The 114,135-nt window shown below is 58.7% G+C and carries 99 protein-coding genes, 1 tRNA gene and 2 pseudogenes (1 of these 102 running past the window's edge); 47 read left to right on the plus strand and 55 right to left on the minus strand.

What is annotated here, in order from left to right; all coding sequences use genetic code 11:
- A protein-coding gene (locus QLG07_RS03140) for an MFS transporter (RefSeq protein WP_282468501.1) crosses the window boundary here: on the minus strand, positions 1–1,267 show its 5' portion. It extends 125 nt beyond the left edge of the window; the window shows 1,267 of its 1,392 coding nt (coding positions 1–1,267); it begins with the start codon at positions 1,265–1,267; its stop codon lies off the left edge, out of view.
- 422 nt (positions 1,268–1,689) lie between these two features.
- Here QLG07_RS03140 and QLG07_RS03145 point away from each other — a divergent pair, with 422 nt between their 5' ends.
- Genes QLG07_RS03145 through QLG07_RS03155 form a run of 3 tightly spaced genes read left to right on the plus strand, consistent with a single transcriptional unit; the run spans position 1,690 to position 5,541 of the window.
- Positions 1,690–2,427, plus strand: a complete 738-nt coding sequence (locus tag QLG07_RS03145) for a gluconate 2-dehydrogenase subunit 3 family protein (protein ID WP_048917522.1) — start codon at positions 1,690–1,692, stop codon at positions 2,425–2,427.
- Between the two features lie 2 nt (positions 2,428–2,429).
- Positions 2,430–4,214: a GMC family oxidoreductase gene (locus QLG07_RS03150; RefSeq protein ID WP_282468451.1), complete on the plus strand. Its 1,785-nt coding sequence runs from the start codon at positions 2,430–2,432 to the stop codon at positions 4,212–4,214.
- A 10-nt stretch (positions 4,215–4,224) separates the two neighbouring features.
- Positions 4,225–5,541, plus strand: coding sequence for a cytochrome c (locus tag QLG07_RS03155; RefSeq protein WP_282468452.1), 1,317 nt, complete (start codon positions 4,225–4,227; stop codon positions 5,539–5,541).
- Between the two features lie 130 nt (positions 5,542–5,671).
- Here the strand turns inward: QLG07_RS03155 and araD are convergent, their stop codons facing one another.
- The 11 genes from araD to QLG07_RS03210 form a co-directional block, all read right to left on the minus strand.
- Positions 5,672–6,370 carry an L-ribulose-5-phosphate 4-epimerase gene (gene araD, locus QLG07_RS03160; RefSeq protein ID WP_282468453.1) on the minus strand — a complete coding sequence of 233 codons (699 nt, stop codon included), beginning with the start codon at positions 6,368–6,370 and terminating at the stop codon, positions 5,672–5,674.
- A complete protein-coding gene (locus QLG07_RS03165) occupies positions 6,367–7,224 on the minus strand; it encodes an L-ribulose-5-phosphate 3-epimerase (RefSeq protein WP_187498318.1) in 858 nt (285 codons plus the stop codon). The genes araD and QLG07_RS03165 overlap by 4 nt, the downstream gene beginning before the upstream one ends.
- A gap of 2 nt (positions 7,225–7,226) precedes the next feature.
- The gene (ulaD, locus tag QLG07_RS03170; protein ID WP_187498319.1) at positions 7,227–7,889 is read right to left on the minus strand and encodes a 3-keto-L-gulonate-6-phosphate decarboxylase UlaD; all 663 of its coding nucleotides are present in this window, start codon (positions 7,887–7,889) and stop codon (positions 7,227–7,229) included.
- Complete coding sequence (locus QLG07_RS03175) at positions 7,886–9,367, minus strand: FGGY-family carbohydrate kinase (protein WP_282468454.1); 1,482 nt, start codon at positions 9,365–9,367, stop codon at positions 7,886–7,888. The genes ulaD and QLG07_RS03175 overlap by 4 nt, the downstream gene beginning before the upstream one ends.
- Positions 9,364–10,659, minus strand: a complete 1,296-nt coding sequence (locus QLG07_RS03180; RefSeq protein ID WP_099753696.1) for an MFS transporter — start codon at positions 10,657–10,659, stop codon at positions 9,364–9,366. The genes QLG07_RS03175 and QLG07_RS03180 overlap by 4 nt, the downstream gene beginning before the upstream one ends.
- A gap of 12 nt (positions 10,660–10,671) precedes the next feature.
- Entirely contained in the window at positions 10,672–11,142 is a 471-nt protein-coding gene (locus tag QLG07_RS03185; protein WP_187498537.1) for a YhcH/YjgK/YiaL family protein, read from the minus strand.
- Between the two features lie 14 nt (positions 11,143–11,156).
- Positions 11,157–12,152: a 3-dehydro-L-gulonate 2-dehydrogenase gene (yiaK, locus tag QLG07_RS03190; RefSeq protein WP_282468455.1), complete on the minus strand. Its 996-nt coding sequence runs from the start codon at positions 12,150–12,152 to the stop codon at positions 11,157–11,159.
- A gap of 272 nt (positions 12,153–12,424) precedes the next feature.
- Positions 12,425–13,270, minus strand: a complete 846-nt coding sequence (locus tag QLG07_RS03195; RefSeq protein ID WP_282468456.1) for an SMP-30/gluconolactonase/LRE family protein — start codon at positions 13,268–13,270, stop codon at positions 12,425–12,427.
- A 10-nt stretch (positions 13,271–13,280) separates the two neighbouring features.
- Positions 13,281–14,381 carry a substrate-binding domain-containing protein gene (locus QLG07_RS03200; protein WP_282468457.1) on the minus strand — a complete coding sequence of 367 codons (1,101 nt, stop codon included), beginning with the start codon at positions 14,379–14,381 and terminating at the stop codon, positions 13,281–13,283.
- Positions 14,378–15,478 carry an ABC transporter permease gene (locus QLG07_RS03205; RefSeq protein WP_133624943.1) on the minus strand — a complete coding sequence of 367 codons (1,101 nt, stop codon included), beginning with the start codon at positions 15,476–15,478 and terminating at the stop codon, positions 14,378–14,380. The genes QLG07_RS03200 and QLG07_RS03205 overlap by 4 nt, the downstream gene beginning before the upstream one ends.
- A gap of 41 nt (positions 15,479–15,519) precedes the next feature.
- On the minus strand, positions 15,520–17,046 hold the full coding sequence (locus QLG07_RS03210; RefSeq protein WP_282468458.1) for a sugar ABC transporter ATP-binding protein: 1,527 nt from the start codon (positions 17,044–17,046) through the stop codon (positions 15,520–15,522).
- Between the two features lie 334 nt (positions 17,047–17,380).
- Between QLG07_RS03210 and QLG07_RS03215 the strand changes: the two genes are divergently transcribed.
- On the plus strand, positions 17,381–18,178 hold the full coding sequence (locus QLG07_RS03215; RefSeq protein WP_048917509.1) for an IclR family transcriptional regulator: 798 nt from the start codon (positions 17,381–17,383) through the stop codon (positions 18,176–18,178).
- 40 nt (positions 18,179–18,218) lie between these two features.
- On the opposite strand, the gene QLG07_RS03220 is transcribed toward QLG07_RS03215, so the two are convergent.
- Positions 18,219–19,127, minus strand: coding sequence for a LysR family transcriptional regulator (locus QLG07_RS03220; protein WP_187498762.1), 909 nt, complete (start codon positions 19,125–19,127; stop codon positions 18,219–18,221).
- A 96-nt stretch (positions 19,128–19,223) separates the two neighbouring features.
- Between QLG07_RS03220 and QLG07_RS03225 the strand changes: the two genes are divergently transcribed.
- Positions 19,224–20,291, plus strand: a complete 1,068-nt coding sequence (locus QLG07_RS03225) for an SDR family oxidoreductase (protein ID WP_048917504.1) — start codon at positions 19,224–19,226, stop codon at positions 20,289–20,291.
- 138 nt (positions 20,292–20,429) lie between these two features.
- On the plus strand, positions 20,430–21,209 hold the full coding sequence (locus QLG07_RS03230) for a Sua5/YciO/YrdC/YwlC family protein (protein WP_048917503.1): 780 nt from the start codon (positions 20,430–20,432) through the stop codon (positions 21,207–21,209).
- 85 nt (positions 21,210–21,294) lie between these two features.
- Here QLG07_RS03230 and QLG07_RS03235 read toward each other — a convergent pair whose 3' ends face one another.
- Entirely contained in the window at positions 21,295–22,188 is an 894-nt protein-coding gene (locus tag QLG07_RS03235) for a LysR family transcriptional regulator (RefSeq protein ID WP_133624939.1), read from the minus strand.
- Positions 22,189–22,324: 136 nt separating this feature from the next.
- On the opposite strand from QLG07_RS03235, the gene QLG07_RS03240 reads away from it, so the two are divergent.
- Positions 22,325–23,635 carry an aconitase/3-isopropylmalate dehydratase large subunit family protein gene (locus QLG07_RS03240; RefSeq protein ID WP_282468459.1) on the plus strand — a complete coding sequence of 437 codons (1,311 nt, stop codon included), beginning with the start codon at positions 22,325–22,327 and terminating at the stop codon, positions 23,633–23,635.
- On the plus strand, positions 23,632–24,180 hold the full coding sequence (locus QLG07_RS03245; RefSeq protein WP_282468460.1) for a 3-isopropylmalate dehydratase: 549 nt from the start codon (positions 23,632–23,634) through the stop codon (positions 24,178–24,180). Before QLG07_RS03240 ends, QLG07_RS03245 begins: the two co-directional genes overlap by 4 nt.
- Position 24,181: 1 nt before the next feature.
- Here QLG07_RS03245 and QLG07_RS03250 read toward each other — a convergent pair whose 3' ends face one another.
- Positions 24,182–24,808, minus strand: coding sequence for a LysE family transporter (locus QLG07_RS03250; protein WP_048917501.1), 627 nt, complete (start codon positions 24,806–24,808; stop codon positions 24,182–24,184).
- Positions 24,809–25,420: 612 nt separating this feature from the next.
- Here QLG07_RS03250 and treF point away from each other — a divergent pair.
- The 3 genes from treF (at position 25,421) to QLG07_RS03265 (ending at position 29,093) form a co-directional block, all read left to right on the plus strand.
- Positions 25,421–27,055 (plus strand): alpha,alpha-trehalase TreF, encoded by a 1,635-nt coding sequence (gene treF, locus QLG07_RS03255; RefSeq protein WP_282468502.1) that lies wholly within the window; start codon positions 25,421–25,423, stop codon positions 27,053–27,055.
- Positions 27,056–27,215: 160 nt separating this feature from the next.
- The gene (locus tag QLG07_RS03260; protein WP_133624935.1) at positions 27,216–27,995 is read left to right on the plus strand and encodes an ABC transporter substrate-binding protein; all 780 of its coding nucleotides are present in this window, start codon (positions 27,216–27,218) and stop codon (positions 27,993–27,995) included.
- Between the two features lie 12 nt (positions 27,996–28,007).
- Positions 28,008–29,093 (plus strand): DUF2817 domain-containing protein, encoded by a 1,086-nt coding sequence (locus QLG07_RS03265; RefSeq protein ID WP_282468503.1) that lies wholly within the window; start codon positions 28,008–28,010, stop codon positions 29,091–29,093.
- A gap of 2 nt (positions 29,094–29,095) precedes the next feature.
- On the opposite strand, the gene QLG07_RS03270 is transcribed toward QLG07_RS03265, so the two are convergent.
- Complete coding sequence (locus QLG07_RS03270; protein WP_282468461.1) at positions 29,096–29,875, minus strand: phytanoyl-CoA dioxygenase family protein; 780 nt, start codon at positions 29,873–29,875, stop codon at positions 29,096–29,098.
- 104 nt (positions 29,876–29,979) lie between these two features.
- A complete protein-coding gene (locus tag QLG07_RS03275; RefSeq protein ID WP_282468462.1) occupies positions 29,980–30,414 on the minus strand; it encodes an NUDIX hydrolase in 435 nt (144 codons plus the stop codon).
- 171 nt (positions 30,415–30,585) lie between these two features.
- On the opposite strand from QLG07_RS03275, the gene QLG07_RS03280 reads away from it, so the two are divergent.
- Genes QLG07_RS03280 through QLG07_RS03290 form a run of 3 tightly spaced genes read left to right on the plus strand, consistent with a single transcriptional unit; the run spans position 30,586 to position 34,098 of the window.
- Positions 30,586–31,104 (plus strand): sugar dehydrogenase complex small subunit, encoded by a 519-nt coding sequence (locus tag QLG07_RS03280; protein WP_282468463.1) that lies wholly within the window; start codon positions 30,586–30,588, stop codon positions 31,102–31,104.
- 28 nt (positions 31,105–31,132) lie between these two features.
- Entirely contained in the window at positions 31,133–32,722 is a 1,590-nt protein-coding gene (locus QLG07_RS03285; RefSeq protein ID WP_282468464.1) for a GMC family oxidoreductase, read from the plus strand.
- A complete protein-coding gene (locus QLG07_RS03290) occupies positions 32,722–34,098 on the plus strand; it encodes a c-type cytochrome (protein WP_282468465.1) in 1,377 nt (458 codons plus the stop codon). Before QLG07_RS03285 ends, QLG07_RS03290 begins: the two co-directional genes overlap by 1 nt.
- 43 nt (positions 34,099–34,141) lie before the next feature.
- Here the strand turns inward: QLG07_RS03290 and QLG07_RS03295 are convergent, their stop codons facing one another.
- Complete coding sequence (locus QLG07_RS03295) at positions 34,142–34,780, minus strand: RpiB/LacA/LacB family sugar-phosphate isomerase (RefSeq protein WP_282468466.1); 639 nt, start codon at positions 34,778–34,780, stop codon at positions 34,142–34,144.
- Between the two features lie 203 nt (positions 34,781–34,983).
- Here QLG07_RS03295 and QLG07_RS03300 point away from each other — a divergent pair, with 203 nt between their 5' ends.
- Complete coding sequence (locus QLG07_RS03300) at positions 34,984–36,318, plus strand: VOC family protein (protein ID WP_282468467.1); 1,335 nt, start codon at positions 34,984–34,986, stop codon at positions 36,316–36,318.
- A 95-nt stretch (positions 36,319–36,413) separates the two neighbouring features.
- On the opposite strand, the gene QLG07_RS03305 is transcribed toward QLG07_RS03300, so the two are convergent.
- A complete protein-coding gene (locus QLG07_RS03305) occupies positions 36,414–37,226 on the minus strand; it encodes a Cof-type HAD-IIB family hydrolase (RefSeq protein WP_282468504.1) in 813 nt (270 codons plus the stop codon).
- Between the two features lie 314 nt (positions 37,227–37,540).
- On the opposite strand from QLG07_RS03305, the gene QLG07_RS03310 reads away from it, so the two are divergent.
- Positions 37,541–38,278 carry a DeoR/GlpR family DNA-binding transcription regulator gene (locus QLG07_RS03310; protein ID WP_048917487.1) on the plus strand — a complete coding sequence of 246 codons (738 nt, stop codon included), beginning with the start codon at positions 37,541–37,543 and terminating at the stop codon, positions 38,276–38,278.
- Between the two features lie 253 nt (positions 38,279–38,531).
- Complete coding sequence (fsa, locus tag QLG07_RS03315; protein ID WP_282468468.1) at positions 38,532–39,197, plus strand: fructose-6-phosphate aldolase; 666 nt, start codon at positions 38,532–38,534, stop codon at positions 39,195–39,197.
- A 5-nt stretch (positions 39,198–39,202) separates the two neighbouring features.
- Here the strand turns inward: fsa and QLG07_RS03320 are convergent, their stop codons facing one another.
- On the minus strand, positions 39,203–39,577 hold the full coding sequence (locus QLG07_RS03320; RefSeq protein WP_282468469.1) for a MarR family transcriptional regulator: 375 nt from the start codon (positions 39,575–39,577) through the stop codon (positions 39,203–39,205).
- Between QLG07_RS03320 and QLG07_RS03325 the strand changes: the two genes are divergently transcribed.
- Entirely contained in the window at positions 39,552–39,830 is a 279-nt protein-coding gene (locus QLG07_RS03325) for an EamA family transporter (RefSeq protein WP_282468470.1), read from the plus strand. The genes QLG07_RS03320 and QLG07_RS03325 overlap by 26 nt on opposite strands.
- Here QLG07_RS03325 and QLG07_RS03330 read toward each other — a convergent pair.
- Positions 39,775–41,004 (minus strand): MFS transporter, encoded by a 1,230-nt coding sequence (locus QLG07_RS03330; protein ID WP_282468471.1) that lies wholly within the window; start codon positions 41,002–41,004, stop codon positions 39,775–39,777. The genes QLG07_RS03325 and QLG07_RS03330 overlap by 56 nt on opposite strands.
- Before the next feature lie 100 nt (positions 41,005–41,104).
- Here QLG07_RS03330 and QLG07_RS03335 point away from each other — a divergent pair, with 100 nt between their 5' ends.
- On the plus strand, positions 41,105–42,043 hold the full coding sequence (locus tag QLG07_RS03335) for a LysR family transcriptional regulator (protein ID WP_048917483.1): 939 nt from the start codon (positions 41,105–41,107) through the stop codon (positions 42,041–42,043).
- A 35-nt stretch (positions 42,044–42,078) separates the two neighbouring features.
- Here the strand turns inward: QLG07_RS03335 and QLG07_RS03340 are convergent, their stop codons facing one another.
- A complete protein-coding gene (locus tag QLG07_RS03340; protein ID WP_282468472.1) occupies positions 42,079–44,196 on the minus strand; it encodes a TonB-dependent siderophore receptor in 2,118 nt (705 codons plus the stop codon).
- Between the two features lie 481 nt (positions 44,197–44,677).
- On the opposite strand from QLG07_RS03340, the gene QLG07_RS03345 reads away from it, so the two are divergent.
- Positions 44,678–45,037 (plus strand): SymE family type I addiction module toxin, encoded by a 360-nt coding sequence (locus tag QLG07_RS03345; protein WP_348994604.1) that lies wholly within the window; start codon positions 44,678–44,680, stop codon positions 45,035–45,037.
- Between the two features lie 38 nt (positions 45,038–45,075).
- Here the strand turns inward: QLG07_RS03345 and QLG07_RS03350 are convergent, their stop codons facing one another.
- The 11 genes and pseudogenes from QLG07_RS03350 to QLG07_RS03400 all read right to left on the minus strand — a co-directional run bounded on the left by QLG07_RS03350 (position 45,076) and on the right by QLG07_RS03400 (position 59,929).
- The gene (locus QLG07_RS03350) at positions 45,076–45,348 is read right to left on the minus strand and encodes a hypothetical protein (protein WP_282468473.1); all 273 of its coding nucleotides are present in this window, start codon (positions 45,346–45,348) and stop codon (positions 45,076–45,078) included.
- Positions 45,345–45,596 carry a DUF4258 domain-containing protein gene (locus QLG07_RS03355; protein WP_282468505.1) on the minus strand — a complete coding sequence of 84 codons (252 nt, stop codon included), beginning with the start codon at positions 45,594–45,596 and terminating at the stop codon, positions 45,345–45,347. Before QLG07_RS03355 ends, QLG07_RS03350 begins: the two co-directional genes overlap by 4 nt.
- A pseudogene (locus QLG07_RS03360) lies at positions 45,585–46,198 on the minus strand (hypothetical protein); the annotation flags it as partial. The gene QLG07_RS03355 and the pseudogene QLG07_RS03360, both read right to left, overlap by 12 nt.
- Positions 46,199–46,313: 115 nt before the next feature.
- Entirely contained in the window at positions 46,314–46,685 is a 372-nt protein-coding gene (locus QLG07_RS03365) for a hypothetical protein (RefSeq protein ID WP_282468474.1), read from the minus strand.
- A 5-nt stretch (positions 46,686–46,690) separates the two neighbouring features.
- A complete protein-coding gene (locus QLG07_RS03370; protein WP_282468475.1) occupies positions 46,691–47,551 on the minus strand; it encodes a DUF6862 domain-containing protein in 861 nt (286 codons plus the stop codon).
- Between the two features lie 137 nt (positions 47,552–47,688).
- Entirely contained in the window at positions 47,689–48,234 is a 546-nt protein-coding gene (locus QLG07_RS03375) for an immunity 42 family protein (RefSeq protein ID WP_282468476.1), read from the minus strand.
- Between the two features lie 767 nt (positions 48,235–49,001).
- Positions 49,002–49,715, minus strand: a pseudogene (locus QLG07_RS03380) (VENN motif pre-toxin domain-containing protein); the annotation flags it as partial.
- A gap of 1 nt (position 49,716) precedes the next feature.
- Positions 49,717–49,932, minus strand: coding sequence for a hypothetical protein (locus tag QLG07_RS03385; RefSeq protein ID WP_282468477.1), 216 nt, complete (start codon positions 49,930–49,932; stop codon positions 49,717–49,719).
- Entirely contained in the window at positions 49,929–57,728 is a 7,800-nt protein-coding gene (locus QLG07_RS03390; protein ID WP_282468478.1) for a hemagglutinin repeat-containing protein, read from the minus strand. Before QLG07_RS03390 ends, QLG07_RS03385 begins: the two co-directional genes overlap by 4 nt.
- Positions 57,729–57,774: 46 nt before the next feature.
- Positions 57,775–58,299, minus strand: coding sequence for a toxin-activating lysine-acyltransferase (locus QLG07_RS03395; protein WP_187497853.1), 525 nt, complete (start codon positions 58,297–58,299; stop codon positions 57,775–57,777).
- A gap of 10 nt (positions 58,300–58,309) precedes the next feature.
- On the minus strand, positions 58,310–59,929 hold the full coding sequence (locus tag QLG07_RS03400; protein WP_282468506.1) for a ShlB/FhaC/HecB family hemolysin secretion/activation protein: 1,620 nt from the start codon (positions 59,927–59,929) through the stop codon (positions 58,310–58,312).
- A gap of 411 nt (positions 59,930–60,340) precedes the next feature.
- On the opposite strand from QLG07_RS03400, the gene QLG07_RS03405 reads away from it, so the two are divergent.
- From QLG07_RS03405 to arnF, 10 genes are all read left to right on the plus strand, one after another.
- Positions 60,341–61,228, plus strand: coding sequence for a formyltransferase family protein (locus QLG07_RS03405; protein WP_282468479.1), 888 nt, complete (start codon positions 60,341–60,343; stop codon positions 61,226–61,228).
- 137 nt (positions 61,229–61,365) lie between these two features.
- Positions 61,366–63,003 (plus strand): phosphoethanolamine transferase EptA, encoded by a 1,638-nt coding sequence (gene eptA / locus QLG07_RS03410; protein ID WP_282468480.1) that lies wholly within the window; start codon positions 61,366–61,368, stop codon positions 63,001–63,003.
- A gap of 3 nt (positions 63,004–63,006) precedes the next feature.
- Positions 63,007–63,681 (plus strand): response regulator, encoded by a 675-nt coding sequence (locus tag QLG07_RS03415; protein WP_282468481.1) that lies wholly within the window; start codon positions 63,007–63,009, stop codon positions 63,679–63,681.
- A gap of 674 nt (positions 63,682–64,355) precedes the next feature.
- Entirely contained in the window at positions 64,356–65,492 is a 1,137-nt protein-coding gene (gene arnB, locus QLG07_RS03420) for a UDP-4-amino-4-deoxy-L-arabinose aminotransferase (RefSeq protein ID WP_282468482.1), read from the plus strand.
- Positions 65,493–66,473 (plus strand): undecaprenyl-phosphate 4-deoxy-4-formamido-L-arabinose transferase, encoded by a 981-nt coding sequence (gene arnC / locus QLG07_RS03425; RefSeq protein WP_133624912.1) that lies wholly within the window; start codon positions 65,493–65,495, stop codon positions 66,471–66,473.
- Complete coding sequence (gene arnA / locus QLG07_RS03430) at positions 66,473–68,455, plus strand: bifunctional UDP-4-amino-4-deoxy-L-arabinose formyltransferase/UDP-glucuronic acid oxidase ArnA (protein ID WP_282468483.1); 1,983 nt, start codon at positions 66,473–66,475, stop codon at positions 68,453–68,455. Before arnC ends, arnA begins: the two co-directional genes overlap by 1 nt.
- Complete coding sequence (gene arnD / locus QLG07_RS03435; protein ID WP_282468484.1) at positions 68,452–69,354, plus strand: 4-deoxy-4-formamido-L-arabinose-phosphoundecaprenol deformylase; 903 nt, start codon at positions 68,452–68,454, stop codon at positions 69,352–69,354. Before arnA ends, arnD begins: the two co-directional genes overlap by 4 nt.
- On the plus strand, positions 69,351–71,009 hold the full coding sequence (arnT, locus tag QLG07_RS03440; protein WP_282468485.1) for a lipid IV(A) 4-amino-4-deoxy-L-arabinosyltransferase: 1,659 nt from the start codon (positions 69,351–69,353) through the stop codon (positions 71,007–71,009). Before arnD ends, arnT begins: the two co-directional genes overlap by 4 nt.
- 2 nt (positions 71,010–71,011) lie before the next feature.
- Positions 71,012–71,335, plus strand: coding sequence for a 4-amino-4-deoxy-L-arabinose-phosphoundecaprenol flippase subunit ArnE (gene arnE, locus QLG07_RS03445; RefSeq protein ID WP_282468507.1), 324 nt, complete (start codon positions 71,012–71,014; stop codon positions 71,333–71,335).
- Positions 71,332–71,715 carry a 4-amino-4-deoxy-L-arabinose-phosphoundecaprenol flippase subunit ArnF gene (gene arnF / locus QLG07_RS03450; RefSeq protein WP_282468508.1) on the plus strand — a complete coding sequence of 128 codons (384 nt, stop codon included), beginning with the start codon at positions 71,332–71,334 and terminating at the stop codon, positions 71,713–71,715. The genes arnE and arnF overlap by 4 nt, the downstream gene beginning before the upstream one ends.
- Before the next feature lie 44 nt (positions 71,716–71,759).
- On the opposite strand, the gene QLG07_RS03455 is transcribed toward arnF, so the two are convergent.
- The 5 genes from QLG07_RS03455 to aspA all read right to left on the minus strand — a co-directional run bounded on the left by QLG07_RS03455 (position 71,760) and on the right by aspA (position 77,289).
- Positions 71,760–71,835, minus strand: a tRNA-Phe gene (locus tag QLG07_RS03455).
- Positions 71,836–71,945: 110 nt separating this feature from the next.
- Positions 71,946–72,524 (minus strand): transcriptional regulator, encoded by a 579-nt coding sequence (locus tag QLG07_RS03460; RefSeq protein WP_048917446.1) that lies wholly within the window; start codon positions 72,522–72,524, stop codon positions 71,946–71,948.
- A 44-nt stretch (positions 72,525–72,568) separates the two neighbouring features.
- Positions 72,569–74,293, minus strand: coding sequence for a protein-disulfide reductase DsbD (locus QLG07_RS03465; RefSeq protein ID WP_282468486.1), 1,725 nt, complete (start codon positions 74,291–74,293; stop codon positions 72,569–72,571).
- Between the two features lie 141 nt (positions 74,294–74,434).
- Positions 74,435–75,736, minus strand: a complete 1,302-nt coding sequence (locus QLG07_RS03470; protein ID WP_282468487.1) for an anaerobic C4-dicarboxylate transporter — start codon at positions 75,734–75,736, stop codon at positions 74,435–74,437.
- A gap of 116 nt (positions 75,737–75,852) precedes the next feature.
- Positions 75,853–77,289, minus strand: a complete 1,437-nt coding sequence (aspA, locus tag QLG07_RS03475) for an aspartate ammonia-lyase (RefSeq protein WP_048917443.1) — start codon at positions 77,287–77,289, stop codon at positions 75,853–75,855.
- 366 nt (positions 77,290–77,655) lie between these two features.
- Here aspA and QLG07_RS03480 point away from each other — a divergent pair, with 366 nt between their 5' ends.
- The 4 genes from QLG07_RS03480 (at position 77,656) to QLG07_RS03495 (ending at position 80,866) form a co-directional block, all read left to right on the plus strand.
- Positions 77,656–78,117, plus strand: a complete 462-nt coding sequence (locus QLG07_RS03480; RefSeq protein WP_048917441.1) for an FxsA family protein — start codon at positions 77,656–77,658, stop codon at positions 78,115–78,117.
- Between the two features lie 228 nt (positions 78,118–78,345).
- Positions 78,346–78,639, plus strand: a complete 294-nt coding sequence (locus QLG07_RS03485; RefSeq protein ID WP_048917440.1) for a co-chaperone GroES — start codon at positions 78,346–78,348, stop codon at positions 78,637–78,639.
- A gap of 60 nt (positions 78,640–78,699) precedes the next feature.
- Complete coding sequence (groL, locus tag QLG07_RS03490) at positions 78,700–80,346, plus strand: chaperonin GroEL (protein WP_048917439.1); 1,647 nt, start codon at positions 78,700–78,702, stop codon at positions 80,344–80,346.
- Positions 80,347–80,521: 175 nt separating this feature from the next.
- Complete coding sequence (locus QLG07_RS03495; protein WP_048917447.1) at positions 80,522–80,866, plus strand: DUF4156 domain-containing protein; 345 nt, start codon at positions 80,522–80,524, stop codon at positions 80,864–80,866.
- A 68-nt stretch (positions 80,867–80,934) separates the two neighbouring features.
- On the opposite strand, the gene QLG07_RS03500 is transcribed toward QLG07_RS03495, so the two are convergent.
- Positions 80,935–81,900, minus strand: coding sequence for a TerC family protein (locus QLG07_RS03500; RefSeq protein ID WP_282468488.1), 966 nt, complete (start codon positions 81,898–81,900; stop codon positions 80,935–80,937).
- Between the two features lie 250 nt (positions 81,901–82,150).
- Complete coding sequence (locus tag QLG07_RS03505) at positions 82,151–83,146, minus strand: Gfo/Idh/MocA family oxidoreductase (RefSeq protein ID WP_282468489.1); 996 nt, start codon at positions 83,144–83,146, stop codon at positions 82,151–82,153.
- 133 nt (positions 83,147–83,279) lie between these two features.
- Between QLG07_RS03505 and QLG07_RS03510 the strand changes: the two genes are divergently transcribed.
- Entirely contained in the window at positions 83,280–84,971 is a 1,692-nt protein-coding gene (locus tag QLG07_RS03510; RefSeq protein ID WP_133624903.1) for a chloride channel protein, read from the plus strand.
- 74 nt (positions 84,972–85,045) lie between these two features.
- Here the strand turns inward: QLG07_RS03510 and QLG07_RS03515 are convergent, their stop codons facing one another.
- Together QLG07_RS03515 and QLG07_RS03520 are read right to left on the minus strand one after the other, a co-directional pair.
- Entirely contained in the window at positions 85,046–85,495 is a 450-nt protein-coding gene (locus QLG07_RS03515; RefSeq protein ID WP_062820891.1) for a LuxR C-terminal-related transcriptional regulator, read from the minus strand.
- A gap of 272 nt (positions 85,496–85,767) precedes the next feature.
- Entirely contained in the window at positions 85,768–86,271 is a 504-nt protein-coding gene (locus QLG07_RS03520) for a M48 family metallopeptidase (protein ID WP_187497810.1), read from the minus strand.
- A gap of 82 nt (positions 86,272–86,353) precedes the next feature.
- Here QLG07_RS03520 and rlmG point away from each other — a divergent pair, with 82 nt between their 5' ends.
- Entirely contained in the window at positions 86,354–87,481 is a 1,128-nt protein-coding gene (rlmG, locus tag QLG07_RS03525) for a 23S rRNA (guanine(1835)-N(2))-methyltransferase RlmG (protein ID WP_099753561.1), read from the plus strand.
- A 169-nt stretch (positions 87,482–87,650) separates the two neighbouring features.
- Here the strand turns inward: rlmG and QLG07_RS03530 are convergent, their stop codons facing one another.
- Positions 87,651–88,364, minus strand: a complete 714-nt coding sequence (locus tag QLG07_RS03530; RefSeq protein WP_062818471.1) for a polyphenol oxidase family protein — start codon at positions 88,362–88,364, stop codon at positions 87,651–87,653.
- A gap of 392 nt (positions 88,365–88,756) precedes the next feature.
- Between QLG07_RS03530 and QLG07_RS03535 the strand changes: the two genes are divergently transcribed.
- The 5 genes from QLG07_RS03535 (at position 88,757) to QLG07_RS03555 (ending at position 92,391) form a co-directional block, all read left to right on the plus strand.
- Positions 88,757–89,296: a hypothetical protein gene (locus QLG07_RS03535; RefSeq protein WP_282468490.1), complete on the plus strand. Its 540-nt coding sequence runs from the start codon at positions 88,757–88,759 to the stop codon at positions 89,294–89,296.
- Positions 89,271–89,480, plus strand: a complete 210-nt coding sequence (locus QLG07_RS03540) for a hypothetical protein (protein ID WP_282468491.1) — start codon at positions 89,271–89,273, stop codon at positions 89,478–89,480. Before QLG07_RS03535 ends, QLG07_RS03540 begins: the two co-directional genes overlap by 26 nt.
- A gap of 267 nt (positions 89,481–89,747) precedes the next feature.
- On the plus strand, positions 89,748–90,866 hold the full coding sequence (locus tag QLG07_RS03545) for an alkene reductase (RefSeq protein ID WP_282468492.1): 1,119 nt from the start codon (positions 89,748–89,750) through the stop codon (positions 90,864–90,866).
- A gap of 16 nt (positions 90,867–90,882) precedes the next feature.
- The gene (locus QLG07_RS03550; RefSeq protein WP_048917426.1) at positions 90,883–91,197 is read left to right on the plus strand and encodes a helix-turn-helix transcriptional regulator; all 315 of its coding nucleotides are present in this window, start codon (positions 90,883–90,885) and stop codon (positions 91,195–91,197) included.
- 147 nt (positions 91,198–91,344) lie between these two features.
- Positions 91,345–92,391, plus strand: a complete 1,047-nt coding sequence (locus QLG07_RS03555; RefSeq protein ID WP_282468493.1) for a diguanylate cyclase — start codon at positions 91,345–91,347, stop codon at positions 92,389–92,391.
- A 41-nt stretch (positions 92,392–92,432) separates the two neighbouring features.
- On the opposite strand, the gene QLG07_RS03560 is transcribed toward QLG07_RS03555, so the two are convergent.
- The gene (locus tag QLG07_RS03560; protein WP_282468494.1) at positions 92,433–94,442 is read right to left on the minus strand and encodes an NADPH-dependent 2,4-dienoyl-CoA reductase; all 2,010 of its coding nucleotides are present in this window, start codon (positions 94,440–94,442) and stop codon (positions 92,433–92,435) included.
- Positions 94,443–94,685: 243 nt separating this feature from the next.
- Here QLG07_RS03560 and idnD point away from each other — a divergent pair, with 243 nt between their 5' ends.
- The 4 genes from idnD (at position 94,686) to QLG07_RS03580 (ending at position 98,928) form a co-directional block, all read left to right on the plus strand.
- Complete coding sequence (gene idnD / locus QLG07_RS03565) at positions 94,686–95,717, plus strand: L-idonate 5-dehydrogenase (RefSeq protein ID WP_282468495.1); 1,032 nt, start codon at positions 94,686–94,688, stop codon at positions 95,715–95,717.
- A 9-nt stretch (positions 95,718–95,726) separates the two neighbouring features.
- Positions 95,727–96,491, plus strand: coding sequence for a gluconate 5-dehydrogenase (idnO, locus tag QLG07_RS03570; protein WP_048917422.1), 765 nt, complete (start codon positions 95,727–95,729; stop codon positions 96,489–96,491).
- Between the two features lie 51 nt (positions 96,492–96,542).
- Positions 96,543–97,862 (plus strand): gluconate:H+ symporter, encoded by a 1,320-nt coding sequence (locus QLG07_RS03575; protein WP_048917421.1) that lies wholly within the window; start codon positions 96,543–96,545, stop codon positions 97,860–97,862.
- Between the two features lie 70 nt (positions 97,863–97,932).
- Positions 97,933–98,928, plus strand: coding sequence for a LacI family DNA-binding transcriptional regulator (locus QLG07_RS03580; protein WP_048917420.1), 996 nt, complete (start codon positions 97,933–97,935; stop codon positions 98,926–98,928).
- On the opposite strand, the gene QLG07_RS03585 is transcribed toward QLG07_RS03580, so the two are convergent.
- The 8 genes from QLG07_RS03585 to galB all read right to left on the minus strand — a co-directional run bounded on the left by QLG07_RS03585 (position 98,925) and on the right by galB (position 106,423).
- Complete coding sequence (locus tag QLG07_RS03585) at positions 98,925–100,196, minus strand: cytochrome c (RefSeq protein WP_282468509.1); 1,272 nt, start codon at positions 100,194–100,196, stop codon at positions 98,925–98,927. The two genes, QLG07_RS03580 and QLG07_RS03585, sit on opposite strands and share 4 nt — an antisense overlap.
- A gap of 52 nt (positions 100,197–100,248) precedes the next feature.
- Positions 100,249–101,850, minus strand: a complete 1,602-nt coding sequence (locus QLG07_RS03590; protein WP_282468496.1) for a GMC family oxidoreductase — start codon at positions 101,848–101,850, stop codon at positions 100,249–100,251.
- The gene (locus QLG07_RS03595) at positions 101,843–102,370 is read right to left on the minus strand and encodes a sugar dehydrogenase complex small subunit (RefSeq protein WP_187498835.1); all 528 of its coding nucleotides are present in this window, start codon (positions 102,368–102,370) and stop codon (positions 101,843–101,845) included. Before QLG07_RS03595 ends, QLG07_RS03590 begins: the two co-directional genes overlap by 8 nt.
- 16 nt (positions 102,371–102,386) lie before the next feature.
- Positions 102,387–102,842: a heme-binding protein gene (locus QLG07_RS03600; RefSeq protein WP_282468497.1), complete on the minus strand. Its 456-nt coding sequence runs from the start codon at positions 102,840–102,842 to the stop codon at positions 102,387–102,389.
- A 149-nt stretch (positions 102,843–102,991) separates the two neighbouring features.
- Positions 102,992–103,876: a DUF1932 domain-containing protein gene (locus QLG07_RS03605; protein WP_230048773.1), complete on the minus strand. Its 885-nt coding sequence runs from the start codon at positions 103,874–103,876 to the stop codon at positions 102,992–102,994.
- Between the two features lie 4 nt (positions 103,877–103,880).
- The gene (locus QLG07_RS03610; RefSeq protein ID WP_282468498.1) at positions 103,881–104,969 is read right to left on the minus strand and encodes a 4-oxalomesaconate tautomerase; all 1,089 of its coding nucleotides are present in this window, start codon (positions 104,967–104,969) and stop codon (positions 103,881–103,883) included.
- A gap of 3 nt (positions 104,970–104,972) precedes the next feature.
- Positions 104,973–105,686, minus strand: a complete 714-nt coding sequence (locus QLG07_RS03615; protein WP_048917414.1) for a 4-carboxy-4-hydroxy-2-oxoadipate aldolase/oxaloacetate decarboxylase — start codon at positions 105,684–105,686, stop codon at positions 104,973–104,975.
- Positions 105,683–106,423 (minus strand): 4-oxalmesaconate hydratase, encoded by a 741-nt coding sequence (gene galB, locus QLG07_RS03620; protein WP_048917434.1) that lies wholly within the window; start codon positions 106,421–106,423, stop codon positions 105,683–105,685. Before galB ends, QLG07_RS03615 begins: the two co-directional genes overlap by 4 nt.
- Positions 106,424–106,588: 165 nt before the next feature.
- On the opposite strand from galB, the gene QLG07_RS03625 reads away from it, so the two are divergent.
- Positions 106,589–107,773 (plus strand): LysR family transcriptional regulator, encoded by a 1,185-nt coding sequence (locus QLG07_RS03625; protein ID WP_282468499.1) that lies wholly within the window; start codon positions 106,589–106,591, stop codon positions 107,771–107,773.
- A gap of 82 nt (positions 107,774–107,855) precedes the next feature.
- Here the strand turns inward: QLG07_RS03625 and mscM are convergent, their stop codons facing one another.
- The 3 genes from mscM to rsgA form a co-directional block, all read right to left on the minus strand.
- Complete coding sequence (gene mscM / locus QLG07_RS03630; protein WP_282468500.1) at positions 107,856–111,191, minus strand: miniconductance mechanosensitive channel MscM; 3,336 nt, start codon at positions 111,189–111,191, stop codon at positions 107,856–107,858.
- Between the two features lie 9 nt (positions 111,192–111,200).
- Positions 111,201–112,100, minus strand: coding sequence for an archaetidylserine decarboxylase (gene asd / locus QLG07_RS03635; protein ID WP_099753549.1), 900 nt, complete (start codon positions 112,098–112,100; stop codon positions 111,201–111,203).
- A 97-nt stretch (positions 112,101–112,197) separates the two neighbouring features.
- Positions 112,198–113,259 (minus strand): small ribosomal subunit biogenesis GTPase RsgA, encoded by a 1,062-nt coding sequence (gene rsgA, locus QLG07_RS03640; protein ID WP_048917411.1) that lies wholly within the window; start codon positions 113,257–113,259, stop codon positions 112,198–112,200.
- 101 nt (positions 113,260–113,360) lie between these two features.
- Here rsgA and orn point away from each other — a divergent pair, with 101 nt between their 5' ends.
- Positions 113,361–113,906 carry an oligoribonuclease gene (gene orn, locus QLG07_RS03645; protein ID WP_048917432.1) on the plus strand — a complete coding sequence of 182 codons (546 nt, stop codon included), beginning with the start codon at positions 113,361–113,363 and terminating at the stop codon, positions 113,904–113,906.
- Positions 113,907–114,135 lie beyond the last annotated feature (229 nt).

The following is a 114,135-nucleotide window of genomic DNA, read 5'->3' on the forward strand; positions in this document are numbered from 1 at the left end:
TGCCGATAATCAGACTGCTAAACACCGTCGACAGGCGGCTGAAGGAGTAGCAGAAGCCGACCGCACGGGCGCGAATATAGGTCGGGAACACCTCGGTCTGATAAGCGTGATAGCTGTAGGTCAGCCAGGCATTGGAGTAAGTAATGCAGAAGCCGCAGAGGATCAGCATCAGCGGATTATTCTGCAGCGCGAACAGCGTGCCGAACACCACCGTCATCAGCGACGACAGAACGATCTGCCACTTGTTCTCAATCTTATCGGCGTAGCGGCTGCAAATCAGCGAGCCGAGCGGGTAGGCAAGGGTAATAAAGAATGCGTACAGCAGGCTGTGGGTGATGCTCGCGCCTTTGCCGGACAGCAGCGCGGGCAGCCAGTTGCCGAAGCCGAAGAAACCAATCGCCTGGAAGATATTCATCACCACCAGCATCAGCGTGCGCTGGCGGTATTGCGGCGCCCAGATATCGCGAAAACGGCCTTTACGCTGGCTGATTTCTGCCGTTTCAATCTCTTGTGGATGTGGGGCGCTGTCCGCCGCGCCGCAGCGAATTTCCATCGCGCTGACCACCTGATGCGCTTCCTGATGGCGCCCCTGCTGCGCCAGCCAGCGCGGAGACTCCGGCAGGTTCTTGCGTACCAGCCAGATAATCATTGAGCAGACCGCACCGGCTATCACCACCCAGCGCCAGCCTGTCAGGCCAAGAATGGTCTGCGGCACCAGCCACCAGGACATCAGCGCCACCGCCGGAACCGATAAAAACTGTACAAAGAAGGCGAAGGCAAAGGCTTTGCTGCGCAGGCGCGTCGGGACACATTCAGTGAGATAAGTATCGATGGTCACCAGCTCAATTCCCAGCCCGACGCCGACCAGAAAGCGGCAGAAGATGATCCACTCCGCCTGATTCTGAAACGCCATCAGCAGTGAAAAACAGCCGTACCACGCCAGGGCAAACATAAACGTCAGGCGGCGGCCAAAGCGATCGGCGTAAGGGGCCAGCAGACTGGCCCCGAAAAACAGCCCGAGGAAGGTCACGGAAGCAAATGCGGCCTGGTCAGATATGCCAAATACGCCGAGATCGCCAACATGAAATATGCCTCCTGCGATTAAACCTGAACTGATATAGCCCGTCTGGAACAGATCGTAGAGTTCGAAAAAACCGCCAAGTGAGAGTAAGGCAATAAAGCGCCACAGCCCGGCAGAAGCGGGAAGGGCATCGATGCGTTCAGATAATTTATTGTTATTAAAGGGTTTTTGTTGCGGTTCGGGCATCCCTGGGGCGCAGGCTTCACTCATGTTACGTTCCTGATAATCATTGCACGGTAAAATAATTTTCCATGCTAATAGTTAGCAGTAAAATTTAAATTTTGAATTACGCCTCGTAAGCAGAAAAATAAGCATAAAAAATGGCAATGGCCGTTTTGCTGCTATTTCTTCCTGTTTCCTCCGCCAGGCGTTCAGACTGAAGCTTGCGCAGTTGTTAATGATTTTGTGCCATTTTGTTTCCATACCCTCACGCTTTTCCCCGGTTACTGTTACAATCTGCATGATTGTTACCGGTAACAAACTGCCGGTAGATACCGACCTGGTAAAAAAGCAGGCGGCGACTCACTATTGTCCCTACACTTTGTATCATTAAAAAATCGACCCCCCATTTTAATCAGCCCCCTGTGCTGGTTCGAGAAGGCAATGTCATGTCAGAGCAAAAAACCGGAAGCACGCGCAGAGACTTTCTGCTGAAAACTATCACCCTCGCCCCGGCGATGGCGATTGGCTCCGCAGGGCTGGGTTCACTGGCCGCCGCTGCGCCCGCCGTGGCGAAAGAGGCCGCTAAAACCGGGCCACAGCAGGCGCGCGAGTACCAGCCAACGTGGTTCACCCCCGAAGAGTATGCCTTTCTGCAGGCCGCCGTTGCGCGCCTGATCCCGGCCGATGAACGCGGCCCTGGCGCGCTGGAAGCGGGCGTGCCCGAGTATATCGACCGCCAGATGAACACCCCGTATGCCACCGGCGCCAACTGGTACATGCAGGGGCCGTTCCACCCGGATGCCGATAAAGCGCTGGGCTACCAGCTGCCATTGACCCCGCGTGATATCTATCGCCTGGGCCTGGCCGATGCCGATGCGCTGGCAAAACAGCAGCATGGCAAGGTGTTTGCTGCGCTAAGCGGCGAGCAGCAGGATGCGCTGTTACAGGCGCTGGAAGCGGGCAGCGTGGAGCTGAAACAGCTGCCTGCCAAAACCTTTTTCTCCTTCCTGCTGCAGAACACCCGCGAAGGGTTCTTCAGCGACCCGATCCACGGCGGCAACCAGGGGCTGGTCGGCTGGCAGCTGATTAACTTCCCCGGCGCGCGCGCTGATTTTATGGACTGGGTGGAGCGCGGCGAGCAGTATCCGCTGCCGCCGGTGTCAATTCGTGGGGAAAGAGCATAACCATGGCAAACGTACAGAAGAAAGTAGATGCGGTAATCGTCGGTTTCGGCTGGGCCGGGGCGATTATGGCCAAAGAGCTGACCGAAGCCGGTCTTAACGTAGTGGCGCTGGAGCGCGGCCCGCATCGCGATACCTATCCTGACGGTGCGTATCCGCAGGTGATTGACGAACTGACCTATAACATTCGTAAAAAGCTGTTCCAGGATCTGTCAAAAAGCACCGTGACCATCCGTCATAACTCCGCGCAGACCGCGCAGCCGTATCGTCAGCTGGCGGCATTCCTGCCCGGTACCGGCACCGGCGGCGCGGGCCTGCACTGGTCCGGCGTGCATTTCCGCGTCGACCCGATGGAACTGCGCATGCGCAGCCATTATGAAGAGCGCTACGGCAAAAACTTTATCCCGGAAGGGATGACCATCCAGGACTTCAGCGTCACTTACGACGAGCTGGAACCCTATTTCGACCAGGCCGAGAAGGTGTTCGGCACTTCCGGTTCAGCCTGGAGCGTAAAGGGTAAAGTGGTCGGTCAGGGCGGCAAAGGCAACCCATTTGCCCCGGACCGCTCCAGCCCGTTCCCGCTGCCCGCGCAGAAGCGCACTTACTCGGCGCAGCTGTTTGCCCAGGCGGCGGAAAGCATTGGCTACCATCCGTACGACCTGCCTTCTGCCAATACCTCCGGCCCGTATACCAACACCTACGGTGCGCAGATGGGGCCGTGCAACTTCTGCGGCTACTGCAGCGGCTATGCCTGCTACATGTATTCCAAAGCCTCGCCGAACGTCAACATCCTGCCTGCACTGCGCCAGGAGTCGAAGTTCGAGCTGCGCAATAACGCTTACGTCCTGCGCGTTAACCTGACGGACGACAAGAAGCACGCGACCGGCGTCACCTATGTTGATGCACTGGGGCGTGAAAACGAACAGCCTGCTGACCTGGTGATCCTCTCCGCGTTCCAGTTCCACAACGTGCATCTGATGCTGCTGTCCGGCATCGGCAAGCCGTACGATCCGGTGACGAACGAAGGCACCGTCGGGCGCAACTTCGCCTATCAGAACATCTCCACCATCAAAGCGTTCTTCGATAAAGACGTGTTTACCAATAACTTTATCGGTGCAGGCGGCGCGGGCGTTGGGGTGGATGACTTCAACGGCGACAACTTCGACCACGCGCAGTATGGCTTCGTTGGCGGTTCGCCGATGTGGGTGAACCAGGCGGGGGTCAAGCCGATCTCCGGCCTGCCGACCCCTCCGGGCACGCCGAACTGGGGCAGCAAGTGGAAAGCGGCGGTGGCCGATCACTACACTCACCACGTGTCGATGGATGCCCACGGCGCGCATCAGTCGTACCGCAATAACTACCTCGACCTCGATCCCAACTACAAGGATATCCACGGCCAGCCGCTGCTGCGTATGACCTTCGACTGGCAGGAAAACGACATCAAAATGTCGCAGTTTATGCACGGTCGCATGCACAAGATTGCCGAAGCGATGAACCCGAAATTGATCAGCGGTGCGCCAAAAATGCCGGGCGCGCACTTCGACACCACCGTATATCAGACCACGCATATGAACGGCGGCGCGATCATGGGTGAAGATCCAAAAACCAGCGCGATTAACCGTTATCTGCAGAGCTGGGACGTGCCGAACGTCTTTGTGCCGGGCGCCTCCGCTTTCCCGCAGGGGCTGGGCTACAACCCGACCGGTATGGTGGCGGCGCTGACCTACTGGTCGGCGAAGGCGATTCGTGAACAGTACCTGAAAAACCCGGGTCCACTGGTGCAGGCATAAGGATAAGCAGATGAAAAAGTTACTTCTTATTGCCCTGCTGCCGGGCATGCTGGCGTTTAACGCGCTGGCCGATGATAGCGCGGCGGCTGAAATTCAGCGCGGTGAGTATCTGGCGCGCGCCGGGGACTGCGTGGCCTGCCACACCAAAGCGGGCGGCGAAGCTTTTGCCGGTGGCCTGGCGATGGCAATGCCTATCGGCACCATCTACTCCACCAATATCACCCCGGACAAGCAGAGCGGGATTGGCGGCTACAGCTATGACGACTTCCAGAAAGCGGTGCGTCACGGCGTGGCGAAAAACGGCGACACGCTCTACCCGGCGATGCCTTACCCGTCCTACACGGTGGTCAGCGACGAGGATATGCAGGCGCTTTACGCCTACTTTATGCACGGCGTTAAGCCGGTGAACCAGGCGAACAAAGAGAGCGACATTCCGTGGCCGCTGTCGATGCGCTGGCCGCTGGCGATCTGGCGCGGAGTGTTTGCGCCGGACGTGAAGGCCTTCCAGCCGATCAAAGGGCAGGACCCGGTGCTGGCGCGTGGCCAGTATCTGGTTGAGGGCCTGGGCCACTGCGGCGCCTGCCATACGCCGCGCAGCATCACCATGCAGGAAAAAGCGCTGAACAACGAGGAAGGCAGTGATTACCTCTCCGGCAGCAGCGCGCCCATCGACGGCTGGACCGCGAGCAATCTGCGCGGTGATGGCCGCGACGGGCTGGGCCGCTGGAGTGAAGATGACCTGGTGCAGTTCCTGCGCATGGGCCGTAACGATCGCACCGCGGTATTTGGCGGTATGACCGATGTGGTACAGCACAGCCTGCAGCATCTGACGCCGGAAGATGCGACCGCGATTGCACGCTACCTGAAATCGCTGGGGGCTAAAGATCCCAACCAGGTGGGCTTCACGCCGGATGATGCAGTGGCGAAAGCGCTGTGGAAGGGCGACGACAGCAAAACTGGCGCATCAGTCTATGTTGACAGCTGCGCGGCCTGCCATAAAACCGACGGCAGCGGCTACCAGCGCTTCTTCCCGGCGCTGCGCGGTAATCCGGTGGTGCTGGCGGAAGACCCGACTTCGCTGATCCATATTGTGCTGAGCGGCGCACAGCTGCCGGGCGTCAAGGATGCGCCTACCACTATCACCATGCCAGCCTTCGGCTGGCGTCTGAACGACCAGCAGGTCGCAGACGTGGTGAACTTTATCCGCACCAGCTGGGGCAATACCGCGAAGTCTGCGGTGTCAGCCAGCGACGTGGCGAAAGTGCGCAAGGATGAAGCGGTGGTCAATCAGCAGGGCAATGTTGATGTGGAGAAGTTGACGCCATAACGTTGAGCTGGCCTTGCGGGTCGATCGGAAAAGATGATCGACCCCTACGGTTCGTGGGCATTTCCGGTTCGGAAAACCCGGCCGTTGTAGGGGCGGACCTTCTGTTTCGGTCCGCCCGTCAAAGGGCACGCTATTGCCCGTAATACGCCCCTGTCCCATGTTTACGCAGATAATGCTTATCCAGCAGCACCTGCTGCATATCGCGCATCCCCGGCGTCAGCTGGCGCGAGAAAATCCCCATATAGGCAATCTCCTCCAGTACCACCGCGTTATGCACCGCATTCTCCGCGCTGCTGCCCCAGGCAAACGGGCCGTGGGCGTTGACCAGCACCGCCGGGATCGCCGTCGGACTGATGCCGCGTGACTGGAAGGTATCAATTATCACCTCACCGGTGTTGTGCTCATAATTCTCTGCGATCTCCTGCGCTGTCATCAGACGCGTGCAGGGAATGGTGCCGTAGAAATAGTCGGCGTGGGTGGTGCCCCAGGCGGGGAGATCCAGCCCGGCCTGCGCCCAGATAGTGGCGTGGCGCGAATGGGTATGAACAATGCCGCCGATATCGCTAAACGCACGGTACAGCGCCAGGTGGGTCGCGGTATCAGAAGAGGGCTTCTTGCTGCCCTCCACGGTGCGGCCGCTTTCCAGCTCTACCACCACGATATCGTCAACCGTCATGCCGTCATACTCCACCCCGGAAGGCTTGATCGCTACCAGCCCGCGATGACGGTCAATGGCGCTGACGTTGCCCCAGGTGAAGGTCACCAGACGGTGGCGTGGCAGTGCCAGATTGGCCGCGAAAACCTGCTGTTTCAGTGTTGATAAGCTCATTGTAAGCCTCCTTCCTGCATTTTCTGTTCAATCCAGCGCCGTGCCTGCACAATCTCAGCCACCGGCTCCTCGGCTTTTTCTGTCCACATCTCAATCAGAAACGCGCCACGATAGTTCAGCTGTTTCAGCGTGCGGAACACCCCAACAAAATCGACGCACCCTTCACCAAACGGTACGTCGCGAAACTGCCCCGGCGAACTGGCGGTGACGGGCTGCGTGTCTTTCAGATGGATAGCGGCAATACGGTCAATGCCCAGCGCCAGCTCGGCGGCGACGTCATTGCCCCAGGCGGTCAGATTGCCGACGTCGGGATAGACGGTGAACCACGGCGAGGCCTGCTGCTTATCCCAGTGTTTCCACTTGCTGATGGCGTTCATAAATTCGGTATCCATAATCTCGACAGCCAGCATCACCTGCGCGGCTGCGGCGCGATCGACCGCCCAGGCGAGCCCTTGCGCGAAGCGTGCCACCGTGCCCTCGTCATGCGCTTCGTAGTAAACGTCGTAGCCCGCCAGCTGGATGGTGCGGATGCCAACGTCCTTTGCCAGCTGGATCGCCTGCTCCATCAGGCTATAGGCCTGCTGGCGGATCGCCGGGTCGTGGCTGCCAAACGGGAAGCGGCGGTGGCCCGAGAGACACATCGACGGGATAGTCACTCCGGTTTCCATCATTGCGTTCACCAGCGACAGGCGCTGCTCTTTGCTCCATTGCAGGCGCGACAGCCGCAGATCGGTTTCGTCCACCGACATCTCGACAAAGTCGAAACCGCAGGCTTTTGCCAGGGCCAGACGTTCCGGCCAGCTCAGATGAGGCGGCAGGGCTTTTTCATAAATTCCTAGCGGATGTTGGCGCATAGTTATTGTCCCCAGATGCTGGCAATGGCCTGATGGAAGTCGGCGGCGGCCGCGCGCCCGTCGGCACTTTCGCTGAGTGCCCGCCCGACGATAAATGCCTTCACGTCGATGTTTTTAAACTGCGGCAGCTCGTCCGGGGTTATGCCGCCGGTGACCGACAGGGCAAAGCCCAGATCGGACAGGGCTTTCATCGCGTCCAGATCCTGCTGGCTCCACTGCTGGCCGCTGGCCTGGGCATCGCGTCCGCGGTGGTAAATGGCCTGCGTCAGCCCCAGCTCGCGCCAGCGCTTAGCCTCAGCCAGCGTCCAGTGGCCGAACAGCTCAATCTGGATATCGCCCTGATGCTGATGGGCCACCTCCAGCGCGCTGGCAAAGGTCGCCAGCGGGGCTGCGCAGATCACCGTCATCCAGTTGGCCCCGGCTTCAAACGCCAGCGTCGCCAGCGTCGCCCCGGCATCCGCCACTTTAAAATCGGCCACCAGGGTTTTAGCGGGCAACTGCTGGCGCAGCTGGCGCACCGCGTCTATCCCGGCGCTGAAGCACAGAATGGTGCCGGCTTCGACAATATCGACCTGCTGATGCAGGCGCTGTGCCGTCTCCAGCGCGGCATCCAGCCGGGTGTGGTCGAGGGCCAGCTGAAGCTGGGGAACCCGGGAACGGCTCATGATGTCACTCCTTGTGTGGCGATCAGCGCCGCCAGTAGTTGCTGATAACGTTGATATTTTTTCTGATACAGCGCATGACGCTCGCTATCGGGCTGGTAGCTCAGGATTTCGGGTACCAGCGCCTGCTGTGCCTGTTGCAGCGAGGCATATGCCCCGGTGCCGGTCATTGCCGCCAGCGCTGCGCCCAGGCAGCCACTCTCTTCGATCTGAGGGATCTCCACCGGCAGGCCGCTGGCGTCGGCAAACATTTGCATCCACACTGCCGAGCGCGTCGCCCCCCCGCTCAGACGCAAGGCCTTGACCTGCGGGAAGCGTGTCAGAATGCGATTGAGATGGGTGAGGTGGGAGAACACCACGCCTTCGTAGATGGCCTGCACCAGGTGGCCGCGCTGGTGGCCCGCCTGCATGCCGAAGAAGCCGGCGTGCAGGTCAGCCCCGGCGTTGCAGCCGTAGAGGAACGGCAGGAACAGCAGGGAACTCGCGGCTGGCGGCAGTTCGGCCACCCACTGATTCAGCTGGTGGTAGTCATCGATGCCCCACTGCTGGCAGAACCACTCCAGATTGGCGGCCGAGGTTGGGCTGGCTTCGTGAATAATGTACTGTCCGTCAATGGCATAGCGGCCGTAGACAAAGCGATAATCGGCTTCGTCGCTGATGCGGTCGGTAATCCCGCTGGTCACCGACCAGGTGCCCATGACGGCGTTTAGCCGGGTATCGTCATGCAGCCCGGCGCACAGCGCGGTAGACACCACGTCGAACAGCCCGCCGACCACCGGCGTCCCGGCACGCAGTCCGCACAGGGCGGCCGCTTCAGCGGTGACATAGCCCGCAATGTCCGTCGGCCCGACAATCGGCGGCAGGGCAGGCAGAATGTCGCCGATGCCGAGAGTTTCTGCCAGCGCGGCAGTCCAGCCGCCCTGCTGCATGTGGTACAGGTTGGATTCGGAAATATTGGTCTCTTCACAGGCCAGCTCTCCGGTCAGGCAGTAGCGCAGATAGTCATGGGCCATCAGCACACTGCCGATCGCCGCGTAGCGCTGCGGTTGATGCTCCTTCAGCCAGCGCAGCAGTGACACGGGATGCCCGGTCCATAACGTCTGTCGGGTGAGCGGATAAAGCGTCTGCGGCATGCCGTCACGCTGCCACTGCTGCACCAGCGCCAGCGCCCGGCGATCGGAGGAGAGCATGCCGTTACCCAGCGGCTGCTGCTGTTTATCCAGCAGAAACAGCCCTTTGCCCTGCGCCGAAATGCCCACTCCGGCAATCTGTGCCGCATCCAGCCCGCTGCGTTTCAGCGCCTCTGCGATGACCCGTGCGGCCTGCTGCCAGAGCAGCGGCATATCGCGCTCGGCCCAGCCCGGTTGCGGTACCCGTACTGGCAGCGTCTGTCGTGCCACCGCGCGCTCGCCGCCCTTTGCGTCATACAGCCCGGCCTTAATAAAGGTGCCGCCGCAGTCCAGCCCTAACCAGTAGTTCATGCGGCCTCCCGTTGCTGCGCATCGCAGCGGGCTGGCAGCGTCAGCGCCAGCAGTGAGGCAATCGCCAGCGCGATCGCCAGGCTGTAGACTCCGGCATCTTTGCTGTACGCCACGATTAACACCCCGACCATATAGGGGCCGCAGAAGCCACCGAGGTTGCCCAGGGCGTTAATCACCCCGCGCGCACCGCCGGCCACTTCGGCATTAAACAGGCGTGGAGGAATGCTCCAGAACACCCCAGCCGCTGACTGGATAAAGAAACCGCAGCCGACCAGCGCTGCGTAAGACCACCAGATATGCGCTTTCAGCAGTACCGACAGCGCCATACACAGGGCAAAACCGGCCAGCGGAAGGGCGACGAACAGTTTGCGGCGTCCGGTGGCATCCGACAGCGCGGAGAACAGGAACATGCCGAAAATCGCGCAGACATAGGGCAGGATCGCCAGCCAGCCGACCTGCTCCAGATTGCCGTGGGTCAGCCCTTTGAGAATGGTGGGCAGCCACAGGGTGTAGCCGTAGATCCCGGTCTGGTAGAAGAAGTTCACCAGGATCAGCCGCCACATCACCGGCTCACGCATCACCTGACGCAGTGAGGCTTTGCGGGTGTTTTGGCCTTTGATCAGCAGCTGCTCGTCGTGCAAGGTTTTGATCAGATACTGTTTTTCCGCTGCGGAGATCCACTTCGCCTCCTGCGGGCGGTTGCTGATGGTGAAATGCCACAGTCCCATGACAAACAGCGACAGCACACCCTCAACGAAGAACAGCATGCGCCAGTCCCAGGCGGTAATAATCCAGCCGGAGAGCGGGGCGGTGAGGATCCCGGCGATCGGCACAAACATGATCACGATGGCGTTGGCGCGGCCGCGCTCGGCATCGGGGAACCAGTTGCCGATCATCGTCAGCACCACCGGTAACATCCCGCCTTCGGAAACCCCCAGCGCAAAACGCAGTGCCAGCAGCTGATACTGATTGGTGGCGAGGCCGGTCAGCAGGGAGATTACCGCCCAGGCCAGCAGTGACCAGCCGATAAAGCGTTTACCGTTGCCGTAGACCGCCAGCTTGCCCCCCGGCACCTGTAAGAACAGATAACCGATAAAGAAGATGCCCCCGGCCAGTCCGGCCATTGAGGCGCTGATGCCGAGATCGGCATCCATCCCGCCCGGCATGGCAAAGGCGATATTGACCCGATCCATATAGGAAATAATGCAGGTGATCAGGATTGGCGGAATGATCCGCAGCCAGCGCAGAGACGGGATCCCTTCGCGGGCGAGGGTGGTAGACGTCAGGCTCATAGCGATCCTCTTTTAGTCAGCGAGATCGGCCACAGGGACCTTTACCACCACCTTGCGGATGGCCTCAGGGGCATGCAGCGCGCAGTTTGGGCGGTGAATATCCTGCGGGAAGAACACCGCGAAGTTTCCCGGCTGCATCAGCACCAGGGTTTCATTCGGGGCATCCTGGTAGAAGATGATGTCGCGCACGTCATCATACGGCTGGTGGATCGCCGGTTCCGCTCCCCCGGTGGAGACGCCCATCAGCTCATTGCCGCAGACCAGGTACTGCACATCGATAAAGTGCCGGTGCGCCTCCGGGTAGTTGTCGCCGTGCGGGGCGGTTTGCAGGTCAAGCACCTGCACCTGCCAGCCGGTTTGGCTGTCCTGGTAACGCCCGGCGGCCATAGTGGCCAGATCGTGGCGGGCTAAATAGTCGATGGCGCGCGCAATCGCAGGCGGATAGTGGCGGGCATCGGTGTTGTTGATGTGGCCAAAAATCATGGTGTGTACTCCCGTTACAGTGCCTGGATGCGTGCCCAGACGCGTTCATCCACCGGAATGCCGAGGCGCTGGTTTTCAGCGCGAATACCGGGGAACTTGTGGCCCGGCAGGCGGATCGCCTGCTGGTCGGCGCGATCGGCAGCGGTAATCGATGCGCGGATGCGCGCCAGCTTGCTGTCGCGGGTGGCGCCGTCGATCAGGCGATCGACATCGATGGCGATAAAGACCTGGGAGATGCCAAATTCGTCGCCGTTGTCCTCGGTCACTGCGGTCACGGAGGCCCCGTTAGAGAGCAGGGTGGCGACCATATCCAGCACGATTGAGAGCGCAGAACCTTTCCAGTAGCCCATGGGTAAAATGCGGCGATTTTCTTCTATCGTGGCGGGATCGCGAGTGTATTGGCCATCATTGTCAAAACCGCCGTCGACCGGCAGGGTTTTGCCCGCCAGGCGGTTCACTTCCAGCATGCCGTAGGAGAACATCGACATCGACATATCGACCATGGTGATCGGTTCGCCCGGCACGGCAACGATCAGCGGGTTGGTGCCGATGGCGCAGCTTTTGGCCCCCCACGGCGGCATAACCGCAATGGAGTTGGTCCAGCAGACGCCGATATAGCCTTTTTCTGCTGCCTGCCAGCCGTAGCTGCCGCCGCGCATCCAGTGGTTGGCATTACGCAGCGCCACCAGACCGATCCCGTGGCCGTCGGCCAGTTCAATGGCGCGATCCATCATGCTGCGGGCGGTGAGATTGCCTATCGCACGGTGCGCATCCCACTGTTCGATCGCCCCCAGCGAGAGGATCTTTTCGGCTTCTGCCTGCGGCACGATATGCCCGGCGTCCAGCTGCTGGATAAAGCGGGGAAAACGATTCACCCCGTGGGAGTAAACGCCGCTCTCGCTGGTGTCAGCGAACAGGGTGGCACAGCTTTCGGCTTTCTCTGCTGGCACACCGCGCGCCAGTAACACCCGCAGAAACTCCTGTTTCAACTGCTGATAGCTGATTCTCATACTGCTGTTTCTCCCCGGAGATGGCTTTATTTCAATATATGGAATGTCGTTCCAAATAAATCCTATGCGCCTGACGAGGACAAGTCAAAGAAATGAGCTGTGATTTTGTCTTTATAAAACAGTGGGATAAAAATAGTGTTGGGTTCTGTGATCGGTAACACATCGAGTGAAATCGTGGCGTGGGGAAGCCGGGTCAGGCATGCCTGACCCCGACAAAAAAACGCATCGCGGCCATCCCTTACCGTAAGGGCGTGGCACGCCTTGCCCGGCCGTTAACCGATGATCGCCCGGTACAGCGAGGTGGTGGCGGTGATATACAGCTCATTACCCTGCGGGCCGCCGAGGGTGCAGTTTGACACCCGTTCCGGCACCGCGATCTTGCCGCGCGTCACGCCTTTGCTGTCGAAAATAATCACCCCGTCGGCGCAGCTACAGTAAACATTGCCGCGCGGATCCACGCAGAAGCCATCCGGAAAACCGGGGGCCACCTCGGCAAACAGCCGCCCGCTGCCCAGCTCCCGGCCATCTACCGGATAGACCCTGAGCTGGCGGCGACCCAGCGTCGGGAAGTCAACCACCGACATATCCGCGACATACAGCAGGCTTTCATCGGGCGAAAAGGCCAGCCCGTTGGGGCGTTGCAGATCGCTGGCGGCGATGGTCAGCCGCTGTTCGATCGGATCGAAGCAGTAGAGATAACAGCCGATCACCTGGCTGTGCGCGTGATAGCCCTCCTCGTCGCTGACGATGCCGTAGGGCGGATCGGTGAACCAGATCGTGCCATCGGATCGCACCACGACGTCGTTCGGCGAGTTGAAACGCTTGCCGTCCACCTTCTCCACCAGCAGCCTGACGCTGCCGTCATGCTCGGTGCGGCTGATGGCGCGGCGGCCATGCTCGCAGCTCACCACCCGGCCCTCATTATCCAGGGCATTGCCGTTGGCGTAGTGCGACGATGCCCGCCACAGGCTGACTTCGCCATTGCGCTGCCAGCAGAACATGCGGTTACCCTTCACGTCGCTGAACACCACCGCATCCTGCCCGGGCAGCCATACCGGCCCCTCAGCCCAGATGGCCGGGGAGCAGAGTTTTTCCAGCGTCAGATTATCGGTCTGCATAGCGCCTCCGTTACTTCACGCCCCAGATAGTTTTGTAATGCCCCTGATAATCATTCTGCGGGTCGTAATGGTTCTGCGGCCCGCCGTCGCTGCCGATATTATCGCGGGTGATCAGATGCGCGGGGGTGACGTAACCTGATGGCGGCTGCCCGGCAAAGGCGCGGTTAAACTCATCCAGCAGCTGCCAGCCGTGCAGTTTCAGCGGCTCGGCCACCGTGCCAATCTGGCTGTCGCCGTTGCGAATACGCTGGAAGGCAGAGATTGACCCATCCCCGGCGGAGATATTAAACGGCGCGTTTTTGCCGCCTTTGCCGGCGGTCTTCAGCGCCGGGGCCATAAAGTCAAAGTAGAGGTCGTTGATCGCCAGCGCGTACTGGAAGTTGTCGCCGTATTTTTGCAGCAGGCTGAAGGTCATCGATGGCATACGGTTAGCGGTATCGGCCAGCGGGGTATCGATAAACTCCACCACTTTACAGCCGCTGCATTTCTCAATTTCCTGCTTCATCGCGTTGGCCTTGTCCAGGGCAATTTGATACAGCGAATCGGTGAAAATCAGCACCTGCGCCTTGCCACCGGACTGCACCACCGCATACTGCGCGGCAAGGCGGGCGACCTCGTTAGAGTCTGAGGTGATGTTGGCGACCACGTTATATTTGGCAATCGGCCCCGGCTGCGGTTCGGCGTGCCAGGCCATCAGCACGATTTTCTGCTGCACCGCTTTTTTCAGCGGAATTTTCGCCACGTTCGGATTCCAGCCGCCAATAACAATGCCGTCAGGGCGCTGGGCGATCGCCTGATTGAGCGCCGCCAGCTGATCTTTCACCGAGCCGCCACCGTCGAGGGTTTCCAGCTTCCAGCCCGCCGCCGCCGCGGCTTCACTCAGCCCCTGCTGCACGCCCTGTACGCCGCCGTTTTTCATATCAGAGGCGATAAAAATCACCTTCTTATTCTTTTGCAGGGTCGGGCCGGTCGTCGGGCCGTCCCACTCGGTGACGCTGGCAGTGGCTTTGGTGACCGCCGCCGTGGCCCGATCGAGATAGCTGTCGGCCCAGGCGGGCAGCGAACCTGCCAGCAGGGCGCCAAGGGTCAGAGCAAGAAGATGACGTTTCATAAGGTACTCCCTGGAGTGAGGGTTTTCTGGTTATTGTCAGGAGTGGTAGCCGGAGCGGTTTGACTGCGCACCACGGCCTTTTGGTTCAACATCCGGCGACGCTGGGCGTAACCGGCGAGGGTGATGGAGAGCAGCAGGGTGGCGCCGTTAAACAGCGGTTCAACCCAGAAGTCGCCGCCGAACTGCTGGATGCCGGCAATGCCGATGGCCAGGATGGCGATGCCGACCACGGTGCCCCAGACATTCACGCGTCCCGGGCGAATGGTGGTACTGCCGAGGAATGCACCCACCAGCGCAGGCAGCAGGTAATCCATGCCGACGCTGGCCTGACCAACGCCCTGTTCGGCGGCGATCAGCACCCCGCTGAAGCCGGTCAGCACGCTGGAGGCGATAAAGGCACCGATGGTAAATTTATTCACCGCAATACCGTTCAGCCGCGCCGCCGCAGGGTTACCGCCTACGGCATACATGCAGCGGCCAAGCGGGGTGTGTTCGGTAATTAGCCACAGGATAATGGCCACGGCCAGCACGTAGAATGCGCCGATTGGGATACCGAAGATTTCGGTATGATGCAGGGCGGTAAAAGCATCAGGCAGATCGCCGACGATCTGGCGGCCGCCGGAGTGCCACAGCGCCACGGCGTACAGCACGGTGCCGGAGCCCAGGGTAGCAACGAAGCTATCGATATCGGCCAGCGCCACCAGAATGCCGTTCAGCAAGCCGTAAACGGCGGAGATGGCCAGCACGGTCAGCACCGCCATCTGCCAGGAGAAGCCATATTCCACTTGTAAGGTGATGGCGAGGATATGCCAAAGCACAATACCAAAGCCGACGTTCAGGTCGATTTTGCCAACAATCATCGGAATGGTGGCGGCCAGCGCCAGCAGGGCAATTTTGGCCTTACTGGCGAGGATCGCCTGTAAGGTCAGCATGCTGGCAAATGAGGGCGAAAGTAAGGAAAACAGAAGGGTGAGCAAAATACACAGCAGCAGCAGGCCGTAGCGGGTGACGATCTGCATCAGCCACGCGGCAGGGCCGTGCTCGCTGAGGCTGACCCGCTGTTCAAGCGCGGTAGACTTCACGGATGTTTTGGACATAGCAGCTTCTCCTGCCACCGTTGCGAGGTGGCGTTAATCATTCAGGCGGTGGCGACAGGGGTTTCGTGGCTGGCAGAGGCCAGTTCGAGTAAGTTGGCAAAGGTGACGCGTTCATTTTTCAGTTCACCCACCACCTGACCACGGTTAAACACCAGCGCGCGGTTGCAGATATGGGCGATCTCTTCGAAGTCGTTGGAGATCACCAGCACCGCCACGCCGTCGGCCAGCGCTTTATTCAGCAGGTGGTAGATCTCTTCCCGTGCGCCGACATCGACGCCAGCGGTGGGATCTTCGAGGATCAGCAGCGGGGCATTGAGGTGCATCCAGCGCGCCATCACCACTTTTTGCTGATTGCCGCCGGAGAGGGCGCTGATGTCGAGGTTGACGTCTTTCGGACGGACATCGAACAGCTGCACTTTCCACCAGCTGGCCCCGATTTCGGCGCGGCGGCCGTAGCGTGACAGCAGGGCATGGCCGCTGGCGCAGGGATTAATAAACAGGTTTTCGCGCACGCTCATCGACATCACCAGGCTTTCGCCAGTACGGTCGCCTGCCACCAGAGAGATACCTGCGGCCATCGCCTGCTGCGGCGACTGCGCGTCATACCGTTTGTCCCGGAACTGAATGTTGCCGCCGCTGCGCTGGCGCAGGCCAAACAGCAGGCGACCAATCTCTTCCTGCCCGGCACCGCGCAGACCGGCCAGCGCCAGCATCTCGCCGGGTTGCAGGCTGAAGGAGACCGGGCCGACCTCATCAATACACACCTGGTCAAGAGCCAGTACCGGATCTTTGCCTGCCGGCAGGGCTTCACGCCGATCGCCGTCGATCGCTTCTCCGACGATCATTTCCACCAGATTGCGCAGGGTATACTGCGCCGTCATCCCGCCCGCCACCCGTTTGCCGTCGCGCATTACGCAGACGCGATCGGCAATCTCTATCACCTCATCCAGACGATGAGTGACGTAAATCATCCCGACCTTCTTACTTTTCAGATGGTTGATCACGCTGAACAGGTGGCGCACGTCGTTGGCGGGTAGCGAGGCGGTGGGTTCATCCAGCACCAGTACTTCGGCGTTGACCGCCACGGCACGGGCAATCGCCAGTAGGGATTTTTCGGTACGCGACAGCTCAAATACGCGGGCGTCCGGATCGAGTGCGATGCCGACTTCCTCCAGCGCCGCACGCGAACGTTCACGCACCGCGCGCCAGTCAATCAGCCCCAGACGGCGGGTAAATCCCATCACCAGCGCCATATTCTCCGCCACGGTCATCCACTCAATCAGCCCGAGATCCTGATGGATAAAAGCGATGGGCTGCTGGCGTGCGGTTTTTAAACTGGCAGCAGAAGCGATGCTGGTATGTTGAAAACGGATATCCCCGCTGTCGCGGCCATAGACTCCGGCCAGCACTTTGATCAGCGTGGACTTTCCGGCACCGTTTTCCCCCAACAGGGCGACCACTTCACCAGGGAAAACCTCCAGACTGACATCGTTAACAGCGATATTGCCGCCAAAGCGTTTGGTGATATGGCTCAGAGTAAGAACCGGCGTACCGGGTGTATGCTGCATGACAGCCTCCTGCAACTCCTGGTGGGCATTCAACGCGGCGTGATTGGGAAATAATCACCGCAATATTTCAATATGCGAAATCGAGTTTCAAAAATACTATTCTCAGTTGAAACGGAAAGCAAAGGAGTGGCTGTTTTATTTGTGTAATTAAAACAACAGGTTATTTTTGATGTTGTGGAATTGTGATGGACAGCGCACTTCTGCAGCGGGCGCCTGCGGGTGAAATTCTGCCTAAAACGGCGCTGAAACAGGGTTCCATGTTCACAGTGCAGGGTGCATGGGGTAACATCGGGCCACTCCCCGTTGCGGGGCAGGAACTTAAGGGGAAGTGTGGATGAGCGTGAAGGACGATAAGAAAGACAAGCCGCTGGGCACCCAGAGCCTGTTTCGTGGCCTTCAGTTGATTGAACTGTTAAGCAACTATCCGAACGGCTGCCCGCTGGCCACTCTGTCTGAGCTGTCCGGGATGAATAAAAGTACGGTACACCGCCTGTTGCAGGGGCTGCACAGCAGCGGCTATGTGACTCAGGCACCGTCGCCGGGCAGTTATCGTCTGACCACTAAATTTATCTCCGTCGGGCAGAAGGCGCTCTCGTCGCTGAACGTGATCCACGTTGCGGCGCCGCATCTGGAAAAACTCAATCTTGAGGTCGGTGAAACCGTCAACTTCTCCAGCCGCGAAGATGACCATGTGATCCTGATTTACAAGCTGGAACCGACCACCGGCATGATGCGGACCCGCGCCTATATTGGCCAGCATATGCCGCTTTACTGCTCGGCAATGGGCAAGATTTTTATGGCCTGGGGCAGCGAAGATTATCCCGCGCAGTACTGGCAGAGCCATCAGGACACTATCCAGCCGCTAACGAAAAATACCATCACCACGCTGCCAGAGATGCTGGACGAGCTGAAAAATATTCGTCAGCAGCAGACGGCGATGGACCGCGAAGAGAACGAGTTGGGCGTTTCCTGTATTGCCGCGCCGGTGTTTGATATTCAGCAGCGGGTGCCGTTCGCGGTATCGGTATCGTTACCGACGGCGAAACTGCAGCAGATTGGGGTGAAAAAACTGATGGCGCCGGTGGTGGCGACCGCCAAAGCCATCTCCGCCGAATTGGGCTTCCACGGTTAACGCATCATCCCGGGGCGGCCCGTGTTGCGGTCGCCTCGCTTTATTCAATTCTTAATTTCTCCAGCGTGTTCAGCAGGGCATCCACCTTTGGCGTCAGCTGCTTTTTACGTGGCCACACCACGTACAGCGGCAAACCCGGCACGCTCAGCTCCGGCAGGAATGGCACCAGCTCGCCATTGGCTAACTGCTCTTCCATCAGCCACGTTGCCATCTGCGCCACCCCCAAACCCGCCATTACCGCTGCGCGCTGCGCTTCGCCATCCCCTAAAGCCATGCGGTGCGCCACGGTGCGCGTGGTGACCCGACCGTCCGGTGAGGTGACGTGCCACGGGCTGGTACTGCCGTCGCCGCGGTAATAGACAATCGCCCGGTGCTGCTCCAGCTCGGCCAGCGACTGCGGCGTGCCGTGCTGAGCCAGGTAAGCGGGCGAAGCGCAGAAGATCAGCCGCTCGCAGCCCTGGTAACGTACGCTGAGGGAGGGGGGATAGTTGCCCGGCCCGCCGATGCGGATCGCCACATCCACCCCTTCCTCAAACAGATCGACAAAGCGGTCGGAGAACGACAGGCTGAGCTGCATCTCAGGGTATTGCAGGCAGAACTGGTTGAGCAGCGGCAGCACGTGCAGGCGGCCGTAAGTGTGCGGCACCGTCAGCATCAGGCGCCCGACCGGGATGGTGCGCTGGGCGGCCAGCACCGCTTCGGCTTCCGCCAGTTCGTTCAGCACGCGGGTACAGGTATCATAAAATGCCTGTCCGGCGTCGGTCAGCGCCAGGCTGCGGGTGGTGCGCTCGAACAGCCGCGAGCCGAGCCGCTCCTCCAGCCGCGCGACACTCTTACTCACCGCCGAACTGGTCAGATGCAGGCTCTCCGCCGCCGCGGTAAAGCTGCCGTGTTCCACGGTGGCAACAAACGGGGTTATCCCGCGCAGACGATCGTCAGATAGCGCCATTCATTCCTCCAGTTCATTAATCCTGTGAATTTATACCTGAGATGAGAATTATATTCTCTATTAAGCTTAACCCATCAACCGAACAGGAGAGAACCTATGCAACAACGAGCTTTGATTGTCGGCGTCAGTGGCGTCACCGGAAGTGCGCTGGCGGAACGTCTGCTGGCTGAGGGCTGGGCGGTTTACGGGCTGTCGCGCGGGCGGACTCCGGTCGCTGCAGGCGTGCAATCGCTGACTGCTGACCTGACCGATGCCGCTTCCGTACAGTCCGCATTACAGGGCGTGGTAGTGGATAAGGTGTTCTTCAGCGCCTGGGCGCGCCAGGAAACTGAAAAAGAGAATATCCGCGTCAACGGCGGCATGGTGCGTAACGTGCTGAGCGCGCTGGGTGACTCGCTGAAGGGCGGCCATGTGGCGCTGATCACCGGTCTGAAACACTACCTTGGCCCGTTTGACGCCTACGGTAAAGGGGCAGTGCCGCAGACGCCGTTCCGTGAGGAGCAGGGCCGTCAGCCGGTCGAAAACTTCTACTACGCGCAGGAAGATGAGGTGTTTGCCGCCGCAGAGAAATACGGTTTCAGCTGGAGCGTACATCGCCCGCATACGGTAATTGGTTTCGCCGTCGGCAATGCGATGAACATGGGCCAGACGCTGGCGGTGTATGCCAGCCTGTGTAAACAGAGCGGGCAGCCGTTTATCTTCCCTGGCTCGAAAGCGCAGTGGGAAGGGGTTAGCGACATGACCGACGCACGGCTGCTGGCCGACCAGCTGTTGTGGGCCGCGACCACGCCGTCGGCGCAGAATCAGGACTACAATGTGGTCAACGGCGACGTGTTCCGCTGGCAGTGGATGTGGGGCGAAATTGCCGACTACTTCGGTATCGAAGCCGCGCCGTTCAGTGGCGAAATGCAGCCGCTGGAAGGCCGGATGAACGACGCCCCCGCTCAGTGGCAGGCGCTGGCGCAGCAGCACGGGCTCAAGCAGGACGATGTGACTAAGCTGGCCTCCTGGTGGCACACCGATGCCGACCTCGGTCGCCCGATGGAAGTGTTCACCGACGTCAGCAAAAGCCGTCAGGCCGGGTTCACTGGCTATCAGCCAACGCGTGAGGCGTTCTTCGAACTGTTCGATCGCCTGAAAGCCGAGCAGCTGATCCCGCGCTGAGAGGCAACGGTTGTTTCCTGATGGAAACAATCGTGCGCTTTGATAGTTTATTGTTGCGCTGAAAACTGGCTGTGGCAGGATGGTTTCAACGGGTGATTACCCACTTATATTGAAACGAATCTGAATTAAGGGTCTGCTATGAACGATAAAGTTGTTAACTGGAATGGTGGCTTACAGCCGGAAGCCGTGAAGATCCTGTCTGCTGAAGGCGGCATGATCGTCTGCCCAACCAAAGTGGGCTACATCATCATGACTTCCGATGCCAAAGGTCTGGAGCGCAAATTTGACGCCAAGCAGCGTAACCGTAACAAGCCGGGCGTCGTGCTGTGTGGTTCTCTGGCGCAGCTGAAAGAGCTGGCGCAGCTGAACCCGGAAATCGAAGCGCTGTATCAGCAGCACTGGGACAAAGACGTGCTGCTGGGCTGCATCCTGCCGTGGAAAGAAGAAGCGGTTGCGCGTATCCCGGATGACGGTTCTAAAGATCTGATGATGGACCGCCGCCAGACCAGCTGCTTCGTGATTAAGTTCGGTACCCCGGGCGAAAATCTGGCGAAAGAGCTGTGGGAAAACCACGGTAAATTCTCCTTCGCCAGCTCGGCCAACCCGTCAGGCAAAGGCAACCGTGGCCTGGTAGAGGGCATCGGTGAGCGCATTGAGCAGCACGCTGACCTGATTATCGCGGCCAACGACTATGTGAAATCTATCCAGCCAAACGAGTCTGAAAAGACCCGCTATGAGCAGGGTGTGATGGTGGCGATGGTTGATGATAATGGCAAACTGGTGCCAGAGCAGAAGGGCGAGCGCAATATTACCCCTTGCCCGGTACTGATCCGTAAAGGTCTGGACGTGGATAAGATTATGTCGATGATGTCGGATATCTTTACCACCTGGGATTACCGTCACGGCAACTATTATTAATCTTCTGTCGAAGATGAATAAAGGGCTGACCGAAACAGAAGGTCAGCCCCTACTGTAGAGGGCGATCTTCTTGTGATCGCCCCTTTTATTCCTGCAACGCCTTCTGCAAATCTTCAATAAATAATCTCACCCGTGGCGAAATGAAATTATCGCTCTTCACCAGAATATACGATTTATAAATATCCATTTCCCAGTCGGGTAATATCTGCACCAGCCTGCCGCTTTCTACCGCTTCCTGCGCAATATAACTCGGTAAATAAGCAATGCCGGTCTGCGCGACCGCCGAATTTAACAGGGCGATACTGTTGTTGGCGCGAAAACGGCTGCGCACCTCAATATCTTTCTTCTGCTTTTCCTTACGAAACGGCAATGAAATGGTGTGGGCGGGGCCGCGGAACAGAATAAAATCCTGGCGCGGCAGGTCGTCCGGGCTGGCGATGGCATTCAGCTTACTGAGATAGCCCGGCGCGGCATAAAGTCCCCAGGCAATATCAATGAGCGGTCGGTAGTGGCGGTGATCCGGCAGGTCGCGGGTGATGGCAATGGCGATATCAAAATGGTCATCTTCCAGATTCACCGGGCGGTCGGTGAGATCGAGGTCAATGCTGACGTGGATATTGCCCGCCACAAAGCTATTAAGCACCGGTACAATGCACTGGCAGCCAAAGGTGACCGGGGCCACCACGCGCAGGCTGCCGGTTGGCTCCTCATGGAACTGGCGGATAAACAGGTCTGCGCTTTTCACCTCGTGCAGAATGCGGTAGCAGTAGTGGTAATAGGTCATACCGACTTCCGTCACCTGAATGCGCCGCGTGGTGCGCTGCAGCAGCTTCGCCCCGAGACGCACTTCCAGCGCCGAGATCTCTTTACTCACCGAGGATTTTGCCAGCCCGAGCGTCTTTGCCGCTTCGGTATAGCTCAGCGTTTCCACCACCCTGGCAAAAATAATCATCCCGTGCAGGTTTTCAAAATCGCTCATTATTATCCCGGATTGTTTTCAGGCGGAAACAGTGCGCGATATTAGCATATTCCACGTTTGCTGCGCAGGGAAAAGCGCTATGGTGATTAAAATTCATTTACTCCCCGGTAATCTCACAACGTAGAGAGTTAATTTAATGGGTCAGACAATTAGCCAGAAAATACTCGCCCGAGCCAGCGGGCGCGAAAGCGTCACGCCTGGAGAAATAGTTTGGGCAAAGGTCGATATATTAATGTCGCACGATCCCTGCACGCCCGGTGTCGCCAGCGTATTTAAAAAAGAGTTTGGCGCCCAGGCTAAAGTCTGGGATGCGCAACGTTTTATTATGATCCCGGACCACTTTGTCTATTCTGCTGATGCGCAGGCGAATCAAAATATCCGCGTGATGCGCGAATTCGCCGCGGAGCAGGGAATTAAATACTTCTACGATGTGGGTACGCCACAGTACAAAGGCGTCTGCCACATCGGGCTGGCGGAAGGGGGGCATACTCGTCCTGGTGAAGTGCTGCTCGGCACCGATTCGCACACCGTAACCGCCGGGGCGTTTGGCTGTTTTGCTATTGGTTTGGGGATTACCGATGCTGCCTACGCGCTGGGCACAGGCGAGATCCCGCTGAAAGTGCCCTCCACTATTCGTGTTAACTACCACGGCGAACAGCCCGCCCACGTGCAGGCGAAAGATCTGATCCTCGCGCTGATGGCGGAGCTCACGGTAGACGGTGCAACCTATGAAGCGATTGAGTTCGGCGGCAGCGTGGTGGAGGCGATGTCGGTCGATGAGCGTATGACGATGTGCAATATGGTGGTGGAGTGCGGCGCGAAAAACGGCATTATGGTGCCGAACCAGGCGACGCTGGATTATCTGGCCGGGCGCACTGATATCCCTTATCACGTGGTCGAGGCCGATGCCGATGCCTGCTACAGCCGGGTGGTGGAGTTTGATGTCTCGACCATGCAGCCGCTGGTGGCAAAACCGCACTCGCCGGATAACGTCGTTACGGCTGACAGTCTGAAAAATGTTGCTGTCTCACAGGCTTATATTGGCTCCTGCACCGGCGGCAAGCTGGCGGATTTTCACGCGGCTGCGCAGGTACTTAAAGGACACCAAGTGTGCATTCCCACCTTTGCCGTTCCGGCGACCAAAGAGGTATTCCATCAGCTGATCGCGACTCAGATCGACGGCCAGTCGCTGTATCAGATCCTCTGCGACGCGGGTGTGCAGCTCTCTGCTGAAGCCGGATGCGCCGCCTGCTGCGGCGGCCCTGCCGATACCTTTGGCCGGGTGAATGACCCGATATCGGTGATCTCCACCACCAACCGCAATTTTGTCGGACGCATGGGCCACAAGCGGGCCTGCATTTATCTTGCCTCACCTTATTCCGTCGCGGCGGCGGCAGTGACGGGCACCATTACCAACCCGCTGGGCATGACAGGAGCAGCACAATGAACGCCATTATTCAGGGTGCGGTGTACGTACTGGGTGACAATATCGATACCGATCAGATTCTGAGTGCCGAATTTCTTAAGGTCAATCCCTCCACGCCGGAAGGCTACGCGCAGCTGGGAGCACTGGCGATGTGCGGCCTGCCGGAAGGTGCCCAGCCGTTTATTGATGCCGTCAGCGGGCGCAGCGCCTATCCGATCATCGTGGCTGGAAAAAATTTTGGCTGTGGGTCGTCGCGGGAACATGCGGTGGTGGCGCTGGGTGCGGCGGGGGTAAAGGCGGTGCTGGCACAATCCTATGCGCGTATCTTCTTCCGTAACTGTGTGGCCACCGGGGAGCTACTGCCGGTGGCCTGTGGCCAGGCGTTATACCGGCAGTTATGCACCGGCGACCGGATAACCATTGATACCGTCACGCAGAGCGTGACGCTGGAGGCAACGGGGGAGCAACTGGCGATCGACCCGGTAGGGGAGCTGGCGAGTATCGTTGATGCGGGCGGGCTGTTTGCCTTTGCCCGCGCCAGCGGACGCATCAAAACCGCCGGGTAAATTACTTCGCCGAGATGGCCAGTGCGCCACCGGCAAAGACGAACAGGCTGCCCGTTGAGCGGTTGAGAATGCGCAGACGGCGGCGGCTGGCGAAGACGCCCGACAGGCGGCGACCGGCGCAGGCATAGCTGAACATAATGCTGCAATCCAGCACCGCCCAGGTGATGGCCAGCGTGGCGAACTGCAGGGCGTGCGGCTGGCTGGCATCGATGAAGTTCGGGAACAGCGCGGCGAAGAACAGCAGATCCTTCGGGTTGCTGATGCCGACGGTGAAGCCTTTGCGGAACAGACGAAATGCCCCTGGCGCCTCTTCCATTTCGCTGGTGCTGACCGCCGTCGGCTCGCTGTTATCGCGCCAGGCAGCAATGCCCAGCCAGATCAGATAGGCAGCGCCCACCACTTTCAGCACGGTAAAGGCGGTGGTTGAGGCGGCGAGGATCGCGCCCAGACCCAGCGCGGAGGCCGTCATCAGCATCATTGCGGCCAGTACGCCACCGCTGACGGTCGCCAGCGCCTGCCTGCGGCCATAGCGCAGGCCGTGGGTCATGCTGATCAGCGCCGAAGGGCCGGGAATGGCAATCAGTGCGGCAATCACACCGGTGTACGCCAGCCAGAGTTGAAGCGTCATGAAAAAAATCCTTTAATTTACAACCCTCTGCCTGAGAGTCTCAGCGTTAGGGGAATGGGGTTCAGAGTAAAGCCTTTCGAAGGCGCAATAGTTTATTTTCCCGGCGATAAGAAGTAAATCTCCGCCGTAAGAAATATCCCGATTCAGATGTAGGATTGTGCTGAGTATTGTCTGAAACCTCAGTTCGGCGCCCGATTTGCAACTTTTACACCGGTGTAACACGCGGGCGGGTAACGGCTCGGCAAGGGTCATCTCGACCTGTTCAGCGGAATGTGAACTAATTGTCTGTTCATATTGAAGATTATGGCGCGCTGCGCGAATTTACGCTGTTTTATCAGTTGGGCTTCTCAGCGGGATAACTCGCTGTAATAAATCAATTAATTCATTGAAATTAACACTACGATTAACATTGTCAGTTTATGTTTATTTTCCCGTAATACTTCCCCTGGCTGTCAATAAATTAAGGGAAATTCGCCTTCTGTTTATTTTTTGAAATATCTCTTCATTAAGAGTAATAGAAACATCGGGTTGCGTCGCGAGACTGCGGTACTATAATAGGTTGCTTATTCACCAAGCGACTTTGTCGGACTTTTTCGGCATCAGGAGGTTCTTATCACTTTCAACCAAAACGAAACGCTGATTGACAATAACCATACTGAATATGAAGCCTGGTATGATGATTATGAGTCGGGTCCAGAGGCGGGGGTTGAACCGCAGCCGGAGCCGATTCGTGGGCTGCCCGCCCCGGACATCCTCACCCCGTCAGACCGTTATCAGGATCTGTTCGAGGCGGTGCAGATGTCGCGTATTTTCCCCGACAGCAAAACCTTTGCCGACTGTGCGCCGAAGATTGAACCGGAGCGCATCCTGTATCGCTATTATCTGGAACGCGAGCAGCAGCAGTTCGACCTGCGGAAGTTTGTGCTGGAGAATTTCGATCTGCCGGGGACTTATGACAGCCGCTATGTGTCTGACCCCACCAACACCATGGCGCAGCACATTGATGCGCTGTGGCCGGTACTCACCCGTCAGCCGCAGAAGCACAGTGAGTTCTCCTCCCTGCTGCCGCTGCCAAAACCCTATGTGGTGCCGGGTGGTCGCTTTAGTGAGACCTACTATTGGGACTCATACTTCAGCATGCTGGGCTTTGCGGCGGCAGGGCGCTGCGATCTGATGCGCAATATGGCTGATAACTTTGCGTGGATGATCGACAAGTACGGCCATATTCCTAACGGCAACCGGACCTATTATCTCAGCCGCTCGCAGCCGCCGGTGTTCGCCATGATGGTCGAGCTGTTTGAGAAGAACGACGTGCATGAAGCGGCGCACTATCTGCCGCAGCTGAAAAGCGAATATGCGTTCTGGATGGACGGGCAGGAAAACCTGCAGCCGAATCAGGCCTATCGCCACGTGGTGATGCTGCCGGACGGCTCGGTGCTGAACCGCTACTGGGATGACCGCGACACGCCGCGCGACGAATCCTGGTATGAGGATGTAGAGACGGCCCGCCAGTCGTCACGCCCGGCGAGCGAAGTCTACCGCGACCTGCGTGCCGGGGCGGCTTCCGGCTGGGACTATACCTCGCGCTGGCTGAGCGAGCCTGGCCGTCTGGAGAGTATCCAGACCACCAGCATTGTGCCGATCGATCTGAATGCGTTCCTCTACAAGCTGGAAACCACCATTGCGCGCCTGTCGGCCAGCAAAGGCGACCAGGCGACTGCGGATCGCTATCAGCAGCTGGCGCTGACGCGCCGTGAAATCGTTGATAAGTATCTGTGGGAAGAGGATACCGGCCTGTATCGTGACTATAACTGGCGCGATGGCGAAAAGGCGTCGTTCTCTGCCGCTGCGGTAACCCCGGTGTATGTCGGCATGTCGAGCCTGGATCAGGCGACGCGCACCTCGAAAGCGGTGCGGAATTATCTGCTGGCTCCGGGCGGCATGCTGTGCAGCATGGAAGTGACCGGCGAGCAGTGGGACAGCCCGAACGGCTGGGCGCCGCTGCAGTGGCTGGCGGTGAAAGGCTTCAACAGCTACGGCGAAGAGCTGCTGGCGCAGGAGATTGCCAGCCGCTGGCTGAAAACCGTCGGTGCGACCTATGACCAGCACCATAAGATGGTGGAGAAGTACAACATCAGCGGTGATGCCGCGCTGCTGGGCGGCGGCGGTGAGTATCCGCTGCAGGATGGCTTCGGCTGGACCAATGGCGTGACGCGCCGCCTGCTTGAGATGTATCCACAGCTGTAATGACCCCGGGGCGGCACGCTGTCGCCCCGTTTAATTTCCCCGCGCATCATAAAAGTGGCTTATAAACGGCCGCGCTTTCATAAGACAAATGCTTTATTTCTTGATGTGAAATCATGCTATTACTGGTGCTTAACCCTATAAAGCTCCCGGAGATCGTGGCATGAAAAAACTGACTTTAACCGCGCTGGCACTGTTGGCGGGGTTTAGCGCTTCGGCATTTGCCGCTGAAGAGCTGCGCTTCGGCGTCGATCCGACTTTCCCACCGTTTGAATCTAAAGCGCCTGATGGCTCGCTGCAGGGTTTTGATATCGATATGGGTAACGCTATCTGCCAGCAGATGCAGGTGAAATGCGTCTGGGTGCAGACCGGCTATGACGGCATCATCCCGGCGCTGCAGGCGCGTAAATTTGACGCAATTCTCTCGGCCATGGCGATGACCGAAAAGCGCCGCCAGCAGGTGGCCTTCACCGATATGCTCTACAACACGCCGAGCGCACTGCTGACGCGTAAAGAGAGTAAGCTGCTGCCGGAGCTGGCATCGCTGAAGGGCAAAACCGTCGGCGTGGCGCAGGGCACTACCCAGGAAGGCTACGCGAAAGCGATGTGGGGCAGCCAGGGCGTGGAAGTGATTAGCTACCCCAACCAGTCCGAGATTTATCCGGATCTCGCTTCGGGGCGTCTCGACTCCACCTTTACCAGCGCGGCATCCGCCGAATCGGGCTTTCTGAAAACCCCTCAGGGTGCCGATTATCACATTGCCGGTAAACCGCTGTATGACCCGAAATACTTCGGTGAAGGCGTGGGGATTGGGCTGCGTAAAGATGACACTGCGCGCATTGCCAAAATTAACGCGGCGATGGCCGAGCTGCATAAAAACGGCACCTACGACCAGCTGTCGAAAAAGTACTTCAGCTTTGATGTTTACCACCGCCCGGAGTAGACCATGACGCAGATAACACTGCCCGATTATCGCCAGCAGCGGGCGCGCTTCCTGGCGGCCGTTGGGCGGCTGGGCGGGGCAATCACTGGCTATCCGCACCCGCTGGCAGGACCGCAGGGCGAGGCACTCTCAACCGAGGTGGCGGTGATTGGCCGGGCCGATGCGCCGCAGGTAATGCTGGTGGTTTCCGGCACGCACGGCGTTGAAGGGTATTATGGCTCTGACAGCCAGATCGCCTGGCTCGATGCGCTCGACGGCAGTTCGCTGCCGCCGCACGTGGCGCTGGTGATGGTGCATCTGATCAATCCCTGGGGCACCGCGCACCTGCGCCGCGTCAATGAAGATAATGCTGACCTGAACCGCAACTTTATCGATTTCAGCGCGGCTATTCCGCAAAACCTGGCGTACCCGCCGCTGCACAGCATTTATCGCTGTCAGGATATTGATGGCCCCGAGCGCGCTGCCGCCGATATGCAGATGGCGCAGAAGTGTGCCGAGATGGGCTGGAGCGGCGTAAAGCGGATTGTCGAAGCCGGCCAGTATCAGTTTGCCGACGGCATTTTCTACGGTGGCTGCGAGCCCAGCTGGTCGCAGCGCACGCTGCGTCAGATTATTGCGAATCATCTGCAAATGGCGCGGCGGATTATCAGCTTCGATCTGCATACCGGCGCGGGGGCTTACGGCCATCCGATGCTGTTAGCCATTGCCGAGCGCCCTTATGCGGCGCTGGAGCAGGCTAAGCAGCTGTTCGGCGAGTGGCTGACGGTGATCCTGACCGGTGACAACCGCGACAGCGAAACCGGGGTCACCGCGACGGCAACCGGCTATCTGTCACAGTTTATGCTCGACCAGTTACCGGACACCGAACTGCTGCAGCTGGTAGTAGAGTGCGGCACCTACGAAGGGCGGGAGATGCATCGCCGGGTGCGCGACGATCACTGGCTGTATCTTTACGGCGAGCCGCTTAGCGAGCAGGGCATCGCGCTGAAAAAGCAGCTGTTTGAGGGGTTCTATCCGGCGGATGAAGACTGGCGAGCGCTAACGGCACTGCGCACCCGCCAGATCTTCCAGCGCGGTTGGGATGCCCTGATCGGCTAAGGTTACAGGCGCCCGTAGAAGGTCATGCGGGCGCTTTCCGACAGCGCAATATCCGGCTGGGCATTGTAAGCCAGCACCACCAGCATGCGCGTGGTATCGCCTTCCGTTGGTGAGACGCGATGCAGCGCATTACGCCCGCGGAACAGCACTAAATCCCCCGGTTCAATCGCCAGCTGCTGTACCGCACGTTCCCCGTCCAGCACTTCGGCCACCCCGGCAAAATTCATTTCACCCGCTTCCGCATCACGCAAATGGCTGACGTACTCAAACACGCCGCCCGCCTCGGGTTTCTGGATCAGCAAAGTAATAGCAAATGAGGAGTTATCAAAGTGCCAGCCCAGTTCCTGCCCGGTATGCGCGTAGTGCAGGTTGATAGAGGAGAGCGTGTCGGCATAAGGATAGAGCTGCTGTTCCTGCAATACCCCGCAGAGAAAGGCCTTAAACACCGCCGAGTCGTACAGGGTACGCAGCGGGGAATCAGCCGGGATCTCTTCATCGGTGATGCAGCCTTTCGACGAGACCACCTGACGGTTGCGCGGGTGGTTGTCAGCATAGTGCGCATCGGGCTTTTGCAGATAGACGTTGTGCTGGCTGGCAGCGTAGAACGCCAGCTGCTGATTTTCATCGCCTTCCTGCTTAATCGCGGCCAGCGCATCCGCAGTCAGAAAACCGCGCAGCACCAGCGCGCCGTCCCTGGCCAATTGCTGCTGGCAGTGGGCGATATAGTCAGCATCGTCAATCGGGTGGGTAGTGAGGTTAAGCAGCGGGGCAAGAGGGTTCATCGCGTTCTCATCGGCAGAATGGGGATAAACCAATGTAAAGCTTTGCCCGACGAGTTGCTACGGGGTGTGGCTGATTTTTCATCAGATTATCACCGGCGCTATTTTCATTTCCTCGCTTTCGTAGGGTCGCCCTCGCTCAGCGCGTTGAGATCGGTTTCTGCCAGCAGTGATTGCAGCGGGGCGAACAGCGGCTGCGGCAGAGCGCCTACGTCAAACCACTGCCAGCCTTCACATTTTTCCGGTTCCAGGCGCTGCGGCGTGCCTTCGGCGTCGTAATTAAGCATAAAAATCGTGACGTAATGTTTCTGCTCACGGCTGAAAAAGTCATTTGTAAAGGGACCATTAATGCATTTCCCTAAGGTTAATCCGGTTTCTTCGGCTACCTCCCGCGCGGCGCACTGCTGCGGCGTCTCGCCATACTCCAGATGCCCGCCGGGGGCTGACCAGTCGCCGGCACCGTGGCTGCCGCTGCGTTTCCCCAGTAACAGCAGGCCATTGCGGAATATCAGGACGCCAACGCCCACTCGTGGATAGGTCATATTTACTCCTCGCGATGATGTTTTAAGCTGCCTCAGCCTGCAATCAGCCGCGGGCTGAAATTAGACTGGAGTATCAGCCACGCTTAACTATTGCCCTAATTTACAATCCATTTACAAATCCGCCTGCGTAGTGTGAAACTGGTCACAATTTTTCAAACCAGGCATCCATTTATGTTAACACGCAGGACACTCATCACTTCCGGTGCGGCGCTGCTGGGCATGGCGGTACTCAACCCGTCCCTCTCCTGGGGCGCCGCGCCTGCCGCTTCGAGCGACAGCCATATTTTTTACCGTATCTCGCTGTTATTAACCGGGCGCACGCAGCTTAGCCCGCTGGTTTCAGAGCGCGCACTGCACTGCCTGGCGGCGGAAGATGCGCAATTTCCAGCCCATCTTCAGCAGCTGAGCAGCGCGTTGCAGAGCGCGGGCATCACTCAAGCGGACCAGCTTAACGGTCATGCGCTGATGCAGGGGGCCAGCGGTGACACGATCAAAACCATTATCTCAGCCTGGTATCTCGGCTACACCGGTACGCCAGTTGCGCTGCGTGCCGTTGATAATACCCGTTTTGTCACCTACACCGATGCGCTGATGTATGCCCCGACGCTGGATGCCACCGTCATCCCGACGTATTCCCGTGGTCATACCAATTACTGGACCCAGCCGCCAGCAACAATAAAAAACGATTAACTCTTTCTCTTTTAATGCGAGCACCACTATGAGCCAACAATACGATGCCGATGTGATTGTCGTCGGTTCCGGCGCGCTGGGCAGTAATGCCGCCACTACGCTGGCCCGCATGGGCAAATCGGTGATTATTCTGGAAGCCGGAGAGAAGATCCCGCGCTGGAAAATCGTCGAAAACTTCCGTAATTCGCCAAAAAAAGGCAACTATAACTCGCCGTACCCGAACGAGCCCTGGGCGCATCAATCTTACGACGAACAGTATATTGAAAATACCGGTTCGTTCGACTTTCGCCCCGGCATGCTGAAGCTGGTGGGCGGCACGACCTGGCACTGGGCGGCAGCCTGCTGGCGCTATCTGCCGAATGATATGAAGCTGAAAACTCTTTACGGCGTCGGTCGCGACTGGCCGATGGAGTACAGCGAACTGGAGCCGTATTACCAGAAGGCGGAAGAGGCGCTCGGCGTGTGCGGCAGCGATACGGACGACCAGAGCGGCCAGGGCGGCAGCGCCTTCCCGCCGCGCTCAAAACCGTACCCAATGGAGCCGGAAGGCGAAACCTATATTTTCCAGCGCCTGAAAAGCCGCCTCAACCCGGCCGGGTACAACTTTATCCATGAGCCTAATGGCCGCGCCACCCGTCCTTATGACGGTCGCCCGGCGTGCAGCGGCAACAACAACTGCATGCCGGTGTGCCCGATTGGCTCGATGTACAGCGGCGACAAGCACGCGCAGCACGCGGAAGATGCCGGGGCGCGCCTGCTGACCGACTCCACCGCGTGGAAGCTGGAAAAAGGCGCCGACGGTAAGATTGTGGCGGTGCACGTACGCAGTTCAAAAGGTGTCGATACGCGCCTGACGGCGAAATATTTTATCGTTGCCGCACACGGGCTGGAAACGCCCAAGCTGCTGCTGATCTCGGATGTCGCCAACAGTTCCGATCAGGTTGGGCGTAACCTGATGGACCACACCGGCATGGGGCTGCAGTTCCTTGCCGATGAGCCGCTGTGGCCCGGCCGGGGAGCGGTGCAGCAGGGCGGCATCTTCAACTATCGCGACGGCGACTTCCGCAAAAAACACGCCGCCATCAAACACGCCATGTCGAACAACGTGCCGAATATGGCGGTGGCGCAGCGGCTGATCGCCAAAGGGGTCATCGGTAAGGCGCTCGACGAGCAGATCCGTCACCAGGCCGCACGCTGGGTGGATATCTCCACGGTATTTGAGATCCTGCCGCACGCCACCAACACCGTGCGCCCGAGCAGCACGCGCAAAGATGCCCTCGGCATCCCGATGCTGACGGTGCATTACGAGGTGGATGATTACGTCAAGGCGGCGAAAAACGTGGTAGATGCCGACTATCGCCGCTTCGTCAGCCTGATGGGCGGAGAAGTGGTGGAGGACAACACCGGCTGGCAGAACCGCGACCACCTGATGGGCACGGTGATCATGGGCGCTGACCCGAAAGATTCGGTGGTCAATCACGAATGCCGCAGCTGGGATCACAGCAATCTGTTCCTTGCGACGACGGGCGTTATTCCGGCTTCCGGAGTCATCAACCCCACGCTGACCGGCGTGGCGCTGAGTATCCGCATGGCGGAAATCATTGAGAGGGAGATCTGATGATGAAAACGCTTCTGACTACTCTGCTGCTGACCTGCGCTTTCAGCGCGGCGGCGGCTGATGCACAGCCTGACCCGGCGCTGATTGCCCGCGGTAAGTACGTGGCCGTCGCCGCCGACTGCGGCGCCTGCCACCGTCAGACCGCTGAGAACGGCGCGCCGTTTGCCGGGGGCTACGCCATCGACTCGCCGATGGGGCGCATTATTGCCAGCAATATCACCCCGTCGAAGCAGTTCGGCATCGGCAACTACACGGAACAGCAGTTCGCCGACGCGCTGCGCAAAGGGGTGGCCGCCGACGGCAGTAATCTCTACCCGGCGATGCCGTACACCGCCTATCAGGGGATGACCGATGAGGATATCCGCGCGCTGTACGCCTACCTGATGCACGACGTAAAGCCGGTCGAGCAGGCTCCGGCGGAGAAAACTCAACTGGCGTTCCCGTTCAATATTCGCCAGATCATGTGGGGCTGGAACCTGCTGTACCGCGACGATAAGCCTTTTAAACCGCGGGCCGATCTCAGCGCGCAGCTCAATCGCGGTAAATATCTGGTCGACGTGCTGGCCCACTGCAGCACCTGCCATACCCCGCGCAACCTAATGATGGCGGAAGAGAGCAGCCGCTATCTGGCGGGCAGCCCGCTGGGTGGCTGGTACGCCCCCAATATTACGCCGGATAAATCAGGGATTGGCGACTGGAGCCAGCAGGATATTGTCACCTATCTGAAAACCGGCCACCTTGAGGGCAAAGCGCAGGCGGCGGGTGCGATGGGCGAAGCGGTGGAGCACAGCTTCCAGTACCTGCCGGATAACGATTTGCAGGCAATTGCCGCGTGGATCAAACAGGTCCCCGCGCAGCAAAGCCCGCTGGCGGTCACCGCTGATAAACCGGCTGCAACCGATATCAACGCGGTGATTAGCGGGCAGGGCGACCAGGCTTCGCTGGCGGACAGCGCCACCACCGACGGTGCGGTGCTATACAGCGGCGCCTGTTCCAGCTGCCATGGCCGGACGGGCGAGGGCACGAAGGATAACTTCTACCCGTCGCTGACCCACAACAGCGCGGTCTCCGCCGCCACGCCGAACAACCTGGTGATGACCATCGTTGACGGCATTCATCGTAAAAGCCGCGATGCGGACGTGGGCATGCCAGCGTTTGCTACCGAGCTGAACAACGCGCAGATTGCCTCGGTCACCCGCTATGTGCGCAGCCACTTTGCCGGAATTAATGATGAGTTAACGGCCGATGAGGTGGCCCAGCTGCGTCAGGGCGGGCAAGCGCCGCTGATTGTGCGTTACATGAACTGGCTGATTGCCGGAGGCGTGGTGCTGGTCCTGCTGCTCCTCTTCGCGCTGCTGCGCCTGCGCAGGCGCTAACCTCGCCAAACCATGAGCGGACCGTTCTGGTCCGCTTCTCTCTCTAACGCAGACGTTCCTGCACAAAATCACGGATGCTGCTCTCCTGACAGTGTTCAAAGAAGCAGTGCTGGAAGCGTTCCCCGGAAATCGCCGTTTTCACCAGCTCCGGGTCAATGGCGCGCAGCGTATCGAGATAGTTATCTTTGATCACCGCGGCCTTCACCTGGTTGAGGATCCCGGCGTTGCGCACCTGTGGCTCTTTGCGCTCCGGTGGGTAACCCTGACCTTTGGCACCGGCGAAGGCCTTCTCAAAGATAAAGCGCAGGTTCAGCTCCGCGCCCCAGCCAAAACCTTTAGCGAACGGCAGCGACAGCGCATTGCCATTGTTGATCTGGGCAAATAAATAGGCATCCGCCGGGTCGATGCAGTAGCCGCACACCACGCCGGGGTGAATATTGAGAGAGACCAGCGCGCCCTGACCGGTGCCGCACCCGGCGATGACAAAATCCACGGCTTTTGAATTCAGTAGCAGGCTGGCCATAATCCCCAGGTGGATGTAGGTCAGGTGGTGATCCTGCTCATCGCTCATGCCGACGTTATACACCGGGAAGTCCTGCTGGGCGGCAACCTGCTGCAGTTCATTCAGCACGATGGCGTTCTTCGCGGCCTGGCTGTTTTCCATCATCAATGCAATTTTCATCCGGTCTCTCCTGATTAAGCGGGTCGTGATGTCAGGTGAGTGTAGTGCGGCCCGCCGAAGAGCTCAAGTAAAAGTAAAACAGTGTTTCATTTTTGTGATTTAGCTATCTCATCCCCCGATGAGATCAAATTCTGTGATGAAACTATCACTTAGCTCGCAGCGGCATGACTATCCTGCGGGTGGGACTTTTCAGGAGAACAGTAATGAGCGACCGGTTTATCAGCGCGGACCATATTCGTGACCGCTTTTCCAAAGCGATGTCGGCGATGTACCAGACGGAAGTTCCTCAATATGGCACGCTGTTGCAGCTGGTGCGTGAGGTGAATCAACAGGTTTTACAGCAGCACCCTGAGCAGCTGGCAGCGGTGCAGTGGCAGCAGGAAGTGGAGCGGCTAAGCGTGGAGCGTCACGGCGCTATCCGCGTCGGCAGCGCGCAGGAGTTAGCGACGCTGCGCCAGGTGTTTGCGGTGATGGGCATGTCGGCGGTCGGCTATTACGACCTGTCGGCGGCGGGCGTGCCGGTGCACTCCACCGCGTTCCGCCCGGTGGAAGAGCGCGCGCTGCAGATCAATCCGTTTCGCGTGTTTACCTCGCTGCTGCGCCTGGAGCTGATTAGCGATGACGCGCTGCGCCAGCGGGTCAGTGAGATCCTGCAACAGCGCGATATTTTTACGCCGCGCCTGCGCGAGCTGCTGGCGCAGTGGCAGCAGGAGGGCGGGCTGGGGGATGATGATGCCGATGAGTTTGTGCGCCAGGCGCTGGAAACGTTCCGCTGGCACCAGCAGGCCTCGGTCGATCTCAGCACCTATAACACCCTGCTGGCGCAGCACCGGCTGATCGCCGACGTGGTCTGCTTCCGCGGGCCGCATATCAACCATCTGACGCCGCGCACGCTGGATATTGACCGCGTGCAGCAGCTGATGCCGGAGTATGGCATCACGCCGAAGGAGACCATAGAAGGACCGCCAGCGCGCAGCTGCCCGATCCTGCTGCGTCAGACCAGTTTTAAAGCCCTGAACGAGGCGATTGATTTCAGCGACCGCACGGCCGGCACGCATACGGCGCGCTTTGGCGAGATTGAGCAGCGCGGCGTGGCGTTAACCCGTAAAGGACGCGAGCTGTACGACCGCCTGCTGCGCGAGGCCGCAGCGGAAAAACACAGCGATAACGCCAGCCATCAGCAGCATCTCAGCGCGGTGTTCGCTGCCTTCCCGGATGATGCCGCAACCTTACGGCGCGAGCAGCTGGCGTGGTATCGCTACCGGCGTAATCAGCAGGTCAGCGCGCAGCCGGGCGAAGATCTGGAAAGCCTGATTGCCCGTGGCGCGGTGACGGCCGAGCCGATTATCTACGAGGATTTTTTGCCGGTGAGTGCGGCAGGGATTTTCCAGTCGAATCTGGGCGGCGATGCCAGTTCAGTGGGCAGCGGCAACCCCAGCCAGGCGGAATTTGAACGGGCGCTGGGCGTGGCCGTGATTGATGAGTTCAGCCTTTACCAGCAGCTGCAGCAGGACTCAATCGATAATTTGTTCCGTTAAGGGGCACGCCCACCACGGGGCGAGCGGAAAAATGGTCGGCCCCTACAACACACTGCATTCGTAGGGGCGGACCTTCTTTTTCGGTCAGCCCGTTTTTAGAGGTTAAACGGATGGCTTCCGGCCAGCACGCGCTCAATCACATTGAGCGCACCTTGCTGATTGTTACTCTCGGTGTGATACCCCGCGACCTTTTTCACCCCGGGCTGGGCATTATCCATGGCAAAGCCAAAGCCGGCGTGGGCCACCATTTCGATATCATTGCCGCTGTCGCCGACCGCCACCACTTCCTCATCGGCAATCTGCCACTGACGCTGCAGCAGCTTCAGCCCGTGGGCTTTATGTACGCCGGGTATGATCAGGTCGACAAAGCCAAAGCCGCTGGAAACCGGGGTGACGATACCCTCCAGCGCATCCCCGATATGCGCCATCAGCTCGGGGATCTTCTCGTCATTCAGATTCAGGGAGAACTTAAAGATGGTGTCATCCAGCGCGGCAAAATTCTCTCGCAGTTCAAGGCGATGATAATGCTTAGCCATCAGCGCCAGCAGCGGTTGCGGGGTGGTATCAAGCATGTACGCGCTGCGCGGTCCGCACACCACGGCATGGATATAGGGAATGCCCGCCAGCACTTCCAGCACGCGCCGCAGATGCGCATCGCTGAGCGCACCACAAAACAGCGTTTTACCCTTATCCACGATATTCGCCCCATTTTCGGCGATAAAAGCGATCTCATCGCGGATTTCTGGGAAGAAGCTAATCAGCTGGTAGTACTGGTTGCCGCTGGCCACCACAAACTTGATTCCCCGCTGCTTTAGCTGCTGATACTGCTGCAAAAATCGCGCCTTGTTATAGCGCTTATTATCGTCGAGAAAGGTGCCGTCCATATCCACAGCAATCATTTTAATCATCACGCCAGCCCCAGGTTGAAATAAACAGAAGATAAACCCTGCCTATCATCGGGGAAAAACATACAGTGAAAAAGAGGTCGTTTTTGCCGATGGCTTCCCCTTTTCAACCGCAACACAGGCTGTTATCTGACGCCGGTAGCGATTTTAATCCCCCTGACAGGGCATCAGCAGCAAAAGAGGATAGGTTAGAAATATCTGAGTAAAAAAAGAGGCATCGAACAACGCCGTGGAAAGAGATTGTGAATCCGCAACGGCTTTCATAATATGAAAATCACGCTTTATTTTGAAACATCCTGTCACGTCATGGAGCAGAAATGAAAGAGAGACAGCGGCGCATTCTCGATCGGGTAGAAGAGAAAGGTAAAGTCAGCATCAGCGAGCTGGCGCGTCTGTCCGGGGTTTCCGGGGTGACGATCCGTAAAGATCTCGCGGAGCTGGAGAGCCTGCACTATCTGAGCCGCGCCCACGGTTATGCGGTGTCGCTGAACGACCTCAGCGAACGCGTCAGCAGCAACTTTACTACCAAAGAGGCGATGGCAAAACGGGCGCTGACGCTGCTGGAGGAGGGCGATACGCTGTTTATTGAAGCGGGCAGCAGCAATGCGCATTTCGCCCGTGAGATTGGCCGCTCCGGGCTGGATGTCACGGTGGTCACGCCCTGCGTTTATGTGGCTAATGAACTGAAAAACTGCCATCAGGATGTGGTGCTGATCGGTGGCGTGCTGCAAAAACGCAGCGAGTGCCTCGTCGGGCCGCTGACGCATCTGTGCATCAATAACATCAATTTTAACAAGGTATTCATCGGCATTGATGGCTACCACCCGAACTATGGCTTCACCGGCCGCGATATTATGCGCGCAGAGAATATCCGCCTGGCAATTGAGAAAGGCGTGCAGAACTTTGTCATCGCCGAGTCGGCGAAATTCGGCAAGCTGTTCCCTTATAACGTGGCGAAGCACAGCGATATCGACACGGTGATTACCGATGCGGGCCTGCTGCTGAACGTCGAAACGGCGCTGACGCAGCAGGGCGTGACGGTGATGAAAGCCTGAAGCTTTCATAAAACGTAGCCTGAGTGACTCAATCCTGCCGCAGATGAAAGCGCGCTTTCACTTATTGCAGGTGGCAGTGGATGTAACACCATTAATCAGTTAATTTTCATAGAGATACATCGCCATTCGCGCATTTAATTTGCGCATGTGGAAGCGTGATGGCGATCAAATTTAGCCCCCAGGATTTCATTTATCTTGCTGTGAAACAAAATAGCTTTCATTTGAAAGGTAAACTGGCTTCCCGGAGGGTGTGATGGAATTTTATTTAGATACCGCTGACGTCGGCGTGGTGAAACGCCTGGCGGCGATCCTGCCGATCAAAGGGGTCACCACCAATCCCAGCATTGTGGCACGCAGCAGGCGTCCGCTCAGCAGCGTGCTGCAGGAGCTGGTCTCAATCCTGCCTGCTGACAGTACGCTGTTTGCTCAGGTGATCGCCCACGATGCCGCGGCGATGGTGGATGAGGCGCTGCAGCTGCGCGAAGCGGTGCCGGAACTGGTGGTGAAAGTGCCGGTGACGCATCAGGGGCTGACGGCGATTAAAGCGCTGACGCAGCAGAATATCCCGACCCTGGGCACGGCAGTATACGGTGCCGGACAGGGGTTTTACGCGGCGCTGGCCGGGGCGAGCTATATCGCACCCTATGTGAACCGCATCGATGCGCAGGGCGGAGACGGCGTTGCGCTGGTGAAGGAGCTGCAAACCCTGCTCGGGCTGCACTGCCCGCACAGTAAAGTGCTGGCGGCCAGCTTCCGCACGTCGCGCCAGGTGCTCGACTGTATGCTGGCGGGCTGCCAGGCGATCACCGTCGATCCCGACGTGGCCGAGCTGTTCCTGCTCGATCCGGCGGTCGACAGCGCGCTGCAGCGCTTCGATCAGGACTGGTCTGCGGCCTACGGTAGCCTGCAGCTGTCGTAGATCTCTTACTCGCTGGCGAGGTGCTGTTCCAGCTTTGCCAGCAGCGCCACCAGCTGCTGCTGCTCATCATCACTCAGGGCGGTCAGCATCGCTCTCTCATTTGCCACATGCTTGCCCACCAGCTCATCAATCAGCTGAAACCCGCTGTCGGTTAACTGCACGTGCACCGAACGGCGGTCGCCAACAATCGGCACGCGGATAAGGTGGCCGTGCTTCTCCAGGCGATCGAGGCGGCTGGTTAGCGTGCTGTTGTTGATCATCAGGGCGCTGACAATCTGCGACGGGTTCAGTGCGTAGGGCGCGCCGCTGCGGCGCAGGGTAGCGAGAATATCGAATTCGCTGCTGACGGAGTCCTTGCCGGCAGCGCTGACCCTGACCAATCTGCTTGGCTATGCCTGGGTGGCGATCCCCGGTTCGCTGTGCGCCTACTGGCTGTGGTTTGCCGGCGCCGAGTCAAACCCCCCGGTGGTGATGTCGCTGCTGGGGTTGCTCAGCCCGCTGGTGGCGCTGATCATCGGCTATGCGCTGCTCGACCAGACGCTGAACGCCAGCCAGCGGGTGGGTGCGCTGCTGATTTTCAGCGTGGTGCTGATGGTGCAGTGGGGCAACGCGCGGCGCGTCCCTGCATCCTGACAATAAAGCTGCCCGCGCCTGCCAGCGTCAGCAGCGCCACCACGCCAGGCCAGCCCGCTTTTTCCAGCATCAGGCTGCCGAGCGCTGAGCCTATTGCCATGCCGATAAACACCCCGGTGAACATCAGCGCATTGAGACGGCTGCGGGCGGCCGGTTCCAGGCCGAAAATCAGCGTCTGGTGCGATACCAGCGTAGCCTGCACGCCGAAATCAAAGCCGATGGCGGAGATGACAATCAGCGCCAGCTGCGCAGGTACCGGCAGCAGCGGCAGTAAGAACAGCGCCGCGAAGGAGACGGTCGCCAGCGCGGTGCTGAACTGCGTCACCAGCGCCGGGCCGCGGCGGTCGGCCATGGCGCCGGCCAGCGGAGCCGCCAGCGCACCGGCAGCGCCGGCGAGGCCAAATGCTCCCGCCGTGGCGCTGCCAAGCCCGTAGTGGTTATGCAGCATAACCGCCAGCGTCGACCAGAAAGCGCTGAATCCAACCGACAGCAGCCCCTGCGCCAGCGCGGCGCGGCGCAGTTCGCCATGCTGGCGCCAGAGATGGCGCATTGAGGCCAGCAGCGCCGGGTAGCCCAGACTGGTGCTCGGGGCGATATGCGGCAGGCGGCGCCATAAAATCAGCGTCATCATCAGCACCAGCGCGGCCGCGAGGATAAACATCACGCGCCAGCCAAAAACCTGCGCGACCAGCCCGCTCACCACGCGCGACAGCAGAATGCCAAGCAGCAGCCCGGTCATCACCGTGCCGACGGTTTTACCGCGCTGCGCTTCCGGTGACAGGCTGGCCGAGGCCGGAACAATATCCTGCGCCATGGTCGCGGTAATACCAATGGCCAGGCTGGCAGCCAGCAGCACCATGATGTTGCCCGCGGCGGCGCTCAGCAGCAGCGCCAGCGTAAGTAGCACGCCCTTGATGGTGATGATGGTGCGGCGATCGTGACGGTCGCCCAGCGGAGCCAGCAGTAAGATACCCAGCGCGTAGCCCATCTGCGTCAGCGTCGGCACCAGGCCGCTGGCGGTGACGCTGGCGTGCAGATCGCCGGATAAAATCGCCAGCATCGGCTGGCTGTAATAGATGGATGCCACGCTAAAGCCCGCGCCGCTGGCTAACATCAGCACGGTGCGGCCGCTGAGCGGTGGAGGAGTGAGTGATGCGCCGGAGAGGGTCGACATGGTGTGTAGCCTGTTAGTCAGTGGTGGATGCCGCTATTGTCCGCTGCGCAGGTGACGCTGGGTAGTCGCCTGGCGAGTAAAACTGTTATACGATGAGCGTATGAACAAATCTTCTCTTGCTGGCACGGACCGTATAGAACTGATGCAGACCTTCGTGCGCATCGTTGAAGCAGGCAGCCTGTCTGCGGCGGCCGCACGTCTGGAAACCAGCCAGCCGACCATCAGCCGCCGCCTGCAGGCGCTGGAAAAGCTGCTCGGCCTGAAGCTGGTGCAGCGCACCACGCACGTCATGAAGCTGACCGAGGACGGCGAACGCTGCTATGCGCATGCGAAAACGCTGCTGGAGAGCTGGCAGGGGATCGAGGACGATCTGCGCGGCGTCACCGAGGAGCCGCAGGGCGTGCTGCGCGTGCTGGCTCCGCACGCCTTTGGTCAGGACCAGATGATCGCTCCGCTGCAATCCTATCTGCAGCGTTACCCCAAAATGACCGTCGACTGGATGCTGAGCGACCGCCGCCCGGACTTTATTGCCGAGGGTATCGACTGCGCGGTGCACGTCGGCCCGGTAACCGATCCGTCGGTGGTGGCCCTGCTGGTGGCGGAAGTGCCGCGTATTGTGATCGGCACCCCGGCGCTGCTGGCACAGCGGCCGCTGCCGCGCCATCCCCAGCAGCTGCAGGACCTGCCGTGGCTGTCGCTGAGTATTTTCTATCGCCACAGCGTGACGCTCAGCCATGAGCAGAGCGGGGAAACGCAACGTTTTGATATTCAGCCACGCCTGATGACCGACAGCCTGTACGCGCTGCGCAATGCGGCGCTGGCGGGGATGGGGGTGGGCATTGCCTCGTCGTGGGTGGTGGCAGAGGATATTGCGCGCGGTGAGCTGCTGCATCTGGCCCCCGAGTGGCAGGCTTCCGCGCTGCCGGTTTATCTGGTTTATCCGCACGCGCGCTACTACCCGGCGCGTTTACGCATGTTTCTGGCGCTGATGAAAGAGGTCATGCCGGCGCTGAGCGGGACTCAGCACCCGGGAAGATAGAAGGGCGCCCGTCAGGAGCGCCCGTTAAGCGGTGATTAGAAGGTGTAGCTGACGCCCGCCTGCCAGGTGCGGTCGCGGCCGATCCAGCAGTTATTGGTGTCGTAGCAGGTGAAGGTCTCTTTGTTGGTCAGGTTCTGCGCGCTGACTTTCAGCGTGACGCCCGACAGCGTTGCGTCCACTGCCGCCATATTGTAGGACAGCGCCATATCAAACAGCGTGGTGCCGCCCAGTTTGCCCTGATCGTTGGCCAGCGAAATCTCCATCGGACCGGTATAACGCGCACCGCCACCGACGGTCAGACCGCGCAGCACGCTGCTGTCGAAGGTGTAATCCCCCCAAACGTTAAATGCATTCTCGGCCACCTGGGTAGGGCGCTTGCCCTGGTATTTATCATCTTTGGTATTCAGCGCGTGGGTATAGGCGTAGTTGGCGATGATAGTGATATTGTCGGTTGGGCGGGCGTTCAGCGACACTTCGGCGCCCTTCGACTCCACTTCCCCGGTCTGGCGATAGTTCAGATAGCTGAGATCGGAAGTCAGCACGTTTTTCTGGCGGATAGTAAACACCGAGGCTGTCAGGGTGGTGGCATAGTCAGCCAGCAGGTATTTCACACCGCCTTCCAGCTGGCGGCTGGTAGTGGGTTTGGCGCTGGTCAGATTGCCGGTTGGCGACACGGGCAGGAAACCTTCGGAGTAGCTGATAAACGGCGCGATACCGTTATCGAAGGTGTAAAGCGCGCCGAGGCGTTTGGTCAGACGATGCTGTTCAACCCAGCTCTTATCGTTGTTGCTCAGAGAGTTGGTATTGGTTGAACGGTAGTCGTCATAGCGCAGTCCGGCGATCAGGCTAAGCTGGTCAAACTCGATTTGGTCCTGGAAGTAGTAGCCGGTCTGATTGTAGCTCAGGCGATTTTTCTGCGCGGTATACAACCCCAGAGCGGACTCTGACACCAGGTTGTAATCCGGGTGCAGCATATCGATATCCGGTGTGTTCGAGGCGTACTGATAGTTAAAGTGCGAGTCCAGACGCTGGTGATCGATACCGACCATCAGATGGTTTTTAACGTCGCCGATATCTACCTGTTTGGTGAGCTGATTATCGATATTAAAGCTGCGCAGGTCTTCGTCCGTGGTGTAGGCAAAGCGCGGCAGGATAATGCTGTCCGCCGTCTGCGTCATGCTACCGGTGGCGTAGATGCTGCGCTGATGGGTATCGACATCGAAGTAGCGTGCTTTCTGCGCGAAGCCCCAGCCGCTGTCAAACTCATGTTCAAAACTGTAGCCAACGGACCACTGGCGCTGCTTAAAGCCGCTCCAGTTATCACCGGAGTAATCACGGCGGGAAGCGTGCCCCGAACGCAGATAAGCAATTGGCAGCGGATTAGACGGCGTCAGGCTTGGGATATCCTGGTACTGGGCATCAAGGGTCAGACGCGTTTTATCCGATGGCTGCCAGGTCACGGAAGGGGCCAGCAGATAATTTTCTGATTGAGTGGAATGTGGCTGATCGTCGCCCGCGCTGGCCTTGCCGATAAAGCGGTAACTCCAGTCGCTGTCGGCAATCGCACCGGTACTGTCGATATAGCCTTCACGCAGGTTGCGGCTACCCGAATTAAAGCCCACTTCGGTTTGCTGCTCGCGCTGCGGTTTTTTACTCTGAATGTTGACCAGGCCGCCCGGCGACCCGTTGCCGTACAGCACAGAGGCCGGGCCTTTCAGGATATCCACGTGATCGATCAGAATCGGGTCAATATTGGCTTTGGTATTACCGGTGACGTTATACGGCAGCTGCAAGCCGTCGTAGAAGGTGTTATCGACGGTGAAACCACGAATTTTGTACTCGCTCATATAGCTGGTCGAGCCGCGGGTTTCTGTCGACACGCCAGGCGCATAGCGCAGGATCTCATTCAGCGAGTTGGCATGGCGCTGGCTAATTTCCCTGCTGCTGACGCTGTTAATCACCTGCGGTGTTTTACTCTCCGGCACTGCCGACTTAGTGGCGCTGTTGGTGTAAGCCGGCAGGGTGGCTGCGGAGCCGTCACCGGAGGCACTGACCACGAGGGTGTCATCGGCGCTGGCGGCAAAAGCGGAAGAACTGAAGATGCTGGTGATAAGCACGGCAAGAAGGCACGGCTTAAAAGTAAACGTTTTCATGATTGCCATTATGATAATGTGAAAGATAACGACAATTATTATCATTAGCGATTCAAAAACAATAAGGCGGTGAAAATAAAAACGGCAGGGAGGTTGATTGCGGGTGGCAGTTGGCGACTCAGTGAAAGCCGCATCTCACCCTCAGGCGGTTAAGCTCCTTCTCCTTGTCGAAGATGGGGAAGCGCGTCTGGCTGGCGCGCGCCACGTCCGATACCGGCACATCCTTAGTATGAAAGTGGTGGTTTTTTCAAAAAATTAATCACGCGAAAAAATAGTAAACTTTCATCAAAATATGGAAGACGCGCCGCAGTTAATTTCAGCGTTTTCAGCGATTTTGCAGAAATTCAGGCGTATATTTGTACAGTAGTTAACAGCGAAAGATGGGTACAAAGATAGAGTAATAAAGAGTTATTAAGCGCGGACTGAAGGTGCGCCAACACCAGCAGCCCGCTGACCACAGCAACTATACGAGGTAGTTATCATGGCTAAGCGAGATTGTAAGTCAGAACCACGCACAACTGAAGTTCCGCAACCGACCCACCGCTGTGAGTTTCACAGCAGCGCTATGCATCATGGGCTGTTTTTACGCGGCGAGTGGCTGGAACAGGCGGGATTTTTACAGGGGATGCCGATTAAGATCCGGGTGATGCCCGACTGCATTGTGATTACCACCCAGGACACCCGCGAGCTGTGGGGCTGCATTCAGGGCTTAAGCGTTGTGCCGATTAACCGCAGGAAGGTGGCGCAGTGGCTGAAGGAATTCCCGGGGGCGATACACAACACCTGTGACGTGCCGAAGTTTACGCGCAACAGCGGGTATCATGCACGGGAGCTGAAATAGCGACGATCCCGCCTGATGAGGGCGGGATTTAACGCCATTTAGTGAACTATAGATAATGTGGCCAATTTTTTAGCAACGATTAGATTAATATCGTCATTGTCATCAAGGCACATATAATCATGAACAACCCAGTTTAAATACTCATATATTTCAATAAATTCCTTTTTATCTTTTATCAAGTTACATACCGGTTGCACATAAGAGTCATACTCATCCTGAGCTTCAGCTAAATCGCCCACACCAATTGGATCCCACTCATGGAGCAATATATGGCGGACTTTTTGGTAGATAAGTTCATTTTCATTGTTCATTTTGATGTCGGCGCCCCCGGTAAAACTGTTACGACGTTACCAGATTTTGTATTAGTGATAACTCGCACGTTATTTTCTGGATCATAATAACCTGTAGTACCTGGTTTTGTTGGGTATATGGTTCCTGTCTTTATCGCATTCTCTACCGCAGACGGTGGAATTCCTCTACCTTGCATTCGATCAATAGCATGAGCAGAATAGCTTCTCTCATTGATAATCGTCGGTGAATTAGAGCCTATCGCGTTCATAGCCTGTGCCGCAGCCAGCGCCGCATTGACCGCCGCGTGGGCCAGCACTTTGCCCGCGTCGTCCATTCCGCTGCTGCCGATGATGTTGGCGATATACGGCGCGGAGCCGCCCGCAATGGCCTTCGTCAGGTCACCGCCCGCAAGGCCCTGCACCGCAGCGGTCGCGGCCTGGATAGCCTGCTGGACCTTGCCGCCCGTCCCGAATCCGCTGTCCGCAAAGGCCTGGTTATACAGCGTGGTGTACGCCTGGCCGCTGATATCGTCAGCCGTTGGCGTTTTGCCCGGGTTGGCCGCCATCCACTCTTTTTTCGCCGCCTCAAGCTGCTGCGGCGTGACGTTTTTCATCTTTTCATTGGCCGCTTTGGTGGCAACTATCTGCCCCTGCGTCCTCGCGATGTCCGCCGCCTGGCTGCCTATCTCGCCAATCAGCTGCGCCTCCTTCAGGCGGTTCTGCTCCTTCTCCTTGTCGAAGATGGGGGAGAGCGTCTGATTGGCGTGCTCAACGTCGCGGCTGAGGTCGGCAGTGTCCTGCTTCTGGTTTGCCTGGTCGCACCGACCAGCAGGCCGTTGGCCATATTGCTCGCGAACTGGCCGCCGATGCTAATGCTCTGGTCCCACACTGCATATGCGTTGTTTACTGGAGGTTGTGGGATTTTTCCAATATACGATGCAACTGAAGAGTGGTTTGATAAAACCCCAGTCACATGACTGGGGTTTTTATTTAATGCCTAATCGAAATTCTTCGCTGGGAAATAGCGGTTGCAATATCATCTCGTTGTTAAAGATGAATATTTTTGGTGATAATGCAACGACATCATAAACATTTTCAGCAAAGAGATTAATGTTCGTTCTGAAAATTGGGATATCTGCATTATCAGCTACTACGAAAATATTTTTATTTTTTAATTCATTCTCCCTTAATAATTTATCCATACTTTCGTAATCTGTATGCTCGATTTTATCCCATAAGACATTGCCCATTGCAATTGGGAATTGATTTAAAAGAGCAATGACACTCTGTTCAATTTTGCGATCGATTATACTGAAATCTGCACTAAGCACCTGTTTGCACTCATCAAATAATGTCATTTTCGCTACCTGTTAAGCTGTTTCAATATGGACTCGAAAGCTTTTTCATTGCCTTCAAATGGTATGACCTGTTTAATGGCTTTTCCAGGCCCTTTACCCTGAGAGTAATCCCATATGTTAATGTATGTGCCCTTTTCTGGATCATAGTCAACGCGCCAGCCAATTTTTCCGTCGTTAGATTGACGCCCTATAACTTTACCATTCCCAGCACTTACTCCTAATCGTCCGATAACAGGTTTTGAATCGGCCCCCAAATTACCCACAACATCTAATGCTTTGTTTCGAGCACTCTCCCAATTTTTTTCGGGTTTAAGTATTTGCTCAATGCGGTTATTTGGAAGCTTACCAGCCATTCCAACCCGGTCGGGAGTCTTACTTTTTCCACCTACCAATTCCCGGACGATTTCAACCGATACGGTCATAGCATCGTATCGAGTCTCAGCGTCTTCCCAGCTTAATTTTCCTCCGTTAGCATCTACTATCCCCTTAATAACGGCATCGCGAGTGATGCTGTCTGGATCAAGTCCTTTAAGGATGGTTTCAATATTGGCAGCATCTTGGGGATACAGATCTTTATAAATTAATCTGTAGCTGGCAGCACTTTCATCATAGCTGTCCAAGGCATCTTTGGCTGCCGCCACTAGTGTGGAGCAAGCTCCTCCAGACTTGTTGCCTTGAGTGCAGATATCCGTGATAGCCTGATCGCGGTCCTTATCTGTACGCTTGATGCCCGACAGTTCCTGCTTTTCATCCGGCGTGATGGTTCCGGCTTTCTCCTTGCGCTCCAGAACGGTTTTCCTTTCCGCTTCTTTGGAACTCAGCCAGTTATTCTCCACAACAACTTTATCCGTTGCGAAGTCTGCCACCGAAACATAACATCCATTTATATCAGTGGCTTACAACATGTTTTTCTTGGTGCGTTTCGCTGAACCGGACGCAACACCTCGATACGCGGTTTGCTCCCCGTTTTCCACTTTACCCGAGGCGGTTAAAGAGCCCGTAATCAGCTATAAAGAGAGTCGGCGTACTCCCTTACATTATTCATGATTTCATTTAAATCATGCTTTAATATGGTGATATCTTGCAGCAAAGGTTTCTTTATATATTCCCAAACATTTTTTTCTTCACTTTCATCTTTCACAAGCTGTTGTATTACCCCACCAATAACTCTCAATGATATATCATTTGAAACGGCAAAAAAACATCCACCACAACTACTGATATTTGAAGACGTGATGCAATGGTCAAATATTTGTTCAGGATACTCATCTTGCTCAGATGGATCAGGGTAAGTCAGATCAAACAAACGTTTAAAAGCAATTTCTGTAGGTAAATAAAAAATCTCATCGTTTTGAGGTTGTGATATCAAAGCACAATCACTATCAGTAATCTCATAAAGATCACTGGATAATGTTGATGTCCTGATATCATCCGGATACAGTTTTCCATTAATAATCAAATGAAAAAGGCCATTCTTATATAACTCACTCCACCCAGGAACAAAGTCAGTCCAAATAGCAAAATGATACGGATTACCAAATATCATCATTATCTCCACTTTCCAGGCAAGCCAAACTCTTTTTTAACACTATTGGGAATATCGCTTTTTTTCAATGGAACTGTTTTATCTCCTGTACTTCCAGACCAGTGCCATGTTCCATCATTTGTATTCGTAAATTGATGAACATTTCCTTCGTTATCAATCGAATACCTTTTTTTGCCACTAGCAACTGACGAGCCAAAAAGCTCGATAGAGTTTTTAGGTTCTGTCCCAGCATTGAAGCTATAACCTTGCTGCCCAGGGGTATGTTTCGGGTTGGACTGGTAGTTCAGACCATTCGCTGCCAAGGTGGTTGTTGGTGTAGGTAGCGAGCTACCTTTTCCTCCTTTCCCAATCCCAACAGCTATCCCCGCTGCGCTGGTTCCGGCCACCTGCGCTAATGAGTTTATCGCAAGTTGTTTCGCTTCAGACGAATCACCGGACATCAGCGCATTATGGATCGCCGCGTTTCTGTCTGCCTCAAGCTGGATAGCCGTCACCTGAAGGACAGATAATTCGTTCTGTTCTGCCGGGCTTAAACCACCATCAGAACGAGCCTTTTCAAGCAACTCATTGGTGCGACGGACATAATCAGCCTGTAACTGGCCCACCTCATTGGCTTTGTTAACACAGTCCTGAGCGCCTTTGCATCCCACCACGCTTTCATGCTGTTCTGCATTGATTTTCTTGTACTTATCAATAACAGCATTTTCACAGGCAGCACTACCCTGGCACTGAGTCATTTCCTGAGCACGCGCTTTGTTGTCCGGCACGCTCAGCGCATTATTCTCCACCGTCGTCTTCCCGGCCTGCGCTCCCGCAACCGTATCAGCACTGCTGTCGCCAATCAAGCCGGCAGCCAGCCCCGCCGCCAGCGTGGCCAGCGCGCTCACGGTCTGCTTCTGCTCCTCGCTCAGCTCGCTGACGGGTTTGCCGTAGGCACCGGTGGCGATCATGCCGATCATCTCGGCAGTGGCCGCGCCGCCCGCGCCGACCAGCGCGTTATTGCCCTGTGCCGCAGCCAGCGCCGCATTGACCGCCGCGTGGGCCAGCACTTTGCCCGCGTCGTCCATCCCGCTGCTGCCGATGATGTTGGCGATATACGGCGCGGAGCCGCCCGCAATGGCCTTCGTCAGGTCGCCGCCCGCAAGGCCCTGCACCGCAGCGGTCGCGGCCTGGATAGCCTGCTGGACCTTGCCGCCCGTCCCGAATCCGCTGTCCGCAAAGGCCTGGTTATACAGCGTGGTGTACGCCTGGCCGCTGATATCGTCAGCCGTTGGCGTTTTGCCCGGGTTGGCCGGCATCCACTCTTTTTCCGCCGCCTCAAGCTGCTGCGGCGTGACGTTTTTCATCTTTTCGTTAGCCGCTTTGGTGGCAACTATCTGCCCCTGCGTCCTCGCGATATCCGCCGCCTGGCTGCCGATATCGCCAATCAGCTGCGCCTCCTTCAGGCTGTTCTGCTCCTTCTCCTTGTCAAATATAGGGATTAATTTAACAAATATTAGTTTCAGCTTTAACCATCAGGGAGGAAAACTCATTAAAATCAAAGTTCCAGCTCCCTCCATTAGGGCAGGTAAAAATCTCTATACGAAGTCCATCCTCTGGCTCATTTGATATCTCTGCAACTTGGTCATTACCATAGTAGATCTCATAAACGACATTTTCTCTGTCGGGTAGACTTGCGATTTGTGCAGTTAGTTTATTCATGATTTTGGTGGTTCCAAAAAGCCTATCAATTTGCCTTGGGCGTCATAACGTAATCCACGCCCGCTTGATGAGATAACATCAGTTACTTGACCATAACGTCCAGTATTACTCTGTATGACCGACTTATTGGGATCGTTTAGAATGCCATCTACTATTTTTTGACCTTGCTCGTTTATAGATGATGGATTCCCCTTCGCTGAAGGGAATGCGCTGCCGTCACGACTTCCATGCTTTTGCAGAGCACGTCCGGCTAAAGTTAAATCACCTTTTTTCGATGCTGGATCTAAATGTTTTGCACCATCAGATAATTCATCTACTGACCATTTCCCGATTTTCTCACCTGCTGTCAGCTTTTGGCTAGCCTCAATATTTCTAGCATTCTCTTCATCCTCCGGTCCCCAACCGCCAGGCGTTCCCGATCCCGTTCCACCCAGTTCGGTTTTTTCAGCATCAGACAATTTCTTCGCCACATTCGGATCTCGAGATTTAGCAGCCTCATCACGCCCATCTACGATTGATTGGCCGTCAGTAATTGGCGGCGTATCTTCCTCGCTTCCTGTTCCTTTCAGAGCTTTATCCAGTTCCGATGCCATCTTATTGTTGGCGTCCTGAACCACTTTATCGCCTGGGCTCAATGGCAGCCCGGGAACGGGCAGCGGTACTGGCCTTGGTAACAAAAGGCTGTTGTTTTCAGACGCATTCTTGCCCGTCTGCGCGCCCGCCACTGCATCTGCCGTGCTGTTGCCGACGACGCCACCCGCCAGGCCCGCCGCCAGCGTACCCAGCGCGCTGACGGTCTGCCGCTGCTCTTCGGTTAAGTCTTCACGTTTGGTACCAGGATAAAGCTGTTGCGCGATAGCTTCACCCATTACCGCGCCCGATGCACCTGCCAGCGCGGCGTTGCCGTTCACCGCCGAGGTGACCGCGCCCAGCACCGCGTGCGCCATCAGGTTGGCTTCGGTGTTCACCTTCCCGGTTGCCGGATCGGTGGTCATATTGTGGATAACCTCCGCCAGGTACGGCGCGGAGCCGCCCGCAATCGCCTTCGCGATATCGCCGCCCGCCAGGCCCTGCACCGCAGCCGTGGCGGCCTGGATACCCTGCTGCAGGGCGCTGCCCGTACCGTACTTCTGCATCTCCGCTTTATAAACGTCCGAGTTGCGCAGCGCGTACAGATATTCGGCTTTTTCTTTGTCGGTCGCATTCTCCTTCAGCGGGCCAAGCGCTTTTTTCGCCGCCGCCAGCCCGTTGAGGTCGCCCTGCGTCCTCGCGATGTCCGCCGCCTGGCTGCCTATATCGCCAATCAGCTGCGCCTCCTTCAGGCGGTTCTGCTCCTTCTCCTTGTCGAAGATAGGGGAGAGCGTCTGGTTGGCGTGCTCAACGTCGCGGCTCAGGTCGGCAGCGTCCTGCTTCTGGGCATCCTTGTCGCGGATGATGATGCTGCCGTCGCTGACCGCCGATTTCGTCGTTGAGCCGTCGCTGCCTTTGCCGTTCGCGCCGACCAGCAGGCCGTTGGCCATATTGCCGACAAACTGGCCGCCGATGCTGCCGCCGCTGCTGACGCCCGCGCTCTGGTGCTCCACCCGGTAGTCGGCCCGGTTGCGGATGTCGCTGAAGCCGAGGGTGCCGGTATCCAGTTTGTTTTGCGAAGCGTCCGCCGTGGAGCCTATCACCGCGCCGTTCAGCTGGGTGTGGCCGCCCACCGCGACGTCAAAGCCGCCCTTGCCGGCAAATATCCCGGTCTGCTCCTTCACCGACCGCCAGCTGCTGTGCATCTTATCGCGGCTGAGGTTCACCGAGCCGCTGCCGCCGCCGGAGCTGACGCTGCCGCCCACGCTGGCGCTCTGCTGCTTCGCGTCATAATCGTCCTCGTCCTGCTGGCTGGTCAGGGTCAGGTCGCGGCCGACGCTTATCTTCACCGCCTCGCCGCTGGCCTGCGCCCCGGTGAGGGTGGCGTCGCGCCCGCTGGTGATGCTGAGGGTGTTGCCCGCGTTCAGCATGGTCTCGCTGTGGGTGGTGCCGCTGCCGGTCTCGCTGCCGCGCCCCTTGTTGACGCTGGCGTTGAGCGACGGGCCGTTCGCTCCCTGGCCGACGCTGATGCCGACGCCGACCGAGCCGCCGTGGCTCTCGTTTTTACCGTCCAGGCGCTGGGTGTTCTGCGCGGAGACGAGGTTGACGTCGCGCGCCGCGCCGAGGCTGATGTCCTTTCCGGCCTGCAGGCGGCTGCCCTGCACGTTGATATCGGTGCCGGTAGCGTTAACGGTCAGGTTGTTGCCCGCGGTCAGGCTGCTGCCCTGGCTCTGCGTCTGCGTCGAGGTCTGCTCTGAGCGCGAGGACTGGCTGCCGTAAGAGAGGTTAACGCCCGCCATGCTGCCCGTTGCGCCGCCGGCGTCGGCGAGGCTGGCGGCCTGTGCCGCCTGCACCCCGGTCAGCGCGGCCTTCATGCCCTGCAGGGCGGCGAGGCGGCCGCTGCTCTCTTTACTGGCATCATTAGCCGCAGATACCGCCGAATTCACGGCGCTGCCCACGGTGCCGGAGAGCGCCAGCGTCAGGCCGCTCTGCTTCTGCTCCACCACGTGCCGCTGGCTGCTCTGGTTTTCGGCGGCGAGGATATTCACCTCTTTCCCCGTCAGGGCGATGTCCTTCGCCGCCAGCACGTCGGCCCCCTTCACCGTCAGGCTGTTGCCCGCGTTCAGGGTCACGCTGCCGCCGGTGCTGCCCACGGTGCTGCCGACGCTGCTCAGGGCGTGCGCCACGTCGGTGGTTCTGGTGCTGCTGGAGCCTGCCGTCACGCCGACGCCGCCGGTGCCGGACAGGCCGCTCTTCTTCTCATGCAGCATGTGGGACTCGTCGCGCCGCTCCGTGGCGGCATCCAGAGTCAGGCTGTTGCCCGCGCTGAGGGCCACGTCCTGCGCGCCCGCCACGCTGCTGCCGGTGACGGTCAGGTCGTGCCCGGCCTGCATCCGCACGCCGTCGCCGCCGAGCTGGCTGCCGTTGACGGTCTGCTGGCTGACGGTGTCGCGCGACTCGGTGCGGGTTTTTGACAGCATGCCGCTGCTGCCGGTGGCCTGATAGTGCTGGTCGAGCGTGGTGCCGTCGGTGCCGTGCTGCACGCGGAGGTCGTTGCCCGCCGCCACGCTGAGCTGCTGCCCGGCGTTGACGGTGCCGGCGGTGATGCCCACGTCGCGCCCGGCGGCGAGCGCCACGCTGCCCGCGCCGGTCACCGTGCTGCCGACCTGCTGGCTGCTGCCGTGGTGCTGCCAGTTGTCGCCCCAGCTGAGGTTATCGGTGCTGCCGGTGTCGACGGTGGTAAGGTTCAGGTCGCGCCCGGCGCTGACGGTGGTGCTGCCGCCTGCGCCGCTGTTCACCACCTGCGCCGCCGTCAGGCTGACGTCGCGCCCGGCCTGCAGCGCCAGCTTACCGTCCGGCTGCTGCACGTACAGCCCGGCCACGCGGTCCAGCGTGGTGCGGGCAAAGTCGCCCCCGCCGCTCTGCGCGCTGCGGGTGGTGGTGGTGGCGTTGATGTCGCGCCCGGCGAGGGCCTGCAGGCTGTGGTCGCCCGCGAGGGTGCCGCCACGGTTGTTGATGTCGGTGCGCGCCTGCAGCGCCACGTCGCCGCCCTGGATCAGGCCGCCGTTATTGTTGATGTTCTGCGCCAGCAGCTGCGTGCGCTGCTGCGCGCTGATGCGCCCGCCGTTGTTGAGGTCGCCGCTCAGGTTCAGGCTGAGGTTATTGCCGGCCAGCAGCGCGCCGCTGCCGTCGAGGTCGCCCGGCTTCAGCGTGGCGTAGACCTGCGGCACCAGCACCCGCTGGCTGCTGCCGTCGGGCAGGGTGACCGTCTGCGCCACCATCCAGACGATATCGCCGGTCAGCAGCGCCATCTGCTGCGCCGTCAGCGCCACGCCCGGGGTGAGCTGGTACTGTTTGCCGAAGGCTACCCCCGCGTCCATCAGCCCCTTGTACTGCTCCTCGTCACTCTGCCAGTTGCCGAGGTAGCGGCTGCCGGCGAGGGCGATGACCTGCTCGCGGATCAGGCGCTGCTCGTAGTAGCCGTCGCCCAGGCGCTTCAGCACGTTGTTCGGGTCGGTGGTGAAGGCGTTCATCATGTAGTCGGAGCTGAGCCACTGCTTTTTGTTGGTGAAGCGCGGGTCGGTCTCGATCAGGTACGGGCTGGTGCTGGCCGGCTGCACCCGGTACAGGCTGTTGTCGGGCACGCGGATGTCCGGGCCGACCAGGCGCACCACGTCGCCGGAGCCGATAGTTACCTCGAAGGTTTTGCCCGCCGGGACGGTGGCCGGGGTGATGGCGGCGGCGTCGCGCCCGCCAATTGTCAGGCCGCTGCCTTCGCCCCGAGCATGGTCCTGCACGGTGCTGGCGTTGAGGGCGATGCCCTGGATCACGGTCGGCGGGGTGTAGCCGGTGACGTCAACGTTGGAGGAGTCGCCGTGCTTCTGCTGATGGCGCGAGTAGAAGGTGGCGGTGCCCGCGTCGCTGATCTGGCGGTTGGCCGCCACCTCAACGTTATCCAGCGTGCTGCCCTGCAGGTTGAGGTCGCCACCCGCCACAATCTGGCTCTTGTCGTTGAGCACGCGGTCGGCGCTGACGCTGAGGCTGCCCCCGGCGATAATCTTGCCGGGGTCGCTCTCTTTAACCCGGTCCTCGGTGATGGTGCGCACGTAGTCGTAGTGGGTAAAGCGGTCGCCGTCGGTGGTGTGGCAGATCACCCCCTCGATGCACAGGATGTTCACCTCATCCTGATAGATGTAGATGGTGTAATCCTTGTCGTTGTAGCGTACGCCGTTGTTCAGGCGCGCCACCTCGTACTCGGAAATGTGCTCCTGCGACACCAGCACGTTCTCCAGCGCAAAGTGGTCGTTGACGTTGTTGAGCTGCGCCACGTTGAGCGCCATATTGCCGCCGGACTCAAGGGTGGCGCTGTGGTTGTTCAGCACGCTGGCCTGGCCGCTGGCGTGCCAGTCAGCGTCGAGCGTGCGGCCAAGGGCCATATCGCCGTCGCTGTAGATCAGCGCGTGGTCGCGGTTGTTCAGCGTTTCCACGGCGAGATCCAGCCGCTGGCGTGCGGCAACGGTCGCCGCTCTGCCATTCTCCGCCAGGTTGTTCAGCGTGGCGGCAGCGATCGCCAGCGCATCGCCGTACAGTCGTCCGCTGCCGATATTGTTGAGCACCGCAGCCAGAATGCGGGTGTTAAATCCGTCGATCAGGCCACGGTTGTTCAGCGTCTGCGCCGCCGTCAGCTGGGTGGTGCTGGCGCTCATCTCTGCATCCGCGCCGTTCTGCATATTGCTGGCGGTCACCGCCAGCAGGTTGCCCGCCTGAATCAGCGCCTGGTTGTTCAGGTCACCCCGGGTGGTCAGGTTCAGGTCGCGGCTGGCCTGCACCCTGCCGCTATTGTTGAAATCCTGCGTCAGGTCGAGGGTCATATCCCCCAGCGACAGCAGGGTGCCGTCCCCGCTCAGGCCGTCGGCGCGCAGGCTGAGGGTGTTACCCGCTTCGAGATTGCCGCTGCGGTTGGCGATCTGCTGCGCCTGCGCCTGCAGGTTGCCCTGCGCGCTGGCCAGACCGCTACCGTTGTCCAGCGTGCCGCTCAGGAACAGCGACAGGTCGTTATCGGCCAGCAGGGCGCCGTCGCGGTTATCGAGATTCTGCGCGCGCAGGGACAGGCTGCTCCCCTGGATGCCCGCGCCGTCGCGCCGGGTCTGGCTGTTTACGATGTCCGCCGCGCTCAGCGTCACCGCCTGCGCACCCTGGATCAGCCCGCCAGTGTTGTCGATACTGGCGCTGGCCGCCGTCAGGGTGATATCGCCCAGCGCCTGGATCTGCCCCGCGCGGTTATTGAGGTCGGCGGAGGTGACGGCGAGCGCGCCCTTGCTGCTGATATTCCCGGCGTTGCTGTTGTCCAGCCCGGCGCTGAATACCGACAGTGACTCCCCGGCGGCCAGCAGCCCCTGCTGGTTGTTGATATCGCCTGCGTTCAGCGTCAGTGAACCGAGCGCGCTGAAGGTGCCGTGCTGGTTATCAAAGGCGTTGCCCTGAGTGTTCCACAGCAGGCTCTGGCCGGACTGGACGGTGCCGCCAGCGTTGTTCAGCGCGCCGCTGGTGGCGGTGAGTTTGCCGCGCGCCAGCAGCTGGCCCTGCTGGTTATCGAAGGTGGCGGTATTCAGCGTCAGCGTGTTGCTGTTGCTGGCAAGGGTGCCGCCGCGGTTGTCGATGCCGCCCGCAAGCGACAGCAGCAGATCCTGCTGGCCCCGCTGTTGCAGGTTGCCCTTCTGATTCGACAGGCGGTTGGCGGTCAGGTCGAGCTTATCCGCGCTGATTTTGCCGCCGTCGTTGTTCAGGCGGCCTGCGGTGCGGGCGCTGAGCTGATGGCTGGCGGACACATTGGCACCGGCGGTGCTGATGTCGCCTGTGCCGGCACTCAGGGTGATGCCGTCGGCGGAGGTCTGGCTGGCGCTGAGATCGACCGCGCTGGCCGTCACGGTGAGCTGGCCCGCAGCCGCGTTCTGGCCGTTGGCGCTCAGGATCCCCTGGCTGTTCAGCGTCAGGTTGCCGCCCTGCGTGGCGAAGGTGCCGTCGCGGTTCATCCCCGCCGCCAGCGTACCTTTGGCGCTGCTGTGGATGCTGGCGGCGCTGACGGTGGTGTGCTGCTGCGCGGCAATAATGCCGCTGTTGCTGACGGCGGCGCCAGCGCGCAGCGTGGTGTCGCGCCCGGCATAGATCGTGCCGCTGTTGTTCAGGTCGGCTCTGGTCGTCAGCTGGACCGCCTGGGTGGCGCTGATGGCGCCGCTGTTGCTCAGCGTGCCGTCGGCATTGACCACCACGTCCCCGGCGCTGGCACCGATAGCCCCGGCGTTATGCACGCCGACCCCGGCCTCGGTGCCCAGCAGGCGGATCTTATTGGCATACATGCCGCCCAGCGCTGCCACGTCGATCGCCACCTGCGGGTGCGCGCTGCCGTTGTCCGCTTTGCGCGTCGCATTCTGATTGGCGGCATCGACGCTGTTGCGCCCGGTGGTCACCGCCAGATCTTTGGCCCACAGCCCGGCGTTGATTTTTACCGAGCGGGCGATCAGGTCGGTATGGTCCTGCAGGCTGCTGTCCATGCCGTTGCCCTGAATGATGATTTCGCCGCGATCGACGTCATAACCGCTCACCTGGCCGTTATTCATTTTCACCTGGCCGGTGGTCAGGGTAGCGCGGTTGGCATTGATAAAGCCGCAGCCGCTGCAGGTAATGCCCGCCGGGTTAGCGATCACCACCTGGGCTTTCTGCCCGGCGACTTCGATAAAGCCGTTAAGCTGGCTGGGGTTGCGTGAGTTCACTTCGTTGAGGATGACTTTGGCTTCACCCTTCGCCAGCCACGGGTTGCCGCTGACCATCCCGGCCAGCTGCGTCTGGCTGCTGGCACGGCTGTTGTTCAGCACCACGCCTTTGTTGTTGACGTCAAACTGGCTGTAGACGTTGCGCGACACGCCGCCCGCGCTCGGGGTCTGAATGTTGACCTGCGGCGTGCCGTTGGCGCTGCCGACCACGGTTGGCTGCTGGTTACCGGGCGCGCCGCCGTCGGCGACGATCGCCGCCTGCACCGGCTGCACCGCCCCAAGGGCCAGCAGCAGGGTGAAAGAGAGACCATTGACTTTGCCGATCAGCTGGCTGAGGGTGTGGCCGGTGCCGGAAGAGGGCGACGAGCCTGCCCGGCCCGAGCGGGCGATCTCCGGCACGACCATCAGCATGCCGCGCGCTTTGTTAAAAATGAGTCGGTATAAGTTTTTGTTCATAGCTGCATCCTTGCCTGTCGTGGGTGGTTACACGTTAACAGCGATATTAAAAGTTATTCAGCGGTGCCAGCGGATGAGCCAGCCGCCAGGCACGGGCCTGCTGCTGGCTGATTTGCCTGCCCTTAAAATTCATCACCCGCATCCCGCGCCGTTTTCCCTGGTGATACAGGGAGCGGAAGCAGCGGTCGGGAAACAGCAGATCGGTCACCAGGCGGCTCATGGCGCGGGTGTCGCCAAACGGCGCGATCCAGTCGCGGATCCACAGGCGGTCGCCGCTCAGCCAGTCGCTCTCCTGCACCTTAATCGCGGGCTGCGACAGGTAGCGGCGCTCCGCCTCGTTATCCAGCGACATCCAGCTCATAAAGAAAACCGGGCGACCCTCGCGGCTCACCAGCAGGTAGTGCTGATGCTTGATAATTGGCAGCAGCACCGTGGGCAGCGCATGCAGCGGCAGGTCGCGGTGCTGCGGCGAGTGCATCCACAGCCACACCGCGGCGCCGAACACTTCGGCTTCGCTGCGTTCTCCGCCCAGCAGCAGCGGGGCATGAACGTCATAAATTCCGCTTTGCATGGTGCGCTCCTCAGAAGTCCCAGTTCAGGCTGAAGCCCAGCGTCACCGGGCTGGTTTTGAAGCCATCCGGTTTGGCGATCGGCACGCCGGCAAACAGGTCATAGCCGGTTTTTAATACGTTGCCGCGCAGCCCGACCACGCCACCGGCTAAGTGGTTACCCACCAGATCCTCAATGCCGTGGCCGCTGACATGCCCATAGTCAGCCCCGAGGTAGAGCTCCTGCGCAGGCAGCGGCGTGCTCCATGCCAAGTCGTTGCGCACCAGCCAGCCGCCATTAGCGTTGAGGGTGCGTTCGCCGTCAAAGCCGCGCACGCTGTAGCGGCTGCCAATGGCGAACTGCTCCTGCGGCGTCAGCGGGGTGCTGCTGATCTGGCGCTGATACTGCACGCTGTAGCGGAAGTTCTGGCTGCCGATGGCAAACGGCACGTTGAGCTGGCTGCTGAGCTGCACGATTTTGCTCAGCGCGGTGGCGTAGCCGTTGGACTCTTCCGGTGCGGGCAGCGCGCCAAACCAGCGGGTGCCGCGCTGGTAGCTGACGCCCGCATCCAGCGTCGCCTGCCGGATGTAATGGCGGTGCTGCAGGCCGATGCGCCAGCCTGCGGTCTGGCGGCGTTGCACTTCCACTTCGGTATCGTTGACGTAGTTCTTTGACTCACGCATCAGTACCGCGTAGCTGAAGGTGGTTTTCTGGCTGCCGCTGCGGTGCAGCACTTCGCTGAGTTCGGCCGTCAGATTGCGGCTTTTACCGCTGTAGCGATAGTCACCGTTCAGCCCGGCGACGTTCTGATGGTAGTCATAGTCGCTGCCGGTGACCGACAGCATCGCGTAGCGGAACGGCACCGAGTAGTGTGCGGTGACGTTCTGGCTGCCTTTGTCACTACCGGGCCTGACGGCGCGGGTGCCGGAGAGATAGAACAGGTCGCTGAGCGAGAAGGGGTTATCCAGCGACAGGGTCATACCGCCCTGATAGCGCCCGGTGCTGCGGGTGCCGGAATCATCGAGCGAGGCGCCCAGACGCCAGATTTTCGCCTGCTGCCAGTGCAGCATGATATCGCTTTCACCCGGCTGTTCGCCGGGGACGATCTCCATGCTGGCCTGCACGGTCGGCAGGCGTTGCAGGTTCTCCAGCCCCTGTTCGATATCGCGAAGATCCAGCAGATTACCGGAGCGGGCGGGGAAGGCATTAAACAGGGTGACGTAGCGGCCGCTGTCCGGGGTCAGTTTCACCTGGTGAACGTAGCCGGGCAGGAGGCTGAGCCGCAGGATGCCACTCTTCAAATCCTGCTGCGGTGCCAGCACGCGGGTGGTGATATAGCCGTGATCCACCAGTCTGTTCTGCATGATGCTCATCAGCAGGTTGATGCCTTTGCCACCCAGGCACTGGCCCTGCGCCTGATTCGCCATGCGCTGCAGCGGCAGCCAGTGCGGTAAAGCGTCTTTGCCGCTTAGCACCACCTGGTCAATGTGGAAGCACGGGGTTTCCTGCGGGAATGCCAGTTTGCCGCTCTGGTCAACGTTGGGTTGCAGACGGATATCGGGCGTGGGCGGCAGCAGCTGCTGTTCAAGCGCCTTCTGCCGCTGCTGTTGCAAGATTAACTGCTCATCTGCCAGCGCCAGCGGGGAGACCATCAGCAGCGCAGGAAAAGCTAGCGCGCAGGGGCGGTAAGGCGCTGCCCGGCGCAAAAAATGAGGGGACAACATCAAACAATCCTTGTTAATGAAACGCTTAATAATTAGCCATGTTGAGGTGGCGAATAATAGGAACAGCCTGGTCGTTTTGCAACCCGTTAGTGCGTTTCTAAGGGATCTTCTTAAGCGCAGCGGGGGGGAGTTAACCCGCTATTTCTGAGTCAGGCTGAGGTTTTTGCTGCGTGTTGCCACCGTGCTGATTTTACCGATATGACCCGGTCAGTTCGCGCCAGGCAGGACAAAACCGAGGGCGCAGCAGAAAATGACAAATTTGTCATCTTTGCTCGTCGCCGCGCAGTAATGGTTTATTCTGTCGCTTGAGTTTTTCCGGTAAATCATAAGGATCGCACAATGAAGACGGTGGTATTTGGCTATCACGATATGGGATGCAGTGGATTGCAGGCGCTGCTGGCGGCCGGTTATGAGGTCATGGCGGTTTTCACCCATGCCGATGTGCCGGGTGAAAATCACTTCCACGGTTCGCTGGCACAGCAGGCCGCTGAGCAGGGCATTGCGGTGTTTATGCCTGAAGATATCAATCAGCCATCCATCGTCGCGCAGCTCAGGGCGCTGGCACCTGAAGCGATTTTTTGTTTCTCATACCGTCAGGCGCTGAATGCAGAGATTCGTGCCTGTGCCAGCGTGGGAGCTTTCAATGTGCATGCCTCACTGCTGCCTGCCCATCGCGGCAGGGCACACCTGAACTGGGCGCTGATTAAAGGGGATAAAGAGACCGGCGTCACGCTACACCGTATCACCGAGCGGCCCGATGCCGGGCCGATACTTGCTCAACAGCGGGTGGCCATTACCCCACAGGATGATGTTTTTTCGCTGCATAACAAGCTGGTCGCCACCAGCGCGGCGCAGTTGGCCCTCTGGCTTCCTGCGCTGAAGGCAGGGCGGCTGACGGAAACGGAACAGGACGAAAGCCAGGCCAGCAGTTTTGGTGCGCGTAAGCCTGAAGACGGTGAAATCCATTGGCAGCAGAGCGCCGACGAGGTTCACAATCTTATTCGTGCGCTGACGCGGCCCTGGCCAGGCGCTTTTAGCGGCTATCAGGGGCAGCGCATCATCATCTGGCAGAGCCGGGCGATCAACGAATCTTACCCGCAACCGCCGGGCACCCTGATTTCGATCTCACCGCTGATGGTTGCCTGTGGTTCTGGGGCGTTGGAAATCCTACAGGCGGAGTGTGTGGCCATGGCGAACATGGCGGTTGGCGATAAATTAAGCGGCTGAGCGTAGAGTAAGCAGCATTATTTTATTGATAATAAAAGTAAAAAAATCTCCATGTTATATTTATTAATTGCCTTAAGGTATTCCTAATCTGCGGTGGCGACACTGGGTGCAATTGTTTGATAATGGGCCCAAAAGTTATGCCACTGCTTTACTTTAAAAGACCAGCGCTGAGCCGCATCTCTTATCTGATCCTCTTTTCACTCTATATCTCTATCTTTCTGAATATTGCCTATTACCGTCAGGTTTTAGTGGATATGCCGCTCGATAACCTGCGCACCGTGCTGGTGTTCCTGTCGATGCCGGTGGTGGCTTTTAGCGTGATTAATATCATCACCACGCTGGCCTCGTTCCTGTGGCTCGACCGCCTGGTGATTGCCCTGTTTATCCTGGTCTCGGCCTGCGCGCAGTATTTCATTATCAATTACGGCATTGTGCTCGACCGTTCGATGATCGTGAATATGATGGACACCACCGCATCGGAGACCTTTGCGCTACTGACGCCGAAAATGGTGATTACGCTGCTGCTGACGGCGGTACTGATGATGGTGATGGCGTTCTGGGTGCGGATTAAAAAGACGCAGCCGCTGTGGAAAAGCGCGCTCTATCGCCTGATCGGCGTGGCGATCTCCATCTGCCTGATCCTGCTGGTGGCGCTGTTCTTCTACAAAGATTATGCCTCGCTGTTTCGCAATAATAAGGAACTGGTTAAGGCGTTAAGCCCGTCGAACAGCATTGTCGCCTCGCTCTCTTACTACTCGCATCAGAAGCTGGCGAATGCTCCGCTGATTAAGATTGGCGAGGATGCAAAGCTAAACCCGTTAATGAGCGGCGGTAAAAAAAATCTGACCATTATCGTGCTGGGTGAAACCACGCGGGCGGACAACTTCTCGCTGGGCGGCACTTATTCGCGTGAGACCACGCCGCTGCTGGCAAAAGAGGATGTGGCTTACTTCCCGCACACCATTTCGTGCGGCACGGCCACGGCAGTGTCGGTGCCCTGCATGTTCTCCAATATGCCACGCGCCCATTACGACAGCGACCTTGCCGCTCACCAGGAGGGGATGCTGGATATCATTCAGCGCGCCGGTATTCAGGTGCTGTGGAAGGATAACGATGGCGGCTGTAAAGGGGCCTGCGATCGCGTGCCGCATGAGGATGTCACCAGCCTGAACCTGGCAGATATGTGCATCAACGGTGAATGTTACGACGAGGCGCTGTTCCACAATCTTGAGGATTATATTCAGAACCTGAAAGGCAACGGCGTCATTGTTCTGCACACCATCGGCAGCCACGGCCCGACCTACTGGCACCGTTATCCGCCACAGTTCCGCAAATTTACCCCGACCTGTGATACCAGCCAGATTCAGGAGTGCTCGCAGCAGCAGCTGATAAATACTTACGACAATACCATTCTGTATATCGATTACATCGTCGATAAAGCGATTAACGTGCTGAAATCACATCAGGATCGGTACACCACCAGCCTGGTTTATCTCTCCGATCACGGTGAGTCGCTGGGGGAAAACGGCGCCTATCTGCACGGCCTGCCGTATGCGATTGCGCCGATGACGCAGAAGCACGTCCCGATGCTGATCTGGCTGTCGCCGGACTATCAGCAGCGCTATGGCGTTAACGGCGAGTGTCTGAAAAAGCTGGCGAAAAACGATGAGTTTTCTCAGGACAACCTGTTCTCCACGATGCTGGGATTAACCGGCACGCAGACCAAAGAGTATGTTCCAGGGGATGACATTCTGACGTCATGCCGGAGTCGATAATCCATGAAAATTCTTATTGTCGAGCATGATGCCCTGCTTTTGCGGGGCCTTATTCTGGCACTGGAAGGCGAAGGTTATGTTTGCGAAGGGGTCGCCACCCGGCGGGAGGCGGAAACGCATCTCGCTTCCGGCTTATACCAGCTGGTGATCCTTGACCTCGGGCTGCCGGACGGCGCGGGCCTCTACCTGCTGTCACATTTATGCCACCAGATTAAACGCTTGCCGGTGCTGATTATCACCGCACGCGATGCGGTCGATGAGCGTATTGCCGGGCTTGAGGCCGGTGCGGACGATGACATCATCAAGCCCTTTTCGAACCAGGAGCTGCTGGCGCGGGTGCATAAACTGACCCACTCCGGGATTCGCGGGCGACAGCAGGTGGTGGTCGACGATCTGCGCCTCGAAATGAAATATCGCCAGATTTTTATGAACGATCGGGCGCTCGAAATTACCCCCAAAGAGTATGTCATCCTGGCGCGCCTGATGATGAGCGTTGGCAACCCGGTGCACCGCGATACGCTGTGTGAGGATATTTATCAGCGCAGGAGCCAACCCATCACCAACGTACTGGAAGTGCATATCCATAATTTACGGGAGAAAATTGGCAAAGAGCGCATTCGCACGGTGCGTAGCTTTGGCTATGCGTTAATCAGGCAGGGGGAAAAAGACAAAACCTGATGACAGCACGAGGTGGGGTTTACAGAGTAAACCAGATGTACAGAAAGCTCACCAGGGCCAGCGAAGTGAGCGCCAGCGCGGCTGACGCGTTAATTACCGATTTCATCACCACAGACTCCTGAAAAAAAAGTAATGATATGGCTAAAATATTAAGGCCACCTTAAGGCAGCGTTAATTTTCCCCCTTCTGTTTTTGATCCGCCCGCTGCACGATTTCTGCGCACCGTTTCTGGCCGCTGTCGCCTCAATTTCTTTCTCTTTTATCTCTTCCTTTCTCCCTCCTTGTTACCCGGCCAGATTGCCAGTCGCACAATATGTGCTCTTTTTTCCTGACAGGGAGAAACCCGAAGCGGCAAAGCATCGTAGCGCTCGTGAAATCTTTGTACACATAAATCATTATTTTGTTTGAGTAATTTTAATTTCTCTTCGACAGAGATAGATTGTTCAGCGTTGCGTTTAATGTTTAGTTAAGGAAGCTCATATAGGATTAATCTGCATCTCATGATGGGCGTGGGCTGACATAACCTGCGGCCATTCCCGACAGAAAAATGTGCGTGCTGAGAGCTAACTGTCACATTTAAGTAAAATTTTATGTGTAATTATTATCCCTGCGGGACGCCAGAAAAGCACGTTGTGCTAAATTGAACAGACTGAAAACATTAAAGGATTTTAATAATGGCGTTCCTTCCCTTTTCGCGCCCTTCACTGGGTGAAGCGGAGCTGGCCGCGGTACAGGAAGTGTTTCAATCCGGCTGGATCACTACCGGGCCAAAGTGTGCTGAGCTCGAACAGGCGTTCTGCCAGCTAACCGGTAATCAACATGCCATTTCCGTAAGTTCGGCCACGGCAGGTATGCACGTCACGCTGATGGCGTTAAATATTCAGGCGGGTGATGAAGTGATCACGCCATCAATGACCTGGGTTTCAACGCTGAATATCATCACGCTGCTGGGCGCTACGCCGGTGATGATCGATGTTGACCCGGAGACGTTAATGGTCACGCCAGAGGCGGTTGCAGCGGCGATCACGCCACGCACTAAAGCGATCATTCCCGTCCATTACGCCGGTGCGCCTGCGGATATCGACGCCATTCAGGCCATTGGTCAGCGCCACGGTATTCCGGTGATTGAGGATGCCGCGCACGCGGCGGGGACCTACTATCACCAGCGCCATGTCGGCGGGCAGGGAATCGCTATCTTCTCCTTCCACGCCATCAAAAATATGACCTGCGCAGAAGGCGGGCTGGTGGTGACGGACGACGCCGCGCTGGCCGAGCGCATTCGCATGCTGAAATTCCACGGCCTTGGCGTTGATGCGTTTGACCGCCAGACTCACGGCCGCCAGCCGCAGGCGGAGGTGATCTCCCCCGGGTTTAAATACAACCTGCCGGATATCAGCGCGGCAATTGCGCTGGTGCAGCTGGCAAAGCTGGACGAGATCAACGCCCGCCGCAGCGCCATCGCCCAGCGTTATCTTGCTGCACTGCAGGACACGCCATTCAAGCCGCTGGCCCAGCCGAGATGGCCACACCGGCACGCCTGGCATCTGTTTATTATTCGCGTCGACGAGACCACCTGCGGCATCTCCCGCGATGGGTTGATGCAGGCGCTGAAAGCGCAGGATATTGGCACCGGGCTGCATTTCCGCGCGGCGCATACCCACCGCTATTACCGCGAACGCTATCCGCAGCTCTCGCTGCCTGCTACCGAGTGGAACAGCGAGCGTATCTGCTCCATCCCGCTTTTTCCTGATATGACCGACAGTGACGTCGAGCGCGTGATTACTGCACTGCGCGGGCTTGCCGGGGTTTAAATGATGACTGATAAAAAAATTGAGAAAGTGTCGGTGGTGATCCCGGTTTATAACGAGCAGGAGAGCCTGCCCGAGTTGATCCGCCGCACCGAGGCTGCCTGCCAGACGCTTAATCTGCGGTATGAAATCCTGCTGGTGGATGACGGCAGCCAGGATGCCTCCGCCGAGATGATCGCCGCCGCCGCTGAAACGGCCGGCAGCCATGTGGTGGCGGTGCTGCTGAACCGCAACTACGGTCAGCACTCGGCGATTATGGCCGGATTCAGCCATGTTAGCGGCGATCTCATCATCACGCTGGACGCGGATTTACAAAACCCGCCGGAAGAGATCCCCCGGCTGGTTGCTGCTGCTCAGGAAGGGTATGACGTGGTGGGCACGGTGCGCCAGAACCGCCAGGACAGCTGGTTCCGCCGCCGCGCGTCGCGCACCATCAACCACCTTATCCAGCGCGTTACGGGTAAGGCGATGGGGGATTATGGCTGCATGCTGCGCGCCTATCGTCGCCATATTATCGATGCGATGCTCAACTGCCATGAGCGCAGCACCTTTATTCCGATCCTCGCCAATACCTTTGCGCGCCGTACCATTGAGCTGCCCGTGACGCACGCCGAGCGCGAGTTTGGCGACTCTAAATACAGCTTTATGCGCCTGATTAACCTGATGTATGACCTGGTGACCTGCCTGACCACCACGCCGCTGCGCATGCTCAGCGTGCTTGGCAGCCTGATTGCGCTGTCAGGGTTTGCCTTCTCCCTGATGTTGATCGTGCTGCGCCTGTTTTTCGGTGCCGCCTGGGCGGGCGAAGGTGTCTTTGTGCTGTTTGCCATCCTGTTTATGTTTATCGGGGCGCAGTTTATCGGTATGGGGCTGCTCGGTGAATATATCGGCCGCATCTACAACGATGTGCGCGCCAGACCTCGCTATTTTATTCAACGCGTTATCCATCCTAAGAAAGACGCTTCAGTACAGGAATCCGAGTAATGAAAACCATCGTTTTTGCTTATCACGACATGGGTTGTGCGGGTATCCGCGCGCTGCTTCAGGCAGGCTTTTCCATCAGCGCGATTTTCACCCATGCCGATCGGGCGTCTGAGAATCATTTCTTTGGCTCGGTAGCGCGTCTGGCGGCGGAAAACAGCATCCCGGTGTATGCCCCTGATGACGTCAATCACCCGCTGTGGATCGACCGTATTCAGGCGATGGCACCAGACCTGATTTTTTCCTTCTACTATCGCAACCTGCTGTGCGACCGCATCCTTAACAGCGCGCAGCACGGCGCGTTTAACCTGCATGGTTCCCTGTTGCCGAAGTATCGTGGCCGCGCGCCGCTTAACTGGGCGCTGGTTAATGGTGAAAGCGAAACCGGCGTCACGCTGCACCGCATGGTGAAACAGGCCGACGCGGGTGAGATTGTGGCCCAGCAGCGTGTCAGCATTGAAGCGGAAGATAACGCGCTGACGCTGCACCATAAGATGGTGAAGAGCGCCAGCACGCTGCTGGAAAACATTCTGCCGATGATGAAGCAGGGCAGCATTACCGGCCAGCCGCAGGATGAAACGCAGGCAACCGTGGTGGGCCGCCGTACGCCAGAAGATGGGTGTATTAACTGGACGCTTTCGGCGCAGCAGGTCAATAACCTGATCCGCGCCGTCACCGATCCATGGCCGGGCGCTTTTGCCTATGCCGGGACCTCAAAATTTGTGGTGTGGAAGGCCAAAGTGCTGGCGAGCAACAGCCAGGCTAAGCCAGGCACCGTGCTGTCAGCAGAGCCGTTTGTGGTGGCCTGCGGTGACGGTGCGCTGGAAATTCTCACTGGTCAGACCGAAAACAGCGTCTATATGAACGGCAGCCAGCTGGCGCAGAACCTTGGCATGGTAACGGGCGCGCTGCTCTACTCCAGGCCGGTGGCGGCGATCAAACGCCGCACGCGCGTGCTGATCCTGGGCGTCAATGGCTTTATCGGTAACCACCTGACCGAGCGTCTGCTGCGCGATGACAATTTTGACGTGTTTGGCCTCGATATCGGTTCCGATGCCATCAGCCGCTTTGTCGGCCATCCCCGTTTCCAGTTTGTCGAAGGGGATATCAGCATTCACTCCGAGTGGATCGAGTATCACATCAAAAAATGTGACGTGATCCTGCCGCTGGTCGCCATCGCCACGCCAATTGAATACACCCGTAATCCGCTCCGGGTATTTGAACTGGACTTCGAAGAGAACCTCAAAATCATTCGTGACTGCGTGAAGTACGGTAAGCGCATCATCTTCCCGTCGACGTCCGAAGTGTACGGGATGTGTACCGATGCCAACTTCGATGAGGATAACTCCAACCTGGTGGTTGGCCCGATCAACAAACAGCGCTGGATTTACTCGGTATCGAAGCAGCTGCTGGACCGCGTCATCTGGGCATATGGCGAAAAAGAGGGGCTGCGCTTTACGCTGTTCCGCCCGTTTAACTGGATGGGACCGCGCCTTGATAACCTGAATGCCGCGCGCATTGGCAGCTCGCGCGCCATTACCCAGCTCATTCTTAATCTGGTGGAAGGTTCGCCGATCAAGCTGATTGACGGTGGCCGTCAGAAGCGATGCTTCACCGATATCAGCGACGGCATTGAAGCGCTGTTCCGTATTATAGAAAACAGAGATAACAACTGCGATGGGCAGATTGTGAATATCGGTAATCCGGATAACGAAGCCAGTATCAAAGAGCTGGCCGAATGCCTGCTCGCCAGCTTTGAGCGCCATCCGCTGCGCGACCGCTTCCCGCCGTTTGCCGGCTTCCGCGAGGTGGAAAGCAGCAGCTATTACGGTAAAGGCTATCAGGATGTGGAACATCGCAAGCCGTCTATCCGTAATGCCAAACGTCTGCTGGGTTGGGTTCCGACGGTGGAGATGAACACCACCATCGATAACACGCTCGACTTCTTCCTGCGCACCGTTGAGCTGCAGGAGGGCGATGAATGAGAAAAGTCGGTCTGCGGGTTGATGTCGATACCTGGCGCGGAACCAAGCAGGGGGTGCCTGCGCTGCTGAATGTGTTTAACCAGCATAATATTCAGGCCACTTTCTTCTTCAGCGTTGGACCAGACAATATGGGGCGCCATTTATGGCGCCTGTTAAAACCGCGTTTCCTGTGGAAAATGCTGCGCTCGCGCGCGGCATCGCTCTACGGTTGGGATATTTTGCTGGCCGGCACCGCATGGCCGGGCAAGGTGATTGGCGAGGGGTTGAAATCTACTATTCTGGCCACCGCCGAGCAGCATGAAGTGGGCCTGCACGCCTGGGATCACTTCGCCTGGCAGACCTGGGCTGGCGTCTGGCCCAGCGCGCAGCTCGACAGGCATATCGCTCTCGGGCGCGAAGCGCTGGAAGCGATTATCGGGCGGCCGGTAACCTGCTCTGCCGTGGCTGGCTGGCGTGCCGATGGCCGGGTGGTGCAGGCCAAGCAGGCCTGCGGGTTTACCTATAACAGCGACTGCCGGGGCACGGCACCGTTTCGCCCGCTGCTGAGCAACGGGCAGCCGGGCACGGTGCAAATCCCGGTCACGTTGCCCACCTGGGATGAGGTGGTGGGGCCAGCGGTCAGCGCCGGGCGCTTTAACGACTACATCCTCGCCAGGATTCATGCCGACCAGGGGACGCCGGTCTATACCATTCATGCCGAAGTGGAGGGGATTAGCCAGCTTCAGGCTTTCTCCGAACTGCTCCAGCGCGCTAAAGAGCAGGGATTGCAGTTTTGTCCTTTGAGCGAGCTACTGCCGCAAGATGTAAACACTTTACCGACCGGAAAAATTATCCGTGGTCATATTGCCGGTCGCGAAGGATGGCTTGGCTGTGAAACTTTGACAGGATCATCGGAATGACGACAACCAGCAAATCGCTCTTATTGATTTCATTATTCATTCTCTATTACTTAATCCCGATTGAATTCCGCCACCTGTGGCAACCTGACGAAACGCGTTACGCGGAGATCAGTCGCGAGATGCTGCAAAGCGGCAACTGGGTAACGCCGCATTTCTTTGATTCGCGCTATTTCGAGAAGCCGATAGCCGGTTACTGGTTCAATAACATTGGCCAGATGATATTTGGTCATAATAATTTTGCCGTGCGCATCGGTTCGGTATTTTGCACGCTGCTCAGTGCGCTAATGGTGTACTGGCTGGGGCGGCGCATCTATGGCGGGCGCGCCATTGCGCTGACGGCGAGCGTGATTTTCCTCACCTCGCTGCTGGTTTACGGCGTGGGCACCTACGCGGTGCTCGACCCGATGCTGGCGCTGTGGATGACGGCGGCGATGTGCTGCTACTGGTTCGCCAGCGAAGCGGTGAGCGTCAGGCAGCGGGTGCTGCGCTATCTGCTGCTGGGATTAGCCTGTGGTATGGGCTTTATGACCAAAGGTTTTCTGGCGCTCGCGGTGCCGGCGATCGCCATTCTGCCCTGGGCGATCTGGCATCAGCGCCTGCGTGAACTGCTGGTTTACGGTCCGCTGGCGGTAGTCAGTGCGGCGCTGTTAAGCATGCCGTGGGCGATGGCCATTCATCAGCAGCAGCCTGACTTCTGGCACTATTTCTTCTGGGTTGAGCATATTCAGCGCTTTGCCGACTCCGATGCCCAGCATAAAGCGCCATTCTGGTATTACCTGCCAATTATCGTGGCGGGCGCGCTGCCGTGGGCGGCCCTGCTACCCGGCGCGTTATCGATGGGCTGGCGCGAACGACAGCAGTCTGCCGGTGGACTGTATTTACTCAGCTGGGTGGTGATCCCATTCCTGTTCTTTAGCATCGCCAAAGGTAAGCTGCCGACCTATCTGCTGCCGCTGTTTGCCCCGCTGGCCCTGCTGATGGCGCAGTATGGCTACCGCCTGGCGCAGCAGGGCAGCCGCATCCTCAAGGTGAATGGCTGGATCAATGTTGCCTTTGGGCTGGTTTGTGTCATCGCGCTGCTGCTGGTACTGGCTCCATGGGGATTGAGCCACCGCCCGCTCTACCCGACGCATCAGATGCTGGCGCTGGGGATGGCAACGCTCTCCTTCGCGGGCTGGGCGCTGGCGGGCCTCCTGAGCCTGCGGCCCGGTGCTCACCGCTGGCTGGCCGCGGCGCTTTGTCCGCTGGCGCTGGCGCTGTGCGTAGGGGCGGCTATTCCGGAGAGCGTGCAGAATACCAAACAGCCTCAGGTGTTTATCCACTCTATCGCGGATAGGCTGGCTGGCAGCCGCTTTATTCTTAGCGATAACTCAGGGATCGCCTCCGGCATCGCCTGGGCGCTACAGCGCAGCGATATCCTCGCGTTCGATAAGAAGGGTGAATTGAGTTATGGCCTGAGCTACCCGGATGCGCAGGCGCGTTACGTCAGCGAGCAGGATTTCCCGCAGTGGCTGGCGGCCCATCGTCAGGATGGAACCGTTTCGCTGGTACTGATGCTCAACCGTGGTGAAGCGACACCGACCAATCTGCCGCCCGCTGATTATGTCTATCGTGCCGATCGCTTGCTGCTGCTGCAGTACTACGCCGTAAAATGACCATCAGCCTGCTGTTGGTGCTGTTAACCAGTCTGCTGACCTGTGCCGGCCAGCTATGCCAGAAACAGGCGGCACATCAGACTCAGCGCCGCCTGATGCTGCGCTGGCTCATTGCCAGCGTGCTGCTGTTGGCCGGCGGCATGCTGGTGTGGCTGATGGTGCTACAACGGCTGCCGGTTAGCCTGGCTTACCCGATGCTGAGCATCAACTTTATCCTGGTCGCGCTGGCGGGGCATTTTATCTGGCGTGAACAGCTAACGTGGAATCAGTGGCTGGGTACAGTGCTGATTATGGTGGGCGTGGCGATGATTGGGAGTTACGTATAATGGGGTACGTTTTTGCCCTGTGCAGCGTGATGCTGGTGACGCTGGCTCAGCTGATGCTGCGCTGGTCGATGGTGAGATTGCCGGGCATTCAGGAGATCGCCGGGCAGTGGCAGCCGCTGTCGCTGCCTGCGGTGATAGCGCTGTGTGCCGGCTTGCTGGCCTATACGCTGTCGATGCTTTGCTGGATGCTGGCGCTCAGGCGTATCGCGCTCAGCCGGGCTTATCCGCTGCTCAGCCTGAGCTATGTGCTGGTGTGGCTGTTGGCGATCGCGCTGCCGATATTCTCCGAACCTTTCCATATCGGGGCGCTGATCGGCGTGCTGCTGATCATTATCGGGCTGGTATTGAGCTGCCTGAAGCCTGCGGTAAAAAAGCGGTAAGCGCAGAAAGCAAAAAACCCGCCAGAGGCGGGTTTTTCTAAATATGGTGCCCGAACCCGGAATCGAACCAGGGACACGGGGATTTTCAATCCCCTGCTCTACCGACTGAGCTATTCGGGCAACGGGGCGCATTAAACCGTAAAGGCCGTTCGGCGTCAACGGCTTTGTCATAAAAAAGACGCAAACTCCCGCCGACTGCCTGCTTTTTGCCCGCCTGGATTAAAAGCTGTTCAGCTCAGCGCACCGTTCTTGCGGCACAGCGCAAAGTTGAGCACATCTTCCGCCAGGCAGCGCGCAGTCTCGACATCCTCTACCTGGCGTTTAACCAGCAGGCGTGACAGGCAGCCCTCCAGAATCAGCTCCATCTGGTGCGCGACGCCCGCAGGGTTGTCCGTTTCCAGCTCGCTCAGCAGTTGATGAGTGAACTGCCACGAAGCCTGTTTTTGCAGCTCGGCAATCTGGTGGATCGGGTGCTCCGGCTGCGGATAGAAGCTGCAGGCGGCAATAAACAGGCAGCCGGGATAGCGCTTATTGTTCACCGCATCGGCCAGCACCTGGTAACGGGCCAGCAGTTTTTGCCCGGCGCTCAGGCTGTCATCCAGCAGCAGCTGGCGGCGCCACACGTCGATCTGCTGGCCGTGATAGCGCAGCGCGTCATACAGCAGCGCGTCACGATCCGGCCAGAAGCGCTGCAGCTCCTGTGCACTGCAGTCCAGTTCACCCGCCATCATTTCAAGAGAGGTGGTCGCCGCAAGGCCATGCTGCTCCAGCACGTTCAGAGCCTGTTCAAGTACGTGTTCACGCTGCACGCGGTTCTCCTCTTTTACACTTCATTATCGAACCTTAGTGTCGTTTAACGCGCCAGTTTCTGCAAATGCGCGCGGAAAGCGGCAGGTTTCATCAAGCCGGTGATGCGCGAGCCGGGAATTTCGCGGCCGCTGGCATCGAAGAACAAAATGGTCGGCAGGCCGAGCACGTTCAGGTGCTGGAGCAGGGCGCTGTCGGTGGCACTGTTGGCGGTGACGTCCGCCTGTAACAGCTGCAGCTGGCCGAGCGCGCTCTGCACCTGGCCGTCGCTGAAGGTGTACTTCTCAAACTCTTTGCAGGCCACGCACCAGTCGGCATACAGATCGAGCATGGTGATTTTGCCCGCACTATTTTGCAGCTGCTGGTTGAGCTGCTCAACGCTGCTGACGCGGTTAAAGCTGAGGTGCGCGGCCGATTCTGCCGTTGGCGCATTGCCGAAGGCCCAGTCCTGTAACGGGCGGGCAGCAATCAGCATTGCGCCCAGCAGCAGGATTTGCAGCACGCGCAGCCAGCCGCGGTTGGCTTTCAGGCTGCTGATAAATGCCCAGCCGAAGAAGGCCACGCCCAGCGCGCTCCACAGGCGCAGGCCCCAGGCGTCGCCGATAACGCGTTCCAGCAGGAACACCGGCAGGGCGAGGATGACGAAGCCGAAGCCCTCTTTGACCGTCTGCATCCACGGGCCGCTTTTCGGCAGCAGGCGGTTACCAAACAGCGTAATGGCAATCAGCGGCAGGCCCATGCCCAGCGCGTAGAGATACAGCGTGCCGCCACCGGCCAGCATATTGCCGCTCTGGGCGATATACAGCAGGATGGCGCTGAGCGGGGCAGTGGTGCACGGCGAGCAGATCAGCCCGGCCAGCGCGCCCATCAGGAATACGCCGGGCAGCGATCCCCCCTGCTGGCGGTTGCTCCACAGCGTCAGGCGGGTCTGCAGGGAAGAGGGCAGCTGCAGGCTGAACAGGCCAAACATCGACAGCGCCAGCACGATAAACAACGCGGAAAGCACGATCAGGACGGCGGGAGCCTGCAGCGCCGCCTGGAAGCGCAGCCCGGCAGCGGCGACCACAATCCCCATCACCGTGTAGGTCAGCGCCATTCCCTGCACATAGACCATCGCCAGCGCGAACAGGCGGCCCAGGCGGTACTGGCGGTTGCCGCCGAGGATAATGCCGGAGATCAGCGGATACATCGGCAGTACGCAGGGGGTGAACGCCACGCCAATCCCAATCAGCAATGCCCACAGCGGGGAGAATGGCAGGGTATTATCGCTGCGATTATCCGGCGCGGCGCTGACGGCGGCTGATGGCGCGGGCGCAGGTGCGCTGCTGTGCGCTGCCACGGCATTGAGCGGCACGCTGCGGGTTTCCGGCGGGTAGCAGAATCCGGCAGCGGCGCAGCCCTGATAGGTGACCGTCATCTGCGCGCCGTTTCCGGCCTGCTCAAGGGTAAACGGCAGCGTCAGGCTCTGCGGGTAGATTTCGGTCTTGCCGTAGAACTCATCTTGGTGTGGCTTGCCTGCAGGCAGTTCCCACTGCGCCAGGGTCGCGCCCTGTACGCTGATTTTCAGCTGTTGGCGATAAAGGTAGTAGCCGGGCTTGACCTGCCAGCTGAGCGTGAGCTGATCGTTTTTCTGAGAAAAATCAAAAGCAAAAGCCTGATTGACCGGAACAAACTGGCTGTTACTGTTCTGCCCGAACAGTGATGCACTGGCGGTAGCGCTGAACAGGCTGAGCAACAGCAGAAAAATGTAGGGGATAAGTCGCTGGGTCATAACGGGTCTTTCTCTCTCCATGTGGGACCGGCCTTACGGGGGAGAGATAATAGCATGGCGTAGGAATTTCGGGTCGACAGTAAATGAGCGGGTCGACCGGAAAAAAGGTCGACCCCTACAGTGCTGAACCGAACCCTGATGTCAGAGGAAAATTCCGCCGAGCAGGAAACCAAACGCAACCGACAGGATAATCGCCAGCGTGCCGGGCACCAGGAATGAGTGGTTAAACACAAAGCGGCCAATGCGCGTCGACCCGGTGTCGTCCATCTCTACTGCCGCCAGCAGGGTTGGGTAGGTCGGTAGCACAAACAGCGCGGACACCGCTGCAAATGAGGCGACGGCGGTAACCGGCGACACGCCGAGCAGCAGCGCCGCTGGCATCAGCGCTTTGGTGGTCGCCGCCTGAGAATAGAGCAGGGTAGAAGCGAAGAACAGGATCACCGCCAGCATCCACGGATAGTCGTGCAGCAGCTCGCCCGCCACCTGCTGAATCTCGCCGATATGCGCTTTAACAAAAGTGTCGCCCAGCCACGCTACGCCGAGTACGCAGACGCAGGCGCTCATGCCAGATTTAAAGGTGCTGGCGCTGAGGATCTCCCCGGTGTCGATTTTACAGGTCAGGCAGATCAGCGCGGCCACGGTCAGCATAAACACCACAATGGCCTCATTGCGCGGCAGCACCGGGTTGGCAATCAGCCCAACGGCATCGCTGATGGCGGTGGCGTACAGCACCACGGCAACGATCCCCAGCAGCAGCAGCAGCACTGAACGCTTAGCGCCGGGCTTCTCCTGGAATTTGCTGGCGCCGCGCAGGGTCACCTCGCCCTTTGCCAGACGTGCCTGATAAACATCATCATCTTTTAACTCCTTACCTAAGAAGTTGGTGAACAGCGCGGCAATAAAGATGGCGGCCATGGTGGACGGGATCGCCACGCCAAGCAGCGCCAGATAGCTGATGCCGCGAGGTTCGAGAATGCCGGCCATAAACACCACCGCCGCCGAGATAGGCGAGGCGGTAATCGCAATCTGCGAGGCGACGACCGCAATCGACAGCGGGCGCGACGGGCGCACACCCTGCTCCTTGGCAACTTCGGCAATCACCGGCAGCGTCGAGAATGCGGTGTGCCCGGTTCCGGCCAGCAGCGTCATAAAATAGGTCACCAGCGGCGCGAGGAAGGTGATGTAGCGCGGATGCTTGCGCAGCAGGCGCTCTGCCAGGCTGACCAGGTAATCCATCCCTCCGGCAACCTGCATTGCGGCGATGGCGGCGATCACCCCCATGATGATCTCAATCACGTCGAACGGGATGGCTCCCGGGATGATCTGGAAACCGAGGGTGAGCACCAGAACCCCCATTCCCCCGGCAAAGCCAATGCCGATGCCGCCCAGCCGGCTACCTAAATAGATCGCCAAAAACACGACGATGAGTTCTGGTAATAACATGTTGTATTCCTTAAGACTAAAGATAAAAAACCGTTAAAAATTTGTGCGCCATACAAAGTAAAAAGGCACGTCGTTCTGAGAACTGACGTGCCTTAAGCTGCTATCTGATGAATGGATTATTGTTCATTTTCATCGGTGTAACGTTTGGCTTTATACACCGGGAACATCAGGTTCTGAGTGGAGAAGATGTCATCAAGCTCGCTTTCGGTCAGCAGCCCGCGCTCCAGCACCACTTCGCGTACGCTCTTACCGGTTTCGGCGCAGATTTTGCCAACGATATCGCCGTTGTGGTGGCCGATATACGGGTTGAGGTAGGTGACGATACCGATGGAGTTAAACACATAGGCTTCGCACACCGCTTTATTGGCAGTGATGCCATCGACGCATTTTTCCAGCAGGTTGTAGCAGGCGTTGGTCAGGATGTGGATCGACTCAAACATCGCCTGGCCAATCACCGGCTCCATCACGTTGAGCTGCAGCTGACCCGCTTCAGAGGCCATGGTGACGGTGATGTCGTTGCCGATCACCTTGAAGCACACCTGATTCACCACTTCCGGCACTACCGGGTTCACCTTGGCGGGCATGATGGACGAACCGGCCTGCAGTTCAGGCAGATTGATTTCATTCAGGCCAGCACGCGGGCCGGAGGAGAGCAGGCGCAGGTCATTACAGATTTTTGACAGTTTAACCGCCAGGCGCTTCAGCGAGCTGTGCACCATCACGTAAGCCCCGCAGTCGGAGGTCGCTTCGATCAGGTCTTCCGCCGGAACGCAGGCGAGGCCGCTGACTTCCGCCAGCTTCTGCACCGCCAGCTGCTGATAGCCATCCGGGGTATTCAGGCGCGTGCCGATGGCGGTGGCGCCAAGGTTCACTTCCAGCAGCAGTTCAGCGGTGCGCAGTATGCTGCGGATCTCTTCGTTCAGCAGTACGTTAAACGCGTGGAACTCCTGGCCAAGCGTCATCGGGACGGCATCCTGCAGCTGGGTACGGCCCATCTTCAGAATGGTATTAAACTCGACGGCCTTGCGCTGAAAGCCTTCGCTCAGCTGGCCGATAGCATCCAGCAGCTTGAGGATTGAGCTATACACCGCAATGCGGAAACCGGTTGGATAGGCATCGTTGGTTGACTGGCATTTGTTGACATGGTCGTTCGGGTTGAGGAACTGATACTCCCCTTTCTGATGGCCCATCAGCTCAAGACCGATATTGGCTAACACTTCGTTGGTGTTCATGTTCACCGAGGTGCCCGCGCCGCCCTGATAGACGTCAATCGGGAACTGATCCATGCATTTGCCGTTGTTCAGCACTTCATCGCAGGCATTGACGATCGCATTAGCGATGTTGCGCGGAATGGTTTGTAGCTCTTTGTTCGCCAGCGCAGCCGCTTTTTTTACCATCACCATACCGCGCACAAACTCAGGGATATCGCTGATTTTGCTGTTGCTGATATAGAAGTTTTCAATCGCACGCAGAGTATGAACACCGTAGTAAGCATCGGCGGGAACTTCACGCATACCTAACAGGTCTTCTTCGATACGAATGTTATTAGCCATGTGAACCTTCTTTTAGGGGATTACCGGTTAAATCATCACAATTTAAGTGCCTGCTCCGTGGCTGGCATCCAGTGATTATCGGGCCGTGGACAGCCCGCCGCGGGATCTTATCCGTTTGCGCTGGGCTGAGCACGATCATATTCTGCTATGTTGTAAAAGCCTGAATCCAGATCACTTAAACCGCTTGCCATATCAAACAGTTTCAATGATATGTGATCCTGGTCACTTTGAAAGGGGCGGGTGAATTTCGGCATTTCCAGTTGAAAAACGGGGTTGCCGGTCCCATCTTCTATACTATCGGTCGCGAAGACCGCCATTTTCTGCCGCCGCAACACAGTGGGGCGGCCACTGATACAGGAGAATACGGTGCGCTGGTTACCGTTCTTAGTGATTTTTGCCCTGGTGTGGATCGAGATCTCTCTCTTCATCCAGGTGGCCCACGTGATGGGCGTTTTACTGACCATGCTGCTGGTGATCTTCACCTCCTGCATCGGGATCTCGCTGGTGAAAAACCAGGGGATGAAAAACTTTATGCTGATGCAGCAGAAGCTGAATGCGGGCGAAAGCCCGGCGGCGGAGATGATCAAGAGCGTTTCGCTGGTGCTGGCGGGTTTTCTGCTGCTGCTGCCGGGGTTCTTCACCGATTTTCTCGGCCTGCTGCTGCTGTTACCGCCGGTGCAGAAGCACCTGACGCTGAAGCTGATGCCGCATCTTAAAATGTGGCGTGGCAATGGCGCCGGTCCGGACAGCGGGTTTACCGTCGACGGTGAATACGAACGCAAAGAGTCTCATCTGATTGAGCATGACGATCGCCACGATCGTCATTGATTTTCCCAATAAATTCGCCAGCGGCGCAGCCTTAAGGACTGCGCCGTTTTTTTTGCACTGGGCGACCAGTTGCGCAAAAAAACGCCGAACGAAGCAGTTAGCAAAAAAAAATACCTCCTGCCCTTGAAAGGGGTGCTACCCGGCCTTATCTCTTCCGTCACGAGGCCGATGCCAAAGCAGCACGGCTTTCATCCCAAAATGATTGGACTTCTCAAAGGAGAGCTAACAATGAAAATTCGTCCATTGCACGATCGTGTTATCGTCAAGCGTAAAGAAGTTGAATCCAAATCTGCTGGCGGCATCGTGCTGACTGGTTCCGCGGCGGGCAAATCGACCCGTGGCGAAGTGCTGGCTGTCGGTAACGGCCGCATCCTGGAAAACGGTGACGTGAAGCCGTTGGACGTGAAAGTGGGTGATGTCGTGATCTTCAGCGAAGGCTACGGCGCAAAAACTGAAAAAATCGACAACGAAGAAGTTCTGATCATCTCAGAAAACGACATTCTGGCGATTGTTGAAGGGTAATTCTCGCCCATTCATTTCACTTCAGTCACTGAACGTAACGAATTTAAGGAATAAGTAAAAATGGCAGCTAAAGACGTAAAATTCGGTAATGACGCACGCGTAAAAATGCTGCGCGGTGTCAACGTACTGGCAGATGCAGTAAAAGTTACCCTGGGCCCGAAAGGCCGTAACGTGGTTCTGGATAAATCTTTTGGTGCACCGACCATCACCAAAGATGGTGTTTCTGTCGCACGTGAAATCGAGCTGGAAGACAAGTTCGAAAACATGGGCGCGCAGATGGTGAAAGAAGTGGCCTCTAAAGCGAACGATGCTGCAGGCGACGGTACCACCACCGCCACCGTACTGGCTCAGTCCATCATCACCGAAGGCCTGAAAGCCGTCGCTGCGGGCATGAACCCGATGGATCTGAAGCGCGGTATCGACCAGGCGGTTATCGCTGCGGTTGACGAACTGAAAAAACTGTCTGTGCCATGCTCTGACTCTAAAGCTATCGCTCAGGTGGGGACTATCTCTGCTAACTCCGACGCAACCGTGGGCGAACTGATTGCTCAGGCGATGGAAAAAGTCGGCAAAGAAGGCGTGATCACCGTTGAAGAAGGCACCGGCCTGCAGGACGAGCTGGACGTGGTTGAAGGTATGCAGTTCGACCGTGGCTACCTGTCCCCGTACTTCATCAACAAGCCAGAAACTGGCGCAGTTGAGCTGGAATCTCCATTCATCCTGCTGGCTGACAAAAAAATCTCCAACATCCGTGAAATGCTGCCAGTGCTGGAAGCCGTTGCGAAAGCCGGTAAACCACTGCTGATCATCGCTGAAGATGTTGAAGGCGAAGCGCTGGCGACCCTGGTGGTTAACACCATGCGCGGCATCGTGAAAGTGGCTGCGGTTAAAGCACCAGGCTTCGGCGACCGTCGTAAAGCTATGCTGCAGGATATCGCAGTGCTGACCGGTGGTACCGTGATCTCTGAAGAGATCGGTATGGAGCTGGAAAAAGCCGGTCTGGAAGATATGGGCCAGGCGAAACGCGTTGTGATCAACAAAGACACCACCATCATCATCGATGGTACCGGCGAAGAAGCAACGATCAACGGCCGCGTGACTCAGATCCGTCAGCAGATCGAAGAAGCGACCTCTGATTACGACCGTGAAAAACTGCAGGAGCGCGTAGCGAAACTGGCAGGCGGCGTGGCCGTACTGAAAGTGGGCGCAGCAACTGAAGTTGAAATGAAAGAGAAGAAAGCGCGCGTTGAAGATGCCCTGCACGCAACCCGTGCTGCGGTAGAAGAAGGCGTGGTTGCTGGTGGTGGTGTTGCACTGGTACGCGTGGCTTCTAAACTGGCTGAACTGCGTGGTCAGAACGAAGACCAGAACGTGGGTATCAAAGTGGCACTGCGTGCGATGGAATCCCCACTGCGTCAGATCGTTTCTAACGCCGGTGAAGAGCCATCTGTGGTCACCAACAACGTGAAAGCGGGTGAAGGTAACTACGGTTACAACGCGCAGACCGAAGAGTACGGCGACATGATCGACTTCGGTATCCTCGACCCAACTAAAGTGACCCGTTCTGCTCTGCAGTACGCGGCCTCTGTTGCTGGCCTGATGATCACCACCGAATGCATGGTGACCGACCTGCCTAAAGGCGATGCGCCTGACTTAGGTGCTGGCGGCGGCATGGGCGGCATGGGTGGTATGGGCGGAATGATGTAATTCCCCCACCTCGCGTGAGTAAAAACCCTCTGTCTTTGACAGGGGGTTTTTCTTTTTGGGGGGAAAATAGTAAAGTCATTAGCACACGATCTAACCTGATGAATTTTTTGCGGGTTCCAGGGCAAGGATAGATGATGCTCTGGCCTGAATCTGATGATAATAAATGGGGATTAAAATGCGGATTAACTTGCTGGGACTCTCTGTGGCGGCCCTGCTGCTGGCAGGCTGTAGTACCTCTAACACCCTGAGTTCTGCGGGCGAGCGCGTCACCTTTACCGATCAGCAACCGGCCAGCAGCTGCCAGCTGCTGGGCAACGTGACCGGCGCGCAAAGCAACTGGTTCTCAGGTGCAGGCGGTGAAGGCAGCTCACTGCGCGGCGCAGCCAACGACCTGCGTAACCGTGCGGCCGAGATGGGCGGCAACGTCATTTATGGTGCCACCAGCCCAACCCAGAACATCTGGTCCAGCTTCGCACCGCTGGACAGTAAAATGAGCGGCCAGGTTTACAAGTGCCCGTGAAATCGCTGATTTAAGCGGTGATGTGCCTTGAATAAGGGTGGCCTCTGCGGCCACCTTTTTTATGCAGATTAGTGAACGGACTTACGGTCGTTACGGTAATTGACCACCGCGTTAATCACCAGCGTCAGCGCCAGAATACCGCCAACAATCCCCAGCGAAATCGCAATCGGGATATGGAAGAAATCGACAATCAGCATCTTCACGCCGATAAACACCAGAATCACCGACAGGCCATATTTCAGCATGCTGAAGCGCTCCGCGACGTTCGCCAGCAGGAAGTACATCGCACGCAGGCCGAGGATGGCGAACAGGTTAGAGGTCAGCACGATAAACGGGTCGGTGGTGACGGCGAAGATCGCCGGAATACTGTCGACCGCGAAAATCACATCGCTCAGCTCGACCATAATCAGCACCAGCAGCAGCGGGGTGGCATACAGCAGGCCGTTCTGACGCACGAAGAACTTCTCGCCTTCGATCTTATCAGTCATGCGCAGGTGGCCGCGCAGCCAGCGCACCAGCGGCTTATCGCCAATCGCGCTGTCATCTTCCTTCGCCAGCGCCATTTTAATCCCGGTAAACAGCAGGAACGCGCCGAAGATATAGAGCAGCCAGCTGAACTGCGTGACCAGCCAGCTCCCGGCGAAAATCATGATGGTACGCAGCACGATAGCGCCCAACACGCCGTAGATCAGCACCCGGCGCTGCAGCGCCGCAGGCACGGCAAAGTAGCTGAACAGCATCAGCCAGACGAAGACGTTATCCACCGCCAGCGCTTTTTCAATCAGATAGCCGGTGAGGAACGCCAGCGCCTGGGTATCGGCCACCTCGCGCCCGGCAGTGCCGGTGAGATACCACCAGAAGGCCGCGTTAAACAGCAGCGAAAGGGTCACCCAGAGCAGTGACCAGGCCGCAGCCTGCTTCATGGTCATGGTGTGTGAGCCGCGACGGCCCTGCAGCAGCAGGTCAATCGCCAGCATAATTACGACAACGACAGCGAAGCTGCCCCAGAGTAACGGTGTGCCGACAGTATTCATTTTTTCTTGCCCCAATAACAAAAATGGCCAACGTCGGAAGACGCCAGCCACATTATTATTGTCGCTGTAAGCAAACCTCGCCTTCCGGCAAGGTCTCACTTACAACCAAAATTTGGTTGCCCCAGTAACCGGACATCGTGTGGATGTCGTATTGACGATTAACTGGCGAAGAAGTTACTCCCCTTTGCCTGGCAAAAGATAGGCTGCGCGCGCAGCCAGGTCAACATTCTTCAGTAATATTTAGAAATATTTACACAACCGTAGCATCGGGGCTGTCCGCCGGGAACACCACGCCGGTCTGACGGCGGATCTCGGTCAGCAGCTGGGCGGTGGTCAGCGAGGTTGCCAGGCCGGCATGATTGATCTCGTTGTGCTCCACCAGGCGGGCGAAGGTTTCCGCTTCGTACAGCATGGTGTTGATGTGCTGCGGCTGGCTGAGATCCTGCGCTTTGCCGCCGCGTGGCACCAGGCTCACGCGCTGGCATTCGGAAACCTGCTCAATCACCAGCGAACCCTCTTCGCCCTGGATCTCACTCGGCAGCGTCGACTGGCTGACCTTCGAGTGCTGGATAGTGACGTCAAAATCGCCGTAGTTAAGGATCACGCTGCCGTGGGCGTCGACGCCGCTCTCCAGCAGGCTGGCGCTGGCGGTGACGCTGTAAGGTGCCCCCCACAGGCTGACGGCGGTGCCGAGGCAATAATAACCGATATCCATAATTGAACCGTTCGACCACGCCGGGTTGAAGGTGTTGGGGTTCTCACCGTCAAGGTAGCGCTGATAGCGTGACGAATACTGACAGTAGTTGAGAAAGGCTTTGCGCAGCTTGCCAATACGGGTGAGCGACTGCTGCAGGGTCAGGAAATTCGGCAGGCTGGCGGTTTTAAACGCCTCAAACAGCACGACCTGGTTGTCACGTGCGCAGGCCACCATCGCCTCCGCTTCGCGCAGGTTGGACGCCAGCGGCTTCTCGCAGATCACATGCTTGCCGTGGCGCATAAACAGCAGCGCCTGCGGGCAGTGCAGGGCGTTTGGGCTGGCGATATACACCGCATCGATAGCCTCGCTCTGCGCCAGCTGCTCCAGGGAGTCAAACAGCAGCTCAACCGGATAATCGCTGGCGAAGGTTTGCGCCTGCTGCAGCGAGCGCGAATAGACGGCGCTGAGCTTCATTTTTCCGGTTTCGTGAGCGGCATCGACAAACTGACGGGTGATCCAGTTGGTTCCAACGACGGCGAAGCGAATCATAGTGTTCCTGTGCGGCTGGGTGAACGAAAAGGCAGATTACCATTTGTGTAAAGTGAGGCAATGACAAAAAGGCGTGATTTGATTTTTCAGCTCACCTCTCGCACCATACAGGAAATCATCCTGAGGGAACCCGATGAGTATCAGTAGCAGGCACGCACTTAACTGGACCAGCATTCTGGTCGCCATACCCGTCGGGCTGGTCGCCACGCTGGTGACGCTGCTCTTTCGTGAAGCCATCGCCCTGGTGGATACCCTGATTTTTGGCGGCGCCGGTGATATCACGCAGTCAATGCGCGCCTACCCCTGGTACTGCTGGCCGCTGATTATTGGCGCGGGCGGGCTGGTCGCCGGATTTTTCCTGCGCTACGCCGCCGCCATCGAGCAGAAAGAGACGGTGCGCACCGACTATCTGGAAGTGATCAACGCCCGGCTCGATGCGGTGCCGACGAAAACCTCGCTGTTTCGCGGGCTCTCCTCGCTGGCGAGTATCAGCAGCGGTGCGTCCATCGGGCGCGAAGGGCCGATGGTGCAGCTCTCTGCACTAAGCGGCAGCCTGATGGGGCGCTGGCTGTTCCGCTCCCTGCCGCTGAAAAACAGCGATGTGGTGGCGATGGCCGCCGCGGCCGGGCTGGCATCGGTGTATCACGCACCGCTGGCTTCGGCGATCTTCGTCGCCGAGATCGCTTTTGGCATCTCCTCGATGCAGCGGCTGATCCCGCTAATCATCGCCGCCGGCGTCGCGGTGCTAACCATGTGGTCGCTGGGCTTTCGCTCCGCCATCTATCCCTTCTCCCACAGCCAGTTTGACCTCTCTGCAGGCAGTATCGCCCTGACGGTGCTTATCGGGCTGCTGGCCGGGCTGCTTGGCTGGGCAATGATCGGGCTGATTGGTCAGAGCAAGCGGCTGTTCGCGCCGCTGAAAAGCCTGCCGCTGCGCCTCGGTATCGGCGGCGTGCTGGTCGGTGTACTGGCGATTGGCAGCACCCAGATCCTCGGCAATGGTTACGAAGTGATCGTACGCATTATGGCCGGGGATTTCCTGCTGCCGATGCTGCTGGCGCTGCTGCTGCTGAAGATGCTGGCGACGGCGATCTCGGTGGGTTCCAGCGCCGTGGGCGGCCTGTTTACCCCGGCGCTGCTGATTGGTGCTCTGATGGGGGAGGCGGTGGCGCTGGTGGCCGCCGCTGCCGGGCTACCCATCGGTAATGCCGAAGTGTTCGCCGCCGTGGGTATGGGCGCGGTGCTGGCCTCGGTCAGTCAGGCTCCGCTGATGGCGATGCTGATGGTGCTGGAGATGACGCTCAACAGCAGCCTGCTGTTTCCGGCGATGATCGCCTGCGTGCTGGCCTCGATGACGGTTTACCGCCTGCATTCCACCAGCACCTATCCGGTGATGAACAACCACTTCAGCCGCTCTGACGCCAAGTTCAACTTTGATAACGGCATCATTTCGCAGTTTATTATTTCCGGTGCGGCGCTGACGCCGGAGGCCTCAGTGGGCAAAGCGCTGGCGGTCAGCTCCCTGAAGCGCGAGCGTTTTGTTTATGTGGTCAGCGAGGAGGGGAAGTTCCTTGGCGCCGTGTCGATCCATGACATCTCGCATAAAGTGCTGGATAAAGAGATTACCCTGACCTCCCCGGTGAGCTGCGTGATGGACAGCAGCTTCCCCTATATCTATGAAAATCAGACCATCAAAGAGGGATGGGAAGCTTTCGCCCAGGTGACGCTGGAGCGCCTGCCGGTGCTGAATAACCCAGTAGAGAAGAAGTTTCTCGGCGCGCTGACTAAAACCAGCCTGATCCAGCAGGCAAAAGACTTTATCTGAGGCTGAAAAAACAGAGAGCGCCCCTTTGCGTGGGGCGCTCAGCGTCTGACAGCGGCTGGTGAAGCTGACAAAGGTTACTGATAATAGTAAACCCCAAAGTCATTCATTCTTTTCTGGAAGTCGGCCATGTTTTTGCATTTCAGCTTCTCCATAATTTTTAATTTATAGTAGCTAATGGTTTTAATGCTCAGCGGCAAGCGGCGCGAAATATCCTTATGGCATTTCCCTTCCGACAGGAAGCGCAGTAGATAAAACTCACGCGCGGTTAAAATATCCTTCTGATAACAGGCCAGCTCCTCTTCAACGGTTTGCTGATGCAACCTTGACGGTGTAATACAGAGCGACAGGGCAATAGCGCTTTCATATTTAAATGCCAGCTCGCAGCGCGGCAGAGTTTTACGCACGTAAGCAATCAGTGCCGGGTCGCGCAGGCGGGTAAAAATAACCAGTTTGATGGTAGGCCAGCGGTGCTGAAAATTCTTATAGAAATCAATGCAGGCGAACAGATTATTGCTATCCGTCATGAGCTCGCTAATGACAACCTTAATCCGATTTTTCTGTAGGATATTTTCCAGTTGGATCAGCGAAGAACAGCCGACTGTTGGGATCTCGCTGAGTTTAAAATATTCCTCAACGCCTTTAATACAAAATGCGTCGCTATCAAGTATGGCGATATGGGACATAATCAGGTGACCGTGTAATTAGAATAATCTCATTACACTCCTGGCCCCATTTATTGTCTATCAGTCCAATCCTCTGTTTCCGTAGGATTATTCTGACGAGATGACGACTTAAATTAACTCTCGCGCCCCTCCAGCGCCTGCGCCGTTAACCACAGCCGCGTATCAAACTCCAGCTGATGATAATGCGGCTCCATATGGCAGCAGAGCTGATAAAACGCTTTGTTGTGATCCTTCTCTTTGATGTGCGCCAGCTCGTGTACCACAATCATACGCAGGAACGCTTCCGGCGCCTGTTTGAAAATGGTCGCCACGCGGATCTCCGCCTTGGCCTTTAGCTTGCCACCCTGCACGCGGGAAATAGCGGTATGCAGCCCCAGGGCGTGCTTCATCACTTTGATCTTGCTGTCGTAGAGCACTTTATTTAACGGCGGGGCATTGCGCAGCGACTGATTCTTTAAATCCAGCGCGTAATCATACAGCGCTTTATCGCTGGTGATGCCGTGCGTGGAGGGATAACGCTGGTTGATCACCTCGCCCAGACGCTGCTGTTCGATCAGCGTGCGCACCTGTGACAGCAGTGATTCAGGGTAACCTTGCAGGTAAATCAGTGACGACATGCGAACTCCATTAAAGAAAAACGTTTACTGCGCGCCCGTTTTAGGGGATAAAACGCGGAAATTTTACCACTAAGGTGATCCCATGAGCCAACTTGAACTGAGCAACCGCACGCTGACGCTGCATCGATTTCCACAAATGCGCGAAGAGAGCCCGTTGCAGGCCTGGGATGCGGCCGACGAATATCTGCTGCGCCATCTTGATGATGCCCCGGTTAACGGCCCGACGCTGATCTTTAACGATACCTTCGGCGCGCTGGGCTGTGCGCTGGCGGGCGAGGGCGTATACAGCATCAGTGATTCGTGGCTGAACCAGCAGGCGACGCGGCAGAACCTGGCGCTCAACGGGCTGGATGAGGGCGATGTGCAGCTGCTGGACAGCCTGGCAGCGCTACCGGCCGCTCCGGCCCGCGTGCTGATGAAAGTGCCAAAGACCCTCGCATTACTGGAGCAGCAGCTGCGTGCGCTGCGCGCTGTTGTTACCCCGCAGACCCAGATTATCGCCGCCGGTAAAGCGAAGGACATCCACACCTCGACCCTGCAGCTGTTTGAAAAAGTGCTTGGCCCGACTACCACCTCGCTGGCGTGGAAAAAAGCGCGTCTGATTTACGGCACCTTCACAAAGCCAGCACTGGCAGAGAGTGACGTGATTGCGCGCTGGCAGCTGGATGGCACCGACTATCAGATCGGCAACCACGCCAACGTCTTCTCGCGCGGCGGGCTGGACGTGGGCGCGCGCTTCTTCCTGCAGCATCTGCCGTCCGATCTGGAAGGGGAGATTGTTGACCTCGGCTGCGGCAATGGGGTGATAGGCCTGATGGCGCTGCAGCAGAACCCGCTGGCACAGGTACATTTCGTCGATGAGTCGTATATGGCGGTGGCTTCCAGCCGCATGAACATTGAAGCCAACCGCCCGCAGGATCTGGCGCGCAGCGAGTTTCGCGTCAATAACTCGCTGGCCGGCTTCCCGTCCGATCGCCTGCACGCGGTGCTGTGCAACCCGCCGTTCCACCAGCAGAGCGCGGTCACCGACCATATCGCCTGGCAGATGCTGCGCGATGCGCGCCGCTGCCTGCAGGACGGCGGCGAGCTGCGTATTGTCGGCAACCGCCACCTCGATAACTACCACAAAATGAAAAAGCTGTTTGGTAACTGCACGACCGTCGCCAGCAACCAGAAATTTGTGGTGCTGCGCTCGGTGAAGATGCCGTAAATCATGCGGGTCGGGCATGCCCGACCCCTACGAAAACCCTGCACCACCGTAGTGGCGAGGCATGCCCGACCCCTACGAAAACCCCGCACTACCGTAGTGGCGAGGCATGCCCGCCCCCTACGAAAACCCTGCACCACCGTAGTGGCGAGGCATGCCTCGCCCGCTGTTATCACCGCTTCGCAATCCACGAGAAGCGCTGCTCATACCCGTGCTGGCAATGGCTGTTGCGGCGGTAGCTGGCTTTCTCCTCCGCCATGCAGTAGGTACAAATCCCCGCCTGCTCAATCTGCGCCTGCGGCACGCCCGCACGTCGGGCAATGCGCTGTGCCAGCAGCGGCAGATCGAACCACACTCCCCCCGTCGTGCCCTGCGCCTGCGCGCGCTGCGCCAGCGGATTGTTGACCGCCTGCGCCGACCACGGCAGCAACCCGGCCAGCTGCTGCGGGTCATCCTGCTGCGCGCACGCCATCACATCCTGCCCCAGCTCATAGCAGCACGGCCCAATCGCCGGGCCGATGGCAATATACAGGCTATCCGGCGTCGCCCCGCGTGCGCATAACGCCTGTATCGCATTAATCAGCACGCCGCTCAGCACCCCTTTTAACCCACCGTGTACCGCCGCCACCTGCTGCTGGCGCGTATCGGCCAGCAAGATCGGCAGGCAATCGGCGGTGTATACCGCCACCGGATTGGACCCGCTGCCAATTAACCCGTCCGCATCCTGGCTTTTGACCGGCAGGGCCTCAACATCGCGGATCACGCGCGCGCTATGGCGCTGCTGATTGTAGATCGTCCCTTGCGGCGGGCGCTCCCCGGCGGGCAGAAACGCGTGGTCGAGCCAGTCAAAACGGGAAAGCAGCGGTGAGCGATAAGGGGAGGGCATGGTGAATTCCTCAAAGCGGGAAAGAGCTCGATGCTACCAGAAAAGCGGGTGGAAACCATTCCACCGGCCGAACGAAAAAAATGATCGGCCCCTACACTTTCAGACGTCGACTGTTGTAGGGACGGACCCTCTTTTCTGGTCCGCCCGCTACCTCCATGTTGAAACTACCCGCTTAACAGAACTTTAAATTTATGAAAAATCGCTGTAACAGGGAAAATAGTTTGCGAGAGCGATTCCAAAAATAAAGAGAAGTAAGTCAGTTGAAAGAGATTTAATAAAATTATTTTAATTATGAGGCAAGCTTGGGGGATTAATCACCTCGACCTGAAAGTCATGGAACAGATCGGCATCTGGTTGAGGCGCTAAAAGCAGCAAGAGCAAGGGGGCGCTCTATGAATAATAACCCGATTCAGTGGCTTGCACCCTTTGACGATCGATTCGGTAGTGAAATGATTTACAGGCTTTTTTCTGTTGGGGGGAAGTTATTTGGCGTTGGGTTTCAACGAGTTGAAAATATTCATGATCTTAACGGTAAGGCTGTTGATATATTTGTCGTTAAGCCTGACTTCGTATTTCCTGCCAGCGGAGTATGGACTTTGGCATTCGATGAGGTTGATCCTGATACCGTGTCATTTAAAGGGTTCGGTCATGTTAGTCATTCCGCTAATAACGCTGGAAGCGTTTTTCGTGAGGTTGCAAGTATAATTTTTGATCATTATAGTGTTTGTCACGCAGGAGCTTATGTCTTCTGTGCCGCCATTGATCTACAGCATCAGCGCAAAACAGATTTAACAACTCTGTACAGTAAAGCCCTGGGTGTGAATGGATTCAAACAGAGCAGGTTGTTTAAGGCCAGGTTTGCTGGCTGGCACCCCTACAGTGATGTTGCTAAAGGAGGAAGATGTTATGTCGTCACCACAAAATACTATTGAGCAGCACAACGCTGCGGTCGAACGTTTGACGCTGGAACTGGGTAAGCGACTCCACGAAGCCGCTGGCCGTTTGGTTCGTGAAAAGCTGGCCTCGGGTGAGATTAAAATCGTCGATGGGCGCTACGTCGGTGAGTGTTTGAAGCCTGCAAAGAGACCCCCCCGGCCGGACAAAACTACAGACTAAAGCATCGTGGTACCAAGCCCCGTTGCAGGGGCTTTTTATTATTTTTCGCTCCTCCCGTTAGAGCCAGCCAGTATGAGTCGCGTAGGGGCGGACCCTCTTTTCTGGTCCGCCCGGTCCGCAGATAAAAGGCCGGATTCGCAGTGGATCCGGGCTGCAGGAGAAGGGTTATCCACGTTGCGCCAGAGAAAAAAAGAACGGACAATGCATTTACAAATTTAAATGTATAAATATAATGTCGCCACTTTATCAGCCAGAGGATTTTTCGTTATGTCATCTCTTTTTACCCCCCTGACGCTGGGTGGCCTGCCGCTACGCAACCGTATCGCCTTGCCCCCTCTGACACGCTGCCGCAGCGCACAGCCGGGCAACATCCCCAGCGATCTGATGGTGGAATACTACCGCCAGCGATCCAGCGCAGGGTTTATGGTGACGGAAGGCACACAAATTGAACCCCGCGGCCAGGGATATGCGTGGACGCCCGGTATTCACAGCGCTGCGCAGATTGCCGGCTGGAAAAAAGTCACCGAGGCGGTACATCAGGAAGGCGGCACGATTTTCTGCCAGCTCTGGCATGTGGGGCGCGTTTCGCATCACGAACTTCAGCCGGGCAACCAGCCACCGGTGGCCCCCTCAGCCGTAGCCGCTGATAACGTCAGGGTGTTTATTGAAACCGCGCCTGGAGCCGGAATATTGACGGCACCCAGCGCGCCGCGCGAGCTGACCACCGCAGAAGTGAAAGAGATCGTAGAACTTTATCGAATCGCTGCGGAGAATGCGAAAACGGCGGGTTTCGACGGTGTCGAACTGCACTCCGCCAACGGCTACCTGATTAACCAGTTTATTTCTGAACATACTAACTTTCGCGATGATGAGTACGGCGGTTCACTGGATAATCGTCTGCGTTTTCTGCGCGAAGTCACCGAGGCGGTCAGTTCGGTGTTTGGTAGCCATCGCGTTGGCGTTCGCTTTGCGCCGCTGTTTTCGAGCACCGATGAAGAGCGCGTCTATCTGGGACTGGTTGAGCGCGATCCGCACGCCACATACCTGCGCGCCGCGCAGCTGCTCAACCAGCTCGAAGTGGGGTATCTCTCCATTGCGGAAGCCGATTGGGAAAACAGTCCGGAGCTGCCGCAAAGCTTCAGGATCGCCCTGCGCGAAACTTTCCGTTCGCCCATTATGTATTCAGGCCGCTATACCCAGGAAAAAGCGGAACGGATGCTGGAAAAAGGCTGGGGAGATCTGTTCGGCTTTGGCCGCCCCTTTATTGCCAATCCGGATTTACCGCAGCGTTTAAAATGCGGCCATCCTCTCAATATCGCGGATAATTCCTCACTGTATGGCGGTGATGAGAAAGGATATACTGATTATCCTGTTTATCCATCCTGATGTTTTGTGAGGCTGCATGTCAGCGGAAAATGCCATAAAGTTGCTGTCCAACCCCACGCGAGTTGCAGTGCTGAAATGGCTAAAAAATCCTGAAGAAGCGTTTGCTGGTTATTCCCAGCTCTATCCCTTCGAACAATATGGCGTCTGCGCCAGCCTCATTCAGGATAAGGCGGGCTTATCGCAGCCCGCCACTTCACTCTGCCTCAAGGTGCTGTATGATGCAGGCCTGATTGAAGCCAGCAAGGTGGGCAAGTGGACCTATTATCGCCGCTGCGAACCGCGCATTGGCGAATTGACTCGTGTCGTCACCCAGTCACTGCAGGAACTCTGATAGTCAGGATTATCACGCCAGTCAGACTGCGCCAGAGTCACGCTGAATTAATCCTGTACGACCACATCACACTCTTCACACCCTGCATTACGTTTCGCACTTATCAACTGTAATAATATCATTCCATCTCTCCACTGAGGCTGCCTGATGAATACCCTATCGTCGCGTGACAACGCACAACTGCTGCGCGAAACGACCAGACAGTTCTGGCTGCACATTGTGCCCATTGTGTGGCTCGCCTTAGGTATTCACATCGTATTTCTCATCCTGTTTATCGTGCTGCAATTTCCCTCCCTTGCAGCGGGTAATGTCGTCAGTATTTTCGTTTATGTGTTCTGCCTGAAGGCGATACGCGCAGGTCGCTATAGTTTTACTGGCATATTGATGAGTGTAGAAATTATTCTGCATGCCCTGCTGGCGACCTGGGAGCTGGGTTGGGACAGCAATTTTTACTTTTACCTGTATTGCCTGATCCCGATTATCGCGTTTAGTTTTCAACATGCACCCGTACCACGTTTAATGCTCAATTTTGCCATCGTTGCCGTTTCGGTGGCTGGGTTTGCGTTACGAGGGCACATGGGGATCAATTCTGGCGTCGGGGGGCAGTTGCTGGAGGTGATCGGCGTCATCAATGTGTTTGCCGCACTTAGCGTGCTGCTGCACTGCACCGCCTTATCCGTGGGCTTCACCCGTTCTGTGCAGTCCAAACTGTTTCACACGGCCAATCGCGATAGCCTGACCAATCTCTACACCCGCCGCCGGGTCATGCAGGAGGTCGGGCAATTATCTGAGTCGGGGCCAACAGCCATCATTTTGCTGGACGTCGATCACTTCAAACAGATTAACGATCGCCTGGGTCACGAATGGGGCGATCTGATCCTCAAACGCGTCGCGGAGGCGATCGGCAGTCATGTGCGCACGACGGATGTGGCTTCGCGTTGGGGGGGCGAAGAATTTCTGATATTGATGCCCCTGACATCGGCGCAAGCGGCAGAGACAGTAGCGGATAAAATCCTGTCGCGCATCCGCAATTGGGCCGGACAGACAGGTGATAAGCCCATTACCGTCACCGCAACCCTGGCCGTGAGCGAAATACGCCCGGCGGAGGATTTTGAAAGCGCTCTGCTACGCGCGGATCAAGCGTTGTACAAAGGGAAGCAGCAGGGGCGTGACCAGGTTATCCTGGCGAGTTAAGTGCCCGACAGGTTCCGGCCTGGCCCCGCGCTATTCCGGCACTAAATTGCCAGCCCCAGCCTGGTGCCCTGGGCAATTGCCCGCCTGGCATCCAGCTCCTCGGCGACATCCGCGCCGCCGATAATATGCGGTTGCTTCCCCTGCGCCATCAGCGCATCGGCTAAACGGCGGTTGGGCTCCTGACCGGCGCAGATCACCACGTTATCGACTGCCAGCAGCTGCGGTTCGCCGTCGCGCAGAATATGCAGCCCGTCATTATCAATACGCAGATACTGCACGCCGCCCCACATCTGCACACCGTGCATTTGCAGGCTGGCGCGGTGGATCCAGCCGGTGGTTTTTGCCAGCCCGGCGCCCGGCTTGCCGGGTTTACGCTGCAGCAGCCAGATGTCACGACGGCTGTGAGGCAGAACCGGGTGCTTCAGGCCGCCGGGCTGCTGCATGCTGCGGTCGATGCCCCACTGCTGGCAAAATGCAGCGATATCCAGCGCGGTCTGCTCGCCGCTGGCAGCCAGGTACTCCGCCGTATCAAAGCCGATGCCGCCCGCGCCAATAATCGCCACGCGCGGCCCGACCGGTCTTTTATCGCGGATCACGTCGAGATAGCTCAGCACCGAAGGGTGATCGATGCCGGGGATCTGTGGCGTGCGCGGCACGATACCGCTCGCCAGCACCACTTCATCAAACCCGGCCAGATGGTCTGCACGGGCCGTGTGATTCAGCCGCTGGACAACATGGTGCAGCTCCAGCTGGCGGCGATAGTAGCGCAGCGTCTCGCTGAACTCCTCTTTACCGGGGATCTGACGCGCAATATTGAACTGGCCGCCAACCTGCGGGCTGGCATCAAATAGCGTCACCCGGTGGCCGCGCTGCGCGGCGTTAACGGCAAACGCCAGCCCGGCAGGCCCGGCACCGACCACCGCAATGCGTTTGATCTGCTGCGCGGGCGTCATCACCAGCTCGGTCTCGTGGCAGGCGCGTGGATTCACCAGGCAGGAGGTCAGCTTGCCGACGAAAATCTGGTCGAGGCAGGCCTGGTTACAGCCAATGCAGGTGTTGATCTCATCGCTTCGCCCCTGCTGCGCTTTCAGCACAAACTCCGCGTCGGCAAGGAACGGCCGCGCCATCGACACCATATCAGCGCAGCCCTCGTCCAGCAGCGCCTGCGCCACGTCCGGGTGATTAATGCGGTTGGTGGTAATCAGCGGGATGCGCAGATGCTGCTTTAGCGTCTGCGTTACCCAGCCAAACGCCGCGCGCGGCACCGAAGTAGCGATGGTCGGAATGCGCGCCTCGTGCCAGCCAATGCCGGTGTTGATCAGCGTCGCACCGGCCTGCTCCACCGCTTTGGCCAGGCGGATGGTCTGCTCCAGCGTGCTGCCCTGTTCCACCAGGTCGAGCATCGACAGGCGGAAGATAATAATAAACGCCTCACCGACGGCGGCGCGCACCGCCCGCAGGATCTCCAGCGCCAGCCGCTGACGGCGGGCTTCATCGCCGCCCCATTCGTCGTCGCGCTGGTTGGTACGCGCCACCAGGAACTGGTTAATCAGATAGCCTTCGGAGGCCATAATCTCCACGCCGTCATAGCCCGCCTGCTGCGCCAGCCGCGCACAGCGGGCGTAATCGGCGATCAGCTGGACAATGTCATCATGGCTTAACGCGCGCGGTGTAAACGGGTTAATCGGCGCCTGCAGTGCAGAAGGGGCGACCAGCGCGGGCTGATAGCTGTAGCGCCCGGCGTGCAGGATCTGCATGGCAATTTTGCCACCCGCCTGATGCACCGCGTCGGTAACTTCGCGGTGATGCGGTAGCTGCGACGCGTCGTTGAGCACCGAAGCGCCTCTGCTCACCACCCCCTCCGGCGAGGGGGCGATGCCGCCGGTAACAATCAGTGCCACCCCGGCACGGGCGCGATCGGCATAAAAAGCGGCCAGCCGCGCCGCGCCATCCGGGTGCTCTTCCAGCCCGGTATGCATCGAACCCATCAGAAAACGGTTTTTAAGCTGGGTGAATCCCAGGTCGAGGGGGGCAAACAGTGAGACGCTCATCGTCAGCGATTCCTGAAGTGGTCGGATGAGTTCTACTGTAGCGGTGATATGACCGTGACGAAAGTGCAGTTATTGGCTTTGTGATGCGCGCCACTGATTCCCGCTACCCTGAAAGGGCTACCTGCTTCACGTTATGCGTAACATGGGTTTAGTAACATGAATTTTGGTGATCTGATTCACAGTTTTACAAGATAAACATCTGTCTGATAGGCAGCTGAACTGATACGCATTTAGAGGTACGTCATGAGCACCATCACGCAATCCTGCATGATTAACGGTAAAGAACAGGTTGAAGTCATCAGCCAGCAGGTCAACTACCTGGGCGAAGGCACGCTGGTGCGCATCACGCGCGGCGGCATCTGCGGTTCCGATCTGCACTACTACCAGCACGGTAAAGTCGGCAGTTTTGCGGTGAAGATGCCGATGATCCTCGGCCACGAAGTGATCGGCCAGGTGGTGAAAAGCGATAACCCGGCGCTAAAAGAGGGGCAGAAAGTGGCGGTTAACCCGTCGAAGCCGTGCGGCTGCTGCAAGTATTGCCTGGCGGATGAAGATAACCAGTGCACCACCATGCGCTTCTTCGGCAGCGCGATGTATACCCCGCACGTGGACGGCGGCTTTACCCAGTACAAAGTGGTCGACAGCGCGCAGTGCATCCCCTACGACAACGCCGCCGACGACACCATTATGGTGTTCGCTGAACCGCTGGCGGTGTGCATTCACGCGGCCAACCAGGGCGGCGCGCTGAAAGGCAAAAAAGTGTTTATCTCCGGCGTGGGTCCGATTGGCTGCCTGATTGCCGCCGCGGCGAAAGCCAAAGGCGCGGCGGAGGTGGTCTGTGCCGACGTCAGCGAGCGCTCGCTGGAGATGGCAACCGCCATGGGCGCTACCCGCACCATTCATGCCGCAGACGGCGATTTTGCGCCCTACCTGGCGGATAAGGGCTATTTTGACGTGTCGTTTGAGGCCTCCGGCCATCCCTCCTCGCTGACCCGCTGCCTGGAAGTCACCCGCGCCAAAGGCACGCTGGTGCAGGTCGGTATGGGCGGCGACGTACCGGGCTTCCCGATCATGATGCTGATCGCCAAAGAGATTAATCTGGTCGGCTCTTTCCGCTTCACCACCGAGTTCAATACGGCGGTTGAGTGGCTCGGCAACGGCACGGTTAACCCACTGCCGCTGTTTAGCGGTGCCTATGACTACCAGAATATCGATGCGGCGCTGCAGTTTGCCGGTGACAAGAGCAAAGCCGCCAAAGTGCAGCTAACTTTTTAAGGGATGACCATGACCACACTTTTCTCGCTGGAAAACAAACGCGTGCTGATCACCGGTTCCGCTCGCGGCATCGGCTTTCTGATGGCGAAGGGCCTGTGCGAAGCCGGGGCAGAGGTGATTATCAACGCCACCACCCAGCAGGGCGCAGAGAGAGCCGCCGCCGAGCTGCAACAGCAGGGCTTTAAGGCCCACGCGGTGGCCTTTAACGTCACCCAGTCCGCCGAAGTGAACGCGGCGGTAGCGAAGATTGAGAGTGAAATAGGCCCGATTGACGTGCTGGTGAATAACGCCGGGATCCAGCGCCGCCGCCCGTTCCTCGAATTCCCGGAGCAGGACTGGAACGAGGTGATTGCGGTCAACCAGACGGCGGTGTTCCTGGTCTCGCAGGCGGTGGCCCGCCAGATGGTCACGCGCCAGAAAGGTAAAATTATCAACATCGGCTCAATGCAGAGCGAGCTGGGGCGCGACACCATTACGCCGTATGCCGCGTCGAAAGGGGCGGTCACCATGCTGACGCGCGGCATGTGCGTGGAGCTGGCGCGCCACAATATTCAGGTCAACGGCATTGCCCCGGGCTATTTCAAAACCGAAATGACCCAGGCACTGGCGGATGATGAAGCCTTCACCTCCTGGCTGTGCAAGCGCACCCCGGCGGCGCGCTGGGGTAACCCGGAGGAGTTGATCGGGGCGGCGGTGTTCCTGGCATCGAAAGCCTCTGATTTTGTGAACGGCCACTTACTTTTTGTCGATGGTGGCATGCGAGTGGCGGTGTAACAGCTACAACTTATTCACCTGTACCTACCTCTACCTCAAAGGAAGTGCTTTATGCCCATTACAATAATAGCTATTGGCGTAATCCTGCTGTTGGTGCTGATGATCGTCTTCAAGGTCAACGGCTTTATCGCCTTGATATTTGTCTCCGCCGTGGTGGGGATGGCGGAAGGGATGACGCCGCTGGCCGTTATCGCCTCAATCCAGAAGGGGGTTGGCGGCACGCTCGGCAGCCTGGCGCTGATCCTCGGATTCGGGGCGATGCTGGGGAAACTGGTGTCGGACACCGGGGCCGCGCAGCGCGTTGCCACCACGCTGATCGCCTCGTTTGGCAAGCAGCGCGTGCAGTGGGCGCTGATGGTCACCGGGCTGATCGTCGGCCTGGCGATGTTCTATGAAATCGGCTTCGTGCTGCTGCTGCCGCTGGTGTTTACCGTGGTTGCCGCATCGGGTATGCCGATGCTGTACGTTGGCCTGCCGATGGTTGCCGCGCTGTCGGTCACCCACTGCTTCCTGCCGCCGCACCCGGGCCCGACGGCGATCGCCACCATCTTTGGCGCCAATCTCGGCACCACGCTGCTGTACGGCATGATCATCACCATCCCGACGGTGATTATCGCCGGGCCAATCTTCTCTAAATTCCTCAAAGGCTTTGAAAAATCGCCGCCGGAAGGGCTGTATAACCCGAAAATCTTCGAAGACCACGAAATGCCGGGCTTCTGGACCAGCATTTTTGCCGCAGTGATCCCGGTGATCCTGATGGCGGTGGCGGCGGTGTTTGAGCTGACCACGCCGAAAGAGAACGTGCTGCGCCAGTTCTTCGAATTTGTCGGCAACCCGGCGGTGGCGCTGTTTATCTCGGTGGTGATTGCCGTCTTCACCCTCGGCCTGCGTAACGGACGCAAGATGGAAGAGGTGATGGAGATGTGCGGTTCGTCGATTGCCGCCATTGCCATGATCGTCTTTATTATCGCCGGTGGCGGTGCCTTTAAGCAGGTGCTGGTCGACAGCGGCGTGGGCGACTACATCGCCAATATGATGAAAGGCTCGTCGCTGTCTCCGCTGCTGATGTGCTGGACGGTCGCGGCGATGCTGCGTATCGCGCTGGGTTCAGCAACCGTGGCGGCGATTACTACCGCGGGTATCGTCACGCCAATTATCGCTATCACCCACGCCGACCCGGCGCTGATGGTGCTGGCGGTCGGCTCCGGTAGCGTTATCGCCTCCCACGTTAACGACCCGGGCTTCTGGCTGTTCAAAGGTTACTTCAACCTGAGCGTGGTCGAAACGCTGAAAACCTGGACGGTGATGGAAACCCTGATCTCCTTCCTCGGCCTGGCAGGGGTGTTGATCCTGAACGCGATTATTCATTAATCTTGTGCTGTACAGTAGGGGGCGACCGATTTTCTGGTCGCCCCTTTTCACATTTAATCACGGAACCCTGATGCGCGCGCACCGAATCTCCCTGCAGGACATCGCTTCGCTTGCTGGCGTAACCAAGATGACGGTCAGCCGCTATCTGCGCACCCCCGACCGCGTTTCGCCGCAGACCGGGGCGAAAATCGCGCAGATCATCGAAGAGATAAACTACATTCCCAACCGCGCGCCGGAGATGCTGCTCAGTTCGAAAAGCTACACCCTCGGCGTGCTGATCCCCTCGTTTAAAAATCAGATCTTCGCCGACCTGCTGAGCGGCATTGAAGCGGCGACCAAGGAGGGGCGCTACCAGACGCTGATCGCCAACTACAACTACGACAGGCAGACGGAAGAGGAGCAGATCATCAATCTGCTGTCGTACAACATCGACGGCATTCTGCTGAGCGAGAAGGATCACACCCTGCGTGCGGTGAAATATCTGCGTGCGGCGCAGATCCCGATTGTTGAAGTGATGGACACCCAGGGCGGCTGTCTGGATATGCAGGTTGGCTTTAATAACTTCAGCGCGGGCTACGATATGACGCGGGTGCTGCTCGACCAGGGGCGTAGCAATATTATCTACTTTGGCTCGCAGGATGACCGGCGCGATGAGTTTCGCTATCAGGGTTACTGCCAGGCGATGGAGCAGCACGGCGGGGTGGGGCTGCGCATCAATCCAAAGGCGATCTCCTCGCAGAAGCTGGGGGCGGCGATGCTCGCCAGCGCGCTGGAGCGGCATCCCGACCTTGATGCGGTGTTCTGCACCAATGACGATCTGGCGCTCGGTGCGCTGCTGCACTGCCAGCGTCACGGCATTGCGGTGCCGCAGCGTATTGCCATCGCCGGCTTTCACGGGCTGGATATCAGCCGCGAAATGTACCCGACAATGGCGAGCGTCATCACCCCGCGTTATGCGATCGGTTACACCGCCGCGGAGCTGCTGCTAAAAAAAATCGGCGACAGTCATTTTGTCGCCGACTCGGTCGATCTCAGCTATCAGATCTTTATGGGTGAGACCATTTAAGGCTTATCGCCCTGCTGGAAAACCGGTGGCGAGGCCAGTTTGGCCTCCTCGCGCAGCGTATTAACCTGCTTCGCGCTGACGTTTGCCGCCGCCGGGTTACCAAACTGCTGGCTGACAAAATTACTGACGTCGGCCACCTGCTGGTCGCTCAGCTCCGGGGCAAAGGCGGGCATGAAGATCTCGCCTTCGGCCATGTGGCGGCGCACGCCGTTCAGCACTACCGACACCACGTTACGCGCATCGGCCGCGCCGGTGCTGGTGTGGTGGAACAGCGATGGATAGGCATGGAAGCCTTTGCCCGAACCCGCCCCGTCCGCGCCGTGGCAGCTGGCGCAGTTGCCGGCAAACACCACCGCACCCGGCTGCGCATCACGCGTGGCGGCATCCGCACCGCGCAGCGCAATCAGCGCATTCGACGGTTGCCCCCAGCTGTCCCGCGCCCGGGTCTGCTGCTTATCCCCCTGAGGCTTCACGCTCTTGAGCCAGGTGGCAATATCCTCAAGATCGCTCTCCGGCAGGTACTGCAGGCTGTGCTCGATAGCTTCCGCCATCGGGCCGGAGGCGCTGGCTTTTCCGGCGACAAAGCCGGTTTTCAGGTAGGTCACCAGCTCCTGCTGACTCCAGTCACCAATCCCGGCCTGCTTATCCGGCGTGATGTTGTACGCCAGCCAGCCGCCCAGATCGCCGCCTGCAAGCGGTTTATCGTTATCCATGCCCATCGTCAGAGTGCGCGGCGTATGGCAGGTGCCGCAGTGCGCCAGCGCCTCAACCAGATAGCGGCCGTTATTCCACTGTGCGCTCTGCTGCGCATCGTTCTGCAGCTCACCCCGGTCAAAGTTGAACCACTTCCAGAAGCGCATCCCCCAGCGCTGATTGAACGGGAACGGCAGGTCGGTCTGCGGTGACGCCTGATGCACCGCAGGCATCGACATCAGGTAAGCTTTAATCGCCAGCACATCCTCGCGCTTCATTTTGGTGAAGGAGTCGTAAGGCATCGCCGGGTAGAGCTGCTCGCCATTTTTGCCAATGCCCTCCTGCACTGCCGCGACAAACTGGTCGTCGCTCCAGCTGCCGATGCCGTACTGCTTATCGGAAGAGATGTTACTGCCCCAAATCTGACCAAACGGGGTGCTGACGGCAAAGCCGCCGCCAAACAGCGGGCCGTTGGTGGCGGTATGGCAGGCGGTACAGTCGCCCGCCCGCGCCAGGTACTCGCCGCGCTTGATCAGCGCGCTGTTGTCTGCCGCCTGCGCCGCTGCGCACTGCATCAGGGCCACCGCGATGACGAAGGTGCTTAAAACAATTTTCATCGGGTGCTCCTTACAGGCTGGAAAGAACGCTGTCGGCCATACGCAGTGCCAGCGCGGTTCCGGTCAGCGTTGAGTTCACCGTCGAGGCTGACGGCATGATCCCGGTTCCGGCAATAAACAGATTCGGGTGATCGTGGGTGCGGCAGTGGCCGTCCACCACGGAATCCTGCGGATTACTGCCCATGATCATGGTGCCGGTAATGTGCTGGTTATTGTCGTAAACGCCGCGCTTGCTGTAGATCGCCTCGCTGCCGCCCATCTCCTTCACCATGCGCTGGAAGTCGAGCATCGACTGGTCATAGCCGCGATGCACATATTCCGGGAAGCTGTAGTAGACCTCCAGCCGCGGAATGCCCCAGGCATCCTTTTCGGTTTTGCTGAGCGTGACGCGGTTCTGCGGTTCCGGCAGCATCTCCAGCAGGCACTTCAGCTGGACAAAGCGTTCGGACTGGAAGGCCAGCTTGTCGTTGAGCGCTTTGCCGTAGTAGCCCTGGCGCACCAGCCGTTCGGTGAGGTAGCGCACCGGCGAGGTATTGGCGAGGTCGATGCGCAGCGCCGAGCGCTCGCTGCGGAAATCCCCGTCGCGCAGATTATTGATGCTGCCCGGACGCATTGGCCCGCGGCCAAACCACACCGGCTCATCGGCGTAGAACTCCACCGACGATCCCGGGTGATCCATCAGATTGCGCCCGACCATGCCGGAGCTGTTGGCGATGCCGTCCGGGTAGCGTTCGCTGGTGGAGAGCAGCAGAATTTTCGGGCTTTCAATACCGTTGGCCGTCAGGACAAACTGTTTACCGGTGACGCGATGGCGCACTTTGTTCCGATCGAGGTAGTGCACCGCCTGGATGGTCCCTTTGTCATCAGCTTCAATGCGGAACACTACCGCATTGGCAACGATTTTCACCCCGGCATCCAGCGCCTTACGCGCCGAAATACCGCCGTGATACTGCGCATCGATCGGGCAGACCGGCATACAGTTATTGTTGCCGCAGCAGGCCGGGCGGCCATCGTAAGCGATGCTGTTGCGCGCCTGCGGGCCAATACCCACCTCATAGCCCAGCGGGCCGAGGCGCTGCCTGAGGCGTTCGAAGCCGTACGGCAGCGGAATGCCGGGCAGCGGGTAGGGGCGCGAACGCGGCGACGCCAGATCGCTGTCGCCGGAGACGCCCATCTGGTATTCGGCGTCGCAGTAGTACGGCTCCAGTTCGGCGTAGCTGATGGGCCAGTCGCGCCCGATGCCGTACAGAGAGTGGATGCGCATATCGTTCGGCAGCAGGCGAAATGCCTGGCCTGCCCAGTGCCAGGTGGTACCGCCGATGCCGCGCAGGTACTGGGCGCGATAGGGGTCCGGCCCTTTCTGGATCAGGTAGTTATTATCGGCAGGAATAAACTTCGGCTGCGGTGCCCACGGCTGCGGCGGGAAGGGTTCGGTAAAGTCGCCTTTAAACGGCGAGTTGCGAAAATACTCCACCGCTTCGTCGCGTTTAATCTCCGGCCCGGACTCCAGCATCAGCACCGAAGCGCCCGCGTTGGCCATCTTCAGTGCCGCCAGCGAACCGGCAATCCCGGCACCAATCACCACCACATCGGCGCTTAATGAATCAGACATGTGCTCTCCTTGCTGGCGGCTGCGTCCAGAAATCAGGTTGCCCCGGCGCATAGCTCGGCGGTAACAGGGAATCGCGAACCAGCCGATAGCTGGCAATATTTTCAAAGGCAATACACTGCGGGCGCGGCAGCGGGCCGACCACGCCGAGATACCAGCCGGAAACCAGCGCCTGGTAGAGGTCGTTCAGCGCTTTAGGCTGCGCCGCCAGCAGCGTTAACAGGGCGCTGCCGTTGGCATCAGGCTGCTGTTGCAGCAGCGTGTTGAGCGTATCCAGCTGGCTGTCCAGCTGGGGGAAATGGTCATGCAGCCAGCTGTACAGGCGCTGGGACAGCAGGGCATCCGGCTGGTCAAAAGCGGTCAGCCTGACGGAGATGGCGCGAAAACTGGCGGACGGTGCCACCGCAGCGGCCAGCGGAGGGCTGGCAAAGGCCAGGCTGGCGGGCAGCACCTGAGCCAGGACGCCAGCCACCAGCAGGCCCGCCGTGCCGGTCAGTAACCGGCGGCGTGAGAGAGTTATCATCAGAATTCCCCTGGCGTTATTTCAGTGCCTGAGCGGCAGCCTCTGAAGCCTGATTGTCCAGCTCCTGTTTCGGCGTGCTGACGCCGACGGCGCCGACCACTTCATCCTGCAGAGCCAGCGGATAACCGCCGCCGAGTGCGATGGCATGCGGGATAGCCAGCACGGTGGTTTCGCCACTCTGCAAGCGCTGCATAAATTTCAGCGAGGGGGCGTGATACAGCGCGGAGGTGCGCGCTTTACCGATTGCCGCATCGACACAGCCCGGCGAGGCGCCATCCAGGCGCTGGAAGGCAAGCAGCGTGCCGCTGGCATCCACCACGGCGACGCAGCCGGTGCTGTGCTGCGCGCTGATACTGTTTTTCACGCTGGCGATCACCCGGTCAGCGTGAGAGGCGTCCAGCTGCGCCGCTGCGGCCTGGCCGATGCCAGCCGCCAGGAGTAGGGAGAGGGTTACAGATGCTCTAAGTTTCATACATTGCTTCCTGATATCCATTCACCGGTGAGCGCACTGGCCCCGGTATTTATTTTTTTCAGACGACCATCTCGTCGCCGTTACGCTACGCCGTTGCCCATAGCCAGGCAACGCGCGATAAACAAAACTCATGCCTCTATCCACATAACTCATTGTGCTGGATAGATCTTATCCAGCGTCTCCTGCCAGACAAACGGAGTGAGCTGCTGATACTCCAGCGATCGCGCCTGCAGTGCGTCCACCAGCCCCTGCTGGGTTGTGACGATGGCCGCGCTCATGGCGGGTGGAACCCCGACGTCGCGCAGGGTTTTCACCACTTCCTGCATCTCTTCGGCGCGGCGCTGGCCGTGCTCCGCCACGCGGCTAATCAGGTAGTGCGGCAGCTGTCCATCCCAGCCGAGCGAAGGGAAGCTGGCGTGCAGTGAGTCGAGCACCGCCTGCTCGACGCCGTACTGCCGCGCCGCGCTCAGACACTCAGTGGTCAGGGCTTCCAGCCCTTTGATCATGATGCTGCGGCACATCTTAATGGCCGAAGCTTCCCCCACTTCGCTGCCCAGCAGGCGGCTGTTAAGACCGAGCTGCAGCAGCAGGGCATTAACTGCCTCAGCCTGAATTCCGCCGACCAGCAGCGGCGTGGCAAGGCGTTTTGGCGGCACCGGGGCCATCACGGCGACGTCGATATAGCTGGCCCCGTGCGCACCCACCGCGTCGGCCGCCGCGCGTTTGGTATGCGGGGCCACCGAATTCAGATCGAGGAAGTGCTGCCCGGCCTTGAGCAGCGGCGCGGCCTGCTGCGCCACGCCCAGCGCCTGGGATGCGGTGACCGTGGAGAAGACCAGCGTGGCGCTCTGCAACGCCTCAGCCAGCGAGGGCGCCAGCCGCACGCCGCTCTGCAGCGCTTTTTCCCGCAGCGCGGGCAGGCTCTGCGCCTCCAGCGCTTTACGGTCCCACACCGTCAGCACATGGCCCTGCGCCTGTAAGTCATGGGCCAGGATGCCGCCCGCTTCGCCAAAACCGATAAAGGTGATGTTCATAACGCTACTCCTTGCTCAGCGGCCAGACAGCCGCAGGGATGAGGACTTCCCCGGCAAAAATGGCGCGCGCGGTGCGCAGCAGCCCGCAGCCCGCCAGCGGATTATCGCCAGCGCGCTGCAGCAGCACGCTGAACTCACCGCTGGGATGCTCCACGCTCAGGCGCTGCTGGGGGGCGTTGCTGATGCGCGCCAGCCCGTCAGCAACGCTGCCCGGGATCAGGCAGGCGCTGGCGACGCTGACCGCGCCGAGCACGCCAATCGACGCGTGACAGCGGTGCGGGATAAAGGTGCGCGAGCTGACAGCACCGCCGTGGCGCGCCTCGGCCAGCAGGGTGACTTTCGGCACCGTACGCTGGCTGACGTCGCCCAGATTCATGCGCGGCCCGGCCTGCAGGCGAATCGACTCCAGCCGCTGCTTCAGCTCGCTGTCGTTATCCAACTGCTCACGGCTCTCATAGCCGCTGCGGCCCACATCGGCGGCGCGCAGCAGCACCACCGGCATGCCGTTATCGATACAGGTGACGTCGATGCCGTCAAAGCGATCGCGCGGCTGGCCGGTCGGCAACAGCGCCCCGCAGCTCGATCCGGCAATCTCTTCGAAGGTAAGGGCGATCTCGCCCGCGGTGCCCGGCACGCCATCGATGCGCAGATCGCCGTCATAGTCGACCTCGCCGCCTGGGGTGGCGAATTCCGCCTCGGCAATCTGCCCGGTGTTTTGCATGAAGATGCGCACGCGGGTACGCTCACTGCCCGCCGTCACCAGCCCACGCTCAACGGCGAATGGCCCCACGGCGGCGAGAATATTGCCGCAGTTCTGCCCGTAATCAACGTAAGGCCGATCGACGTTGACCTGGGCAAACAGGTAGTCGACATCCGCATCGTCACGGCGGGAAGCGCTGACGATCGCCACTTTGCTGGTGAGCGGATCGGCGCCGCCCAGACCGTCTATCTGGCGGATATCGGGCGAGCCCATGACCGCCAGCAGCACCCGGTCGCGCACGGAGGGATCCGATGGCAGATCGTCTGCCAGGAAGCAGGCGGCTTTTGAGGTGCCGCCGCGCATCAGTAAACAGGGGATGCGGCGCTGGCGCATGGGTCACTCCTCCAGTTGCTCAAGCGTGTCGACATAGCGCAGCCCTTTTTCCGCCAGGCGCGGGCGCATCTGATAGATATCCAGCCCCAGCTCGCCTGCCGCCATGCGGTCGCGCTTGCTCTCTTCCAGCGCTTCGCGCTGCTGCGCTTTTTCCGCCACGCTGGCGGCTTCGCGGCGCGCTACCACCACCACACCGTCGTCATCGGCGACGATCACATCTCCGGGCCAGATCGGCTGCCCGGCGCACACCAGCGGCACATTGACCGAGCCGAGCGTCTCTTTCACGGTGCCCTGCGCATACACGGCCCGCGACCAGACGGCAAAGCCCATGGCACGCAGCGTGCGGGTATCACGCACGCCAAGGTCTGCCACCAGCCCGCGCACGCCGCGTGACTGCAATGAGGTCGCCAGCAGATCGCCGAAGTAGCCGTCGCTGCACGGAGAGGTGGGTGCAACCACCAGCACGTCCCCCGGCTGGCAGAGTTCTACCGCCACGTGGAACATCCAGTTGTCACCCGGCGCCACCAGCACGGTGACTGCACTCCCGGCGATGCCGCAGTCCTGCTGGATGGGGCGGATGGCCGGGTCCAGCAACCCTTTTCGCCCCTGGGCCTCATGGACGGTGGCGACGCCGGAGCGGGCCAGCGCGTCAATGTCGCTGCTGGCTGCGCGTGGGATCTGGCGCACGACGACGCCCTTTTTACCGATGATGCTCATGCCAGATCCTCCGTCACGCGTGGGAAGATACTCTGGTAGCCTTCGCCGTAAACGATGTCGCGGCTGCTGGTAATCCCGACGTTACGTTTGGCCTGCACGCCGCGCTGCTGCGCCACCCGCGTGTAGTATTCCCACAGATGTTCCTGCCCGGCCATGCACTGGATGGCCTGATATTTTTTGTCCCACACCGTGGTGATATCCAGCAGCACGTCCGGCTTCCAGCTGCACTGCTCAGGCTGATGCGGTTCAAAGCAGTAGACCGGCGGCGCCCCGATGATCTTCTCGCCCGGGCGGTAACCTTCGGCCTGGGCGATGATGCGCGCTTCCTGCGCCAGATGCGTGGCCATCGGATGGTCATAGTTGTACGGGTCCTGCAGCGAGTGCGTCAGCACAAAGTGCGGCTGCACGCGGCGATAGACGTCCGCCAGACGGAACAGCGTCTCTTTATCGGGGCGCAGCGGGTAGTCGCCGAGATCGAAAAATTCGATGCTGGCGCCGAGGATCTCCGCTGCGGCCTGCGCTTCGCTGCGGCGGGCCGCCTTCACTTTGGCCTCGCTCATCTCACCCTTGCGCCACAGCTTGGCCGATTCGCCACGCTCGCCAAATGAGAGGCAGACCACGTGGACGTCATAGCCCCGGGCATGGTGCAGAGCGATGGCCCCACCCGCGCGCCAGACGAAATCTGCCGAGTGGGCGCTAACCACCAGCGCGGTTTTTTTTGGGGTGTTCTCAGTCATGGCACTTCCTCCGCTGTTTTTTTCCATGCTGTCACCGCCGGCGCGGTGGCGATAATTCATTTGATTGCAGCGGGTATGCGTTTTATTTATATTGCGACTTCGGACGGTGGCGAAAACAGGCAGGGAATCAGAGTGGAAAATGCAACGCAGGAACTGACAAACCTGATGCAAATCAGAGCATTCAGTCAGGTGGTCGCCCAGGGGAGTGTCTCCCGTGCTGCGGATGAATTATTTCGCACCCAGTCGGCAATAACCCGTGCAATTCGCGATCTCGAACTCACATTAGGCGTGACGTTATTTGAGCGTCACGCCGGGGGAATGATGCTGACCGACCTCGGCAAATGCGTGCTGCCGCGCGCGCTACGGGCAATTGATGAACTGCATCAGGTGCCGCAGCGTCTGGCAAAACTGCACGGGCGCGCGGGGTTGCGCAGCGACGCGGAGCCGCTGTGGTTATTCAACGTGCGTCGCCTGCAAATTTTTATCACCCTGTGCCAGACGCGGCATATGCAGACAGTGGCGGCCCGGCTCGGGCTGAGCCAGCCAGCGGTGAGTGCAGCGCTGCGCGTGCTGGAAAACGGCGCGGGCGTCGCACTGCTGGAGCGCACCCCACACGGCATGATGCCGTCGCTGGCCGGGCGTGAAATAGAGCCTAACGTGCGGCGAGCGCTGAATGAACTGCGCCATATTCCGGCCGATATCGCCGCCCGCAGCGGGGTGCTGGAGGGGACGGTGCGGGTCGGTGCTCTGCCGCTGGGGCGCACGCGCATTCTGCCGCAGGCGATTGTGATGCTGACGGCGCGCTACCCTGGCGTGCGGGTGGTGACCAGCGAAAGCGCGTTTGGCGTGCTGGCTTCTGAGATGCGCTCCGGCGATATCGATTTTATCTTTGGGGCATTGCGGCGTGATGAAGAGGCGCTCGACGTGACGCGTGAAACGCTGTTTTCCGAGCGCATGGTGCTGCTGGCGCGCCACGATCATCCGCTGGTGGGGCGTGACATCTCCAGCGCCGATCTGCGGGCGGCGCGCTGGGTGCTGCCGCGTTCAGCAACGCCTGCCCGCCATCTGCTGGACAACAGCTTTCAGGCAATGGGCATCCCGGCGCCTAATCCGGTGGTGGAAACCGGCGATCTGGCGCTGGTGCGCGGGCTGCTGATGCAGTCTGATATGCTGGCGGCGGTCTCCGCGCATCAGCTGGAAGTTGAGCTGGCCTTCGGCGCGCTGGTGGCGCTGCCGGTACCGCTGCCGGATACCGAGCGCGCCATCGGGCTGACGGTGCGCGCCGGCTGCCTGCACTCCCCGGCAGCCGATGCGCTGATCCGCTGTCTGCGCGAGGTGTGTGCACCCTGAATTAGCCCTCCCTCTGACCGGTTAGCGCACGTTAAGCGAACGAGATCGGGGATATTTCATGGGCAGCCGCGACATGCCTAAATCACAATCCGCCTGACTTATAATTTCTCGCCGCCGGCGCGCCGTTGCTGGCCGGCGTTTTACGACCGATAGTCTCCATGCGTACCTGGAACGGTGGGAACGGCATCTCCAGCCCGTGCTCATGATAACCGCGCAGGATCAGCTGATGCAGCTCATGGCGCAGCGGCATGCGGTGCCCCATTTCAGCGGCGTGAATACGCAGCTCAAACAGCTGAATACCCTGCTGTAAATCCACCAGGAACGCTTCCGGCTGCGGCGTATCGAGCACATAACTGCAGCGCTGTGCCGCGGTCAGCAGCACGTTGGTGACCTCTTCACTGTTGGCCTCTGCCGCGGCGGGTATGGTCAGCACCACGCGCGTCACCGGATCGGTCAGCGACCAGTTGATAAACTGCTCGGTGATGAAGGCCTTGTTCGGCACGATAATCTCTTTGCGATCCCAGTCGGTAATCGTGGTCGCACGCGTATTGATGCGCGTGATGCTGCCGGTGAGGTCGCGGATAGTGACGGTATCGCCGATGCGGATCGGTTTCTCAAACAGGATGATCAGGCCGGAGATAAAGTTGGCGAAAATCTCCTGCAAACCAAACCCTAACCCGACCCCTAAGGCCGCCACCAGCCACTGCAGCTTCGACCAGTCGACGCCGAGCATGGAGAAGCCGCTCAGCCCGCCAATCAGGATCAGCAGATACTTGGTGATGGTGGTGACGGCATAGCCGGTACCCGGCGTCAGGCTGAGGTGCTGCAACAGCGCCAGCTCCAGCAGGGCAGGCATATTGCGCACCAGCTGGGTGGTGATAATCAACACCAGCACGGCGATCAGCACCGATCCGAGGGTGATCGGCTGCAGGTTCTCCACCCCCTGCACGGTGGTGCTGACATCCCACAGGCGGATGTTTTCGAGGAAGCCGAAGGCAGAGTGGATCTCCGACCACAGCACGATCACCGACACCAGCGCGATCAGCGTCAGGATCGAGCGCACCAGCCGCAGCGACTGTGCGCTGATGGCATCAAGGTCGATCACCGGCTCTTCCACATCGATATTATCGGCAGCGGTTTGCTGCGCAGTCAGCTCCTCTTCACTGCGTGCACGCTGTGCCAGAATCTCGGCGCGGCGCTGACGGGCGCGATCAAAGGCGATGCGGCGGCGCTGGATCAGCATCCAGCGGCGGATAATGTGGTAAATCACCAGCAGCAGGAACCAGATCGCCACCGAAGTTTCCAGCCTGGCCAGCAGCGCCTGGGCGGTGGCCAGATAGCCGATGCAGGAAGCCAGCGCCGCCAGCAGCGGAATGGCGATCATCGCGTTCCACAGCACGTTATTAATAAAGTTCTCGCCGTTACCCTCTTTATCCAGGTGCAGCGGAATACCGGCGCGTTTCAGGCTGACGGTCACCATGCTCAGAGCGCCACAGATCAGGATAAAGCACAGGCGACCGAGGGTGGCCGAAAATTCGCGGTCTTCGAGGTTATCAAAGGCGATCAGCAGCATGATCAGCGGCACCACCAGCCCGATGCACAGCGTGTAAAAGCGCATCGCACGCGCCACGCGCGCCTGCGGCCAGCGGAAATGAACGATAAACAGCCCCTGAGAGCGGGCGAAGCTGTTACTGATCATAAACGCCCACAGCAGCGGCACGCTGGCGGTGACGCCATCGCCAATCGCCACGGCAATCGGATAGGGCCAGGCGTGCTGTAAACCGTAGCCGAGCGCGGCCCACAGCACCGGCAGCGGCAATGCCACCAGTATTGACCAGAATACGGTGCGCATCGTCAGGCTGAAATGGTCCTGCGTGACTTTGCCGACTTTGCTGGAGGCACGTTCAAGGAAGCGGCGGAAGTGGCGGCGCGAGCTGATGCTAAAGCCGACCAGCAGGATCGCGCCGATGATCGGCAGCACGGTTTCACGGCTGGTGACCATCATCACCATCGCCCCGCCGAGCTGGCCGAGGGTATCCAGCGACAGCAGGCGTTGCAGATCGCGCGCCAAATCAAGCGGATAGCTGAAGCTCAGCGCGCTGACGTCGGCGGTCCAGAACAGATAGCGGTGGGTGGCTTCTTTGACTTCGTTCAGCGCATCCACCAGCTGGCTGTTGCCCACTTTCAGCTTGGTGACTTCCAGAATCAGGTTATCGCAGCCGGAGAGCAGGGAGGTCAGCAGCTCGCGCTGGGTTTTCAGCTGCGCCTCGAGGATGCGTTTCTGCTCGTTGGTCAGGTTACTGTTATCGTCCTGACGCAGCTGGCGCAGCGACTGCTGGCGCTCCAGCAGGTCTTCATAGTGCAGGCGCTGCACGCGCAGCTGGGCCATTTCACTGTCGAGCTGCTGCGGTTTAGGCATATCCGGCAGGCGTGATACCTGAGCGCGCAGCGCTTCCCCCAGCACATTCGAGACGCCGAGCCACTGTGACTGCTCACGGATGGTGCTCAGCGCCTGGCGCACCTGAATCGTCTGGTTAGCGGCGGTGCGCTGCTGCGAGGCCACCAGATCCATGCGCTGCGCCTGCTGGTTCAGCGCGGCGGAGAGCTCGCGGTTGACGCGGAACTGATCGGTGATACCTCTGGGCATGTCGCCGCTGTTTTCCGCCAGCTGTTCGGTGCGCGCCAGCGCCATTTCCGCTTCACGCTGACGCAGGCCGTTGAGCTGATTGCGCAGGTCCTGCAGGTAGGCATCCAGCTCGGCGGACTTGCGCTGGTGGACTTCCGCGCGCATGCGCGCCAGCTCCTGACGATTGTTGGCCGACAGCTGCGCCAGCTCCAGCTCGTCAACGCGGGCCTTCTGCGCGGCGGACTCCGCCTGGCGCTGTGCCAGCTGAGCTTGGCCGAGCGGGGTGGTGGCAGCGGGCTGCCCCTGCAGGCGGCGTTCGATTTCATTGAGCGCGCGGCGCGCTTCGGTCTGCTGCTGCGGCAGCTGGGAAAGGGAGTCACTGATTTCGCGCGCGCGGTCCTGCTCCTGCTGCGCCTGGCGGCTCTCTTCCAGCAGCTGGCTGCTGACCTGTAGGATCTCCTGATCGAGATCGGCCGCGCTCATATTGCTGCGCAGCGTTCTGCTGCTGTCGGTCAGATTGACGATTTGCTGGCGCAGTTCGCGCGAAAGCTTAGGGAAGTCATCAATAACCTGCTGGTAATCGTTTGAGCGCTGAAGGGACTCCTCGCGTTCATCCAGCCAGTTAATCGTGCCCTGCAGGGCGGCGACAAGTTCCGCCTGATTCGCGGTGGTTTTGTCTGACTTTGCCTCATCAAGTTCCTGTTTGATCTGCGCGGCATCCGGTGCGCTGGCGGCATAAACCGGCTGGAGCAAGCTCCAGCCTAACAAAAGCGTGAGGATCAGGCGTGACATGGCGCTCTGCTATGGGTGATGGAGGACGTCTTCCGCACTCTCTTTCTGGAGTGCGATGGCCAGCGTTTCGCCAAGGCGGGTTTTACTCTCTGCCGCCAGGCTCTCTGCCAGTTTCACTTTACCTGCCGCGAACAGGTTGATCACCGTGGAACCCAGCTTGAAGCGGCCCATCTCCTGGCCCTTCAGCAGCACCACGGCGCCTTCTTCGTCAGCACCCGGCCAGCTCCAGCGCTTGATTACGCCTTCACGCGGCGGGGTCACGGTGCCGGACCAGACGGTTTCAATGCTGCCGACAATGGTGGCGCCCACCAGAATCTGCACCATCGGGCCAACTTCAGTATCGAAGCGGCAGATGACGCGCTCATTACGGGCAAACAGGTTGGGAATGTTCTGCGCGGTCAGCGGGTTTACCGAGTACAGGTCGCCCGGTACGTAGATCATTTCGCGCAGGATACCGTTACACGGCATATGCACGCGGTGATAGTCGCGCGGGGCCAGGTAGGTGGTAACGAACTCGCCGTCGCGGAACATATCGGTCATCGCGGCGTTTCCGGCCAGCAGCGCTTCCAGCGAATAGGTGTGGCCCTTCGCCTGGAAAATCTGGTCGCCGTGAATGCGGCCCAGCTGGCTGATGGCGCCATCGGCAGGCAGGATAAGCAGGTTTGGGTCAGTCTCAATCGGGCGGGCATCGTCACGCAGCGGGCGCACGAAGAAATCGTTAAACGTGCGATAGCTGGCGGTATCGGGTTTCTGCGCCTCTTTCATATCCACTTTGTAATACCAGACAAAAGCATCGATAACGGCTTTGGTCAGCCATCCTGCACGCTTGCTGGCACCCCAGCCTGCCAGTTCAGTCAGGGCTTTTTTAGGCAATACATTATTCAGGCCGAGTTTAATACGATCTAACACGTTAGCCTCCTGGCTTGGCAAGACACTCGATAAAAGGGGGCGGATTGTAGCAGCGCCGGCAGGATTAGGCTATTGCCTGCCTGCGGGCGCGCCCCGGTCAGTCTTTGTCCGTGGTAAAGTTGCGGCGCGTTTTCGCCTGCACTTCAGACATCGTTTCCAGAATCAGGTGGTAGTTAACAAAACGCGATTCGTCGATCTCACCTTTTTCCACCGCTTCGCGGATGGCGCAGCCGGGGTCGGTGTCATGCTTACAATCGCGGAATTTGCAGCCACCTAAATAGTCACGGAATTCGACAAATCCCTGGGTGATTTGTTCCGGCTCCAGATGCCATAAACCAAATTCACGCACGCCCGGCGAGTCAATCACATCGCCGCCGTGCGGGAAGTGGTACAGGCGTGATGCGGTGGTGGTGTGCTGGCCCAGGCCCGAGTTATCGGAGACGTCATTAGTAAGGATCTCCGCGCTGCTCAGCTCCAGCCCCAGCAGCGCATTCAGCAGGCTGGATTTGCCCACGCCCGACTGCCCGGCAAAGATGCTGATACGGTCGGTGAGCGCGCTTTCCAGCTCCGTCAGACCCTCTTTGCGATGGCTGGAGACCATCAGCACCTTGTAGCCAATATGGCGATAGATATCCATCTGCTGGTCAACGAACCTGCGGCCATCCTCATCCAGCAGGTCGGTTTTGTTCAGCACGATCAGCGGCTCCACGCCGAGCGTTTCGCAGGCCACCAGATAGCGGTCGATAATGTTCAGCGACAGCTCGGGCAGAATGGCCGAGACCACCACGATCTGATCGATATTGGCGGCAATCGGTTTCACGCCGTCATAAAAGTCAGGGCGGGTCAGCACCGAGGTGCGCTCGTGGACGGCTTCAACAATGCCTTTGACCGTGGCTGCGCCTTCAGCACCCGGGCGCCACAGCACGCGGTCCCCGGTCACCAGCGAACGAATAGTACGGCGGATGTTGCAGCGGTGAACTGAACCATCCGCATCTTCCACATCGCAGTGCATACCAAAACGGCTGATCACCACGCCATCACGCGCTTCCCCGAACAGATTGTCATCTGGCTCGGGTTTATCAGCACGCTGCTTCAGGCGACGATCGTGGTTGGCACTTACGCGACGTTGCTGACCTTTGGATAGTTTGTTTTTAGTCACTGTTCCTCACACCCTGTTCGGCATATTTCGCCCTGGCAGGGCAAAACGTCTATCATACACGCTAATTGTGAACAATGCCGCTCAACACCGTGAGACCCGATATGACTGCTAATGCTAATAACCTGATTTGGATTGACCTTGAGATGACCGGGCTGGACCCGGAGCAGGACCGGATTATTGAGATCGCCACGCTGGTGACCGATGCCGATTTAAACATCCTTGCGGAAGGCCCGGTGTTTGCCGTGCATCAGTCTGACGCGCAGCTGGCGCTGATGGATGAGTGGAACGTCAATACGCATACCCACAGTGGCCTGGTGGAACGCGTCAAGGCCAGCCAGTACGATGACCGCGCCGCCGAGCTGGCGACGATTGAGTTCCTTAAACAGTGGGTGCCGCACAACAGCTCGCCGATTTGCGGCAACAGCATCGGCCAGGATCGCCGCTTCCTGTTCAAATATATGCCGGAGCTGGAAGCCTACTTCCATTATCGCTATCTCGACGTCAGCACCCTGAAAGAGCTGGCGCGCCGCTGGAAGCCGGAGATCCTGCCAGGCTTTAAAAAGCAGGGTACCCACCAGGCGATGGACGATATTCGCGAGTCCGTAGCCGAGCTGGCCTATTACCGCGAACATTTTATTCAGCTTTAATTGCCTGAAAGCAGGCTGTTTTCGCGCCAGATTGCCGATTAAAACCCCATTACGCTGCTTTAATCGGCAGTCAGACGTAAAAGTGAAAATTTTTAGCGGGACAGGGTTGCTACAGGATAAAATCCTCGTATAATGCGCACCCCGTACCGGTGAAGAATTTACATCGTTACGCAGAGCGGGAATAGCTCAGTTGGTAGAGCACGACCTTGCCAAGGTCGGGGTCGCGAGT

It is taken from the genome of Erwinia sp. V90_4, from assembly GCF_029967685.1.
In the GTDB taxonomy this organism is placed as follows: domain Bacteria; phylum Pseudomonadota; class Gammaproteobacteria; order Enterobacterales; family Enterobacteriaceae; genus Erwinia; species Erwinia aphidicola.

Excerpts from the sequence above, each read along its gene's own strand:
- QLG07_RS03145 (WP_048917522.1), top strand. The coding sequence starts at position 1,690 with ATGTCAGAGCAAAAAACCGGAAGCACGCGCAGAGACTTTCTGCTGAAA.
- QLG07_RS03150 (WP_282468451.1), top strand. The coding sequence starts at position 2,430 with ATGGCAAACGTACAGAAGAAAGTAGATGCGGTAATCGTCGGTTTCGGC.
- QLG07_RS03155 (WP_282468452.1), top strand. The coding sequence starts at position 4,225 with ATGAAAAAGTTACTTCTTATTGCCCTGCTGCCGGGCATGCTGGCGTTT.
- araD (WP_282468453.1), bottom strand. The coding sequence starts at position 6,370 with ATGAGCTTATCAACACTGAAACAGCAGGTTTTCGCGGCCAATCTGGCA.
- QLG07_RS03165 (WP_187498318.1), bottom strand. The coding sequence starts at position 7,224 with ATGCGCCAACATCCGCTAGGAATTTATGAAAAAGCCCTGCCGCCTCAT.
- ulaD (WP_187498319.1), bottom strand. The coding sequence starts at position 7,889 with ATGAGCCGTTCCCGGGTTCCCCAGCTTCAGCTGGCCCTCGACCACACC.
- QLG07_RS03175 (WP_282468454.1), bottom strand. The coding sequence starts at position 9,367 with ATGAACTACTGGTTAGGGCTGGACTGCGGCGGCACCTTTATTAAGGCC.
- QLG07_RS03180 (WP_099753696.1), bottom strand. The coding sequence starts at position 10,659 with ATGAGCCTGACGTCTACCACCCTCGCCCGCGAAGGGATCCCGTCTCTG.
- QLG07_RS03185 (WP_187498537.1), bottom strand. The coding sequence starts at position 11,142 with ATGATTTTTGGCCACATCAACAACACCGATGCCCGCCACTATCCGCCT.
- yiaK (WP_282468455.1), bottom strand. The coding sequence starts at position 12,152 with ATGAGAATCAGCTATCAGCAGTTGAAACAGGAGTTTCTGCGGGTGTTA.
- QLG07_RS03195 (WP_282468456.1), bottom strand. The coding sequence starts at position 13,270 with ATGCAGACCGATAATCTGACGCTGGAAAAACTCTGCTCCCCGGCCATC.
- QLG07_RS03200 (WP_282468457.1), bottom strand. The coding sequence starts at position 14,381 with ATGAAACGTCATCTTCTTGCTCTGACCCTTGGCGCCCTGCTGGCAGGT.
- QLG07_RS03205 (WP_133624943.1), bottom strand. The coding sequence starts at position 15,478 with ATGTCCAAAACATCCGTGAAGTCTACCGCGCTTGAACAGCGGGTCAGC.
- QLG07_RS03210 (WP_282468458.1), bottom strand. The coding sequence starts at position 17,046 with ATGCAGCATACACCCGGTACGCCGGTTCTTACTCTGAGCCATATCACC.
- QLG07_RS03215 (WP_048917509.1), top strand. The coding sequence starts at position 17,381 with ATGAGCGTGAAGGACGATAAGAAAGACAAGCCGCTGGGCACCCAGAGC.
- QLG07_RS03220 (WP_187498762.1), bottom strand. The coding sequence starts at position 19,127 with ATGGCGCTATCTGACGATCGTCTGCGCGGGATAACCCCGTTTGTTGCC.
- QLG07_RS03225 (WP_048917504.1), top strand. The coding sequence starts at position 19,224 with ATGCAACAACGAGCTTTGATTGTCGGCGTCAGTGGCGTCACCGGAAGT.
- QLG07_RS03230 (WP_048917503.1), top strand. The coding sequence starts at position 20,430 with ATGAACGATAAAGTTGTTAACTGGAATGGTGGCTTACAGCCGGAAGCC.
- QLG07_RS03235 (WP_133624939.1), bottom strand. The coding sequence starts at position 22,188 with ATGAGCGATTTTGAAAACCTGCACGGGATGATTATTTTTGCCAGGGTG.
- QLG07_RS03240 (WP_282468459.1), top strand. The coding sequence starts at position 22,325 with ATGGGTCAGACAATTAGCCAGAAAATACTCGCCCGAGCCAGCGGGCGC.
- QLG07_RS03245 (WP_282468460.1), top strand. The coding sequence starts at position 23,632 with ATGAACGCCATTATTCAGGGTGCGGTGTACGTACTGGGTGACAATATC.
- QLG07_RS03250 (WP_048917501.1), bottom strand. The coding sequence starts at position 24,808 with ATGACGCTTCAACTCTGGCTGGCGTACACCGGTGTGATTGCCGCACTG.
- QLG07_RS03260 (WP_133624935.1), top strand. The coding sequence starts at position 27,216 with ATGAAAAAACTGACTTTAACCGCGCTGGCACTGTTGGCGGGGTTTAGC.
- QLG07_RS03270 (WP_282468461.1), bottom strand. The coding sequence starts at position 29,875 with ATGAACCCTCTTGCCCCGCTGCTTAACCTCACTACCCACCCGATTGAC.
- QLG07_RS03275 (WP_282468462.1), bottom strand. The coding sequence starts at position 30,414 with ATGACCTATCCACGAGTGGGCGTTGGCGTCCTGATATTCCGCAATGGC.
- QLG07_RS03280 (WP_282468463.1), top strand. The coding sequence starts at position 30,586 with ATGTTAACACGCAGGACACTCATCACTTCCGGTGCGGCGCTGCTGGGC.
- QLG07_RS03285 (WP_282468464.1), top strand. The coding sequence starts at position 31,133 with ATGAGCCAACAATACGATGCCGATGTGATTGTCGTCGGTTCCGGCGCG.
- QLG07_RS03290 (WP_282468465.1), top strand. The coding sequence starts at position 32,722 with ATGATGAAAACGCTTCTGACTACTCTGCTGCTGACCTGCGCTTTCAGC.
- QLG07_RS03295 (WP_282468466.1), bottom strand. The coding sequence starts at position 34,780 with ATGAAAATTGCATTGATGATGGAAAACAGCCAGGCCGCGAAGAACGCC.
- QLG07_RS03300 (WP_282468467.1), top strand. The coding sequence starts at position 34,984 with ATGAGCGACCGGTTTATCAGCGCGGACCATATTCGTGACCGCTTTTCC.
- QLG07_RS03305 (WP_282468504.1), bottom strand. The coding sequence starts at position 37,226 with ATGATTAAAATGATTGCTGTGGATATGGACGGCACCTTTCTCGACGAT.
- QLG07_RS03310 (WP_048917487.1), top strand. The coding sequence starts at position 37,541 with ATGAAAGAGAGACAGCGGCGCATTCTCGATCGGGTAGAAGAGAAAGGT.
- fsa (WP_282468468.1), top strand. The coding sequence starts at position 38,532 with ATGGAATTTTATTTAGATACCGCTGACGTCGGCGTGGTGAAACGCCTG.
- QLG07_RS03330 (WP_282468471.1), bottom strand. The coding sequence starts at position 41,004 with ATGTCGACCCTCTCCGGCGCATCACTCACTCCTCCACCGCTCAGCGGC.
- QLG07_RS03335 (WP_048917483.1), top strand. The coding sequence starts at position 41,105 with ATGAACAAATCTTCTCTTGCTGGCACGGACCGTATAGAACTGATGCAG.
- QLG07_RS03340 (WP_282468472.1), bottom strand. The coding sequence starts at position 44,196 with ATGAAAACGTTTACTTTTAAGCCGTGCCTTCTTGCCGTGCTTATCACC.
- QLG07_RS03345 (WP_348994604.1), top strand. The coding sequence starts at position 44,678 with ATGGCTAAGCGAGATTGTAAGTCAGAACCACGCACAACTGAAGTTCCG.
- QLG07_RS03350 (WP_282468473.1), bottom strand. The coding sequence starts at position 45,348 with ATGAACAATGAAAATGAACTTATCTACCAAAAAGTCCGCCATATATTG.
- QLG07_RS03355 (WP_282468505.1), bottom strand. The coding sequence starts at position 45,596 with ATGAACGCGATAGGCTCTAATTCACCGACGATTATCAATGAGAGAAGC.
- QLG07_RS03365 (WP_282468474.1), bottom strand. The coding sequence starts at position 46,685 with ATGACATTATTTGATGAGTGCAAACAGGTGCTTAGTGCAGATTTCAGT.
- QLG07_RS03375 (WP_282468476.1), bottom strand. The coding sequence starts at position 48,234 with ATGATGATATTTGGTAATCCGTATCATTTTGCTATTTGGACTGACTTT.
- QLG07_RS03385 (WP_282468477.1), bottom strand. The coding sequence starts at position 49,932 with ATGAATAAACTAACTGCACAAATCGCAAGTCTACCCGACAGAGAAAAT.
- QLG07_RS03390 (WP_282468478.1), bottom strand. The coding sequence starts at position 57,728 with ATGAACAAAAACTTATACCGACTCATTTTTAACAAAGCGCGCGGCATG.
- QLG07_RS03395 (WP_187497853.1), bottom strand. The coding sequence starts at position 58,299 with ATGCAAAGCGGAATTTATGACGTTCATGCCCCGCTGCTGCTGGGCGGA.
- QLG07_RS03400 (WP_282468506.1), bottom strand. The coding sequence starts at position 59,929 with ATGGTCTCCCCGCTGGCGCTGGCAGATGAGCAGTTAATCTTGCAACAG.
- QLG07_RS03405 (WP_282468479.1), top strand. The coding sequence starts at position 60,341 with ATGAAGACGGTGGTATTTGGCTATCACGATATGGGATGCAGTGGATTG.
- eptA (WP_282468480.1), top strand. The coding sequence starts at position 61,366 with ATGCCACTGCTTTACTTTAAAAGACCAGCGCTGAGCCGCATCTCTTAT.
- QLG07_RS03415 (WP_282468481.1), top strand. The coding sequence starts at position 63,007 with ATGAAAATTCTTATTGTCGAGCATGATGCCCTGCTTTTGCGGGGCCTT.
- arnB (WP_282468482.1), top strand. The coding sequence starts at position 64,356 with ATGGCGTTCCTTCCCTTTTCGCGCCCTTCACTGGGTGAAGCGGAGCTG.
- arnC (WP_133624912.1), top strand. The coding sequence starts at position 65,493 with ATGATGACTGATAAAAAAATTGAGAAAGTGTCGGTGGTGATCCCGGTT.
- arnA (WP_282468483.1), top strand. The coding sequence starts at position 66,473 with ATGAAAACCATCGTTTTTGCTTATCACGACATGGGTTGTGCGGGTATC.
- arnD (WP_282468484.1), top strand. The coding sequence starts at position 68,452 with ATGAGAAAAGTCGGTCTGCGGGTTGATGTCGATACCTGGCGCGGAACC.
- arnT (WP_282468485.1), top strand. The coding sequence starts at position 69,351 with ATGACGACAACCAGCAAATCGCTCTTATTGATTTCATTATTCATTCTC.
- QLG07_RS03465 (WP_282468486.1), bottom strand. The coding sequence starts at position 74,293 with ATGACCCAGCGACTTATCCCCTACATTTTTCTGCTGTTGCTCAGCCTG.
- QLG07_RS03470 (WP_282468487.1), bottom strand. The coding sequence starts at position 75,736 with ATGTTATTACCAGAACTCATCGTCGTGTTTTTGGCGATCTATTTAGGT.
- aspA (WP_048917443.1), bottom strand. The coding sequence starts at position 77,289 with ATGGCTAATAACATTCGTATCGAAGAAGACCTGTTAGGTATGCGTGAA.
- QLG07_RS03485 (WP_048917440.1), top strand. The coding sequence starts at position 78,346 with ATGAAAATTCGTCCATTGCACGATCGTGTTATCGTCAAGCGTAAAGAA.
- groL (WP_048917439.1), top strand. The coding sequence starts at position 78,700 with ATGGCAGCTAAAGACGTAAAATTCGGTAATGACGCACGCGTAAAAATG.
- QLG07_RS03495 (WP_048917447.1), top strand. The coding sequence starts at position 80,522 with ATGCGGATTAACTTGCTGGGACTCTCTGTGGCGGCCCTGCTGCTGGCA.
- QLG07_RS03500 (WP_282468488.1), bottom strand. The coding sequence starts at position 81,900 with ATGAATACTGTCGGCACACCGTTACTCTGGGGCAGCTTCGCTGTCGTT.
- QLG07_RS03505 (WP_282468489.1), bottom strand. The coding sequence starts at position 83,146 with ATGATTCGCTTCGCCGTCGTTGGAACCAACTGGATCACCCGTCAGTTT.
- QLG07_RS03510 (WP_133624903.1), top strand. The coding sequence starts at position 83,280 with ATGAGTATCAGTAGCAGGCACGCACTTAACTGGACCAGCATTCTGGTC.
- QLG07_RS03515 (WP_062820891.1), bottom strand. The coding sequence starts at position 85,495 with ATGACGGATAGCAATAATCTGTTCGCCTGCATTGATTTCTATAAGAAT.
- QLG07_RS03520 (WP_187497810.1), bottom strand. The coding sequence starts at position 86,271 with ATGTCGTCACTGATTTACCTGCAAGGTTACCCTGAATCACTGCTGTCA.
- rlmG (WP_099753561.1), top strand. The coding sequence starts at position 86,354 with ATGAGCCAACTTGAACTGAGCAACCGCACGCTGACGCTGCATCGATTT.
- QLG07_RS03530 (WP_062818471.1), bottom strand. The coding sequence starts at position 88,364 with ATGCCCTCCCCTTATCGCTCACCGCTGCTTTCCCGTTTTGACTGGCTC.
- QLG07_RS03535 (WP_282468490.1), top strand. The coding sequence starts at position 88,757 with ATGAATAATAACCCGATTCAGTGGCTTGCACCCTTTGACGATCGATTC.
- QLG07_RS03540 (WP_282468491.1), top strand. The coding sequence starts at position 89,271 with ATGTCGTCACCACAAAATACTATTGAGCAGCACAACGCTGCGGTCGAA.
- QLG07_RS03545 (WP_282468492.1), top strand. The coding sequence starts at position 89,748 with ATGTCATCTCTTTTTACCCCCCTGACGCTGGGTGGCCTGCCGCTACGC.
- QLG07_RS03550 (WP_048917426.1), top strand. The coding sequence starts at position 90,883 with ATGTCAGCGGAAAATGCCATAAAGTTGCTGTCCAACCCCACGCGAGTT.
- QLG07_RS03555 (WP_282468493.1), top strand. The coding sequence starts at position 91,345 with ATGAATACCCTATCGTCGCGTGACAACGCACAACTGCTGCGCGAAACG.
- QLG07_RS03560 (WP_282468494.1), bottom strand. The coding sequence starts at position 94,442 with ATGAGCGTCTCACTGTTTGCCCCCCTCGACCTGGGATTCACCCAGCTT.
- idnD (WP_282468495.1), top strand. The coding sequence starts at position 94,686 with ATGAGCACCATCACGCAATCCTGCATGATTAACGGTAAAGAACAGGTT.
- idnO (WP_048917422.1), top strand. The coding sequence starts at position 95,727 with ATGACCACACTTTTCTCGCTGGAAAACAAACGCGTGCTGATCACCGGT.
- QLG07_RS03575 (WP_048917421.1), top strand. The coding sequence starts at position 96,543 with ATGCCCATTACAATAATAGCTATTGGCGTAATCCTGCTGTTGGTGCTG.
- QLG07_RS03580 (WP_048917420.1), top strand. The coding sequence starts at position 97,933 with ATGCGCGCGCACCGAATCTCCCTGCAGGACATCGCTTCGCTTGCTGGC.
- QLG07_RS03585 (WP_282468509.1), bottom strand. The coding sequence starts at position 100,196 with ATGCAGTGCGCAGCGGCGCAGGCGGCAGACAACAGCGCGCTGATCAAG.
- QLG07_RS03590 (WP_282468496.1), bottom strand. The coding sequence starts at position 101,850 with ATGTCTGATTCATTAAGCGCCGATGTGGTGGTGATTGGTGCCGGGATT.
- QLG07_RS03595 (WP_187498835.1), bottom strand. The coding sequence starts at position 102,370 with ATGATAACTCTCTCACGCCGCCGGTTACTGACCGGCACGGCGGGCCTG.
- QLG07_RS03600 (WP_282468497.1), bottom strand. The coding sequence starts at position 102,842 with ATGAAACTTAGAGCATCTGTAACCCTCTCCCTACTCCTGGCGGCTGGC.
- QLG07_RS03605 (WP_230048773.1), bottom strand. The coding sequence starts at position 103,876 with ATGAACATCACCTTTATCGGTTTTGGCGAAGCGGGCGGCATCCTGGCC.
- QLG07_RS03610 (WP_282468498.1), bottom strand. The coding sequence starts at position 104,969 with ATGCGCCAGCGCCGCATCCCCTGTTTACTGATGCGCGGCGGCACCTCA.
- QLG07_RS03615 (WP_048917414.1), bottom strand. The coding sequence starts at position 105,686 with ATGAGCATCATCGGTAAAAAGGGCGTCGTCGTGCGCCAGATCCCACGC.
- galB (WP_048917434.1), bottom strand. The coding sequence starts at position 106,423 with ATGACTGAGAACACCCCAAAAAAAACCGCGCTGGTGGTTAGCGCCCAC.
- QLG07_RS03625 (WP_282468499.1), top strand. The coding sequence starts at position 106,589 with ATGCAAATCAGAGCATTCAGTCAGGTGGTCGCCCAGGGGAGTGTCTCC.
- mscM (WP_282468500.1), bottom strand. The coding sequence starts at position 111,191 with ATGTCACGCCTGATCCTCACGCTTTTGTTAGGCTGGAGCTTGCTCCAG.
- orn (WP_048917432.1), top strand. The coding sequence starts at position 113,361 with ATGACTGCTAATGCTAATAACCTGATTTGGATTGACCTTGAGATGACC.